Here is a 111,482-nt window from a genome sequence, read left to right as displayed (position 1 = left end):
CGCGGACGGTGTGGATCAGCCGAGGCCGTCCGTCCGCCTCCAGCTTGCGGCGCAGATAGCTGATGAAGGTGTCCACGGCGTCGGTCCGGACCTCGAAGTCGTAGCCCCAGACCCGGTCGAGCAGCTGGTCCCTGGTGAGCACCAGCCCGGCGTTCCGCACCAGCTGTACCAGCAGCTCGAACTCCCGTCTGGTGAGCTGGAGTTCTACGCCATCGCGGAAGACTTGGCGGGTGGCGGGATCGACCGTCAGCGGTCCGGCGCGGAGCACCTCCGGTCGCGGCGGTTCGGCCGGCCCGGCCGTGGGCGCCGGTGTCCGGCGGCGGAGCAGCGCCCTGATCCGCAGGACCAGCTCCTCCAGCGCGAACGGCTTCACCAGGTAGTCGTCCGCCCCGGCCTGGAGCCCGGCGACCCGGTCCGTCACCTCGTCCAGCGCCGAGAGCATCAGCACGGGCGTGTCGTCGCCCCCGGCCCGCAGCGCCCGGCACACCTCGATCCCGCTGAGGCCCGGCATCGAGACGTCCAGCACCACGACGTCCGGTGGGGACCCCGCCCCCGCCCCGGCCAGCAAGCGCATCGCACCGGGTCCGTCCTCGGCGACCAGCACCGTGAAGCCGCTCAGTCGCAGTCCGCGCTCCAGCGAGCGGCGGATGGCGGCGTCGTCGTCCGCGATCAGTACCCGTCCGGTGGTCATGGCCTCGCCGCCCTCCTCCTCGCCTGCCCGCCCGCGGCGGATCACCCGTGGCTGCCGGGTCGCGGCTGCTCGCGCGCGGCCGCTCCGGGCGCCCGACCCTCTCATGCTTCCCCCGGGCGATCGGGCCCGGGGTGGGGTTCGGGTCCGGGTTCGGGGCCGGGCTCGTTCCCGGGATGGGGCGCGGGGGCCGGGTCGGGCTCCGGGAGCGGCGAGTGCGGTGGTCCGGTACGGCTCGGCGGGAACCGGGGCGGGAACCGACCGGCGGTCGGACGCGTCCTCGCTGGCAGTAAGGCTGCGCCTGAGCGGCGTGGTGAAGGGTTGGAGAGACGTATGGGATTCATCAGCTGGATCATCCTCGGCCTGCTGGCCGGGGCTATCGCGAAAATCCTGCTTCCCGGACGTGACCCGGGCGGCCTCATCGGCACCACCCTGATCGGTATCGCCGGTTCCTTCGTGGGTGGCTGGCTCTCGGCGACCTTCCTGCACCGGTCGGTGGCCAAGCACTTCTACGACCCCGCCACCTGGGGCGCGGCGATCGCGGGCTCGCTGGTGCTGCTGATCGCCTACCGGCTGCTCTTCGGCAATTCCCGCGACTGACGGAGGTGGTGGGTCCGCGCTGACGCGGACCCACCACCCTGTCGGCCGATCACCGGATCACGCGACCGGGACCCAGTCGGGCAGTTCCTGCTGCGCCGCGGTCCAGCTCGGCGGTACCTCGGCCAGCCCGGTGCGGGCGGCGACCACGCCGGCCGCGATGGCGCAGGTGGTGTCCATGTCGCCCCAGCCGCCGAGGGTGTCCCAGATCGCCTCCGGCAGCGAGTCCAACTGCCCTGCCGCGCACCAGAGTGCGAACGGCACGGTGTCCTGCGCGGAGATCTGCAGCCCGGAGCCGAGCACACTCGCCGCATGCCGGATGGAGGTGCCCGCCGGGAACCGGGCCGCGATCCGCAGGCCCGAGCGCACGTCGGAATCCGGCAGCAACTCGGCGACCCGGCCCAGCAGTTCGACCCGGTCGGGTGCCACCTCGCCCCGGCTGCGGGCCGCGAAGGCCGCCGCGAGCGCGACCGCCACCGCCCCCGAGACCGCCTCCGGGTTGAAGTGCGTGGTGAGCGCGGAGAGTTCGGCCTGCTCGGCGACCCGGTCCAGGTCGTCGGCGAACCAGGCGCCCAGCGGCGCGACCCGCATCGCAGCGCCGTTGCCGTGCGAGCCCTGGCCGCCGAACATCGACGAGGTGATGGCCTGCCAGTCACCGCCCTCGTGGATCTGCCGCAGCACCTGGTGCATCGACGGCCCGTACTTGCGTGCAGGGTCGGCGGTGTAGGCCTCGGCGAACGCCCGCGCCAGCTCCGACTGCCTGACCTCGCCGTACTGGAGCAGGTGCTGGAAGAGGACCAGCGCCATCGCGGTGTCGTCCGTCCAGTGCCACGGCGCCTCGCGGACCGTCCGGGCGGCGAGGCGGGCGTCGGCCTCGCTGTTGTCCACGCTGAACCAGCGGTCGCCGAAGGCGTCGCCGAGGGCCAGGCCCCGCAGACTGTCGAGGGCCGACCAGGGAGCAAGCACGTCATCCTCCATGTGAGATCAACTCGGTGGGGGACATCGTGCCCGCTCGCCCCGGCCGCGCGCGACTGGATTCCGGGAGGGCGGTGGGCCACGCCAGGCGCGAGGCCGTGTTGGGCGGAGCCGTGTCGGGCGCAGGCCGTGTCGGGCCCGGGTGCAGGCGCGGGCCTGCCGAGCGGTGGCTCCCGGCTGCCCGGGGCCGGTGCGAGCTTGCGGGTGCCGGCGCCGACGCGGGGTGTCAGCGCGAGCGCAGGCCGGTGAGGAGCAGGTTCCAGAGGGCCTCGAAGTCGGTCTCGCACTTCGGGTCGGCCCACTCGGCAGCGTGTACCGGGTCGTGGAAGTGGGCGGTGGCCTGGAAGACGGCGCGCGCGGCCGTGGCCACGTGGGTCGGACGGAACTCGCCCTGGTGGATGCCGTCCTGGATGATCGTGGCGATCTGGGTGGTGAGCGTCTCGATGTGCGCCTCGACGGTGGCCGAGAGCTCGTTGACCAGCGTCATGTAGGTCGCGAACAGCTCGGGATCGTCCAGTGCCTTCTTGCGCTTGGCGGCGAACAGCGTCGCCAGCCAGCGGTGCAGGCGCTCCACGGCCGGGCCGCGCTCCGCGGTGATCGCCGCCAGGGTGTGGTGCGCCTGGTCCAGCCAGCGCTGGGTGACCGCCTCGCGGAGCGCGGCCTTGCTGGGGAAGTGCCGGTAGACACTGCCGTGGCTGACACCGAGCGTGCGGGCGATGTCCACCACGGTGGCCTTGGCCGGACCGAACCGCCGCAGGACGTCCTCCGCCGCGCTCAGGATTTGCTCGGGAGTGAGTGCGCTGTCCGTGGTCACGGCGGGGTACGTCCTTCAGTGCGGTTGCGGGCCGGCGGTGGCTCGCCGCGGTACGGGCCTGACCGGTGTCAGTGCTCGCTGTCGAGGTGGGCCATCTGTGCGGCAGCGTACCTGTCGCCGGCGGCCGCACCGGCCGGGACCGCTGCCTCGATGGCGGCGAGGTCGGCCGTGGTCAGCGTGACGTCCAGCGCACCGAGGGCCTCGGCCAGGCGGTCCCGGCGGCGGGCGCCGACCAGCGGCACGATGTCCGAACCGCGCGAGGCGACCCAGGCGATGGCGACCTGGGCTACGGTGGCGCCCTTGGCCTCGGCGATCACCCGCAGCGCCTCCACCAGGCGGAGGTTGTGGTTGAGGTTCTCCCCCTGGAAGCGCGGGCTGTGGCCGCGGAAGTCGGCCGGACTCACCTCACGGTCGCTGGTCCAGTGGCCGCTGAGCAGGCCGCGGGAGAGCACGCCGTACGCGGTGACGCCGATGTTCAGAGAGCGCGCGGCTGGCAGCACCTCGGCCTCCAGGGTGCGGGAGAGCAGCGAGTACTCGATCTGCAGGTCGCTGATCGGGTGGACCGCGGCGGCCCGGCGCAGGGTCTCGGCGCCGACCTCGGACAGGCCGATGTGGCGGACGTAGCCGGCCTTGACCAGCTCCGCGATGGCGCCGACCGTCTCCTCGATCGGCACGTTCGGGTCCAGTCGAGCCGGGCGGTAGACGTCGATGTGGTCGGTGCCCAGGCGGCGCAGCGTGTACGCCAGGGCCGTCTTGGTGGCTGCGGGGCTGGTGTCGATGCCGAGCCAGCTGCCGTCCGGGCCGCGCTGGGCGCCGAACTTGACGCTGATCTCGACGTCCTCGCGGTTGTGGCCGCGAAGCGCCTCGCGGATCAGCAGCTCGTTGTGGCCCATGCCGTAGAAGTCGCCGGTGTCCAGCAGGGTGATCCCGGCATCCATGGCGGCGTGGATGGTGGCGATGCTCTCGGCCTCGTCGGCGGCGCCGTAGAGGTCTGACATGCCCATGAGGCCAAGGCCCAGGGCGGAGGCGGTGAAGGAACTCGCGCCGAGGGTGGCGCGGGTGGGGGCGGTGCTCACGGAGTCTGCTCCTGGAAGTGCGGAGGGGGCGCGGGCGCGATGTGCGGGTGCGGATCGGATGCGGGCGGGAGTCCGCCTGCGGTATCGACTATGGCATGTCGAATGACAGATTTCAATATCTGTCATTCGACATCTGGCGATCGTCATCAGTCATCAGTCATCAGTCATCGGCCATGGGGCATCGGTCGACCGTTGCCTGCCGCCTGCCGCCTGCCGCCTGCCGCCTGCCGCCTGCCGCCGGTTGCCAGGCGTCCGTTGCCGGACAGGTTCTCCGCTGCCGGACCCACCGACCGCCCGTCACTCGACCCCGGGCATCCGTCGACCGCGGGGCGACTGCCGGGCGCGGTCCGTCGTAAGGTGGCGGCCGTCGGCAGCCGCGATCGCCGTCGATGAGTCATCGGTTCGTTGCCGACCGTGACACCGCGCGCCGGAATCCGGGCCTGCCGCCTGCCGCCTGCCGGTTGCGCCCGGCTCGAAGTCCTGGAACGGCGTGAAGCGGTACGCGCCGGTCGTTCCTCCCCTGGTCGCCGATCTGGTACCAAACGCTGAGTGCTCATCACTCATCGGACGTGGATCGGCCGGGCGTTGCGGCTTCGCTGTGCAGTGATGCCGACGGAGGTCCATGGTGGAAGTGGGCGCGATCCCGCGACCGCGCTCGTGCGTTGGCCCAGGCCCGGGCTCCGTGCCCGACCGGGAACCGCCCCGGCGGGCCGCCGTCCTCGCCCGGTGGCCGATGCGACGCAGTACTCGGGGCACCTCGCAAGGGGACGAACCAATCTTCTAGGCTCACTTCTCGGCTTCCCCTGCACCGGCGCCCCGAGTGCACCGATGGGTCAGGGGGCTGCCGTCCACGGCCCCCGGGTCCACCCGGGGCTGCCGGACCGAGCGAGGAGGACGCAGTGTTGCCCAGCCCGAGGTCGCACCAACCGGCGTTGCCCGACCGAGCCTGCGGCTGCCGGTGCCGCTATACCGGCGGCGATCGGGGAGGCGTCCGATGAGTCCGAGTAGCGGCCCCAGTCCGAGTTCCAGCTCCAGTGCCGGGTCTGCTCCCGGTCCGGCTCACGGGCCCGCGCCCGGCTCCGTGCACGGCTCGGGTCAAGGGGCCGGTGCCGGTGGGAGCTTCGGTTCCGGTGCGAAGTCCGGACCCGGGGCCGGTTCGGGTGTCCGGCCCGGGAGTTCCCGTCCGGCCGGGCCGCAGACCGTGAGCGCGTACGCGGCAGCACACCCGCGTCCGGTCGGTGCCCGAGGCGTTCGGGTCGGCGGGGCCGACAGTGGCGGTGCGCGCGCGGCCGCCCCGAAGTCCGCGAGTTCGAGCCCGATAGCGCCCCGTGCCGCCGTGGTCACCGCCGCCACGGCAGCGGTCTCGGCATCGTCCGCTCGTACGGCAGTCCTACGGCCTTCGGTGCCCGGAGCGGCAGTTGGGGCTACCGCCGGGGCGGCGACTGGCACGACGACTGGCTCGACGACTGGCACGACGGCCGGGACGACGGCCGGGATGACGGCCGGTGTCGCGGCCGGGACCGAGGGCACCGCAGCGGCCGGCGAGTGCATCGGCACGGCCGCGCTGCCCGGACTTCCGCAGGCGTTGAGCGCCCGTGCCCGTACGCTGGCCGGTGCGGTCCGCCGCCGCTGCGTCGATCTGGCCGGGATGGAGTCGCCGTCCGGAGACGCACCCCGGCTGGACGTCCTGGCCGAGGAGTTGGCCGCCGGCTTCCGCGCCACCGGGGCCGAGGTCCGTCGCGAGCCTGGGCCGGCCGGTGACCATCTGCTGCTCACCTGGGCCGGCCGGGACGAGACCCTGCCGCACCTCCTGTTGGTGGGCCACCACGACACGGTCTGGCCGGTCGGGACGCTCCAGGACTGGCCGGTCCAGGAGGAGGACGGACTGCTCAGTGGTCCCGGTGTACTGGACATGAAGGCCGGTCTGGCACTGCTCGAAGGCGCGTTCGCGCTGCTGGCCGATCTCGGCGAGCGGCCGCACCGGCCGGTCCGGCTGGTGGTGGTCGCTGACGAGGAGGTCGGCAGCCCGGACGGACGAAAGCTCGTGGAGCGCCAACTGCCGGGGGCCGCAGCCGTCCTGGGGTTGGAGCCGCCGCACCCGGACGGCCGGCTCAAGACCGCGCGGCGCGGCAGCACCAGAGTGCGGCTGACCGTGACCGGCCGTGAGGCGCATGCGGGCAACCACGCCTCCGAGGGCGTTTCGGCCGTAGACGAACTGGTCGATCAGCTGGTCGCGGTGCGCAGTCTCGCCAGGCTTCCGGGTACCGAACTCAACGCCGGCCGGATCACCGGCGGCACCAGGGCCAATGTGGTGGCCGGCCGGGCCGAGGCCGAACTCGGTCTGCGCTTCGCCACCGCGGAGGCCCAGCGCAACACCCTCGACACCCTCGCCCACCTCACCGCCCTGCGTCCGGGCGCCCGGGTCCGGACCGAGGTGCTCTCCAGCCGCCCCGCCTGGCCGGAGCGTTCGGGCAACCCCCTGCTGCGGCACGTGCGGTCGCTGGCCGCGGCTCTCGGCCAGAAGCTGGACGGTGCTCCGGCGGGTGGCGCGGGTGACACCAACCTGGCGGGTGCGCGCGGTCTGCCGACCCTGGACGGCCTCGGCGCGGTCGGGGCCGGTCCGCACGCCCGCGACGAGCACATCCGGGTGGACCAACTCGCCCCGCGCATCGCCCTCCTGGCAGGGCTGCTCGCAGTCCCGCTGCCCCGGCTGCGCGAGCGGCCGTAGCCGTCGCCGCTGCCCGGAGGCGGCCGTGCGGTGAGGCGGCGGCCTGCGGAAGTCGGCGGCAGTCGTTCGGCCGCGGAGACGGCCGGACATTGCTCCGAGGGTGAGGCTCCGCTTGACCAACTGCGTGAGTGAGTGGCGTTGCACCACCGTGGCGGCGGGCCGTCGCGGTCGTCGCGCACGCAGCTGATCAAGCAGAGCCGCACCCCGGGGTACTCGGCCCGCCATTCGAAGTGGTCGGGCGACCGATTCCCTGCTCCAATACCGCAGGCCATCACCAAGCCGTCGTTGCCAAACGACCGCTTGCCAAACGCGGCAGACCATGGCAAATCGCAGCAGAACGCCGTAGATCACGCCAGGGCAGACCACCGGTGATCGCCATCTCTTGTCATTCCTCGGCTCGACGCACAGAATGGTGCCGACCGAACGGTCAGTCGGGAGGTGGGTGCAGTGTCGGCACCGCAGATGGTCGATCAGCCCCTGGAGGGGCACTTCGAGACGGTGGTGGCCGCCGAGCAGCGGATCGAGCCACGGGACTGGATGCCGGACGCCTACCGGGCGACGCTCGTCCGGCAGATCGCGCAGCACGCGCACTCCGAGATCATCGGGATGCAGCCGGAGGGCAACTGGCTGACCCGGGCCCCCTCGCTGCGCCGCAAGGCGATCCTGCTGGCCAAGGCGCAGGACGAGGCGGGCCACGGCCTCTACCTCTACGCCGCGGCCGAGACCCTCGGGGTGGACCGGGCGGAGCTCACCGACAAGCTGATCTCGGGCCGGCAGAAGTACTCGTCCATCTTCAACTACCCGACCCTCACCTTCGCCGACGTCGGGGTGATCGGCTGGCTGGTGGACGGCGCGGCGATCTGCAACCAGGTGCCGCTCTGCCGCTGCAGTTACGGCCCGTACGCCCGGGCGATGGTGCGGATCTGCAAGGAGGAGTCCTTCCACCAGCGGCAGGGCTACGAGCTGCTGATGACGCTGATGCGCGGCACCGACGCCCAGCGCCGGATGGTGCAGGACGCGGTGGACCGGTGGTGGTGGCCGTCGCTGATGATGTTCGGCCCACCGGACGACGACTCACCGAACACCGCCCAGTCGATGGCCTGGCGGATCAAGCGCCACACCAACGACGAGCTGCGGCAGCGATTCGTCGACATGACCGTGCCGCAGGCCCAGCACCTGGGCGTCACCCTGCCCGACCCGGCCCTGAGCTGGAACGAGGAGCGCGGTAGCTGGGACTTCGGCGAGCCCGACTGGTCCGAGCTGAAGCAGGTGATCAAGGGCCAGGGTCCGTGCAACACCCAGCGAGTCGAGCGTCGCCGCGCCGCTCACGAGGACGGCGCCTGGGTGCGCGAGGCGGCCGTCGCGTACGCGGCAAAGCGCAGAGCGGAAGCCGGGGCCGGCGGGGCCGGCGACCACCGGGACGAGGACGAAGGGGCAGGACGATGAGCGGGACCAAGGCCGACTGGCCGCTGTACGAGGTGTTCGTGCGCCCCAGGCGCGGCCTCAATCATGTGCACGTCGGCTCGCTGCACGCCCCCGACGACCGGATGGCACTGCTCGCCGCCCGCGACCTCTACACCCGCCGCAACGAGGGCGTCAGCCTCTGGGTGGTCCGCTCGGACGCCATCACCGCCTCCGCCCCCGACGAGCAGGACCCGTTCTTCGCCCCCAGTGGTGACAAGGTCTACCGCCACCCGACCTTCTACGACATCCCCGAGGATGTCCCGCACATCTGACGGGGAGCACACGCCATGACCGATGGAACCAGCACGTCAGCCACCGACGACCACGTCTACCTGACCCTCTCCGAGGCGTCCCCGGAGCCCGAGGGCGAGGCCCGCTGGGCGTACGGGACGGGCTTCGCGGACCCGCTGCTCGGTGTGGACACCGCGCTGCCGCCGGGGATCGACGGTAGCGACCTCGGCACCTACTGTCTGATGCTCGGCGACGACGCCCTGATCCTGGCCCAGCGGCTGACCGAGTGGTGCACCCGGGCCCCCGAGCTGGAGGAGGAGGTCGCACTCGCCAACCTCGGTCTCGACCTGCTCGGCCAGGCCCGCCTGCTGCTCACCCGGGCCGGCCAGGTGGACGGCACCGGCCGCACCGAGGACGACTACGCGTACTGGCGTGCGGAGCACGAGTTCCGCAACGTCCGCCTGGTCGAGACGCCGAACGGCGACTTCGCGCACTGCGTCGCCCGGCTGCTGCTCTTCGCCACCGCCCGCCACGCGCTCTACCAGCGGCTCAGCGGCCACGCCGACCCGGTGCTGGCGGCCGTCGCGGCGCGCGGCGTCAAGGAACTGGCCTACCACCGCGAGTACGCCACCGCCTGGACGCTGCGGCTCGGCGACGGCACCGAGTACTCGGCCCGGCGGATGCAGACGGCGCTGGACGCCCTCTGGCCGCTGCTCGAGGAACTGTTCACCCCGCACCCGGTGGAGCTGCGGCTCGGCGTGGATCCGGCGGAGCTGCGCGAAGGCGTGCTGAGGGAGCTCGGCGAGGTGATCGCCGAGGCCCGGCTGACCGTGCCGCAGGCCCCGCAGCTGGCATACGTCGGCGGACGGGCCGGCCGCGACGGCGTCCACACCGAGGCGCTCGGCCCGCTGCTCGCCGAACTGCAGGTGGTGGCCCGCGCACACCCGGGGGCGACCTGGTGATGACCGCGACCTCGCGCCACGACCCGGCGCAGCGCACCGCGTCCGCGACCACCGTGCCTGCGACCGCAACGTCCACGCACACCGCGCCCGCCGGTACCGCGGGTCCGGGAACCGCCTGGGAGATCGCGGCGGCCGTGCCCGACCCGGAGCTGCCGATGCTCACCCTGGCCGACCTCGGCGTGCTGAGCGGTGTCGAGGAGGCGGGCGGCACCGTCACGGCCTGGCTCACACCGACCTACTCGGGCTGCCCGGCGGTCGCCGAGATGGCCGCCGACGTGGACGCCCGGCTGCGCGCCGCCGGTTACCCGGAGGTCCGGGTCCGGCTGCGCCTCGACCCGCCGTGGTCCTCCGACCTGATCACCGAGGCCGGCCGCCGCAAGCTGGCCGAGGCGGGGATCGCCCCACCGCAGCCCGGGCCCGCCCGCCCGGGTGTGCTGCGGCTCGGGCCGACCCGGCGGTCGGTGCACTGTCCGCAGTGCGGCTCCGCCGACACCGAGGAGTTGTCCCGCTTCGGCTCCACCGCCTGCAAGGCGCTCTGGCGCTGCCGCAGTTGCCGTGAGCCCTTCGACCGGATCAAGGAGATCTGAATGTCCGTCCGCCGACCGGCTTTTCACGAGCTGTCCATCGGGGCGGTGGAGCCGCTCTGCGAGGACGCGGTCGCGGTCACCTTCGAGGTGCCGCCGGAGCTGGCCCCCGAGTTCGCGTTCCGCCCGGGCCAGACGCTGACGCTCCGCCGGATCGTGGACGGCGCGGACGAGCGCCGCTCGTACTCGATCTGCTCGCCGGTCGGCGGACCGCTGCGGATCGCCGTCCGGGAGGTGCCCGGTGGGCTGTTCTCGCGCTGGCTGGTGCGCGAGGCGGCGGTCGGTGACCGGGTCGAGGTACTGCCGCCGTCCGGCCTGTTCAGCCCCGAACTGGGCGTTCCCGCACGGCATGTGCTGCTCGCGGCCGGTTCGGGGATCACGCCGATGCTGTCCATCGCGGGCTCGGTGCTCGCCGCGCACGAGGGCTCGGAGGTCACCCTGCTCTACGGGAACCGGCGCAGCGACACGGTGATGTTCGCCGACGAGCTGGCCGATCTGAAGGACCGCCACCTCGGCCGCTTCCAGCTACTCCACGTGCTCTCCCGGGAGACCCGTGACGCCGAGCTGCTCAGCGGGCGGCTCGATCCGGAGCGGGTCAGGGCCCTGGTGGAGGCCCTGGTGGACGTCGAGCACACCGATCACTGGTGGCTCTGCGGCCCCTACGGCATGGTGGCCGGCGCCAAGGAACTGCTCGCCGAACTGGGCGTGCCCGCCGAGCGGGTGCACCAGGAGCTGTTCCACGCCGAGGACGAGCCGGTCGCCGAGCGTGTGGACGAGGACGGTGCGGTGGACGGCGCGTCGAGCGAGGTCACCGTGGTTCTGGACGGCCGTTCGGGCACCTTGGCCCTCCCGCGCGACCGCTCGATCCTGGACGGGGCCCAGCGGGCCAGGCCCGACCTGCCGTTCGCCTGCAAGGGCGGCGTCTGCGGCACCTGCCGGGCGCTGGTCACCGAGGGCGAGGTCACCATGCGCCGCAACTTCGCCCTGGAGGACAAGGAGGTGGCCGCCGGCTACGTCCTGACCTGCCAGGCCCGCCCGGTCTCCGACCGCGTCACCGTCGACTTCGACCGCTGACCGGCCGCGTCGACGAGCCCCGGTCCGCCCCCGCCGGGCCCGGTTTTCCAACCGGCCTGACGATCACTAGGGTTCCGCCGTGACCGAACGTGAGACCGGGGACGAGCTGTGGGACGAGTTCGTCAGGGAATTCGAGAAGAACAACGCGATACGGGAGCCCAGCGCGGCTGAACGCACGGACGCCGGGCAGACCGCGGCCGCACAGGCGCCGCAGCACCGGCGGCGTTGGCTGAAGCCGGTGGCGGTTCTGGGCGGCCTGGCGGTCGCGGTCGGCCTGGTGGCGTACCTGGCCTGGTCGGCCCACCCGGTGGGGCAGACGGCGGCGCCCGCGCCGACGGCCACAGCCCACGCCCCGGCGGCCCGCTCCGGGGCGCCGTCCACGATGGCCCTGGCAACCGCGACGGTGCCGCTCTCCGTCTTTCCGGACCAGGTCCAGGGCTTCACGCGGGTGGCCGAGACCACCAACCCGAAGTGCACCGGAGCGGACACCGTCGGGCCCACCCTGGCAGGGTTGATCACGCAGAGCCACGGCTGCCTCGGCGTCGACCTGGCGTACTACAAGGACGCCGACAACAACGAGTACAACCTGGCGCTGTTCACCATGAAGGACCCGGTGGACGCGGTGCACGTGACGATGGCGCTCAGTGCCGACCCCACCGACTTCCAGGTGGCGGTCCAGCTTCCCCCGGATGGTTCGGGACTGCGGGCGCTGCCGGCCGACAGCGGCTTGGTCCAGCAGTTCGCGGGCATGGGGAACGCGATGCTCGTCGGGATGGCCCAGTGGTCCGACGGCCACAGCGGCGACTTCCAGCATCTGGAGGACCGGCTCACGCCGCTGGTCAACGCCGTGATCGGCCGGGTGCACAACTGACGCCGCTGCCGAGACGCCCGGTCAGGACGGCCGCACCGCTATGAGGGCTGCACCTCGACCCTGGCACCGGACGGTTCGCCGAGCGGTTTCACGATGGCGTTGACGGCGGCCCGTCCGGCCCGGTTCGCGCCCACGGTGCTGGTCGAGGGGCCGTAGCCGTCCAGGTGGACGCGGGGGTCGGCGGTGGCCCGGATCACGCCAATGAAACATCGGCTGCGGCGGATTCCTTCCCACATCGCGCCTGGCCGGGGAGGTTCCTGGCGAGCTCGCCAGGTCCCGGGACGGGCCGGGACGAGCGGAGAGGGTGCTGCCGCGCGGGAAGCACCCTCTCCGGACGAGTCAGGGTCAGGACGCCGGGGAGATCACCACGGCCGTGCCGTAGGCGCAGATCTCCGTTCCGAGGTCGGCCGCCTCCGTGACGTCGAACCGCATGCCCAGCACCGCGTTGCCGCCGCGCGCCTTGGTCTGCTCGATCAGCCGCTCCATCGCCTGGTTGCGGCTGTCCACCAGAGTCTTCGTCAGACCCTTCAGCTCACCGCCCATCAGGGACTTCAGCGAGGCGCCGATCTGGGTGCCGATGTGGCGGCTGCGCACGGTCAGGCCGAAGACCTCGCCGATCACCCGGTCCACCCGGTACCCGGGGACGTCGTTGGTGGTGACCACCAGGACCGCCGAGCCCTGCTCCTGCCCGCCGCCGTACTCTGCAATGTTGCTCATACCGCCATCCTGTCCTACCGGGTGGAACGCCACGCCGAGGACACGGCCGAACGGGCGGACAATCTTTCGGAACAGGCAGAAGATCCTCTCACTGCACCGGTGAACCGCCACCCGAAAAAGCCGTACGGTAGCCCCATGGGCGAGCGAAACGATCATCCACAGGGGCCGGGCGCGGCGGAGGACTCCGGAGTGCCGGAGGTGGAGGCCACCGTGGTTCTCGGTATCCGCATCACCGACTGGCCCGCGCTGCGCGCCGCCGCGCGGGCGGTCGTCGAGGACCTGGACTTCGACGGCGTGGACCCGGAGGGCCAGCGCGCGGCGCTGCTGCGCGAGGTCTCCGAGGACGCCAACGCGGCGCTCGGGGCGCTGCTCCATCCGGACCGGCTGGTCTCCACCATCCCCGGCGTAGAGGCGCTCGGCGGCACCCTGGAGATCAGCGTCACCGAGGACTTCGCCCCCGACTTCGCGGAGCTCTTCCCGCTGGAGGCGGAGGAGAGCGGCGGAGCCGTCGGCGACTGGACCCTCACCCCGCGCACCGCGTGCCTGCTGCACACGCAGCTGATCACCCTGGCCGACGCCGCCTACGACGACCTGGACGAGCACGAGGACGAGCCGGTCATCGAGGAGGAGGAGCACGACTGGGCCGTCCTCGCCCGCCTCCCGCGCCGGACCTGGGGCATGCACCGCAGCTGGCGCCGCGCGCTGGCGAGGACCTTCGACGACCTGGCCGAGGACCTGGCGCTCGGCGAGTGGCCGCTGCCGCGCTGCCTCGCCGAGGAACTGGCCCTGCGGCTGGCCCTGGTGGACGCCCGTGAACTGCTCGGTGCCCAGCCGCAGGCGGTCGCCGACATGATGGGCGACCTGCCGGTGGACCTGTACGACTACGACTGGGACGGTTGCGTGGACGAGCTGTTCGGCGTCTACGGCCCGGACGACGGCGACCCGGACCTGGACACCACCGACCGCACCGATCAACTCCTCGCCGCCACCCACCCGGAAGGCTGGTTCCTGCCGTACGAGGACGCGGAGGAGCGCGACCCCGCGCGCGGCTACCGGCGCTGAACGGCGTCGCCGCTGAACGGCGTCGGCACTGATCCGGCGGACTCGCGCCGGCCCTCCCGGGGCGGCCCGGGGGCCCGGCGGGAGAGCGGAGGCGGCCTGGCATCCTGGTGAGGTGACCTCAGCCAACGAAGCCGACAACCTGGCGGCCGACACCCCGGCCGCCGTCGAACCGAACGACGGCGGCCGTAGCGCGCTCGCCGAGCCGGAGCGGGCCGCGGCCGATCCCCGCGACGACCGCCCGCAGTACGTGCTGCCACTGCTGGTCCGGCTGGAGCGGGCCACCCCGCCGGGGCGTACCGACGCGCTGGAGACCTCGGCGCGCGCGGTGCTGGCGCTGCTCGCCGACGAGCGGGTCACCGCCGCCGAAGGGGAGTGGGCCGAGCGGGTCGCGGCCTGGGAGGACGCCCGGATCCGCAAGGTGGTCCGGCGGGCCAGGGGCGGCGAGTGGCGCAAGGCGAGCGAACTGCCGGGCATCACGGTGGCGGGGGAGAGCGCCGAGGTGCGGGTCTTCCCGCCGATCCCGCTGGACGGCTGGCCGAAGGAGCTGGCCAAGCTCCAGGTCTCCGGTACCGATCTCGACGACGTCGAGCCTCCGGCCGAACCCGCGCCCGGGGTCCCGGTGCTGTGGCTCAACCCCGAGCTGGAGATGAGCGCGGGCAAGACCATGGCGCAGACCGGGCACGCCGCCCAGCTGGCCTGGTGGCGGCTGGACGACACCCAGCGCAAGGAGTGGGCCGAGGCCGGGTTCCCGCTCGCCGTCCGTACTGCGAGCCCCGCCGACTGGGGTCGGCTGGCCGGCGGCGGCCTGCCGGTGGTGCGTGACGCGGGCTTCACGGAGATCGCCCCCGGGAGCTGTACCGTGGTCGCCGAACATCCGGCGCTGCGGGAGAGCTGACGAAGAGTCAACTGATCAGCCGATCCGTGCAACCCGCGACCGTCCGTGCGCGTATTTCCGGAAAAGGGATATCCACCTCTATCCAGGAGACGGAACATGCGACGTTGGACCACGGTGCCCGTGGCACTCGCCCTCGCGGTGGCGGGGGCGGCGGCGGTACCGGCCGTGGCCTCGGCGGCCACCCGGCCCGCGGCGGCCCAGTGCGCGGCTGGCTGGGGCAGTCTGCCGAAGAACGACTCCTCATTCACCTCGAACCAGTTGGTGAACATCCGTACCGGGCAGAACCCCTGCTACGACCGGCTGGTGTTCGATGTGCCCGGCGCCTCCGACAGCCGCCGGGTCGGTTACCACGTCCAGTACGTGGACCAGTTGCTCCAGCAGGGCTCCGGTACGCCGATACAGGTCAAGGGCGGGGCCGTCCTCGAGGTCGTGCTCAACGCGTCCGCCATGGACTTCGGCGCCGGCAAGCCGAGTTACCCGGGCCGGGTCGGGCAGCCGCTGCCCGGGGTGGACCTCACGGGCTACCGCGCCTTCACCGACGCCCAGTTCGCGGGCAGCTTCGAGGGCTACACGCAGCTGGGCGTCGGTGTGCGGGCCCGGCTCCCGTTCCGGGTCTTCCAGCTCGACGACCGGTTGGTCGTGGACGTGGCCCACGACTGGGGTGCCACCGGCTGACCGTGAACCGCCCCCGGCGGTTCACGGTCAGCCGGACGCCTTGGGGGCTGCCACGGGGCAGCCGCCGGGAGGCGCGTCTGTCGGTGCACGCACCTCCCGCCCGTGTCGACAACTACCAAGCGCGCATGAAATGTGACGTTCGGTGCCGGAAGTTGACCGGTTGGTCGGGCGACCGGGGCCCGACCTCAGGCCGGGTAGGCGTGGGTCTGGGCGGCCTTGACGGTGGCCCAGACCGTGGCACCCGGGGCCAGGTCGAGTTCGGCGGCGGCGGCCGGGGTGAGGTCGGCGGCGAGCGGGAGTGCGCCGGTGAGGTCGACGCGCACCTGGTCGCCGTGCAGGTCGAGACCGGCCACCTCCAGTTGCCAGACGTTGCGGGCGCTGGAGCTGGGGCGGGTGCGGTGCAGTGTGACGGCCGCGGGCGGGAAGGCGACGAAGGCGGGCCCGGCCAGCTCCTCGGCGGTGGCCAGCTTCTCGCCGTCCGGCAGGGTGACGGTGTGCCCGTCGGCCCTGCCCTGGTAGAGGTTGAGGCCGACCAGTCGGGCGATGTAGTCGGTGCGCGGGTGGCGGGCGATCTCGGATGGTGTCCCGGTCTGCACCACCCGGCCGCCCTCGATCACCACCAGGCGGTCGGCCAGCACCATCGCGTCCAGCGGATCGTGGGTGACCAGCACCGCCACCGCCTCGAACTCGGCGAGCCGGCGGCGCAGTTCTGCCCGTACCTCCAGCCGGGTGCGGGCGTCCAGCGCGGCCAGCGGCTCGTCCAGCAGCAGCAGACGCGGCCGCACGGCCAGGGCGCGGGCGAGCGCGACCCGCTGCGCCTGGCCGCCGGAGAGCGCCCGGGGCTTGCTCTCGGTGTGCTCCGCCAGGCCCAGGCGCTCCAGCCAGGGCCTGGCCTGGACGCGGGAGGTCTTCTTGTCCACGCCCCGGCAGCGCAGGCCGAAGGCGACGTTGTCGAGGGCGCTCAGATGCGGGAAGAGCAGGTAGTCCTGGAAGACCACGCCGACCGGGCGGGACTCGGCCGGGGTGTGCAGCCCGGTGGCCGGGTCCTCCAGGGCGGTGCCGTCGAGGCGCAGGTGCCCCTCGGTGAGGGGGAGCAGGCCGGCCAGCGCGCGCAGGGCGGTGGACTTGCCGGCGCCGTTGGGCCCGAGCAGTGCCAGGACCTCGCCGGCGGCCGCGGTCAGCGGGAGGTCGAGGCGGAAGGTGCCGCGGTCGATCCGCAGCTGGGCGTCGAGGGCGGGAGGCGGGGTCATCGGCTGTTCTCCGTCAGGTGGAGCTCTCGGTGGGGCGGGTGGACGATCGGCGGCACGGGGGCCGGGCGGCTCCAGGAGTGCAGCGAGGGGCGGTGCGGGGCCCGGCCGTGCAGGAGGGGCGATCGGGCGGCGCCCCGGGCTTTGGCCGTACCGCCTTCAGGGCGTTGCCATCCAGCGGTCGCGGAGACCGGCGAGGACGGTGATCGAGACGGCGAGCAGGACCAGGCTGAGCGCGATGGCTGCCTCCGGGTCGGACTCCATGGCCAGGTAGACCGCGAGGGGCATGGTCTGGGTCTGGCCGGGGAAGTTGCCGGCGAAGGTGATGGTGGCGCCGAACTCGCCCAGCGCCCGGGCCCAGGCGAGCACCGCACCGGCCCCGATGCCGGGCGCGATCAGCGGCAGGGTGACCCGGCGGAACGCGGTCAGCCGGGAGGCGCCCAGGGTGGCGGCGGCCTCCTCGTAGCGGGGGTCGGCGGCGCGCAGTGCGCCCTCGACGCTGATCACCAGGAACGGCATCGCGACGAAGGCCTCGGCCAGCACCACGCCCGAGGTGTGGAACGGCAGGGTGATCCCGAAGGCCGAGTCCAGCCAGCGGCCGACGATGCCGTTGCGCCCGAGGACCAGCAGCAGGGCCACCCCGCCGACCACCGGCGGCAGCACGAGCGGCAGGGTGACCAGCGCCCGGATCAGCCGGCGGCCCGGGACGTCGGTACGGGCCAGCAGCCAGGCCAGCGGCACGCCGACCAGCAGCGAGAGGGCGGTTGCCGCGGTGGCGGAGATCAGCGACAAGCGCAGTGCGTCCCACACCTCGGTGCTGGAGAGCCGTGTGGGCAGCGAGCTCCACGGCGTCCGGACGAGCAGCCCGACCAGCGGCAGGACCAGGAAGGCCAGCCCGAGCAGGGCGGGCAGCAGCAGGGCGTACGGGATGCGCGCGGAGCGCCGCCGCGCCCGCGGCCGTGGAGAGACGGCCGGGTCGGGCGCGACGGCAGCGGGCGGGGTGGGGCTCACGGTGCCTGGAAGCCCGCCGCGGTGAGCATCTGCCCGGCCTCGGCGGACTGGACGTAGGCGACGAAGGCCGCCGCGCCGCCCGCGTTGGGCGCCTTGGTGAGGGCGGCGATCGGGTAGTCGTTCACGGCCTTGGCGGCCTCGGGGAAGTCCACACCGTCGATCTTGCCGGCGTCGGCCCGGACGTCCGTCCGGTACACCAGCGAGGCGTCCACCTCGCCGAGCTCGACCTTGGTGAGCGCGGCCTTGACGTCCTGTTCCTGGGTGACCGGGGTGAGGCTGACGCCGGCCGCGTTGAGCGCGGTCAGGGCCGCCGAGCCGCACGGCACCTGCTTCGCGCACAGGGCGACCTTCAGGCCGGAGCCGGCCAGGTCCTTGAGCGAGGCGATGTGCTTCGGGTTGCCCTTGGGGACCGCGATCTCCACGGTGTTGCGGACGAAGACCTTCGGCTCGCCCGCGGCGTCCTTGGCGTCGGTGACGGTCTTCATGGTGGCCGGGCTGGCGGCGGCGAAGACGTCGGCGGGGGCGCCGGAGACGATCGACTGGGCGAGGGCCGAGCTGCCGCCGAAGTTGAACTTGACCGTGGTGCCCGGGTGCGCGGCCTCGAACTTCTTGCCGAGGTCGGTGAAGGTCCCCTGCAGTGAGGCGGCGGCGAAGACCGTGATCGTGCCCGACACCTTGGACGGCGAGGCAGACGAGGCGGACGAGGAGTCGCCCCCGCCGGACGCGTTGCTGGAACCGCCGCTGCCGCAGGCGCTGAGCCCGGTGACGAGGGCGAGGGCGGCGACGGCGGCGATCGCGGTGCGGCGCAGGATGGTGGTCATTCGGCGGTCCCCTCTGCCGCGCCGCGGCGGACGCGGGAGTTCGTACGGTGAGGCGATCATAGTGCCGCAGTTGCGGCTCCAGTAACCGATGTCTCATTGCACAGGCCAGGCTCGACCGCTGGTCATGCCCGCATGTGCGAAGAGTCAAACCGGCTGGTCGGAAAACCCCTGGCGCCGGGTCCGGGGCGCCCGCCAGAGTGGTTCTCGCTCGACTTCCGAGCATTCCGACGACTTCGTTCCGAAACGGGGAGGACGAAACCGCCATGTCCACACTGCGGGTCACCGCCGAGCGCCTGACCATCCTGGAGCACCCGAACGCGGACGCCCTGGAGCTGGCGCAGATCGGCCTCTACCGGGCGGTCGTGCCCAAGGGGGCCTACCTGACCGGGGACTTCGCGTGCTACATCCCCGAGCAGTCGGTGCTGCCGCCGGAGCTGATCGAGGAGTTGGGGCTGACCGGCCGGCTCGCCGGCAGCAAGGCCGACCGGGTCAAGGCGGTACGGCTGCGCGGCGAGCTGTCGCAGGGCATCGTCTGCCGCCCCCGGGCCCTGGCCGGGGTCGATCTGGCGCAGGCGGCCGAGCAGGGCACGGACTTCGCGGAACTGCTCGGCATCACCAAGTGGGCGCCGCCGGTGCCGACCATGATGAGCGGCGAGGTCGAGTCGGCGCCGGACCTGCTGCCCTGGGTGGACATCGAGAACCTCAAGCGCTTCCCCGAGGTCTTCGAGCCGGGCGAGCCGGTGGTGGTCACCGAGAAGCTGCACGGCAGCTGCTGCCTGCTCACCTTCCACGCCGACACCGGCACCGTCCAGGTCTCCTCGAAGGGGATCGGCGCACAGGGACTCGCGCTGAAGGAGGACGAGCGCAACCTGTACTGGCGCGCCGTCCGGGCTTACGGCATACCGGAGTTGGCCGCCCGGCTGGCCGAGCGGCTGGGGGCGAGCCGGGTCGGGATCTTCGGTGAGGTCTTCGGCGAGGGCGTGCAGGACCTCGGCTACGGGGCGTCCAGCCGTACCGAACAGCCGCCCGGGTACGCGGCCTTCGACGTCTCGGTGGTGATCGACGGCCAGCTGCGTTGGCTGGACGCGCCCCGACTGCTCGCGGGTGAGCTGCCGTTGGCCCCCGAGTTGTGGCGCGGCCCGTTCGACGCGGCTCGGGTGCTGGAGCTGGCCGAAGGCAAGGAGACGGTCTCCGGCCGCCGACTGCACACCAGGGAGGGCGTGGTGGTCCGGCCGGTGGCCGAGCGGTACAGCCCGGTCCTGGGCGGCCGGGCGATCGTCAAGGCGGTCGGCGGCGGCTACCTGACCCGCAAGGGCGGCACCGAGTACGAGTGAGTACGGCCGGGCGCGGCCGTGATCGCGGCCGCGCCCCCGTGAGCCCCTTATGTACTGACGGATGCTCGGATAGCTTGAGCGGGCGCGAACAGTCGTCCCAATCGGAGCATCCATGCCTGCTACTCGAATACCCGGACCGGCCGGACTTCCGCTGATCGGTTCCATGCTCGACCTCCGCCGCGACCCGCTCGGGGTGTACCTGGACGCCCGCCGGAACCACGGCGGCGTGGCCCGGATCAGCGCCGGACCGCCCGGGGTGCGCGCGGAGTTCTACCTGGTCTCATCACCGGAGGGCGCCCAGCAGGTACTGGCCACCCAGGCGGCGAACTTCCGCAAGGAGAACGCCATCTACCAGGAGATCAGGGAGAGCTTCGGCAACGGTCTGCTCACCGCGCAGGACGACGACTACCGGCGCCAGCGCCGCCTGGTGCAGCCGCTGTTCACCCAGCGCCGGGTGAACGGCTACGCGGACGCGATCGGTGTGGAGGCCGAGGCCTTGGCCGAGCGCTGGACGGCGGTGGCGGGCGGAGCAGCCGACGGTGTGGTGGACGCGGTGGAGGAGATGTCGCGGTTCGCACTGCGCACCGTGGCCCGGATCCTGTTCGGCGCCGACGTGGAGGACGCGATCAGGGCGGTGCGCAGCAGCTTCCCCCTGCTGGGTCACTACACGGTCTCGCGCGGCTTCTCGCCGGTCCGCATCCCGCGCGACTGGCCGACCCCCGGTAACCGGCAGGCGATGGCGGCCAAGCGGGAGCTCTACCGGGTCTGTGACGAGATCATCGCCCGGCGGCGGACACGGGACGGCGAGCGGGAGACGGACGACCTGCTCGGGCTGCTCGCGGCCGCGCGCGGTGAGGACGGTGAGCAACTCGACCCCGCCGAACTGCGCGACCAGGTTCTCGTCTTCCTGCTGGCCGGGCACGAGACCACCTCCACCTCGCTCACCTTCGCGCTGCAACTGCTCGGACTGCACCCCGAGGAGCAGGCCCGGGCCCGGGCCGAGGCGGACGAGCTGCTGGGCGACGGTCGCCGTCCACGGGCGAGTGATCTCGCCGAACTGCCGTATCTGACCCAGGTGTTGAAGGAGGCGATGCGGCTCTACCCGGCGGCTCCTGCGATCGGACGCCGCTCGGTGGCCGAGTCCGTGGTGGACGGGGTGGTGATCCCGGCCGGTGCGGACGTGCTGGTCGTGCCGTACTCGGTGCACCGCCACCCGCTGCACTGGGCGGAGCCGGAGCGCTTCGACCCGGAGCGGTTCACCCCCGAGCGCGAGGCCGCCCGGCACCGGTACGCCTGGTTCCCGTTCGGCGGTGGGCCGCGGGCCTGTATCGGGCAGCACTTCTCGATGCTGGAGTCGGTGCTCGGACTCGCGGTCCTCCTGCGGGCGTTCGAGGTGGAGACGGTGGACGCCGCGGTCCAGCTCGGCCAGGGCGTCACCCTGGAGGTGCGGGGGCCGGTCAGGATCCGGCTGACGCCGCGGCAGCGCGTCGGCGGGGCGCGTGAAGCGGTACCGGCGACCGAGTAGTGCGCCGGTACGGGCTCCGCGCGCCCCGAGGGTTCACGGCGCCACGGCCAGGACGATCTTGCCGCCGGCCCGGTTGGTCTCGCCGCGATCGTGGGCCCTGGCGGCCTCGGCCAGCGGTACGGCGGTGTCGATCTGGACACCGGCACCTCGCTGCGTCAGCACCTGCACAGTGCCATCGGGTTCTCCCCGCTCGCCGACCGCAGGACCTTCGGCGCCCGGACGGGCCCGGCCTGAGCGCACTCGCCGGCCTGGCCGCGTCCGGGGCCGGGATCAGCGCGGGAGGTGGTTGCCCGGGGTGTCCAGCGGGTAGCGGTCGGCGAGCCGGGAGCGGTCGTTGTAGACGAAGTGGGCCACCAGGTCGTCGGCGACCTGGACGATGGTGTCCCGGCCCTCCACCGTGCCGGTCCACTCCGGCGGGAGGCCGGCCAGTCCGTGGACGGCACCGAGCAGGTTGCCGCAGACGGAGCCGGTGGAGTCGGAGTCGCCGGAGTGGTTGACCGACAGCAGCAGCGCCTGGCGCACGTCGCCGGTCCGGGCGGCGTGCAGTGCGCAGTGGACCGCGACGGCCAGGCACTCCTCGGCGATCCAGCCGAGGCCGACCTGCTCGACCCCCTCGGCGGAGGGCGGAGCGGTGTCGGCCACCGTGACCGCGCGGCGCAGCGCTTCGACGGTCTCGGTGCCGTGGGGCTTGGCGGCGACCTGGGCGATGGTCTCGTTCACGGCCTGCCGTAGCTCGGTGCCGTTCGCCACCCGGTCGACCAGGGCCGCGAAGGCGCCGGCGGCGAGGTAGCCGGTGGGGTGGCCGTGCGTCAACTGGGCGCAGGTGGCGGCCAGTTCGAAGGAGAGCTCGGGGCCGAGCCGGGCCAGGCCGAACGGGGCCGAGCGCATCACGGTGCCGCAGCCCTTGGAGTTGGCGTTGACCGGGCCGAACTTGCCGAACGGCGCCGGGGTCTTGAAGCTGTTGCGCTGGTCCATCAGGCCGCTGGTGCAGGCGTTGCCGGGAGCCCGGCTGGCGTACAGGAAGGGCTGGGCCAACAGCCACCCGTCCGGCGCGGCCTCCGGCCGTGGCAGCCGCTGGGTCAACATCCAGCGCTGGTAGGCGGCGCACATCGTCGGCGCGAGATGGGCGCCGGGCGGGCAGCGCAGCAGGCCCTCGGCGGTGAACAGGGTCATCTGGGTGTCGTCGGTGACCTCGATCGGCCGGTCGGCGGGGAAGGAGGTCACGCCCCGCGGGCCGTGGCGGTCGCGGATCTGGTCCAGCTTGAGGAACTCGACGGGCCAGCCAAGGGCGTCGCCCACCGCGCCGCCGAGCAGCGAACCGCGTACCCGGTCGGCGAACTGTGCGAGGTCGGTCATGTCAAGATCATCGCAGAGTCCGGCGGCGGACCGGTCGTCCGGGGCGTGCGCCGGCGCGCGAGCGGTGGTGCGCCGGGCCGTGGGTAGGGGTGGCGCACCATTCGAGCACACCCCCGGGCCTTTGTGGGCAGCTTTTCACATCTTCTGGTGACCAATTGCGGACGCTGGGTAGCGTCCAGCGCATCCGAGATCGAAAGCGCTTATGCGAAAGGCATATGACTGTGCGTCGGAAACGCGCGACGGTCCTGTGCTCCGGAGGCCCCGATGGGAACCCTGCACCACTTCAGCTTCGGCTGGCTCACACCGATCCTCGCGTACCTGATGGCGTGTGTGGGCGCCGCACTCGGCCTGCGCTGCACGCTGCGCGCGCTGTCCGCCACCGGCACCGCCCGGCGCAACTGGCTGCTCACGGCGGCCGCCGCGCTCGGCTCGGGCATCTGGACCATGCACTTCGTCGCGATGTTCGGGTTCAGCGTGAGCGGTACCGAACTGCGCTACGACGTCCCGATCACCGTCCTCAGCCTGCTGGTCGCCGTCCTGGTGACCGGTGCCGGGGTGTTCGTGGTCGCCCACGGCCGGCACCGGAACCGGGCGCTGGCACTCGGCGGACTCACCACCGGCCTCGGCGTCGCGGCCATGCACTACCTGGGCATGAGCGCCGTCCGGATCCACGGCGCCATCGGCTACGACCCGGCCACGGTGAGCCTGTCGGTGCTCATCGGCGTCGGTGCCGCCACCGCCGCGCTCTGGGCCGCCGTCACCATCCGCAACGTGTACGCGGCCGCGGCGGCCTCGCTGGTCATGGGCATCGCGGTGACCTGCATGCACTACACCGGCATGGCCGCCGTCCACGTCCACATGCACCCCGTCCGCACCGAGCTCGGCGGCGCCACCCCGATGGAGTTCGTCTTCCCGCTCGCGGTCGGACTCGGCTCCTTCCTCTTCCTCACCTCGGCCTTCGTCGCGCTCTCCCCGACCGCCCAGGAGCGCGCCGCCTACCGCGAGGCCGGCGAACTCACCGTGGAGGACCTGCGCCCAGCCGACCTCGACCACGCGGCTTGAACCCGCGAGGCGGCGGCCCGTGGCGTAAGGCCCCGCGCCACCGGTGGCGCAACCCGTCCACCAAACGCGGGAACCGGTACCCCCACCACCCCGGGAGCGCGGGGGCCGTACGAGACCTCCCACGCCTTCGTCATCCGCCGGTCGCGCGCTCCCCCGTGCCCCGGGCGCCCCTTGGCTGACCACAACCCCACCACCCCACCGGACAGCACCGAGTACCGCACCGAAAGGCCCTCACCCATGCGAGTACGCCGCGGCACCGCCCGCAGCGCACCGGCGGCCACCACCCCGGGCACCGTGCGCGGCCCCGTCCGCCCCGGCGGCACCGGTCAGCGCCGCGGCGCCCACGCGGGCCCGCCCGCCCGCGAGACCGTAGCCGTCCCGCTGGCCACCCAGGACCCGCCGCACCGTCCGCCGGGCCCCGGCGCCGCCCGCGCGGCGGCCGGACCGCTCGGGTCGCGGCTGCGCCCCCGCACCGTGCGTGCCAGGATCGTCGCCCTGCTGATGGTCCCGGTGGTCTCGGTGATGGCGCTCTGGTCGTTCGCCACCGTCACCACCGCGCGGAACGTCTGGGACCAACTCAGCCTGCAGCGGGTGCACCACAGCCTGCTCGACCCCGTCGACGCCACCGTCACCGCGCTGCAGGCCGAACGCTCCGCCGCCGGACAGCTGTTGGCCGCCCCCGGAGGCACCGTCAGGGAGAGCGCGCTGCGGGACGCCGCCGAGGCCACCGACCGGGCCGTCGCCCCGCTGGAGCTGGGCGACCACTACAACCCGGCCGACGCCCTGGGCCTGGGCGCCGCGACGGCCACCCGGGTGGACGCGTTCACCGCCGCCGTCGCCTCACTCGGCCTGCTCCGCGGCCGGGTGCTGTCCCGCTCGGCCGGCTGGGACGAGACCTACGCCGACTACACCGCCGCCATCGACCGGGCCTTGGACGTCACCGGTGCCACCACCGGACTCCCGGACAACCGGGTCGCCTCGGACGCCCGGGTCCTGCTGGAGTTCGCCCGCTCCCGGGAACTGCTCGCCCGCGAGGACGCCCTGCTGCGCAACGGCCAGATCACCGGCAGGCTGACGGACGGGCAGCTGCACGAGTTCGACGGCGCCGGCTACGCCCGCCGGCTGCTCCTCCAGACCGCCGGAGCCGACCTGCGGCCCGCCGACCGCGCCGCGCTGAGCGCCGTCACCGCCGGTACCGCCACCTCCTCCGGCACCGACTACCGCGACCTCACCCGCTACGAGGACGCGGTCCGTACCGCCGCCGACGGCAGGGCCGCCGTGGCCGCGGTGAGCCCCGACCAGTGGGCGGTGGCCGCCGACAACGTCAGCCGCGCACTGCTCGCCGTCGACGCCGCAGCCGGCAGCGCGGCCGAGCGCGCCGACCCGTACGCGCCGGGCCTGTTCACCCCCTCCGGCGCCGCCGTGCTGCTGGGACTTGCCGCAGTCATCGCCTCGCTGCTGATCTCGGTACAGATCGGCAGCGGCCTGGTCGCCGAGCTGGTCGGCCTGCGCAACTCCGCCCTCGAACTCGCCGGTCGCAAACTCCCCGCCACCATGCGGCGGTTGCGCGCCGGCGAGGAGATCGACATCGAGACCGAGGCGCCGCTGCGCCCGCACGGCGCGGACGAGATCGGCCAGGTGCACGGGGCGCTGGGCACCGTGCAGCGGGCGGCGGTGACCGCCGCGGTGGAACGGGCGGAGGTGCTCAGCGGGGTCTCCGGGGTCTTCGTCAACCTGGCCCGGCGCAGCCAGGTGCTGGTGCACCGCCAGCTCACCCTGCTGGACGCGATGGAGCGGCGCACCGAGGATCCGGCCGAACTGGAGGACCTGTTCCGGCTCGACCATCTGACCACCCGGATGCGGCGGCACGCGGAGGGCCTGATCATCCTCTCCGGCGCCGCCCCCGGCCGCGCCTGGCGCAAACCCGTACCGCTGATGGACGTGGTCCGCGCGGCCGTCGCCGAGGTCGAGGAGTACGCCAGGGTCGAGGTGCACCGCCTCCCGCAGGCGGCGCTCACCGGATCAGCCGTCGCCGACCTCACCCACCTGGTCGCCGAACTGGTCGAGAACGCCACCGGGTTCTCGCCCCCGCACACCAAGGTGCACATCCGGGGCGAACAGGTCGGCAACGGGTACGCGCTGGAGATCGAGGACCGGGGTCTGGGCATGGGCCCGGAGGCGCTCGCCGACGCCAACCGCCGGATCGAGGCCTCCGAACAGGTGGACCTCTTCGACAGCGACCGTCTCGGGCTCTTCGTGGTCAGCCGGCTGGCGAAGCGGCACGGGGTGAGGGTGGCGCTGCGGCCCTCGGCGTACGGCGGGACCACGGCGGTGGTGCTGCTGCCGACCGTGCTGCTGAGCTTTCCGGCCCAGAGCGCCCCGAGTGGGCCGTCGGCCGGGTCGGAGGTGGAGGAACTCGCCTCTGGCGACGTGGAGGTGCCGCCGCACCCGGCTGCGGTCGCGGCCCCGGCGCAGGTCCCGGTGCTGCCTCCGGTGCCGCCGGCCGAGTCGCTGTCCGAGTCGTCGGCCGGTGGGGCGGGAACGGTGCAGCCGTTCGGTGCGAACGGGAACCATCCCGGGGTGCTGCGGCTGACCCCGTTCGGCGCCGACGGCAGCCGTCCGTCCCGGTTCCCGGCGCCCGTTGGACTGAACTCGCCGGCCGGACCGAATCCGCCGGCCGGACCGAACCCGACCGTCGGAGAGAATCCGCCGACCCGTGCGGCCGTCGTCCGCCCGCTCTCCGCCCGTCAGGACCCGGCTGCCGGACTGGCCTCCGCCGTACGTCCGGCGGCTGCCGATCCTCCGCAGTCGGCCGGGCAGGCCCAGCGGGCGCCCGGCCGGCCCGAGACGGCGGACGACGAACTCCCACGCCGGGTCCGCCAGGCCAGCCTGGCCCCGCAGTTGCGCGAGGCCCCGCCGCGGCCGCGGCCCGGTGCCCGCCCTGGCGGGGGAACCGGCGTCCTTGGCCGCGCCCCGGAGGAGGCGCGGGCCGCGATGTCCGCCTTCCAGCAGGGCTGGGCGCGCGGCCGGAACCCGATTCGGCCCAGCACCCCCACAGCCCCCACAGGTCCCGGCCCCACAGCCCCCACAGGTCCCGGCCCCACAGCCCCCACAGGTCCCGGCCCCACGGAAGGACGGCCTCGATGATCGGCACCACGCATCACGCCGGAGAGCTCAACTGGTTGCTCGACGAACTGGTCTCCCGGGTCGCCCAGGTCAGATTCGCCGTGATCCTCTCCGCCGACGGTCTGGCGATGGGCACCTCGGCCGGCCTCGGCCGCGAGGACGGTGAGCACCTGGCCGCCGTGGCCTCGGGCTTCCACAGTCTGGCCAAGGGGGCGGGACGGCACTTCGAGGCGGGTGAAGTGCGCCAGACCATGGTCGAGTTGGAGCACGGCTTCCTGTTCGTCGCGGCCGCGGGTGAGGGCACCTGCCTGGCGGTCTTCTCGACCGCCGAGGCCGACCTCGGTCTGATCGCCTACGAGATGGCCCGTCTGGTCCGCCGGGTCGGCGAGCACCTGTACGCCGCGCCCCGCGGCGCGGTCGGCGGGTGAGCGTGATGTCCCACCCGTGGCCCGGTCGTCCGGCGCCGGACTACCCGTCGATCCCCCGCCTGCCGGTGCCGGACCATCCGCCGGTCCCGGGTCTGCCGGTGCCGCCGTCCGGCCGTCCGGCACCGCCGCCGCGGCCCACCCGGCCCCCACGGCCCCACCACTGGTACGACGACGCGGCCGGTCCGATGGTCCGCCCGTACGCGATGACCAGGGGTCGGACCCGCCCGGCCGGGTTGGAGTTCGACCTGATCGCCCTGGTGGTCAGTGACGTGCCGGACGCCAAGGATCTGCCGATCGGCCCCGAGGCGGGCCTGATCCTGGCGCTCTGCCGGAACAACGCCCTGTCGGTCGCCGAGATCGCGGCCGAGACCGACCTGCCGCTCGGTGTGGTGCGGGTGCTGCTGGGCGACCTGCTGGCCGCCGAGCTCATCCGGGTCAGCCGTCCGGTACCGCCCGCCCTGCTCCCCGACGAGCACATCCTCCAGGAGGTCATCCATGGACTCCGCGCTCTCTGACACCCGCGTGCGGGACACCCCGGTGCTCGCGCTCAAGATCCTGGTGGCCGGCGGTTTCGGTGTCGGCAAGACCACGCTGGTCGGATCTGTGAGCGAGATCCGGCCGCTGCGCACCGAGGAGCAGCTGACCGCTGCGGGCAGGGGAGTCGACGACCTCGGCGGGGTGGAGCAGAAGAACACCACCACGGTGGCGATGGACTTCGGCCGGATCACCATCAGGGACGGGCTGTCGGTCTACCTCTTCGGCACCCCGGGGCAGGACCGGTTCTGGTTCCTCTGGGACGAGCTGGCCCAGGGGGCGCTCGGTGCCGTGGTGCTGGCCGACACCCGCCGGCTGACCGACTGCTTCCCGGCGGTGGACTTCTTCGAGCACCGGGGCATCCCGTTCGTGGTGGCGGTCAACCGCTTCGCGGGAACCCGGGACTTCCGGCCCGAGGAGGTGGCCCGCGCACTCGACCTGGAAGCGGGCACGCCGGTGCTCGTCTGCGATGCCAGGCAGCGCAGTTCGGGTAAGGGCGTACTGATCGACCTGGTCGAGCACGCCGGCCGGGTGCACGCCGCCCGTCTGATCGCGGAGGTGGGTTAGCGGCCTGCCACCGGGCCGCAGATGAAAAGTTGGCCATACAACAGGGTGTTCCACTCACGTCTTCCTGCTGTTCGCGTGGAGTCCGCCGGGCCGTGCCCGGTCCGGGCTTGGGTGATCACTTGGCCGCGGGCTCCAACCCGGCCGAAACGGCAGGAGGAACGACAGCATGACGAGGCGCTCCGGATCGGCGGCCGGACAACTCCCGGACCACAGACGGCCGTTCGACCGCGATCGGCCGGGCGGTCGGCTCCGCCGCCGGGCCGGGGCGATGGCCGCCGCGCTGGCGGTGTTCCCCGGGCTGTTGGCCACCTCGGCCTGCGGCGGTTCGGCGCCGGCCGGAGCCGACGGCGGCGACGACTACACGGTGATGACCTGGGCCCCGTCCGGCAGCGGTACGGCCGACCGGCACGGGGTGACCGACGTCGCCGTCGCGATCGGGAAGACCGTCTTCAAGGACGGTCTGAACGGCCGGAAGCTGAAGGTGCTCACCTGCGACGAGCAGAACACCGCGGACGGTGCCACCGCCTGCGCCCGGAAGGCGGTGGACGCCCACGCGCTGGCCGTGATCGGCTCCTACAGCCAGTACGCCGACGCCTTCATGCCCGCCCTGGAGAACGCCCGGATCCCCTACCTGGGCGGATTCGGTCTCTCCAGCGCCGACTTCAGCAGCCCGGACTCGTACCCGGTGGCCGGCGGCACGCCCACCCTGGTGGCCGGGAGCGGACGCCAGCTGGCTGCCGCGGGCTGTCGCAGCGTCACACTGATCCGCCCCGACACCAGGGCCGGTGACACCCTGACCCGCTATCTGAGCGGGGCGCTGCAGCCTTCGGGGGTCAAGCTCACCGACATCAAGGTCGCGGAGAAGGTCCTCGACCTGCAGGAGCCCGCGAGCCGGGCGATCGGGGACGACAAGACGGGTTCCTGCGTGACCAACGCGCTCGGCCCGGACCAGACGCTCACCCTGATCGACACCTACCGCCGGCTCGCTCCCAAGCACACCGTGCTGGCCTCGCTGCTGGGCAGCGTCCAGCAGTCCGTGATCGACGCCACGGGCGGGACCAGCAGCCCGCTCAACGAGAGCCTCGCGGTCGGCTGGTACCCGCCGGCGGGGGCCAGGGTCTGGGACGACCTGCGGGCCGCCGTCCAGTCGGCGGGCGACCTGCGCATCGACACCTCCGACCTCGGTGTGCAGAACACCTGGGTCGCCTACCAGGTCTTCCTGCAGGCCTGCCAGCGGGTCAGCGCGGCCGGCCAGCCGCTCACCGCCAAGACCCTGCGGTCCGAGCTGGACAGCGGCGACTCCTTCGACACCGGTGGCACCACCCCCAGGCTCAACTGGGGCATGACCGACATGCTCCCCAGCGCCGAGTCGCCCCGCCTGGTGAACACCTGGGTCACCTTCCAGCAGGTGAAGAACGGCCGGCTGACGGAGCAGCAGCGCGGCTTCTCCGACGTCCGCTGGGTCCTGACCGGCGGCAAGCCCCCCGCCAACCAGTAGCAGCCGTCCGGCCGGTCCGGCGCGGACCGCGCCGCCCGCCCGGGCCTCGGCCGGACCCCGCCCGTCGGGCGTCAGGTGGGGGTCGGGCGTCAGGTGGGAAAGGCCGCGACCGCCCCGGTGAACGCCGCGGGATCGTCCAGCCGCGGGTAGTGCCCGCCGCCGGGCTGGACCACCACCTCGGCCCTGGCGGCCGGAAGGAGAGCGGCGAACGCGTGCAGGTGCTCCGGCAGCGGGCTCCAGTCGAGTCCGCCGCCGAGCCGCGCCGGCCGCGACGCACCGGACTGACGATGTGTCAGCTCATGCCGGGCCGCCGGACGTACGCTGAAAAACGTGATCACGTTCGAGGAGCGCAGACTGCGCAGCCTGGCGGTCCAGGGCCGCTGGCCGGAGCTGCTCGGCCTGTACCGGTACACCCGGGCGGCGGCGGTGGCCCGGGGCGGTGAACCGGCGGCGGCCGAGGTGGCGCCGCTGGGGCACCTGGTCGCGTACGGGGCGCCGCCCGAGCTCGCGGCGCGGCTCTTCGACCGGGACGGCGGCCCGGGTACCGCCGCCGGGGCGAGTGACCACGACGCCGGTCCGCTGTGGGAGGTGCTGGCCACCAGGCACACCTGGCGCCGGCTGGCTCCGCTGCTCGGACCGCCCGCCGTGCGGCGGCTGGTCGCGCACACCCGGGTGCTGCTGGGCGAGGACCTCTCCTGCGGGGCGGAGCCCGACCCGGAGGGCGTACCGCTGGCCCTGGAGTCATGGGAGGTGCCCGGCTGGGAGGAGCGCGGCCGGATCCGCGAGTACCTGCCGGAGGGCGGTGCGCGGCGGGCGCTGGTGGCACTGCCCGCGACCCTGGAGGGGCTCGGGCCGGTGGAACTGCCTCCGCCGGGCCGCCGGGCCGCCGGGCTGACCGCCACCCGGCTGCTGGGAGGGCTCGCGCCGTGGCTGGAGGTGGCGTGCGTGCGCGGCTCCGTGCTGGACGCGGTGGCGCAGCTGGTGCCGGGCTCCTGGTCGCCGGAGAGCAACGGGCGGCCGGTCCGTCCGGTGGATCCGCCCGGATGGGAGCGGCTGGCCCCCGGCGTGTGGGACACCGGCCGCCGGGGTGTCGGCTTCTCGGCCGCGGAGCGCCTGCCGGCCGGGTGGCCGGCGCGCGAGGGCGGTACCGGCGGCAGGCGGGTGGCCCGGAGCCGGGTGACCGGCGGTCACATCCCGTTCTGCGCCGCGTATCCGGCGCTGGTGCAGGCCGCGAGCGGCAGTCCGGCCCTCGGTTCGGCGGACGGGCGGCTGGCGCTGTGGCGGGTGCTCTCCGCGATGACCGGCGAGACCCGGCTCCCGCTGCCCGGGGGCGCCGTGGCCGGGGTCGACGTACCCGAGGTCAACGCGCTGATCGCGCGCCTGCGTTGCTTCACCTGGTGCGAGCCCGCCGACGAGGTCTGGTACGTCCACCTGGCCGTCGAGGACCCCGCGACCGGCCTCGCCTGGGCGGTCAGCGGGGCCGAAGTCGACCTCCCCGGACCGGACTTCCTCGTACCGGACTTCCCCGGGCAGGGCTGACGGCCCGGGGAAGTCCGGCGGTACCGGCCCGGGGTGCCGTGCGGTCGGTGCCGGGTGCCGGTCGCTTCGCGCGCGACGGGAACGCCCCGGTCCGGGGCCGCGCCCGAGGTGGCGGCCCCGGACCGGGGTGCGGGTGGCGGCGGGTCAGGCCGCGGCGGGTTCCGGCTCGGGCTGGGGCGGGAGAGCCGGGGCGTGGTGGTCGGAGTCGGCCAGGGCGCTCTCGTCGAAGGGCAGTTCGCCGGAGAGGACCCGGCCCAGCCGGTCGCGGTCGAGCTCCTTGGTCCAGTGCCCGATCAGGACGGTGGCCACGGCGTTGCCCGCGAAGTTGGTCAGGGCACGCGCCTCGGACATGAAGCGGTCGATGCCGACGATCAGGCCGACGCCGTCGACCAGTTCCGGCCGGTGGGACTGCAGCCCGCCCGCCAGGGTGGCCAGGCCCGCACCGGTGACGCCGGCGGCGCCCTTGCTGGCGATCACCATGAAGACGAGCAGCGAGAGCTGCTGGGCGATCGACATCGGCTTGTCCATCGCCTCGGAGATGAAGATCGAGGCCATGGTCAGGTAGATCGCGGTGCCGTCCAGGTTGAAGGAGTAGCCGGTGGGCACGGTGATGCCGACCACGGGGCGGCTGACGCCCAGGTGCTCCATCTTGGCGATCAGCCGGGGCAGCGCGCTCTCCGAGGAGGAGGTGGAGAGGATGAGCAGGAACTCCCTGCCGAGGTAGCGCAGCAGGGCGAAGACGTTCACCCCGGCGAGCAGGCGCAGCATCAGGCCGAGCACCACGACCACGAACAGCACACAGGTCAGATAGAACCCGATCATGATGACCGCGAGGCTCTTGAGCGCGGCCGTCCCGGTCGCCCCGACCACTGCCGCCATCGCGCCGAAGGCGCCGATCGGTGCCACCCACATGATCATCGACATGATCCGGAACACCAGCTTCTGCAGGTGCTCGATGCCGCGCAGCACCGGCGCGCCGGCCGGGCCCATCGCCTGCAGTGCGAAGCCGGCCAGCAGTGCGACCAGCAGGGTCTGCAGCACCTGCCCCTGGGTGAGGGCGGAGAAGGCGGTGGTGGGGATGATGCCGAGCAGGAAGTCGGCGGTGCCCTGCGAGCCGCCGGCCACCTGGGCGTGGCCGGCCTTGGCGAGGGCCTTGGTGAGGTGCAGACCGGAGCCGGGGTCGAGCAGGTTGCCGACCACCAGGCCGATCGCCAGGGCGACGGTCGACATCAGCAGGAAGTAGCCGAGGGCCAGTCCGCCGACCCGGCCGACCTTGGCCGCCTTGGAGACCGAACCGATGCCCAGCACGATGGTGCAGAAGATCACCGGGCTGATCATCATCTTGATCAGGTTGACGAAGCCGGTGCCGATCGGCTTCAGCTCCACCGCCGTGCCGGGCGCGGTCAGGCCGACCACGATGCCGGCGAGCACCGCGACGATCACGGCGAGATAGAGCCGGTGGGTACGGTCGGCGGGTCTCTTCGCTCCGATTTCTGCGGTCGTCATGCTGCGGCTCCTTTGCCCTGTCGTCGCTGGCGGCCCCGGGGGGTGGACCGCCGTGCCGGCCCGGGTGGTGGGCCGTACCGAACTATGGGCGCCGGGAGTGACGGCCGTCACGCTTAAGTTCATAGAGTTCACGCATATCCGCCGCGCCGTGTGGGCAAGGCACACTGTCTGGCATGCACCGGCTGTCTGGCACGCACTCGCCCCCGAACCCCTCGCCGCGCCGCCGCCGGCGCAGCCTGGCGGCGCGGCTGTTCGCGGTGCAGATCGTGATCGTGGCGGGCGTGGTCGCGGGCGGCGCGGTCCTCGCCTACCTGTCCACCGCCGGGCGTGCCGAGGACTCCGCCCGCCGCCAGGTCACCGCCACCGCGTGGGCGGTCGCCGACTCGCCGACGGTCCGCGAGGCCACCGCCGGGCCGGACCCGTCGCGGCTGCTCCAGCCGTATGCCGAGCAGGTCCGCCGCGACACCGGTGTCGACTTCGTGACCGTCATGGACACCCACGGCATCCGCTGGACCCACCGTGATCCCGCCCAGATCGGCAAACCCTTCCTCGGCCACATCGACCGGGCACTGGCCGGCGGCACCGTCACCGAGACCTACACCGGCACCCTCGGCCCCTCCGTCCGGGTCGTGGTCCCCGTGCTGGACGGGCAGCACCAGGTGATCGCCCTGGTCAGCTCGGGCATCACGGTCGAGTCCATCAGCGAACGGCTGCGCGGGCCGCTGACCGCCCTGGTCGGCGTCGCCCTCGCCGCCCTCGCCCTCGGCGGACTCGGCACCTACCTGGTCGGCGCCCGGCTGCGCCGCCACACCCACGGCATGGGCGCCGCCGAACTCAGCCACCTCTACGAGTACCACCAGGCGACCCTGCACTCGGTGCGCGAGGGCCTGGTGCTGCTGGACGGAGCCCGGCGGGTGGTGCTCTGCAACGACGCCGCCCGCGAACTGCTCGGCCTGTCCGGTGACTTGGAGGGCCTGCCGGTGTCCGGCCTCGGCCTGCCCGAGTCGCTCATGCGGGCCCTGCTCGGCCCGGCGCCGGTCCGCGACGAGGTCCACCTCGCGCACGAGCGGGTGGTGGTCCTCAACACCTCCACCGTCGGCCCCGGCCTCGGCACCGTGATCACCCTCCGCGACCACACCGAACTCCAGGCGCTGAGCGGTGAGTTGGATTCGGTACGGGGCTTCGCCGACGCGCTCAGCGCACAGGCGCACGAGGCGTCCAACCGGCTGCACGCGGTCGTCTCACTGATCGAACTCGGTCGCCACCGCGAGGCGGTGGAGTTCGCCACCGCCGAACTCGCCCTGGCCCAGCAGCTCACCGACAAGGTGGTGGCGGCGGTCGGCGAACCGGTGCTCGCCGCGCTGCTGCTGGGCAAGGCCGCGCAGGCCGCCGAACGCGGGGTCGAGCTCACCCTCACCGAGGACAGTCGGATCGACGACGGCGTCCTGCCCGCCACGCTCAGCCCGCGCGACCTGGTCACCGTCCTCGGCAACCTGATCGACAACGCGGTGGACGCCGCGATAGAGGGCGCCGCGACGGCCGCCGGCCCGCCCGAGGTCACCGTCACCGCCCGGATCGACGGCGGCGAACTGCTGCTGCGCGTCGCCGACACCGGAGCCGGCATCGACCCGCAGGCCGCCACCGAGGTCTTCCGCCGCGGCTGGACCACCAAGAGCGGCGGCCGGGGCCTCGGACTCGCGCTCGTCGCCCAGACCGCCCGGCGCAACGGCGGCACCGTCGAGGTCGGACGCGAGCGCGGCGCGGTGCTCACCGTCCGGCTACCGCTCCGGCGCGAGGCGGCGGACCACGGGGCGGGCGGCGCGGTGGAGCGGGCGGCGGTGCGGAACGGCAGCGAGCGGGAGGCGGTCAGATGATCGACGTACTCGTGGTGGAGGACGACCCGGTGGCCGCCGCCGCCCACACCCTGTACGTGCAGCGCACGCCGGGCTTCCGGGTGGCCGCCACCGTGCACACCTGCACCGACGCGCTCCGTCAGCTGGACCGGGCCAGAGCCGCCGGCACCCCGGTCGACCTGGTGCTGCTGGACCTCTACCTCCCGGACGGGCACGGCCTGCAGCTCTGCCGCACCCTGCGTGCCGCCGGGCACTCCAGCGACATCATCGCCGTCACCTCGGCCCGTGACCTGGCGATGGTCCGGCAGGCGGTCTCGGCCGGAGTCGTCCAGTACCTGCTGAAGCCGTTCAGCAGCGCCGCCCTGCACGACCGCCTGGAGCGGTACGCGCGCTACCGCGACACCCTCGCCCGCACCGGCGAGGCCACCGGACAGGACGAGGTGGACCAGGCCTTCGCCGCGCTCCGCGCCGCCCCCGAGCGCAGCACCCTGCCCAAGGGCCTGAGCGCGCCGACCCTGGAGACGGTCGCGGCGGTGCTCCGCAACGCCGAGGCGGGCCTGTCCGCCGCGGCGGCGGGCGCCGCCGCCGGAGTCTCCCGGATCACCGCCCGCCGCTACCTGGAACACCTGGTCGACATCGGCCTCGCGGTCCGCGAGCCCCAGTACGGCCAGGTGGGCCGCCCGGAACTCTGTTACCGGATCGCTCCGCAGCGCTCCGGCCCGTAGCGCGTAGCGCCGGGCGGGCCGAGGTGGTGGCCCGCCCGGCGGCGGTCACGGGGTCGGTGGCGGGATCACGGGTGCTGGAAGGCGACTTCGGGGTTGGCGGGGGACGGGCCGTCGAGCAGCGGTTGCGGTATGCCCTTGAGCTGGAGGTCGAAGAAGGCGCCGACGTAGCTGCGGGTGATCTCCTCCGAGCGGGGCGCGGGGAGCCCGTTGGGGGTGGGGATGCCCATGGCGGCGCCCAGCACGTCCGCGTCGGTGAAGCTGGTGTGGTCGGCGCCGGTGACGGTGAGCCAGCGTTTCCAGCCGTCCAGGTTGGCCCAGGCCTTGTCCCAACTGGTGTCCCCGCCACCGGCGGGGTGGTCCGCCAGCTTGTCGATCAGCAGGAAGGGGCGGCCGTGCATGCCCGTGGCCGGCTCCGTCGCATTGAAGTGGCCGTCCATGTTCACTCCGGCCCGGATCCGGTCGTCGGCGGCCATGGCCACGGAGGTGGCGTCGCCGCCGATGGAGTGGCCGGCCATGCCGATCCGGTTCGGGTCGATCATGCGGGCGTACCGCCAGGCCGGGTGACGCCCGGTCAACTCGTCGAGCACGAAGGAGATGTCCTTCGCTCGGCTCGCGGACACCGTCCCGGGCCAGCCGGCGGGAGGCGTGTCGCAGATGGCGCAGGCCAGGGTCCGCCCGTCGGGGAAGGTGATGCCGGCCGCCTCGTAGGTGTGGTCGACCAGTGCGACCACGTAGCCCCGGCTGGCCAGGTCCTCGGCGAGGCCGGTGAGGGTGGAGCGTGACATGGCGAATCCGGGGGAGAGCACCACCAGCGGGAACCTGCCGTGTTCCGGGCGGGCGCCGGCGTGTGCCCGGGTGCGGGTGTTGGCGAGCAGCTGGGGCGGGTAGTCGGAGTTCGGGAGCATCAGCTTCAGCTGGAGCCGGGCTTCTTCGGCGGTCATGTAGGGGGCCGGTCCGCCGGTGCCGGGGTGGGCGGGGTAGTACATCGAGACCATGAGCTGGCGGGGGCCGGCGGAGGGCACCCAGGGGTCCGGGCGGTCCTGATCGACGAGGTGCAGGATGTCGCGGCCGGCCGCGTGCGGGCCCGTCGGGCGGGGCAGTTCGGGCGTGGTGAACGCCTTCGGGGCGGTGTGCGCGGCCGCTATGGGAGCGGTGGCGGAGGGTGCGGCGGAGGCCATCCCGGCGATCGGGAGCGGCAGGAGGAGCGCGAGCGCGACGGCTGCGGCGGTGCGACGAATTCTGGTCATGGCAAGGACGGTAGATGACCAGGCCGCGGTCTGACGTCCACTCAGTGGCGGACATCGCTGTCACGTCTGCGGTCGGGCCTGCGTCCGCTGTTCGGGCCGCCGGGCGGGCCGAGGTGGTGGCCCGCCCGGCGGCGGTCACGGGGGCGGTGGCAGGATCACGGGTGCTGGAAGGTGACTTCGGGGTTGGCGGGGGACGGGCCGTCGAGCAGCGGTTGCGGTATGCCCTTGAGCTGGAGGTCGAAGAAGGCCGCGACGTAGCTGCGGGTGATCTCCTCCGAGCGGTGCGGGGGGATCCCGTTGGGGGTCGGCTTTCCAGCAGCCGCGGCGAGGACGTCCATGTCGGTGAAGCTGCCGTGGTCGGCACCGGTGACGGCCAGCCAGCGCTTCCAGCCGTCCAGGTTGGCCCAGGCCTTGTCCCAACTGGTGTCCCCGCCACCGGCGGGGTGGTCCTCCTGCTCGCCGAGCAGCAGGAAGGGGCGGCCGTGCAGACCGGTGGCCGGGTCGGGTGCCCAGAAGCTGCCGTCCATGTTCACCCCGGCCCGGATCCGGTCGTCGTCGGCCATGGCCACGGAGGCGGCGTCGCCGCCGATGGAGTGGCCGGCCATGCCGATCCGGTTCGGGTCGATCATGCGGGCGTACCGCCAGGCCGGGTGGCGCCCGGTCAACTCGTCGAGCACGAAGGAGACGTCCTTGGCCCGGCTCTGGGACACCTCCCCCGGCCCGCCCGCTGGGGGAGTGTCGCAGACCTGGCCGCAGGGGATCGTCTGCCCGTCGGGGAAGGTGATGCCGGCCGCCTCGTAGGTGTGGTCGACCAGCGCGACCACGTAGCCCCGGCTGGCCAGGTCCTCGGCGAGGCCGGTGAGAGTGGCGCGCGGCAGCGTCATTCCGGGGGAGAGCACCACCAGCGGGAACCTGCCGTGCTCGGGACGGGCGTCGGTGTGTGCCCAGGTGCGGGTGCCGGTGAGCAGCTCGGGCGGGAAGGACTCGGCGTTCTTGGCCTTCAGGAACAGCCGGGCCTCCTCCGTGGTCATGTAGGGGGCCGGTCCGCCGGTGCCGGGGTGGGCGGGGTAGTACATCGAGACCATGAGCTGGCGGGGGCCGGCGGAGGGCACCCAGGGGTCCGGGCGGTCCTGGTCGACGAGGTGCAGGATGTCGCGGCCGACGGCGTGCGGGCCGGTCGGGCGGGGCAGTTCGGGCGAGGCGAAGACGTTCGGGGCCGTGTGCGCGGCCGCCACGGAAGCGGTGGCGGAGGGTGTGGCGGAGGCCATCCCGGCGATCGGGAGCGGCAGGAGGAGCGCGAGCGCGGCGGCAGCGGCGGTGCGACGAATTCTGGTCATGGCAAGGACGGTAGATCGCGAGGGCATCGCCTGACGTCCCCTCACAGGCGGACCGAGACGTCCGCTTCGGGGTGGACCCGGCCTACGCCCGGAGGGGGACGGGGCCGCGCGAGAACATTGGGATCGCCTGTCGAGTGTCGTTGGACCCTGAACCGTTTCCGCAGTTCAGCGGCCCCTGTCCCGTCCCATGACGCACCACAGCCCCAGCCGGGTGGTCCCTGCCGGGGCGGTGAGTGGCGCGGCCGGTCGGTCAGACGACAGGGAAGTCCCCTGCCCTGACCCCGGCGACGAACGCCGACCACGCCTCGGACGGGAAGACCAGCGCCGGGCCGTTGGGGTCCTTGGAGTCACGGACAGGAACAATGCCGGAGAAGCCATCAGCCACCTCGATGCACTGTCCCCCGTCGCCATTGCTGTAAGTGCTCTTGCGCCATGTGGCGGCGCTCAGGTCGGGGATGCGCATCTTGCGTAGTCCTCCATCGCGGTCTTGATCACCGCCGTTGACTCGTCCGGCGGCAAGGCCGAAGCCTTGATCAGATCGTAGGACAGCCGGAACCCCCTGACAGCTTCCGCGTCTTCCTCAAGGTGTCCCGTGTGGCTGCCCTCCATGTATGCCGCCTCTGTGCCGTTCGCGAGCGTGAGTATGGTCAGCGAGCCGCCCATCGCAGGATGCGCGCCGCTCGCGAAGGGGAGTACCTGGACCACGACGTCCGGACGTTGAGCCACCGAGAGCACGTGATCAAGTTGTGCCTTCATAACCTCTGGACCATCCACCGGACGACGCAGAACGGCTTCATCGAGGATCAACCAGAGGTGCGGCGGGACGGGTCGTTTCAAGATGTCCTGACGCTCAATCCGCGCCGCCAGCTTCTCGTCGATCTTCTCTACCGCGTCCCGAGGGCTGCCAGAGCGCAGCACCGCGTACGCGTAATCCGCAGTCTGAACAAGGCCGAGGACGAGTTGCGAGCAGTAGACCTGAATGAGGCTGGCCTGCGCTTCGAGCTCCATGTAGCGGCGGTACCGGTCCGGGAATTGCTCTCTCCGGATGATCTCCCATAGGCCCTCGAAGAGACCTCCAGTGCCGAACGCAGCGTCGATCTTGCTGGACAGCGGAGGCAAGGGCAAGCGTTCTGCCGTCTCGACTCCGTGCAGGTGTGTCGTGCTGTAGTTGACCACCTCGGACAGCCGGTCGAGAGACATTCCGGCGTTCTCCCGGTGCCGCCGCAGCTCCTTTCCGTACAGGTCGCGAGCTGACCCGAAGGGATTGAGTTCGCGTGTTCGAGCTACCATGCGGTCTTCCTTGTTCCCTGTCTGCTTCTGGAACATGACGCAGGGTCAAGCGTAGTGCCCGAGGCGTAACCATGGAGAGACGCCGGATTGCTTCAAGGGTGCCGGTTGAGAGCAGACCCCGGCGACCGTGCGACCGGCCCCGGGGCGTGGCCAACCTGACGGGAGCAGGCTGACATGCACGACCTTAGCGACCTTCCGCGCGCGGAAGGGCTCGCGGTGCCGGAACGGCTTGATCGGGCGCCCGCTGTGACGGGTGAGTACTCGGCGTGGTTGCCACGCCATAGTTGGCGGTCTTGGACGTACTCGGCGAAGCAGACCGGTACGGCCGCCGGTACAGCTCGGGTGCTCAGGTCGTGTGGGCCGAAGTCCATTGCGGGAGAGGCAGAGCGGACGTGGAGAGGGCCGGTGCCGGTCCGAAGCGGGTGACAGTCGAAATCGAGGACATCACCGAACCCGCAACGTTCGGCCGGTTGTCGGACGCGCTCGCGGCGGCGTGGGAGTCCATGCGCGTGTTGCCGCTGGGGGTGGTGCAGGCGGACGCCTTCCGGTACTTCCTCACTCGGCCGGATGCCGCCGAGCACGCCGCCGAGTTCATCCGGCGCAATGGGCGGCTGGAACTGACGTTCGCCATGTCGGGTCGGTCGCACGCGGTGCGGATCCGTTGGGCGGATCCGACCGACCAGGCGCCGTCCGTCGGATCCGACCGCCACCGTCGTCGCGGCGTTCGCGGCGTGTGCGGCCCCGGTGTGAACGGCCTCGCGGCGCCTGGTGGTTGATGCGGAGGCACGGGCGGGCGCCAAGGGCGCGGCCGGGCGACCGAGCGGGTCCGCCCGCCCGGCGGCGGTCACGGGGGCGGCGGCGGGGACACGGGTGGTGGAAGGTGACCTCGGACCACCGGGATTCCCGCACTTGAAGCTGCCGCAGCGTCAACGCATAACGTCTGGGACGTGGCCGGGAGAACCCGGCCGCGAGACACACGGTGAAAGGGGCGGGTGATGGCCTGGCCGATTGCTGAGGTCGCCCGGATGTCGGGGGTGACGGCTCGGGCGCTGCGGCACTACGACCAGATCGGACTGCTGCGGCCCGCGTTCGTGGGCGGCAACGGCCACCGCTACTACGAGGATGGCCAGTTGCTGCGGCTGCAGCAGATCCTGCTGCTGAGGGAGTTGGGCCTCGGTCTGACCGAGATCGGGGGGATCCTCAGCGCGCAGGTGGACGAACTGGAGCTGCTGCGCAGCCACCACCAGCGGCTGGTCGAGGAGCGCAAGCGCCTCGACACCCTCGCCCGGACCGTCGCCCGCACCATCGTCGAACTGCAGAGGACCAGGAAGGAAGGCACCATGCCTGAGATCAACCGCCCGGAGAACCTGTTCGAGGGTTTCGACACCGCACGGATCGACGCCGACCTGCGCACCGACTTCCCGGAGTGGGCCGAGCAGGCCGAACGGCTGGCGGCCTCGACCACCCTGGCCGAGGCCGAGCGGGGCCAGCGCGAGCGGACGGCCGTGATGGTCCGGATGGCGGAGTTCATGGTCGCCGGGACGCCGGTCACCGACCCGGAGGTCCAGGCCGAGATCGACGGCCAGTACCGGGCGTTCACCGAGGTCCGCCCGGTGAGCGCGGAGGAGTTCCGGGCGATCGGCCGCAGCGTCGTGGACAACGACCACTGGCGGGCCGCCTACGAGACCATCGCCACCGGCCTGGCCGAGTACCAGCGCGAGGCGATCCTCACCTACGCGGACACCCGCCTTGTGTGATCGATGAGCTGGACCTGATGGGTTCGACCCGGGTCCGGCCCGATGACCGGATCCGACGGAACAGGCGCCGTCCGTCGGGTCCGGCTGCCGGCGGAGTTGACTTCAAGCGCGGTTGAACTGCGAACCTGCGCCCATGTTCCTCCGACGGCCGGACCGGCTGATACCCAGGCAGTACCGCGACCTTCTGATGCTGCGCCGGTTCAGGCGTCTGTTACCGGCGTTGCTGGCATCCGACCTGGGCGACGGCATGAGCGTGGTGGCCGTGGCGTGGCTCGCCGTCCGGATCGCGCCGCCCGGCGGGTCGGGTCCGGTGCTCGGTATCGCGCTCGCCGCCTACTCCCTGCCCGGCGCCGTGGGTGCGCTGCTGTTCGGACGCTGGGTCCGCCGCCTGCCCGCGCGTCGGCTGCTGTGTGCCAACAGCACGCTGCGGGCGGTGTTCCTGGGCTGTGTGCCGCTGGCGTCGGCCGGCGGGCTGCTGGACCCGGTGTGCTACACCGTCCTGCTCGCCGCCTCGTCGCTGCTGCACGCCTGGGGCGGTGCCGCCAAGTACGCGCTGGTCGCCGAACTGGTGCCGGAGGAGGAGCGGCTGGCCGCCAACGCGCTGCTCAGCACCAGCGGCTGGGCGTCCACCATCGCCGGTCCGGCGCTCGCCGGTCTGCTCGCCGCCGCCGTCGGCCCCGCCTGGATCATCGGCCTGGACGCCCTGAGCTTCGCCGTCCTGGCGCTTGGGACCGGCCTGCTGGGCGGTCCGCCAGCCGCCCCCTCGGCCGGGCGAGCGCCCGGTCAGCCCGTCGGCCGGGCCTGGCAACTGCTGCGCCGGAGGCCGGAGTTGCTCGGCCTGCTGGCCGTCACCTGGTTCCTGAACGTGTGCTGGGGGCCGGTGGAGGTGGCGCTGCCGCTGTTCGTGAAGGGCGACCTCGGGGCCGGCGCCGGGATGCTCGGCCTGTACTGGGCGGTGTTCGGGGCCGGCGCGATCGCCGGTGCGCTGGCGGTCGGCGCCCTGCGCAGGCTGCCGCTGTGGCCGGTGGTCCTCGGGATCGTCGCCGGGCACGGGGTCATCCTGCTGCCGTTCGCACTCGACGCGCCGGCGGTCGTCTCGCTCGGGGCGTTCACCCTCGGCGGGGTGATCTACGGCCCGTACAGCGCGCTCTGTCTCAGTCTGTTCCAGAACCGTACGCCGGAGGGCTGGTTGACCACGATACTCGCGTTCCGGAGCGCGGTGCTGCTGACCGCCGCCCCGCTGGGTGCCGCCCTCGGCGGTCCGCTCAGCGCGGCGATCGGCGCCCGGAACACCCTGGCGGTGGCCGGCCTCGGGATGGTGCTCGTCGCGGCGATCGCGGGCTGGGTGCTGGTGGTCGGGCGGCGGCGGCCGGCCGCCGGTGTGCCGGAGCGGCACACCGAGCCGTCCCCACTCCGGGGTCAGGCCGAGCGGGAGGCGAGTGCGAGGTAGCGCTCGTCGGTGTCGGTGTAGGAGGTGAGGTGCCAGCCCGAACCGGCGAGCAGGGGGCGGAGGTTGGGCTCGGCCCGGAGGTCGTCGGGGGTGATCCGGCGGCCCTGGCGGGCGGCGAGCGCGGCGCGGCCGATCGGGTGGTAGAGGGCGAGGGTGCCGCCGGGGCGGGTGGCCCGGGCGAGTTCGCGCAGGTTGGCGGCCGGGTCGGGCAGGTGGGAGATCAGGCCGGCGCCGAAGACGGCGTCCAACGTGCCGTCGCGAAGCGGCAGTCGGCAGACGTCGCCGTTGACGAGTCCGGCCACGGCGTGGTGGGTGCGGGCCTGTTCGAGCATCTCGGGGGTGAGGTCCAGGCCGAGGACGGTGCCGTGCGGACCGACGGCGGCCCGCAGGTGGGGGAGCGCCCGGCCGGTGCCGCAGCCCGCGTCGAGCACGAAGTAGCCCGGGGCGAGGCCGAGTGCGGCGATGGCGGCGGCGTAGCGCGGGCCGTCGTCGCGGAACCGCTGGTCCCAGTCGGCGGCGCGGACGGCGAAGAACTCCCGGGCGTGCTCGCGTGCGGCCCGTCCGGCCTCGGCTCGGTTCGGCGGTTCGGCTGGGCCGGTCATCTGCGGCTCCTCGCGCTCGGGGCTCGGGGGTCTACGGCGGGAGCGTACGTGACCTCGGTGACGGCCCGGTCGTTGGGGGAGTGAGAGCGCACCACCCGACCGGGTGAAGTTCGGGGCGGCGGGCGGACCGGACTCCCCAGGCGAGTAAAGTTAGGCTTACCTAACCTCACTTGGGGAGTCCTTCGTGACCCTGACCGCCCACACCGCCGGGCCGACCGCGCGCACCACCGGGCCCGTGGCCGGTGACGGGATCCTCCGCCGCCAGCGCCTTCGCGAGTCGGCCGCCCGTACGTACGCGCGCTCGTTCCCGATCGTTCCGGTGCGCGCCAACGGGATGACCGTCGAGGGGGCGGACGGGCGGCGCTACCTCGACTGCCTCTCCGGCGCGGGCACGCTGGCGCTCGGCCACAACCACCCGGTGGTGCTGGAGGCGATCAGGCGCACCCTGGACAGCGGTGCCCCGCTGCACCTGCTCGACCTCGCCACCGCCGAGAAGGACGACTTCACCACCGCCCTGCTCGAGAGCCTGCCGCGGGAGTTCGCCGACCAGGCGCGGGTGCACTTCTGCGGCCCCGCCGGGACGGACGCGGTCGAGGCCGCGCTCAAGCTGATGCAGACCGCCACCGGGCGGCGCGGGGCGCTCGCCTTCACCGGGGCGTACCACGGCATGACGGCGGGCGCGCTGGCGGTCACCGGCAACGTCGGCATCAAGTCACCGCTGCCCGGCGGGGGAGAGGTCACCAGACTGCCGTACCCGTATGCCTATCGCTGTCCGTTCGGGTCCGGTGAGCGCGGCGCGCGGCTGGGGGTGGCGTACGCCGAGCGGCTGCTGGACGACCCGCTGGGCGGGGTGCTGCCGCCCGCGGCGATGATCCTGGAGGTGGTACAGGGCGAGGGCGGGGTGGTGCCCGCGCCGGACGACTGGCTGCGCGAAATGCGGCGGATCACGGCGGAACGTGGCATCCCGCTGATCGTGGACGAGGTGCAGACCGGGGTCGGCCGGACCGGCGCGATGTGGGCGGTCGAGCACAGCGGTATCGTGCCGGACGCCATGGTGCTCTCCAAGGCGATCGGCGGCAGCCTGCCGCTCGCCGTGGTGGTCTACCGCGCGCAGTACGACAGTTGGCGCCCCGGCGCGCACACCGGCACCTTCCGGGGCAACACGCTCGCGATGGCCGCCGGGGCCGCGACCCTGCGCTTCGTGGCCGCCAGCGGGCTGGCCGAACGGGCGGCGCTGCTGGGGGCCCGGATCTCGGAGCGGCTGCGCCGACTCCAGGGCCGGCTGCCGGTGATCGGGGACGTCCGGGGGCGAGGGCTGATGCTCGGCCTGGAACTCGTCGACCCGAGCCGGGCGGTGGACTCCTGCGGCGCCCACCCGGCCGACCCGCGGCTGGCCGTCCGGGTCCGGGCGGCCTGCCTGCGGCGGGGCCTGATCGTCGAACTCGGCGGACGCCACGGCGCGGTGCTGCGCCTGCTGCCGCCGCTGACCATCACCGACGAACAGGTCGAGGCGGTACTCGACCGGCTCGCCGACGCGATCGAGGCCGCCGCGAGCGCCGACGACGACGCCGACGGGGAGTCGGCATGAAGCTCACCGACTACCGGGTGCCGCTCTCCGGCGGGACGCGCGGACCAGCGGCCCTGCGCGAACTGGTCGAACTGGCCCTGTCCGCCCTGGAGGTGGGCGCCGCACGCCGTGGCGGGCCGATCCCGGCCGGTGGGCCGAGGGCACTGGCCCGGCAGTTCGAGGGCGTCTTCCGGTACGTCCAGGACGGCGCGGAGATCGACGAGGGCGCCCTGCCGCGGCTGGCCGAACTGCTCGCGTACGGCAGCGCCGACCCCGCCGACCCGTCCTGCGCGGCGCATCTGCACGGACCGCCGCTGGCCGTCGCGGTCGCCGCCGACCTCGCGGTCAGCGCCCTCAACCCCTCGCTGGACTCCTGGGACCAGGCGCCCGCCGCCACCGCCCTGGAGACCGCGCTGCTCGCCGAACTCGCCGAACTGGTCGGCTACCGGCCCGAGGAGGCCGCCGGGGTGCTCACCTCGGGAGGCACCGAGTCCAACCTGATGGGCCTGATGCTGGCGCGCGACCAGGCGCTCGCCGGTGCCTGCAGCGTGGAGCTGGACGGCTTGCCCGCCGGCGTACGCCCCCGGATCTTCGCCTCCGAGGCGGCGCACTTCTCCATCCAGCGCGCCGCCGCCCTGCTCGGCCTCGGCGAGCGGGCGGTGACGGCCGTCCCCGTCGACCGCGAGCTGCGGATGGACGTCGGCCGCCTCGCCGCCGCCCTGGCCGATGCGGTGGCGGACGGGGCGCGGCCGATCGCCGTCGTCGCCACCGCCGGGACGACGGACACCGGCGCGGTGGACCCACTGCACCCGATCGCCGACCTGGCTGCCCGGTACGGCAGCTGGCTGCACGTGGACGCGGCGTACGGCGGCGGCGCACTGCTCTCCGACCGCCTCGCCCCGCTGCTGGACGGCATCGCCCGCGCCGACTCCGTCGCGCTGGACTGGCACAAGCTGGGCTGGCAGCCCACCGCCGCCGGGATCTTCCTGGTCCGCCGGGCCGAGACGTACGCCTCGCTCGCCCGCCGCGCCGTCTACCTAAACCCCTCCGACGACGAGGAGGCCGGCTATCCGAGTCTGCTCGGCCGCTCGCTGCGCACCACCCGGCGGGCCGACGCCTTCAAGATCGCCGTCACCCTGCGGACCTTCGGCCGGACAGGCCTCGGCCGACTCGTCGACCGCTGCCATGAACTGGCCCACTCCGCCGCCGCGTCGGTCCGTGCCGAACCGGCCCTCGAGCTGCACTGCGAACCGATCCTCAGCACCGTGGTCTTCCGCTACCGTCCCGCCACCGCCGATCCGCGGGTGGCGGACCGCGTCAACGCCGAGCTGCGCCGGCTGCTGCTCCGCGAGGGCCGGGCCGTGGTGGGCCGCACCGAACTGCCGGGTACGGGCCCGGGCCGGGTGCGGCTGAAGCTCACCCTGCTCAATCCGAACACCACGGAGGCCGACCTCGCGGCGCTGCTCAAGGCGGTGGTCCGAGCCGGCCGGGAGACGGATGACTGGCCGATGGTCAGATCCATTGGCCGAGACGGGAGTTAGACGGCTGGACAGCGGTCGAGGAGTACTCGCCGGGTGTGCTCCCACACCGCCGGGTCGGAGGCGACCAGCAGGCCGTCCTCGCCGCCGGGCGGGTCGGGGTGGTACGGGGAGCCGCTCAGCCGGGCGGAGACGCCGCCGGACTCGGTGATCAGCAGCGAGCCGGGGGCGTGGTCCCAGGGCAGCGTGCGCCAGTACAGGATGAACTCCTGCTCGCCCTCGGCGATCAGCGGGTACTCCATTCCGGCCGAGCGCAGGCCCTCGGAGGTCCGGCCGAAGGCCCGGGCGTTGGTCTGCAACCGGTGGTGCTCGAGCGGGTCGAGACAGCGGCTCTTGATGGTGCCGCGCCACTTCTCGGGCGCGTCGTCGGCGGGGCGGCGGACCAGTCGGGAGCCGTTCCGCCAGGCGCCCGAGCCGAGTTCGGCGCTGTAGGCGGCCTTGGTGATCGGCTGCCAGATCCAGGCGGCGACGGTCTGCCCGGAGCGGACCAGCGAGGCCATCACGGCGAAGTCCGGGCGGCCCGCGACGAAGTTGGAGGTCCCGTCCACCGGGTCGACCAGCCAGGCCGCCGGCTCCTCGACCAGAGCCCGGGCCAGCGACGGGTCGGCGGCCACCGCCTCCTCGCCGACCACGGGGACGGGGAGCAGCTCGCGCAGCCGGCGGGAGATGATCACCTCGGCCTCGCGGTCGGCGACGGTCACCAGGTCCCCGGGGCCCTTCTCCATGACCTCGCCGTCGGTCAGTGCCCGGAAGCGTGGCTCGACCGCTTCGGCCGACGCCTCGGCGAGTATCTCCGCCACCTTCTCCATAAGCACCCGCGTGCTCCCTTCCACTGCTACCACTCTCGCACGTTCGTGCGATCATGGTTCGCGCCGGTCCCGGGGTGGCGGCCCGGGCGGCCGTCGGGGAGCCGTGGCGTGTGACGGCCAAAGAGGTGCGGAGCCGGGCGCGGGCGCCCGCTCAGCTCTCCCGGGGCTGCTCCCTGTGCCGGCTCAGCAGCGCGTCGTACTCGGTGTGCACCCGCCGGTCCATGGCCAGGGCGAACTGGGCGTCCGCGACGGTGCGGGCGAGCGGGCGGATCCGGCGGATCTGCTCGGTCAGCCGGGCGGCTTCGCCGGGCGGCAGGTCCGCCGCGCAGCTGAGCGCGCCGAGCAGTTCGTCCTTGATCAGGGCCGTGAAGACCTCGGCGACGGCATCCGCGTACTCCTGCGCCCGGCGGCTGGCGGCCAGCACGGCTGCCAGCGGGACGCCCTCGGCGACCAAGGAGACGGTGGCGTCCATCAGGCGGCGGCTGATGTGGGTGATGCCGTCCTCCTGGACGGTGATGTAGCCCTGGGCGATGGACTCGGCGGTGTTGGCGTCGCTCAGCTGGTCCCCGAAGGCCCTGGCGAGGTCCGCCCAGCTGAGGTGGACCGGGGTCTCGTCCGACCACGGCTCGGTGATGGCGGCCTGCAGCCCGATCAGCTCGGCGACGTCCCGGCCGCTCTCGCCCGCGCCGATCAGCTCGCTGATGCCGCCGAGGGTGTGCCCGCGCTCCAGCAGTTCGGCGATCATGCGCAGTCGGGCCAGGTGCTCCTCGCCGTACCAGGCGATCCGGCCCTGCTTGCGCGGCGGTGGCAGCAGCTTGCGCTCGCGGTAGAAGCGCAGGGTGCGCGTGGTGATACCGGCGGCCTCGGCGAGTTCCTCGACCCGGTACTCGCGCGGGGCGCTGCTGCCTGTGCTCTCGATCTCCGCCACGCGGCTCAGCATAGGGCGGAGGTGCGGCAATCGATGCGGTCCGTCGTCTTCCGAGAAGCGCCGGTACGGGCTACCCTGCCAATCGTGCCAGTGATTGCTGGCGTGATTGACTCCGGGCCGGGGACTCCTCGGCCGAGCACAACGGCAGCCCGGTCGAACGGCCCGATTCGACGCCCCCGCCCCATGGTTCCGCACTCCCGTCGCCCCACAGCACCAGGAGGCCGCCGCATGGCATCCAGCCCGAAGCGCAGCACGCAGCCGTCCACGCCCGACGACCCGCTCGCCACCCCGCACGTCCGGGTCGCCGTGATCGGCTCCGGCTTCGGCGGCCTCGGTGCCGGGGTGCGCCTGCGCCGGGCCGGGATAACCGACTTCGTCATCCTGGAACGGGCCGGGTCGGTCGGCGGCACCTGGCGCGACAACAGCTACCCGGGCTGCGCCTGCGACGTGCCCTCCCACCTGTACTCCTTCTCCTTCGCGCCCAACCCCGAGTGGCCGCGCAGCTTCTCGCGGCAGCCGGACATCCGCGCCTACCTGGAGAAGGTCGCCGACGTCTTCGGGCTCCGCCCGCACCTGCGGTTCCACACCGAGGTCACCGAACTGCGCTGGGAGCGGGAGCACACCCGCTGGCGGGTCACCACCCGCGCCGGAAGCTGGACCGCCGACGCCGTCGTCTCCGCCTCCGGACCGCTGGCCGACCCCAAGCTGCCCCAGGTGCCGGGACTCGCCGAGTTCCCCGGCCGGGTCTTCCACTCCTCGCGCTGGGACCACGACTACGACCTGACGGGCAAGCGCGTCGCGGTGATCGGCACCGGCGCCTCGGCCGCCCAGATCATCCCCGAGATCCAGCCCGCGGTAGGGGAGCTGACGGTCTTCCAGCGCACGCCCGCCTGGGTGCTGCCGCGTGCCGACCGGGAGATCACGGCCCTGGAGAAGTGGCTGCACGGCAGGATCCCCGCCACCGGCCTGCTGCGCCGGGCCTCGGTCTTCGCGATGCGCGAACTCCAGGTCGGCGCCTTCGTCCGCCAACCGGAAATGCTCCGCCTGGTCCAGCGGATGGCCGTGCGCAACCTCGAACGGGGCATCGCCGACCCCGAGTTGCGGGCCAGGCTGACCCCCGACTACCGGATCGGCTGCAAGCGGATCCTGCTCAGCAACACCTACTACCCGGCGCTCGCCGCCCCCAACGCCCGGCTGGTCACCTCCGGCCTGGCCGAGGTGCGCGGCTCCACCCTGGTCGCCGCGGACGGCACCGAGGCCGAGGCGGACGCGATCGTCTTCGGCACCGGCTTCCACGTCACCGATCTCCCCATCGCGGAGCGGGTGTTCGGAACCGAGGGGCACAGCCTCGCCGAGGAGTGGAAGGGCGGCATGGAGGCGCTGCGCGGGTCCACCGTGCACGGCTTCCCCAACCTCTTCTTCGTGATAGGGCCCAACACGGGCCTCGGCAACAGCTCGATGATCCTGATGATCGAGTCCCAGCTCAACTACGTCATCGACGCGTTGCGGACCCTGGACGCGGTCGGCGCCACTGCGATGCAGCCCACCGCCCGGGCCCAGCGGCACTGGAACCTCGAGGTGCAGCACCGGATGCGGCGCACCGTCTGGAACACCGGCGGCTGCCGCAGCTGGTACCTCGACTCCCAGGGCCGCAACACCATCACCTGGCCGGGCAGCACCAGCGCCTTCCGCCGCGCCACCCGCCGGGTCGACCTGGCCGAGTACGAACTCCTCAAGCGCACCGCCCCCGTGGCCCGGGAGGTCGCCGCATGAGGACCGACCGGCGGATGACGGCCGCCGACTGCGCACTCCCGGCAGCCACCGAGGAGTACCGGATCCGCTCCGCCGACGGCCACTGGATCCACGCCGAGGCGTACGGCCACGAGGGGGCGCCGACGGTGGTCCTCTCCCACGGCTGGACCTGCTCGACCGCCTTCTGGGCCCCGGTGATCCACCAACTCGCCGGTGAGTTCCGGGTGGTGGCTTACGACCAGCGCGGCCACGGCCGCAGCGACATCCCGCCGACGGCCGCCGGCTACTCCACCGCCAAGCTCGCCGACGACCTGGAGGCGGTCCTCGTCGAGCTGGTGCCGGCTGGGGAGCAGGCGGTGCTGGCCGGGCACAGCATGGGCGGGATGACCGTCATGGCCGCCGCCGACCGCGGCGAAGTGGCCGCCAGGACCGCCGCCGCCGTCCTGGTCAGCACCGGTCCGAGCGATCTGCTGGCCGAGGTGAACGTGGTCCCGGCCGGGGTGCGGCCGCCCGCGCTGCGGCGCCTCCTGCACCACCAGATCCTGCGGTCCAGGCTGCCGCTCGGGCCGGTGACCCCGGTCAGCAGGGCACTGCTCAAGTACGGCGTCATGGGCCCGGCCACCCCGCCGGGCCGGGTCGAGGCGACCGCCCGGGTGGTGCACGCCTGCCCGACCGGCGTCCGCCGCCGATGGGGTCGGGTACTGGGCGAGTTGGACGTCCGTCCGCAGCTCGCCAAGCTGGCCGCGCCCACCGTGGTGATCGTCGGCACCCGCGACCGATTGACCCCGCCGGTGCACGCGCGCCGGATCGTGGCCGCGCTGCCCGACCCGCGCGGGCTGCTGGAACTCCCGGGCGTCGGCCACATGGCGCCCGTGGAACGCCCGGCCGAGGTCGCCGCGGAGATCCGCCGGGCCTTCGACTTCACCACCGCAGACGTCAGGAGTGTGAACGCATGAGTACCACCGTGCCGCTCGCCGTCCAGGTCGTGGTCGTCACCGGAGCCGCCCGCGGGGTCGGTGCGCAGCTGGCGCGCAAGCTGGCCCAGCGCGGCGCCAGGGTGGCCCTGGTCGGCCTGGAGCCCGAGGAGCTGAAGGCGGTCGCCGCCCAGTGCGGTCCCGATGCCCGGTACTGGGAGGCCGACGTCACCGACCTGGACGCGCTGAGCGCCGTCGCCCGGCAGATCCAGGACCACTACGGGCGGATCGACACCGTGGTCGCCAACGCCGGCATCGCCCTCGGCGGCCCGCTCCAGGACAGCGACCCGCGCGCCTTCGAGCGGGTCATCGAGGTCAACCTGCTCGGCAGTGTGGCCACCGCCCGCGCCTTCCTGCCCGCGCTGGTCTTCAGCCGCGGCTACCTGCTGCAGATCGCCTCGCTGGCCGCGCTCACCCCGGCGCCGCTGATGGCCGCGTACTGCGCCAGCAAGGCCGGGGTGGAGGCCTTCGCCCACTCGCTGCGCGCCGAGGTGGCCTACCAGGGCGTCAAGGTCGGCGTCGGCTACCTGAGCTGGACCGACACCGACATGGTGCGCGGCGCCGACCAGGACACGGTGCTGGCCCAGATGCGCTCCCGCCTGCCCTGGCCGGCCAACAAGACCTACCCGCTGGCCCCGGCGGTGGACCGGCTGGTCGCCGGGATCGCCCGCCGCTCCCCGCACGTCTACGCCCAGGCCTGGCTCCGCGGCATGCAGTCGGTCCGAGGGGTGCTGCCCGGCCTGATCGCCACCGTCGGCGCCCGCGACGTCGCCCGGCTGGCCCCGCGGTTGAAGGCCACCGCCGCCACCCGGCTGCGCCCGGTCGGCGCGGGCGGCGCCGCCGACACGGCCGCCCGCCGCGCCGCCGTCGAGTAGGCGCGCACCCACCGGGGCGCGGGGGCCAGCTTCATGACGGAGCGGAACCCCCGCGCCCCGATGTGTCGCCGGGCGCTCGGCACCGAGTACGGTCGGCGCATGACGACTGCCCTCATCACCGGCGCCACCGCCGGCATCGGCGCGGCCTTCGCCCGCCGCCTCGCCAAGGACGGCCGCGACCTGGTCCTGGTCGCCCGCGACGCCGAACGGCTGCGGGCCGCGGCCGCCGACCTCGGCAAGCGCTACGGCGTCCAGGTGGAGACCCTGACCGCGGACCTGGCCGCCGAGGCGGGGATCGCCGCCGTCGAGGAGCGGCTGCGCGACGCCGAGCGGCCGGTCGGCATCCTGGTCAACAACGCCGGGTTCGGCAACAAGGGCACCTTCCTCGAAGTGCCGGTGCAGGCCGAGCTGGACATGGTCAAGGTGCACATCGAGGCCGTGCTGCGGCTGACCATGGCCGCCCTCCCGGGCATGAAGGAGCGCGGCTTCGGCGGGATCGTCAACGTCGCCTCGGTCGCGGCCTTCGTGCCGCGCGGCACCTACGGGGCGAGCAAGGCCTGGATGGTCAGCTTCACCCAGGGCATCGCCCGCGAGCTCGGCGGCACCGGGGTCCGCCTGCTGGCCCTCTGCCCGGGCTTCACCCGGACCGAGTTCCACGAGCGCGCCGGGATGGGCACCTCCAACATCCCCTCCTGGGCCTGGCTCTCCGCCGATCGCGTGGTGGACGAGGCGCTGCGCGACCTGGCGCGCGGGCGGAGCCTCTCCGTCCCGAGCCGGCGCTACAAGGCGGCCGTGGCGCTCAGCCGGGTGCTGCCCGCGGGCAGGCTCGGGGGCGTCTCCTCCAAGGCGGCCAGGACGTACGCGCCGCGGTAGGCCACCTGCTGTCTCAGCCGCGGGACTGCGCGTCGCAGAGCGTACGTGCGTGGCTTCCCGGGATCTCGCGGCGTGTCACGGCGCACGGGAATAGGACAAGCCTCATTATTAGCTTTGCTAACTATGAGTCCGTCTCTATACCCTGGGGAACATGTCCGTTCCCGTGCCCCGCGGAGGCCGCCCTTGAAGCCCGACCGCCTCGACTGGACCCCGCCGCCACGCGCCCAGGGCGAGCCCGGGCCCCCGGCCCAGGTGCGCCGGATCCTCGCCCTGTTCCGCCCGTACGTGGGCCGCCTGGCCCTGGTCGGGCTGCTGGTCGCGGCCTCCGCCGTGGTCTCGGTGGCGACCCCGTTCCTGCTCCGCGCGGTGCTCGACACCGCCATCCCGCAGGGCCGTACCGGCCTGCTCAGCCTGCTGGTGCTCGGCATGATCACGGCCGCCGTGGTCAACAGCATCTTCAACGTGCTGCAGACGCTGATCTCCACCACCGTGGGCCAGCACGTGATGCACGACCTCCGCACCGCGGTCTACAGCCACCTGCAGCGGATGTCGCTGGCGTTCTTCACCCGCACCCGGACCGGCGAGGTGCAGTCCCGGATCGCCAACGACATCGGCGGCATGCAGTCCACCGTCACCTCCACCGCTACCTCGCTGGTCTCCAACCTCACCAGCGTGGTCGCCACCGTGGTCGCGATGGTCGCGCTGGACTGGCGGCTGACGGTGGTCTCGTTGCTGCTGCTCCCGGTGTTCGTCTGGATCAGCCGCCGGGTCGGCAACGAGCGCAAGCGGATCACCGGTGAACGGCAGAAGCAGCTCGCCGTGATGAGTTCGGCCGTCCAGGAGTCCCTCTCGGTGAGCGGCGTGCTGCTCGGCCGCACCATGGGCCGATCCGACTCGCTCTCCCTGGAGTTCACCGGGCAGTCCGCCGAACTGGCCAAGCTGGAGGTCCGCTCCAGCATGGCCGGGCGCTGGCGGATGTCCACCATCGGGATCGTGATGGCCGCGATGCCGGCCGTCATCTACTGGGCCGCCGGCCTCGCCAGTGCCGAAGGTGCGCCGATCGTCTCGATCGGCACCCTGGTCGCCTTCGTCTCGCTGCAGCAGGGCCTGCTCCGGCCGGCCGTGAGCCTGCTCTCCACCGGCGTGGACGTCCAGACCTCGCTCGCCCTGTTCCAGCGGATCTTCGAGTACCTGGACCTGCCGGTGGAGATCCAGGAGCCCGGACACCCCGTCCGGCTCGACCGGGTACGCGGCGACGTCGTCCTCGAGGACGTCGAGTTCCGCTACCACCCCGACCAGCCGCAGCCCACCCTGGCCGGGATCGACCTCAAGGTGCCCGCGGGCAGCTCACTGGCGGTGGTCGGTGAGACCGGATCCGGCAAGACCTCGCTCAGCTACCTGGTGCCCAGGCTCTACGACGTCACCGGCGGCCGGGTCGCCATCGACGGCACCGACGTCCGCGAACTCTCCTTCGCGACCCTGGCCGAGACCGTCGGCGTGGTCTCCCAGGAGACGTACCTCTTCCACGCCTCGGTCGCCGACAACCTGCGCTTCGCCAAGCCGGACGCCACCGACGCCGAACTGGTCGCCGCCGCCGAGGCGGCCCAGATCCACCACATGATCGCCGCCCTTCCCGAGGGCTACGACACCGTGGTCGGCGAGCGGGGCTACCGGTTCTCCGGCGGTGAGAAGCAGCGCCTGGCCATCGCCCGCACCATCCTGCGCAACCCGCCCGTGCTGATCCTGGACGAGGCCACCAGTGCGCTGGACAACCAGACCGAACGCGCCGTCCAGCAGGCCATCGACGCCCTCGCCGTCGGCCGGACGACCATCACCATCGCGCACCGGCTCTCCACCGTCCGCCACGCCGACCAGATCGCCGTCCTCGACGGCGGCCGGATCGCCGAACTGGGCACCCACGAGCAACTGCTCGCCCTGGACGGTCGTTACGCGGCACTGCTGCGCCGGGAGCACCCGGTGCCGGCCCGGCGCCCGGACGGTACGCCGACGAACGGCCCTTCGGGGAAAGGCGCTTCGGTGGGCGTGCCGACGGTGAACGGGCAGGCAGTGGGCGGAAGGGCGTTGGACGGCGAGACGTTGAACGGCGAGGCGTTGCCGGGTCAGGCGCCGAACGGTCAGGCCGCGGCCGGGCGCTCGTTGTAGGTGTCGGCCAGCTCCTGCCCGGAGAGCGCGTGGATCGCCGCCATCACCTCGTCGGTGACCTGGCGGCGGGCCTTGGCGTTGCGGGCCTGGCCGTGCAGCGCGGAGAAGTCCAGCGGCTCGCCGAAACGGACCGTCACCTTCCGCAGCCGGGGGATCCGCTTGCCGACCGGCAGGATGTCGGCCGGGCCCTCCAGTGCCACCGGCACCACCGGCACGCCGGCGGTCAGCGCCAGCCAGGCCACACCGGTCTTGCCCTTGTACAGCCGGCCGTCCAGCGAGCGGGTGCCCTCGGGGTAGATGCCGAACGCCTTGCCCTGCTGCAGGATGCCCAGCGCCTGCTCCAGCGAGGCCGCCGCCGAGCGGTAGGTGCCGCGCTCGACCGGGACGGCGTTGATGACGCTGGTGAAGAAGCCCCGGGAGAGCGCGCCCTTGAGGCCGGTGCCGGTGAAGTACTCGGCCTTGGCCAGGAAGTAGACCTGACGCGGAGCGGTCAGCGGGATGACCACGCTGTCGATGAAGGACAGGTGGTTGCTGGCCAGGATCACCCCACCCTTGCGCGGCACGTGCTCCAGCCCCTCGATGACGGGGCGGTAGATCGCCTTCGCCACGGGCTTGAGCACGAGCTTGGTGATGAGGTTGAGCATGGGCCCTCCCTGGCCGACCGACATCCCCGGACTCGTGACTGGGCCGAGGTCAGACGGCAGATTACGTCATGAACCCCGTCGGCCGTCCACTGCACAGGTCGTTCGACCACTGCGATCCTCGTCACGCGCTGCGTATGGTCGTGCGCGAAACCGATGATCAGGGGGGTGACGCCGCGTCGGCGTCGGCCCTCCGGACCCGGGGCCCGCTCAGGTGTGTCAGCGAGTCGTCAGTACCGCGTCGGGATCCGTTTACCGAAAGGGCGTCCGATGAGCGGGGTCACCGCCGTCCTGCTGTCGTGCTTGCCGCAGCGGTCGCCACCGGGGCCCGGCGGTGGAGGATCCCCGCGCCGTCCTGCTGGTCGTGGTCTGAGTGCTGGTCGGGATACTGCCGTTCGTCCCGAGCGTCCGGGTGCCGCCCGAGGTGATCAGCGTCGCGGGGCTCCCGCCGCTGCTGTACGCGTCGGCGGAGGAGATGATCAGTTCACCCGCCGGCCAGTGCGGCCCTCCGCCTTCCGTCCCGCGCGGCTTCCCGGGATTCAGCCGGCTCGCCCTGCTCCGCGGCGGGTGCCACCGTGACCGGGAAGATCCGGCGGACCACGCGCTCGGAGGCCCGCCCGTCGTCCCAGGGGCAGAACCGCTCGCGGAACGCCGCCCGCGCACCCGGCGCCGGATCACCGCTCCGCAGGGCCTGAGCGACCTCGGCCGTCTCGGTGGCGACCACCCCCGGCGGCTCGGCGAGCAGGTCGAAGTACACCCCCCGCACCCGGCGGTACTCGGCCCAGTCCGGCGCGAAGACCACCATCGGGCGGTCCAGCACGGCATAGTCGAACATCAGCGAGGAGTAGTCGGTGACCAGCGCGTCGGCGGCCAGGCAGAGGTCCTCCACCGCCGGGTACGCCGAGACGTCGACGACCCGCGCCGCCGCCCCGCCGAGCTCGGGCTCACCGACGCTGCCCCGGTGGAAGTAGTGGGCACGGACCAGCAGCGTGCACCCGGGGCCGAGCCGGGACGCCAACTCGCCGACGTCCAGCAGCGGTACGTACCCGCCCTGTGCCTCCCGGTGCGTCGGTGCGTACAGCACCACCCGCTGCCCCTCGGCCAGCCCGAGCTTCCGGCGGACCGCCGCCACGTCGGCGGCCGTCGCGCCGGCGAGCCGGTCGTTGCGCGGGTACCCGGTCTCCAGCAGCTCGTACCGGCCGGGGAAGGCGCGGCTGAAGTGCTCGCTGGTGTGCGGGTTGGGCGAGACCAGGAAGTCCCAGCGGTCCACGGCCTCCTGCAGCCGGTCGAAGTCCATCCCGTCGGCCGCGAGCGGGTACTCGCGCAGGTCCATGCCCATGCTCTTGAGCGGGGTGCCGTGCTGGGTCTGCACATGCACCGTGCCGGGCCGCTTGGCCATGGTGTGCGGGAAGTTGACGTTGTTGACGAAGTACTTGGCGGTCGCCATCACCCGCAGGTACGCGGGGGTGTTCACCACGACGTACGGCACCCCGGCGGGCAGGGTGGCCGCCTGCGCCCTGGTCTCCACCACCCAGACCCCCCGCACCTGCGGGGCCAGCTCCCGCGCCTTCTCGTAGATCGCGGCCGGGTTGCAGGCGTAACCCCGGTGCCAGTACGCGGCGTAGACGGCCAGGTTCTCGTCCAGCGGCAGCCGCCGGAAGGTGTTGTACGCCGCGTACCTGGCCCCGCTGCGCACGCCCTTGCGGACGGTCGGCGCCATCGCCCTGGCCCGGCGGCGCAGCGAGCGCGGGATCCGCTTGGTGCGCCGCAGTTCGCTGTACGTGAGCCGGGAGCCGGTGGCCACCAGGCGGTACTGGATGCCGCGCACGCCGGCGGGGTAGCGGTAGCCGGGCGGGCGGTGGCGGTCGAAGTGCCGGCCGATCCGGTCGAAGAAGTCGCCGCGCAGTGCGGCCGGGACCAGCCCGGGGGTGTCGTAGATGGTCAGGGCCTGCTTCACGGTGCGGTCGAAGACCAGGTTGCGCAGCGCGTCCTGGCCGGTGGCGCCGATACCCCGGCGGTCGAGGAAGGCGAAGATCGCATCGTACTGGGCGAAGGCGTCCGAGTGCTTGGGAGAAGCGGTGTTGGTGATCGCGCCGGGGCGGCCGCGCCGGTAGGTGTAGCAGGGGCGGTCGAGGTAGCGCAGTCGGTGGGCGGCGACCAGGGCCGGGTAGGTGACGGAGATGTCCTCGTAGTAGCCACGGCCGAAGGAGACGTCCAAGTCCTGAAGGAACGCGCGCCGGAAGATCTTGTTCCACACCGCCATCACCGTCTGCATCAGGCCGGGGTGCTCGCGGGCGGTGCAGCCCTCGGCGAGCGGGGAACCGGTCAGTACGTGGCGCCACGGGTTGGGCTCGGTGGAGCCGTCCGGGTAGACGTGGGTGAAGTCGGTGAGCAGGACGTCCACCGGCTGATCGGTGTCCTGCTCGCGGCGCAGCTCGGCGAGGACGGCGGACAGCGCGCCGTCGGGCAGCCAGTCGTCGCTGTCCACGAACCAGACGTACCGGCCGCGCGCCTCGGCCAGACCGGCGGTGCGAGCGCCGCCCAGGCCCTGGTTCTCGGCCAGGTGCAGCACCCGCAGGCGCGGGTCACGGGCCGCGTGGTCGTCCAGGATCGCGCCGCAGCCGTCGGGGGAGCGGTCGTCCACCGCGATCACCTCGACCTCGGTGTCCGCGCCCGCCGCGTCGGCTCTGGCGTCACCCACTCCGAGCGAGTCGAGGCAGCGGGGGAGGAAGGGCTCCACCCCGTGGACTGGCAGCACGATGCTCAGGAGGGGACTCACGCTGGATTCACTCCGGTATGGGTGCTGGGCGCTGGGAAGTCGGCAGACCGATCGGTACCGTTCACTTCACTGTAGTGAGCTTCGATGCACGGACAGTGGGTCTTCGGTGACGCTCAGGCAACGGAGAGGTGGCGCCCCGGCGTGGATCCGGCTCGTGGATCGGGCGCTCGGCCCGGTGGGAAGGCGTCGTGCGGCGCTCATCGCCGGAGCGGCTGGAAAGGCGACCGCCGGTGCCGCGCTGTTCGAGCGGCGGCACCGGCAGCCCGGTGGCGGCCCGACCGACCCTCAACGGTCGGCCGCCGGTCCGTACACCATCCGTAGCCAGACCACCGCAGCGTCGAGGTGGTCGGACAGTGACTCACGGCTGATGCCGGAAGCTCTTCAGCTGTCGAACTCGTATGAGCCGGAATGAATTCATCCGACCGGAGGACGCCGGGAGTGTGATCCGGTCGCCCGCATTGCTAGAGATACTGCTTGTAGGAAGCAGGGGCGTCAATCCCCCGGATGTGTTCATTTCCTGAAGTATTGCCCGGTCCATTGCCGGGCCAGGCATCGACTCCTATATTGACGGGACGTCTCACGGGGATGCCCATCGATCCCGCGCTCCCGTCGCCCCGACTGCCGACCGTCCACCGCTGTCTCCAGGAGCCGCCGTGCGCTCGCAGCCGACCGCAGGTCCGGCAGTCAGTCCAGTGCTGCAGGGGCTGGTGCTGGCCCCGCTGTTGCTGGTCGCCGGGTACGGCGCCGCCGACCTCACCCTGCTCAGCGGCCACACCGTGGACCTCTTCCCCTGGCGGATGTCGCCCGTCACCGCGACCCTGCTGGGTGCGGGATACGGCGGCAGCTGCCTGATGCTCGCCATGGCCCTGTGCGCCGAGCAGTGGGTGCGGGTCCGGGTGGCGGTGGCGGCCAGCTCGCTGCTGGTGCTGCTGACGCTCGGCGCTTGCCTGCTCGGACACGGCACGCTCCACCTGGCGCAGGGTGGGGCCGTCGCGGTCCTCTCCGCCTGGGTCTGGCTCGGGGGCCATGCCGCCGCACCGCTCCTCGGGCTGATCGCCTTCGGCGCGCAGTGGCGCCGCAACACGCGCTGGCGGGCGCGGAACGGGCAGCCCGCGCCCCGGCCGCCCCGGCTGCCCTGGTGGGTCGCCGCGCCGATCATCGGCAACGGACTGGTCTTCGCCGCCTGCGGACTGCTGCTCTATCTTGTGCCGGACGTCCTCGCCCGGGACTGGCCCTGGCAGGTGCGCGCCCTGGACGTGCGGGTGCTCGGCGCCTGGTGCCTCACCTTCGGGGTGGCCCTGCTGCTCGGCTGGCAGGAGGCCGAGCTGCGCCGGGTGCGCAGCGGGATGGCGGCCCTGGTCGGCACCGGGCTCCTCGGACTGGCCGGCCTGCTCCGCTACGCCGGCCTGGTGCGCTGGGCCTCGCCCGGGTCCTGGCTGATCGTGCTCGCCCTGGTCTCCTTCACCGGGCTGGGCCTCTCCGGTGTCGGGGCGTCCTTCCTGTTCGCCCCGCCGACCGGGCTGTCGGGCCGAGGGCCCGTCGTGCGCCCGGCGCGGCCCGTCCGGCCCGCGCGCCGTGAGTAGCCGGATTCGCCTCAGATGACAAGGAAGGCGGGTCCGGCCGGCCGTCGGCGGGCTGACCCGGGATTTTCCCACCCGTCGATGCGTCAGGTCGATGCGTACTCGTGACCGAGGCCACGGCATCCTGGTGAAGCGTCAGTTAGTCGCGCACGGTACGGTGGCAGAACACCAGGACGGTTGCGCGAAGGCCGTCCCTCACGGATAGTCTTCGCCACGGCCCTGGCGCCTCGTAGGGGTGGGAAACAGATGGAACAGATGCAAGTACGGAGTCGGCCCCGGGTGCCGGCGATCCAGTGCGGCGTCGGCGCGACCGGCCGCCGGATCGACCGCCACCTGTCGGTGCTGGGCGCTCCGGCGCTCTCCACGGTGGACACGGCGGAGGCGCTGGGCCTGATAAGAGAGCTGACGCCGCGTGGCGTGGCCGGCCAGGCTTCCCGCCGCCGCACCACCCGGGTGCTGCTGCTGGCGCCGCTGCGCAGGCTGAAGCGGAGCCTGTTCGGCAGCCGGGGCTGAGTGCCAGGCCCGCCCGGCGCGGGCCCGGTCGACCCGACCCGATGGACCTGAGGTCTGTCGGGTCGTCGTGCTGCCCGGACACTGACCAGGTCTGCACGGCCGCCGTCCCGGCCAGGTGTAGCCGGCCCGGCGTGCCCGGCCGGCGGCGCTTCGGAAGGTGTGCGCGGCCCCGGCCGCCCGGTGGCCCCGGCCCGGCGGACGGCGAGCCCTGTTGCCCGCGACGGCGCGGAGTGGGCAAGGATGGGCACCATGGCGGACACCTTCCACACCATCACCTTCGAGATCACCACCGGCACCGCTGAGGTCGCCCTCGACATCACCGACCGCTGTGCGGCCTTCCTGGACACGGCCGCCCCCGGACGGGACGGTCTGCTGAACGTCTTCGTCCCGCACGCCACCGCCGGGGTCGCGGTGATCGAGACCGGTGCCGGGAGCGACGGCGACCTGCTCGCGGCCCTGCGTGACCTGCTCCCCGCCGACAGCCGCTGGCGCCACCGCCACGGCAGTCCCGGACACGGGCGCGACCACGTGCTTCCCGGGCTGGTCGCCCCGCACGCCACCCTGCCGGTCATCGGCGGCCAACTCGCGCTCGGGGTCTGGCAGTCGGTGGTCCTGGTCGACACCAACGGGGACAACCCGCGCCGCACGGTCCGACTTTCCTTCCTCGGCTGACAGGAGGGCCCTCGGCTGCGGGGAACCGCGCGGCCTCGTGACGGGCCGGCCGGGCGGTTCCCCACGCCCTCGGCGGGGGAGCCGCAACCGGCCCCGGGCCCGGGGGTGGTCTGCGGGCCGGGCTTCGACGCGTCACGGATGCCTCCCGCTCCGCGCGGGCGGAGGACCGGGAGGGCCCCGCGTCTTCGGGCGCTCGCCCGGCTGCTCCCGCTGTCCGGTCCGTGTTTGCCCGGGGACGGGCGCGCGGGGTAGGAAGACGGCATGGCGGACGAAACCCAGCAGTGCGCACTCGCCCCGGACGGCGACGCCGTCCGGGCACTCACCCACGACCCGGCGCTCACCGGGCCGCGCGCCGACTGCGTCCGGTGCGGCGACCCCACCGAGCTGCCCGCCGACCACCCCGGGATCACCTTCTGCCCCGTCTGCACCTGGCAGGAGGCCCAGCGCATCGCCTGCTCCGGCTGAACGGCCGGGCCGGCACCGGCCGACGGGCGCCGGCCCGGGCCGACTTCGTGTCCCCACCGTCCCAATCGGGCCGGCCCACGTCCAGAGCGGGCCGGCCTAGCCGTCCGTACGGGTGGCCAGGTGCAAGGTCGAGCCGTGCCGGCCCTTGCGGACCAGGAGCTGACCGGGGATCCGGGAACGCAGATCGGCGACATGGCTCACGATGCCGACCGCCCGGTTCCGCTCGCGCAGCCCGTCCAGCACGTCCATCACCTCCTCCAGCGTCTGCTCGTCGAGGCTGCCGAAGCCCTCGTCGATGAAGAGGGTGTCCAGCGGCATCCCGCCCGCCTCGTCCGTGACCACGTCGGCCAGTCCGAGCGCCAGGGCGAGCGAGGCGAAGAAGCTCTCCCCGCCGGAGAGCGTGGCGGTGTCCCTGGCGACGCCCGTCCAGGCATCCACCACCCGGAGGGCCAGGCCGGAGCGCCGGTTGCCCGCGACCCGGTCGTCGCTGTGGACGAGGGTGTACCGGCCGCCGGACATCCGTACCAGCCGCTCGCTCGCCCGCCGCGCCACCTGCTCCAGCCGGGCCGCCAGGACGTACGACTCCAGCCGCATCCGCAGGGTGTTCTCCGGCGAGGTGCCGGCGGCGAGAGCGGCCAGCCGGCTGACCCTCCCGTACAGCTCCAACGCCGGGGCGAGTTCGGCGGCGAGCGCCGCCAGCTCACCGCCGAGCCGGGCCAGCGCCGCACAGCGCTCGACGGCCGCGCTCTCGGCCGCCGAAGCCGCCCTCAGCCGGGCCGTTGCCGCCTGGAGGCGGGCCCTCGCGGCCTCCTGATCGACCGCGGGCTGCGCCGCCGCCGCGACCAACTCGGGGTCGGCCAGCTGCCGTTCGACCGCGTCCAGGGCCGCGCGATGCTGCTCCAGCCGGGACTTGAGGGCCGTCCGCTCGGCGGCGGGCAGCAGCGCAGCGCGGGCCGCCCCGGGTGCGGCGAAGCCCGCCGCCAGGCTGGTCCGGGCCAGTTCCTGTTCGGCCTCCGCCAACCGGGACTCGGCCGCGGCCGAATCCCGGACGGCGGCCAGTGCGGCGACCACGGCCTCCGCGAGCGCGGCCAGCCCGGTGGCCCGGGCGTCGACCGACGCGGCGCCGGCCCGGGCCGCGTGCACCCGCTGCCCCAACTCCTGCTGCTCCTCGGCCAGTTTCTTCAGCTGCCCGGCGAGTGCCGCGCTGTCCTCGCCGGCCTGCCGCAGCTGAGCCTGCCGCCGGGACTGCTCGCCCGCCAGCCGGTCGATCCGCTGCTCCACCGCGCTGAGGCGCTCGGCCGCCCGGACGGCCGAGCGTCGCTCCCGCTCGGCCTCCGCCAGTGCTGCCCGCACCTCGGCGACCTGCTGCGCACCGGCGGCGCCGGACGCCTCCGCCTCCTCGACCCGCAGCGCCGTCAGGGCCGTCTCGGCCGCCGACAGTGCCCGCTCGGCCCGGCTCTGCACAGCCCTGGCGGCCTCCTCGTCCGCAGCGCTCACCTGAGCTGCGGACGGCTTCGCGGGGGCGGGATGCACCTCGGAGCCGCAGACCCAGCAGGCCGCACCCGCGGACAACTGGCCCGCCAACTCGGCCGCCATGCCGATGAGTCGGCGCTCCCGCAGCTCCAGGCTGTGCTCGCGGGCGTCCTGCGTCCGGTCGCGCAGCACCGACACCTCGCCCTCCGCCTCGGCCATTCTGGTGCGCAGTTCGTCCCGCCGGCCGGCGGCTGCCAGGCGGTGGCCCAAGTCGGCGCAGTGGGCGTCCAGTTGCTCGACCCTGGCGCCGGCGACCCGGGCCGCCTCACGCTCTTCCTGGAGGGCTGTGAGTCGCTCCTCGAAGTCCCGCAGCCAGTCCTGGGCCTCCTCCGCGAGCTCGTCGGCGCGCTCCCGGTCGGCGGCGAGCTTGTGCTGCTCCCGGCGCAGCTCGGCCTGCCGTCGCTCATCGGCTCGCGCCGCCTCCAGCAGTCCGAGCTGCGCCTGCAACCTCCGCTCAGCCTCGGCCAGTTCGGCCTCCCCGAGAGCCTCTCCGAAGGCCTCGCGGCGGTCGGCGGAGCTGCTGGCGGCAGGGCGGGCGAAGAAGGACACGTCGACCGGCGGCCGGGCGTCGGAGTGGTCGCCGCCCGACTCGGGCGAGGGGGCGATGAGGCGGGACAGGGTGGCGCGGCGCTCGTGTTCGGTCCGGCGAGCGGCGTGCAGGGCGGCGGACGCGCTGTCGCCCAGCCGCAGCACCGACTCCACGCCCAGGGCGGCCTGGGCGGCGGCCAACCGCCGCTCGTCGTCGGCGAGCAGATCGGCCAAGTCGCGCAGTCGGTGCGCCTCCAACGCTGCGGCTCGGTGTCGACGTTGACGGTCGGCCAGCTCGTCCGTCCACTGCCGGTGCTGCTGGGCCGCCGCATGGGATCCCTCGGCCAGTGCCACGGCCGAGCGAGCCACCGCCAACTGCTCCGCCGCACCACCGCGCACGATCGCCGCCCAGCCGAGCGCCCCGGCCGCCAGCCCTGCCGACCCGGCGGCCGAGGCCGGGGCCCCGGTGTCCTCGTCGGGCACCCAGCCGTCCGGCGGCTCGGCGCCGGGGCCGGCCGCCTCCTGTGCGCGGCCCACGAGGTCGCGCAGCCGCTGCCGCCCGCCCTGCACGGCGGCCTCGTGGGCGCGCCGCTGCTCGCCGAGCCAGCGCTCCACCTGGTCGAACCGGCCGGTGTCGAACAGTTGCCGCAGCAGCGCCGCCCGGTCCGCGGCGTCGGCACGCAGGAAGCGGGCGAAGTCTCCCTGCGGGAGCAGGACGACCTGGCAGAACTGGTCGCGGCTCATGCCGATCAGCCGGCGGATCTCCTCTCCGGCCTCCTGGTGCGACCTGCTGACGGCCCGCCAGCCCGGCGAACCGTCACCGGGGTCGGCGGACCACTCGCGCAGCAAGGTCCGCGGCTTCTCGGTCGTGGTGCCGGTGCCGCGGCGCTTGGGACGCTTCTGCTCGGGGCTGCGGGTGATCTCCAGTCGGCGCCCGCCCAGGGTCAGCTCCAGACGGACCTCGGTGGGCAGCAGCGGCTCGGCGTGGTCGCTGCGCAGCGGATTGCCCCGCCGGGCGCCGGGGACCTCGCCGTAGAGCGCGAAGCAGACCGCGTCCAGCACGCTGCTCTTGCCGGCGCCCGTGGCGCCGCGCAGCAGGAAGAGCCCGCCGGAGGTGAGATGGTCGAAGTCCACCTGCTCCGTCCCGGCGAACGGGCCGAAGGCGGTGAGCGTCAGCTGGTGAAGTCTCATCGGGGCAGCTCCCGCGCGCGCTCGTCGGCCAGCCTCACGGCCTCGAAGGCCTCCCGCAGCCAGCCCTGCTCCAGCTCGTCCGGCCCGCCGCCGCGGACGTGCCGGACGAAGCCCTCGGCGATCTCCGAGTCCGCCCGGCCGCTGACCCGGTCCGCGTACGAGACGCGCTCCTCGCCCGGAGTGGGCTCGGGTTCGAACAGCAGCTGGAGGGTGTGCGGGAAGCGGCGCCGCAGCTCCTCCATCGGGTTGGCCGGACGGACCGGGTCGGTGAGGGTGGCCTGGACCCAGGCCTGCTCGTGCACGGCGAGCCGCTCGTCGGCCAGCAGTTCGGCCAGCCGCCCTCTGATCCGGGCCAGCGGACGCGGCTGCGGGCAGTCGATCCGCTCGGCCTCGACCGAGCCGTCGGCCGCGAGGTCGACCAGCCACATGGTCTTGCGGTGGTCCGTCTCGGAGAAGGAGTAGGCCAGCGGGGAACCGCTGTAGCGCAGATGAGGGGCGAGGGTCTGGCAGCCGTGCAGATGGCCCAGCGCCGCGTAGTGCACCCCGTCGAACACCGAGGCCGGGACGCTCGCCACGCCGCCGACGGTGATGTCCCGCTCGCTGTCGCTCGGCTCGCCGCCCGTGACGAAGGCGTGTGCGAGCACCACCGCCCTGGTGCCGGCGGGGCGCTCCGCCAGGTCCGCCGTGACCCGCGCCATCGCCGCGCGCAGCACCTCGGTGTGCCCGCCGGCCTCCAGCCCGAACCGCTCCCGGGTGAGCGCCGGCTCCAGGTACGGCAGCCCGTAGACCGCCACCGGACCGTGCTCGTCGGCCAGCAGCACCGGGGCGGCGCAGCCGTCCGGATCGGTACGCAGATGGATGCCGGCCCGCTCGATCAGACCGGCGCCCACCCCGAGCCTGCGTGCCGAGTCGTGGTTGCCGCTGATGAAGACCGTCGGTACCCCGAGGTCGGCCAGCCGGTGCAGCACGTCGTCGAAGAGCGCCACCGCCTCGAGCCCCGGCAGCGCCCGGTCGTAGACATCGCCCGCGACCAGCACCGCCTCGACCCGGCGCGCTTCGACCACTGCCACCAGGTGGTCCAGGAAGGCGCGCTGGGCCTGGTGCAGGTTCTCCCGGTGGAACGAGCGGCCCAGGTGCCAGTCGGAGGTGTGCAGCAGTCTCACGGCAGGGCCCTCACCCGCATGATCGCCACTTCTGCTCCCTCCGAGTCGGCGCGAGGCCGGCCCGGGGTGCGGCCGACCAGCTCCGAGTATCACAGGAGCCGCTGACAATGCCCGGCCCGTCGTGGTCATCGGGCTCCCACCCGCACCGGGGACGGGGCCGCAGACGTTCGCGGGGATCTCGAAGGGGTGCGCCGGGGGCGGCCCCGCGCGCATGCCCGGTCCGGCGGTCACCGAGTAGCGGCCGCGGCCTGGTGGTGGGGGTTTGAGAACGGGGGCGGGGCAGGGGTGGGGGCCGGTTGGCTGGGGGCGGGACTTCCCCGAACGTCCGACCGGCTTTCACCCGCGGGTCGGGATCCGCACGCGTTTTGGAGATGGGCCGCAGGTCAGCTAATCTCTCTGTGCGGCAAGGGCCTATAGCTCAGACGGTTAGAGCGCTTCCCTGATAAGGAAGAGGCCACAGGTTCAAGTCCTGTTAGGCCCACGGCACAGAAGGCCCGGAGTGGATGTCCACTCCGGGCCTTCTGGCGTTTCGGCGCTCGTGTCGGCCGGCGAAGAGCGGCGGATCGCTGCGGGGTGCCCGGCCGGGATGGCTGCGGAGAGTGGATTGTCAGTGACGCTCTGTATGGTCGCGAGTGTCGGTGGCCCGCCGTCGGTGGGCGCTCCGGCAGTCGTTCCGAGGGAGGGTCCGATGTCGTCCATGTCGAGTCGGTCGAAGTACAGGCGGTCGAAGCGCAGCCGCTCGGAGTCCAGCCCGTCGGGGCCGGGCGGGTCGAGGGTGGCGATGCCGAGCGGGCCCGAGGCGCGGAGGCGGGGAACGGGGCGGCCGGGGCCGGGGAGGGCGGAGACGAACAGCCCCGGGCGGCGGAGGCAGGGTGCCGGGAGCGGCGCCACCGGGCCGGCCGACGGATCCCGGGGCACCGGGGGCGGCGGGCGCCCGCGGCAGGGTGCGGGCGGGGCGCTGCGGCAACCGGTGGCGCTCGCGGTCGCCGTCGACCCGGCCGACTTCGCGCGGCTGCGCGAGCACGGCCTGTTCGGTGGCGTCGACTACGGGTACTACCTGCGCCGGACGGAGAACCAGCTGCGCGCCCTGCGCGGTGAGGGGCTGGAGGTGCACCTCCGGGTCCTGGAGCCGCTCGACTTCGCCGACTTCTGCGAGCAGCACCTGCTGGCCCAGGACGACCCGGTGGCCAGGGTCGCCTACGCCGCCGATCCGGAGTTGGCGGGCGAGCCGTTCGTCTACCGGGGCGAGCCGCTGGCCGAGCTGCTCCCGGTGCTGCTGGCGGACCACCTCGCCAGGGTGCGGATCTCCGTCGGTACTTCGGTGCTGCTGATGTCCGTCGGCTTGGAGGAGCAGCCGGAGGAGCGCTTGTCCGCCGTGCTGCAGTACGTGTCCGAGGTCTACCTGGCGCTCGGGGCCGGGGCGGGCGAGGGGCGGCAGCTGCTGGTGCTGCGGTCGGTCGGCCTGCTGGACGGGGAGCAGCTGTCGGCGCGGGCCGAACCGGTGGTGGAGTCCGGGGCGTTCACCACCTCCGGCCGGGAGGTGGAGGCGTTCTGCATCACGCTCGCGGCGGCGGTTGCCGGACACGGCGCCGGGGAGTTGCTGCTGTACCGCCCGGCGAGGGCGGACGGTGGGCGCGAGGCGCTCGGCTGGGTGCTGGTGGACGGGTGGCTGCGGCCGATGTCGGTGGTGGAGACCGCGGCCGCGCTGGTCGCAGTGGGGGCGGAGGGTCCGCCGGGGCGGCTGGCGGCCCGGGCGGGGTTCCCCTTGCCGTCCCAGTGGGGCCGGTGGGCGGGCGGTCCGCCGCAGCGGCCGGCCGATGACGGTGATGCGATCGGCGAACGCGGGGTGCTCGGCGAGGCCGGTGTGCCCGACGCGGCCGGGCCGGGTGGCGGAGCGGGGGAGTCGGGCTGGGCGACCCGGGAACAGGGTGGCGACGCGGCCGGCGGCGGGGGTGAGGCCGGGCGCTGAGCCGTCAGAATGACCCAGGAGAGCGTCGGCTGATCTGCCGTTCAGCCTCCGTCGGTCTCCGGTTCGCCCCCTGTTGTTCCATGCCGCAGGGTTCTGCGGCATGCCCCGCGCGGCGGCCAGGACTGTTCATCGACCGCGTGTTCGGGGAAGATCAACAGGTCGGAGCGCACCGGGCGGCCTCCTGCCCGGTCGTCCCCGACCCGAACCGACCGCGCGCCGTACGAGGCGCGGGCACGACCGCTGGAGGGGGGACGAGTGAGCAGTATCGAGTACAGCGCGGAGATCTCCGAGCTGCTCGGCCGGGTGCGGCGCCGTCCCAACGCGGGCTGGCCGTGGCGGCCGGGGGAGGCGGTGCCCGCCGGGCTGCCGGTGAAGCAGTCCTGGGGCTGGCTCTTCGTGCCGGACGGGCGGGTGCTGACGCTGGTGAATCCGAGGGACGGCGTGGTCAGCCTGCCGGGCGGTTCGCTGGAGCCCGAGGACGACGGCGATCCCGCGGCTGCGCTGGCCCGTGAGGCGGGCGAGGAGGCGCAGGCGGTGATCGGCCCGGCGCACTACCTCGGCTACCTCTACGACCGGGTCGGGTCGGCGAACGGCGGCCACGAGTGCGCGCGGGTGCGGATGGCCGCGGCTCTTCGCGCCGTCGGGCCGACCGCGCCCGACCCGGCGTCCGGCCGGCACTACCGGCGGCTGCTGGTCGCCCCGGGGCTGGCGGTCGAGCTGCTCGGCTGGGGCGAGACGGGGCTGCGCCAGGCGCACGCGGCGGTGGCGACCGCGGTGGCCGAGCTGGGTGTGCCGGCCGCCGCCAACGAGGCGATCGAGGAGCTCCCGCCGTCCGGTTCGTTCTTCGTTCGCTGACCAGGCGGGGGTGGCGAACGGTGCGGGTATCGAAGGGGTGGGGCGTGGGCCTGATTCATCACGTGGAGCTGTGGGTCGACGACCTCGAACAGGCCGAACGGCAGTGGGGGCCGGTGCTGGTGGCGCTCGGCTGCGAGCCGTTCCAGCACTGGGTGAACGGGCGTAGCTGGCGGCTCGGTGACAGCTATGTGGTGCTGGAACAGTCGCCGGCGCTGCTGCCGGGCGGGCATCAGCGGCTGCGTGCCGGGCTCAACCACCTTGCGGTGCACGGTTCGCGGGACGCCGTGGCGGTGGCGCTCGAAGCCGGCTGGCGGCTGCGGGTGGACACCGGGTCGGCCGTGCACCTGGTCGACGCCCAGGGATTCGAACTCGAAGTCGTCCGCTGAAAGTCCCTGAGGTCGACGAGAGTTGACGCCTAGTTCATCTGTCGACGTCACAAGCACATTGTTCATCAACAATCTTGGCATGAGCACTGTTCGAATTGCCTACCGGCTGGTATCACAAATGTGACCCCCGTCACCTTTGTGGAGGTGCTCCATGCGCCCTGCTCGTGCCGTGTCCGCAGCCGCTCTGGCCGGTCTCCTCGCGCTCACCACCCTGGTCGGCGCGACCGCCGCCAGCGCAGCAACCGTCAACTACGTCGCACTGGGGGACTCCTACTCCTCCGGCGTCGGCGCAGGCAGTTACACCAGTGAGAGTGGCAGCTGCGAGCGCAGCACCAACGCGTACCCCTACCTCTGGCAGAACGCCCACGGGGCGTCCTCGTTCACCTTCGCGGCCTGTTCGGGCGCGCGGACCGGTGACGTGCTGAACAGTCAGCTCTCCGGGCTCGACTCGGCCACCACGCTGGTGAGCATCACCATCGGCGGCAACGACGCGGGCTTCGCCAGCACCATGGAGACCTGCGTGCTGAACACCGAGAGCGCCTGCCTGAGCGCCGTCTCGACGGCGGAGGCCTACGCGGAGAACACCCTGCCCGCCCAGCTCGACCAGGTCTACTCGGCGATCCACGGAAAGGCGCCCAACGCCCATGTGGTGGTGCTGGGTTACCCGCACCTCTACCAGATCAACGGCACCTGCATCTTCGGCATCGGTGACACCAAGCGCGCGGCCATCAACGGCGCGGCCGACACCCTCGACGGCGTCATCGCGAAGAGAGCCGCCAACGCGGGCTTCACCTTCGAGGACGTCCGCGGCCTGTTCAGCGGTCACGAGATCTGCGGCAACGGCACGCAGTGGCTGCACAGCACCACGCTCCCGATCGACGAGAGCTACCACCCGAACGCGGGCGGCCAGGCCGGCGGCTACCTGCCCGCCCTCTCCGCTGGTGTCTGACCGGCAGCCGGTGCGGCAGGCCTGACCGCAACCTCGGGCAGCCGGCCTGAGGGGCGGTCCGAGCATCTGGTGGCCCGAACAGCCCGTAGCCCGAGCGGCCGGTCCGCGTCGGCCTCGGCCGTGCCCCACCCCCGGACGAGGGGCGGGGCGCGGCCGGGCGTCTCGTTGGGAAGGGCGCGGACATCCGGTCGGACCGTCCGGCCCGGAGGGCGGCTCAGGGTGCGTACAGCTCGTCGATGTCGTCCGCGTGCAGTTGGAGGATGGCCTGGCGGCGGAGTTTGAGGGAGGGCGTCAGCAGGCCCTGTTCGACGGTGAACTGGTGCGGGAGCAGGCGGAAGGCGCGGATGGACTCGGCGCGGGAGACGGCGGTGTTGGCCGTGGCGATGACGCGCTGGATCTCGCCGTGCAGCTCCTGGTCGGTCAACGCGTCCCGGATGTCGAGCTGTTCACGGCCGTGGATCGTCAGCCAGTGGGCGAGGGCGGGCGGGTCGAGGGTGATCAGGGCGGTGAGGTAGGGGCGGTTGTCGCCGACCACGAGGCAGTGCGAGACGAGCGGGTGGGACCGGACGCGTTCCTCCAGGGTGGCGGGGGCGACGTTCTTGCCGTTGCTGGTGACGATCAGGTCCTTCTTGCGGCCGGTGATGCTGAGGTAGCCGTCCTCGTCCAGGGTGCCGAGGTCGCCGGTGGCCAACCAGCCGTTCCGGAGGACCTGCTGGGTGCAGCGCGGGTGGTTGAGGTAGCCGGCGAAGACCGTGTCGCCGCGTACCCAGACCTCGCCGTCGTCGGCGATCGCCACCGAGGCGCCGGGCATCGGTGGGCCGACGGTGCCCGCCTTGGCCCGGTGCGGAGGGTTGGCGGTGATCGCGGCGCTGGTCTCGGTCAGTCCGTACCCCTCGTGCACCGTCAGTCCGGCACCCGCGAAGAAGAGCCCCAACTCCCGGCCCAGGGTGGAGCCTCCGCTGATCACGTTGCGGACCCGGCCGCCCAGTACGGCGCGCAGCCGCTGGTACACCAGCCGGTCGTAGGCGCTGTGGCGCAGGCGCAGCGCGGCACTGGGGCCGGGCCCGCGTCCGAAGGCGCGCCGCTCGCGGGCGGCGGCCCACTGGACGGCGACCTCGGCGGCCTGGGCGAAGAGTTCGCCGCGGCCGGCCTGCTCGGCGGACTCCCTGGCCCGCTGGTGGATCCGCTCGAAGACGTACGGCACGGCATGTAGGTAGGTCGGCCGGAAGGAGGTGAGCGCGGGCAGCAGCGAGTCGGGGGAGAGGGAGCCGTGGTGGCCGATCCGCACGCCACCGCGCACTGCCGTGATCTGCACCATCCGGCCGTAGATATGAGCCAGCGGCAGGAACATCAGTGTTGCGGGCGCCAGGCCGCCGGTGTCCTGGAACAGCTCGTGCCAGCCGGCCAGTGCGGCGTCCGCCTCGGCGGCGAGGTTGCCGTGGGTGAGCAGGCAGCCCTTGGGGCGACCGGTGGTGCCCGAGGTGTAGACGACGGTGGCGACCGAGTCGGGGGTGACCCCCAGTCGACCGCGGTGCACCAGGCCCTCGGGTACGTCGTGGCCGTCCTCGACCAGCTCGGCCACGCAGCCGCGGTCCAGCTGCCAGATGCCGGTGAGGTCGGGGAGCGCGTCGCAGACCGCGCCGATGGTCATGGCGTGGTCCTCGTTCTCCACCACGCAGGCGACGGCGCGGGTCTCCGCCAGGATCCAGCGCACCTGTTCGGCGGCCGAGCTCGGGTACACCGGCACGGGGATGGCGCCGATCGACCACAGCGCGTAGTCGAACAACGTCCACTCGTACCGGGTGGAGGACATCAGCGCGACCCGGTCGCCGAACCGGACGCCCCTGGCCAGCAGGCCCTTGGCCAGTGCGAGGATCTCCTGGCGAAACTGAAGGTTCGTCACATCGCACCATTCGGGCGGCGATTGACGGTCGCTGGAGGGTTTCCGCCGGGAGAGCTGGACCAGGCCGGGGGTGCGCTCGGCCGTCTCGTACACCGAGTCGGCCAGCCCGCCGGTGGCCGGGGCGGCGAGCGGGGGGCTGCTGAACTCGCGCACGGTGCCCCCGATCCCGTCGTCCATCGCCCTGATCCTGGTGTGCCGGCCCGGCCGTGCACCGGGTCCGTGGCCCGGTCCGGCGGGTCCGGCGTGCGGTGGGTCTGCGAAGCTACCCGATCGTCGCTGCGCTGCCCAGGGGTGCGACGGCGCCGAATCGGATCCGGCACATGCCAAGGTGTGCGGTGCTGCCTTCGCCACCCGGACAGAATGCATGCAACCAGGCAAAACGGGCGGATTGCGGTGACCGGCTCCGGACAATGGATTCGAGCCTTCGAACGGACGCTCAGTGAGTAGTAAGCTCGCGCAGATCGCACATGGCCCGGCGTGCGGCCCGTACGTGGTCCGGCGTGTGCCTTGACGTCCGGAATGGTGCGGTGCCATGACCGGCGCCCCGACCGACCCCGACCGCCGCCGAAGTACCGTCATCACCGTCCAGGCCCGAGAGCCATCCCGACCGAGGACTCCATGCGTCTGCGCCGCAGCTCGATCCGCGCGAAGATCATCGCGCTGCTCATGGTGCCCATCGTCGCCCTCACCGGTCTCTGGGTCTACGCGACCCTGGTGACCACCGGCGACGTCTGGCGGCAGCTGGGCGTGGCCGCCGCCTACCGCTCCTTCGGCGGGTCCGTGGACCAGTACGCCCGGGACGTCCAGGAGGAGCGCCGGGCGGCCGTGCTCTCGCTCGCGGCCGGCGACTCCGCCGCCCTCACCGAGGCGTACCGCCGGGCACAGGACGTCACCGACCGGGACCTCGAGGCGCTGCGCACCAAAGCGAACGGTCCGGAGGGGGAGAAGCTCGACGCCGTCCAGAACAAGCGGCTCCAGGACATCCTCGGCGGTGCCGACCAGCTCGCCCCGATCCGAGGCCAGGTGGCCCGCGCGGCGAACTTCTGGTCGTACGTGATCGACCAGTACAGCGCGCTGATCGATCCGGTGTTCAGCTTCCGGTCCGCCTTCGTGAGCCGGCAGAGCGGCCAACTGCCCAGGCAGGGAACGCTCCTGACCGAGCTGGTCCGGGCGCGGGAGTACCTGTCCCGCGAGGACGCGGCGATGGAGGGCCTGCGGCTCACCGACCACCCCGACTCGCTGATGGTCCAGGAGGCGCTGGACGGCCTGCACAACCAGCGGGCACTGTTCGACGTCTACATCGACGAGCTGGACCCGCAGGACCAGAGCGGCTACCGCAACCTGCGCGCCGGCAACAACTGGCTGGCGCTGCTCAGCGCGGAGGCCTTCTTCGAGGACTCGCCCGACCACGTCCAGGCGGTGAAGCGGCTCTCCGAGAACTCCTGGCGCGACGCCGCCGACGGCGCCCTGACCTCGCTGGCGGGTCTCAACACCCGGCTGGACGCCACCCTGGGCGACCGCGCCCGCTCCGCCGCGATCCACCAGCTGGTGCGCGGCGGCATCGCCGGTCTGATCGGTCTGGTCGCGGTGGTGCTCTCGATCGCGATCTCCTTCCGGATCGGTCGCGGCCTGGTGCGCGAGCTGATCACCCTGCGCAACGCCGCCCAGGAGCTGGCCGGTGCCCGGCTGCCCTCGGTGATGCTCCGGCTGCGCAAGGGCGAGGCGGTGGACGTGGCCGCGGAGGCCCCCGCGCTGGACCTGGGACCGGCGGAGATCGGGCAGGTCGGACAGGCCCTCAACGCGGTGCAGCGGGCCGCCGTCGAGGCCGCGGTGGAGCAGGCCGAACTGCGCAAGGGCGTGTCGGCGGTCTTCGTCAACCTGGCCCGCCGCAGCCAGGTGCTGCTGCACCGTCAGCTGACCCTGCTGGACGCCATGGAACGCCGGGCGGCGGACCCGGCCGAGTTGGAGGACCTGTTCCGCCTCGACCACATGACCACCAGGATGCGGCGGCACGCCGAGGGCCTGATCATCCTGGCCGGCGGTTCGCCGGGCCGGGCCTGGCGCAAGCCGGTCCGGATGGTGGACGTGGTCCGGGCGGCGGTCAGCGAGGTGGAGGACTACGCGCGGGTGGTCGTCCGGCCGTTCCCCGGCACCGGCCTGCTCGGCAGCACGGTCGCGGACGTCATCCACCTGATCGCCGAACTGGTCGAGAACGCCACGGTCTACTCCCCGCCGAACACCCAGGTCACCGTCCAGGGTGAGGTGGTGGCCCACGGCTTCTGCCTGGAGATCGACGACCGGGGCCTCGGGCTCGGGGAGCAGGCCCTGGAGGAGATCAACCAACGGCTCTCGGAGGAGCAGGAGTTCGACCTCACCGACACCGACCGGCTGGGCCTGTTCGTGGTCAGCCGGCTCGCCCTGCGGCACGGCATCCGGGTCCACCTGCGGCCCTCGCCCTACGGGGGGACCTCGGCGGTGGTGCTGATCCCGCGTGAGCTCCTGGCGGAGGTCCCGGCCCCGGCCGGCCCGGGAGCCGGCACGGCGGGCGGGGCCGGGAGCACCCCGGACGGGACCGCTCAGCGGTCCGCCGGCGTACGGCGCGGCCAGCGCGAGCTGGTTGTCGTACCGACGCTGCCCGAGGACGAAACGCACCGGCGCAGCGCCGAGGCGCGCGCCGAGAGCGACGAGCTGGTACAGCCGGCGCGCGCTGTCGAGCGGCTGTCCGGTGGCCCGCGTCCCTCGATGCCCGAGCCGGCCCGCACGCCCGGCGGTCTGCCGCGCCGCCGCGCCAGCGCGCACCCGGGCGCGCCGCGCCTGGTGCCGGTGGACACGTCGAGCGCGGTCGCTGCGAACGCTGTGGGCACGACCGGAACGGATGAGCCGGTCGGGTCTGACATGGCAGCGAATGCCGCCCCGGGCGCGCTCGCGGACACCGGTACCGATACGGACGCCGGCACCGACGCGGGCGCGGACCCGAGCTCCGGGACCGGACGGCACCGCCGACCGGGCAGCCCCGTCGCGGGGGAGTCCGCCGATGAGGCGCACGTCCGTCGTGCCGCGCTCCCAGCGCATGCCGCGCCGCTCCGGACGGGCGCCGCTCCGTCCGCCGGATTCGCCTCCGCGCCCTCGGCTCGCCCTGCCGTCGAGGCGGCCACCCCGGAGGCCGAGGTCTCGGCGTCGGACGACGCTCAGCCGTCCGCGCAGCGCACTCCGCTTCTGGCGGCCGGTGGCCGGCTGCCGCGACGCGTACGGCAGGCCAGCCTCGCACCCCAGCTGAAGGCCGCGGCTGCGGCTGCCGCGGCGGGTAGGCCGACGCCGGGGACGGGTGAGCGCGAGTCCGTCCGGGAGCGTTCGCCGGAGGAGGCCAGGTCGGCCTTCGCCTCGTTCCAGCGCGGCTACCAGCGCGGCCGGGGCGACCGGAGCCAGCCCGCCTCGCTGACCGTCGTGCCGAACCCGCCCGTGTCCGGCGCGTCCACCGTGGCCTCCGGGGCCGACCGTCCGGGCGGGCCCGCCGAGTCCCCGTCCGGGCGCACCGAGTCCTCGAGGAGGCCCGCCGACCCGACTGCCGCCCGGACCGCCGGTCCTACCGCCGGGCAGCCCGTCGACCCGTCCGCCGGCACCAGCCCCTCGGCCGCCGCAGGGCCGGACGGGCGATCCGGCGGCCTGTCGGGACGCGGCAGCCGGCGCGCGGCGCTTCCGTCAGCGCCCCGCCCGGCAGAGCTGCCCGCACCTCGTGCCCGGCCCGCACTGTCCGCCCAGCCCGGCGGGCCCGCCGCGCAGACCTCGCAGCAGCCCGCCGGACCGCAGCGCCCAGCCGGACGGGTGCAACCGAATCCCGGGAGTCCCGCGTCATCGCTGCCGCCGCAGTCCGCACCTCCCGCACGACAAGCACAGCCTGCACCAACGGAAGGAACCGAATCATGACCGCTACGACACAGCCGTCCGGAGAACTCAACTGGCTTCTGGACGATCTGGTGGGACGGGTCGCGGCCCTGCGGCACGCGGTCATCCTGTCCAGCGACGGGTTGGCCACCGGCACGTCCAGCGGGATCCAGCGGGAGGACGCCGAGCACCTGGCGGCCGTCGCGGCCGGCTTCCACAGCCTGGCCAGGGGGGCCGGGCGGCACTTCCAGGTGGGCGGGGTCCGCCAGACGATGGTGGAGCTGGACGAGGCGTTCCTGTTCATCACGGCCGCCGGCGACGGCAGCTGCCTCGCCGTGCTGAGCGACGCCGAGTCCGACGTGGGCCAGATCGCCTACGAGATGGCCCTGCTGGTGAAGCGGGTCGGCGGTCACCTGTCGGCCGAGCCGCGTACCGAGGCCACTGTGCCCGGGAGATGAGCGAGCCGATGAGCATCGAGGACGCCGCACCCGAACCGCCCGCCGCGCTGAGCGCGGTGGATCCCTCCGTGCTGCGCCCGCCCGAGGAGGACCGCTGGTTCGACGACGAAGCAGGGCCGGTGGTGCGGCTGTTCTCGATGACTCGCGGCCGCGCCCGTCCCGCCGACGACGGGCTGTTCGACCTGATCTCGCTGATCAAGGCCGTCGACCAGGCCGAGCTGCTCGGCCTGGAGCACGCGTTGGGGCCCGAGCACCATGCCCTGCTGAAACTCTGCCGCGATGAACCGCTGAGCGTCGCGGAGTTGGGCTCGTACACCGATCTGCCGGTCAGCGTGGTGCGGGTACTGCTCGGTGACCTGCACGAGGCCGGGCTGATCAGCGTCATCCGACCCGTTCCGCTCGCCCAGCTGCCGGACGAGCGCCTGCTGCGAGACGTGATCGATGGCCTCCGCGCACTCTGACGCACCATCGGGGGACGAATCCCCCTGGGGTGCGGTCGCGTTGAAGATCCTGGTGGCCGGCGGCTTCGGTGTCGGCAAGACCACGCTGGTCGGCGCGGTCAGCGAGATCCGGCCGCTGCGCACCGAGGAACAGCTCAGCGAGCTGGGGCGCCCGGTGGACGACACGGCCGGCGTCGAGGCCAAGCGGACCACCACGGTGGCGATGGACTTCGGCCGGATCGACCTGCGACCCGGGCTCGCCCTCTACCTGTTCGGCGCACCGGGGCAGGACCGCTTCTGGTTCCTCTGGGACGAACTGGCGCGGGGTGCGCTCGGCGCGCTGGTGCTGGCCGACACCCGACGGCTGGCCGACTGCTTCCCCTCGGTGGACTTCTTCGAGCAGCGCGGCATCCCGTTCCTGGTCGCGGTGAACTGCTTCGAGGGCACCGAGGCGTATGCTCCCGATGACGTCCGGGACGCGCTCGACCTGGACCCCGGGGTGCCGGTGCTGCTCTGCGACGCCCGTCGCCGCGAGGACGGCAGGGAACTGCTGATCCGCCTGGTCGAGCACGCGGCGACCCGCCGCTGACGGCGCGCTGACGTTCCTTGAGCGGCCCGATGCCCCGATCCCTGACGGTGCGTCGGTGGCCGCAGCGGCCGCCAAGGTGGCGCGCCGGCGGCGGGATCCGGCCCCGCCGGAGGGCTCGAAACCGGTGCTCGCGGCACTGTCGTCCCGAATGGTGGGATCACAGTCCGTATACCGGAAGATTCGTCAGGTCTGGGTTGCCTCGGGCGGCCTGGCCGTGGAACGCTCTTCACCGACAGACCGCCGGGCGCGGCGCCCGCAACACGTCGGGCACGGTGCCCGCACCATCCGGGGGGAGGGCAGTGCAGTGACCGCGGTACGCAGGTTCCGCACCGCTTCCGCCCCCGCCTCGGACGTCCCGGACGGACCGGCGCTGACGGTGCGCCGGTACATCGACCTGGCGCTCGGCTGCGGCTCCCGCTGTCGCGGCGCCTGTGGTCCCGGCGCCGCCCGTCGCCTCGGTGCGTGCTGTCGCGGCTCCGGCTGTCGCTGACGTCCGGCCCGCCCGCCTCGCACCTGCTCTCCGCACCAGCACCTCGCACTCCGCTTCCCGCCGCACCGGACGGCCCGCCCGCGCACCCACCCGGACCGCGCGGGGCCCGGCCTCCGGTGGTACTCGGCCACCCGCACCGCACATCGACACTCTCCCGGATCGGGCGACATGAGCCGTACTCGAACACCCCACCCGACGCTGCGCCAAGGGACCGGACGCAGCGGCCAGTTGAGCAGGTCCGACGCCGGCACGGACCGTGCCGCGGACCACGGCGCCGAAGGCAGCCGGGACCTGGAACCGTTCTGGCCGTCCCGGCAGCCGCACCTCTTCGACCAGACGTGTCCGGGCTCACCCCGCGTGTCCCGGCCCTCCGCCCGCTGAGTCGACTCAGCCGCGGCAGTACGGCCCGGTGGACGCGCAGACGAACCCCCATCATCCGTCACGCGCGAAAGAGCGGCACCATGTCCTCCTCCTCCACTGCCACCCTGTCCATCCCGACGTCCATCCCGACGTCCACCCCGACCGCGATCCCGCACCTACGGGCGGTCCGCCCGGTTTCCCCGGCCACCGAGCGCCGACACCCCACCGCACCGCAGCACCCGCTCGCCCCCACTCGGCGCCCCGGCACCTCCCAGCGCCCCGCCCCGGCGCAGTACCCCGGCGCCGTACAGCAGCCGCCCGCCGCCGCGCCCGTGCCACAGTCGCTGCTGAAGGCGCTCCCCGCGGGTGCGGCCGTCGTCGCGGCGCTGCCGCAGTCGGCGCTCCCGGCGGGCCTGCTCGCCCAGTACGGAGCGCAGTTCGGCACGGCGGCCGCCGCCGGGCAGCCGTTGGTCGGGTACCTGGTGCTCGTCCCGCTGGAGCCGGCCGCCCCGGTCCCGGGTCGGCCGATCGCCGACGCGCAGCCCGCCGGGCAGCCGGCCCCCGGCCCGGCCCGTGCTGCGGAGCCGGCGGTGGGCACCGCCCCCGCGGCCCGGCCCGTCGCACACGGCATCAATGTGGACATCGAGCGCCGCAGTGCGTACGTGGACGGCAGGCAACTCGACCTCACCTACCTGGAGTTCGAGCTGCTGGCCCACCTCACCGAGCACCCGCAGCGGGTGCACACCAGGGACCACCTGGTCTCCGCCGTCTGGGGCTACGGCCACGTCGGCGACGGTCGGACGGTCGACGTGCACGTGGCCAGGCTGCGCCGCAAGCTCGGTGCGCCGTACCGGGACAGCATCGTGACGGTCCGTCGGGTCGGCTACAAGTACACACCGGTCGCCTGACACACCCGAGCCGCCTCCAGCGGCAGCGCTCGAACCCGCGCACCGGGCGTCCCGCCTGTGCGGCAGCACGCCCGGAGCCGGGGACCGGTCGGTCCCCGGCTCCGGGGGTTCAGCGGCTCAGCCGGTCGATCTCCGCCAGCTCTCCGTCCGACAGCGGTGCACCGCTCAACGCGTCCAGATTCTGGTCGAGTTGGGCGACACTGCTGGCGCCGACGATCACCGAGACCACCCGGGGGTCCCGCAGTACCCAGTTGAGAGCGAGCTGCGCCAGGGTCTGCCCGCGCTGCTCGGCGACCTCGGCGAGCGCGCGCAACTGCTCCAGCTTCGCGCCGGTCAGCGCCTCCTCGCGGAGGAAGTGGCCCACCGACATCCGCGACCCGGGCGGCACCGAACCGCTCAGGTAGCGATCCGTCAGCAGGCCCTGGGCGAGCGGGGAGTAGGCGATCAGTGCGGTCCGGGTGTCGCCGACCGCGTCCAGCAGGCCGCCGGCCTCCGGCTCCCGGTTGAGGATCGAGTACGAGGCCTGGTTCATCAGCACCGGCGTCCCCAGCTCCCGCAGGATCGCCACCGCCTCACGGTGCTGCTCGGCGGGGTAGTTGGAGATGCCCGCGTACAGCGCCCTGCCGGAGCGGACCGCCGCGTCCAGCGCCCCCATGGTCTCCTCCAGCGGGGTGTCCGGGTCGTGGCGGTGCGAGTAGAACACGTCCACGTAGTCCAGGCCCATCCGCGCCAGCGACTGGTCCAGGCTCGCCAGCAGGTACTTGCGCGAGCCGCCGTCCCCGTACGGGCCAGGCCACATGTCGAACCCGGCCTTGGAGGCGATGAACATCTCGTCCCGGTACGGGCGGAAGTCCTGGGCGAAGAGCGTGCCGAAGTTGCGCTCCGCACTGCCGTACGGCGGGCCGTAGTTGTTGGCCAGGTCGAAGTGGGTGACGCCGCGGTCGAAGGCGCGGCGCAGCACCGCGCGCTGGACCTCCAGCGGCTGGGTGTCACCGAAGTTGTGCCACAGGCCGAGCGAGACAGCCGGCAGCTGCACGCCGCTGCGCCCGGCGCGGCGGTAGGTCATCGAGGAGTAGCGGTCATCGGCGGCGAGGTACGTCATGGCAGCATCCTGCCAGCTCACCGGTGTCGCCGAGCCCGTCAGCGCGAGCGGCTCGAGCTGTCAGCCGCCGAGGTCGCCCCGGTCATCCGCCGTGAGCTGCCCTGTCCCCGGGAGGGCCGCCCGAACCGGATGCCCACTTTCCCGCTGGCGTTCTGTACCTACTGGTATGTACAGTAGGGCCATGGGTACCAGCGAACGACTGATCGAGACCACCCAGGAGCTCCTCTGGGAGCGCGGGTACGCCGGCACCAGCCCCAAGGCGATCCAGCAGCGCTCCGGCGTCGGGCAGGGCAGCATGTACCACCACTTCAGCGGTAAGAGCGACCTCGCCGCCGCCGCCCTGAGCCGGAGCGCGGAGGACCTCAAGGCCCTCGTCGAGCAGCAGCTCTCCGGCCCCGGAACGGCGTACCAGCGCATCGAGGCCTACCTGCTGCGCGACCGCGACGTGCTGCGCGGCTGCCGGATCGGCCGGATGGCCCAGGATTCGGAGGTGATCGCCGAACCGCAGCTGCGCAGGCCGGTCGAGGAGACCTTCGACTGGCTGCGCGGACGGCTGGCCGAACTCGTCGCCGAGGGCCAGGCCGCCGGCGAGTTCGCCACCGGTCCCGACCCGGCCGAGGTCGCCACCGCCATCGCCGCCGTGGTCCAGGGCGGCTACGTGCTCGCCCGCGCGGCGGACTCGCCCGAGCCCTTCCGGCAGGCGGTCCGCGGCGCCCTGGCACTGCTCCGGGCCCACTGACCATCGGCCTGCCGCGCGCCGACCCGCCCGCGACCACCGATGCACGACCATCCGGGGGACATGACCGTGTACGCGATGCAGTACGAGATCACCCTGCCCGCCGACTACGACATGCGGATCATCCGCAGGCGCGTCGCCACAAAGGGGCCGCTGCTGGACCGGCTGCCCGGCCTCGGCCTCAAGGCGTACCTGGTCCGGGAGCGCGGCTCGGGGGCCTCACCCGTCAACCAGTACGCGCCGTTCTACCTCTGGCGCTCCGCCGAGGCCATGGCCGGCTTCCTGCGCGGCCCCGGCTTCGCCGGCCTCAGCGCGGACTTCGGCCGCCCGCCCGTCCGCCACTGGCTCGGCACCGGCCTGGGGTTCGGCCGCGCCCGCGACCTGACGCCCCGTACGGCCACCCGCCGCACCACCCGGCTCGCCGAGGGGGTGGACCCGGAGGAAGCCCTCGCCGGTGAGCTCGCCGCCCTCCTCGACCAGCCCGGCCTGCACTCCGTGGCCGTCGCCCTCGACCCGTACCGCTGGGAGCTGGTGCGCTTCGCCCTGTGGGAGCAGGACACGGCCCCGGCCGACCAGGACGGCACCAGCTACCGGGTGCTGCACCTGTCCCGCCCCGAACTCGAGCACCTCCCCACCGACCGGAAGGACTGATCCCGTGCACGCCTTCACCCCCGCCGACCTCGACCGTGAGCGCGGCTACCGGACGCTCGACGAGCTGGTGGACGGGCCGACCCAGTCGGCCACCCTGCCCGGTCTTGAGGAGCTCGCTCCCGGCTTCCCCGACTGGATCGTCACCAGCCTCTTCGGCGGCACCTACCAGCGCGAGGGCCTCACCCTGCGTGACCGCCAGCTGCTCAACCTCGCCTCCCTGGCCGCCCTCGGCGGCGTCGAGCCCCAGCTGCACGGCCACGTCCGCAGCAGTCTGCGGGTCGGGCTGACCGCCGAGCAGATCGTCGAGGTCTTCGTCCACCTCGCACCGTACATCGGTGTTCCGAAGGCACTGGCCGGGCTCCGGGTCGCCGCCGCCGCGCTGGCGGAGACCAAGGCCGAGGCGGGGACGGGGGACCAGACCGAGGCCCGGGCCGATGAGCTGGCCGGAGCGGCCCGGTGAGCGGCAAGCCGGCGGTCCGTACCGTCCTCGGCGACCTGGACCCCGCCGAACTCGGCGTCTGCGACGCACACGACCACCTCTTCATGCGCAGCCGGCTGCTCCCCGGCCAGGAGCTGGACGACCCGGCGGCCGCCGAGGCCGAGCTGCGCGCCTTCGCAGCCGCCGGCGGGCAGGCGGTCGTCCAGTGGACCCCGCACGGCATGGGCCGGCGGCTGCGAGACCTGGTCGTGCTCTCCCGCACCACCGGGATCCACCTGGTCGCCGCCACCGGTCTGCACCAGACCGCCCACTACGCGCCGGAGCGATTGCGCGACCTGGACCTTGCCCGGCTCTTCGTCGCCGAGCTCACCGAGCCCATCGCACCCATCGAGCCCGCCGAGCCCGCGGATCCCGCCGACCGGGCCGAAGCCGCCGGCCCCCTCGGCCGGGCCGGTCTGATCAAGGTGGCCGGCGGCTACCACGGCCTGGACCGGCACGCCCGCTGGACCATGACGGCGGCAGCCGAGGCGCACCACGCCACCGGTGCCCCGATCGCCGTCCACCACGAACTGGGCACCAGCGCCCTCGACGTCCTCGACCTGCTGTGCGGCCGCCTCGGCGTCCCGCCGCACCGGGTGATCCTCGGCCACCTGAACCGCTTCCCCGACCTGCGCCTCCAGCGCCAGGCCGCGGAGTCCGGCGCGTACGTCGCCCTCGACGGGCCGTCGCGCATCAACCACGCCACCGACCACCACCTCTTCGACACCCTGGCCGCACTCACCGAGGCGGGTCACGCCGAACGCCTGCTGCTCGGCGGCGACACCACCACCTCGGCGGCCCGTGGCAACCCCGGCATGCCGTACCTGCTGACCGCGCTCCGTCCGCGCCTGGTACGGGAGTTCGGGCCCGAGCTGCCCGAACTGGTCTTCCGCGCCAACCCGGCCCGCGTCCTGGCCTTCGCCTGAACCAGGGCATCGCGCACCGCGCACCGGCCGCGGCCGGACAGGTCGCGGAGCGGCAGGAGGGCGAGTGCGGAGGGTCACCGCCGCCGGTGCCGCAGGCTCTGGGCCGGGGCTCCGGTGGATGAGGTCTCCCCGACGGGCGCAGCGGTGCATCCTGGTACCAGGGCCCTGCGGGACGGCCCGGAACCGACGGACGCGGCACGGGCCGACGCAGGGCATGGAGCGGTTCCGGGAGCCGAGAATGAACAGCAGATCCCCTGCGGGCATCGTCGCCGGGGTGGACGGTTCGCCGCAGGCGGCCGCCGCCGCCGAGTGGGCCGCTCAAGAGGCCGAACGGCGGGGCTGCTCCCTGCACCTGGTGCACGCGGTCAACACCGGCACCGTCACGCTCTCCCCGAGGACGAGCGAGGCCGTCACCGACCTCATCCTCCAGAACGCCCAGGACGTCCTGGACGAGGCGCTCGGCAAGCTCGCCGCCGCGCACTCCGGTCTGCACCTGACCGGTGACGTCGTCCCCAGGGAGGCGGCCATGGCCATCCTCACCGCCGCCGAGCACGGCGAACTCGCCGTCGTCGGCACCCGGGGCCACGGGGGCTTCGCCTCGCTACTGCTCGGATCGGTGAGCCTGCGGGTCTGTGCCCACTCCAGCTGCCCGACCGTCGTGGTGCGGCACGGATCCGCCACGGGCGAGTACATCCTGGTGGCGATCCGGGACGAACGGGATGGCGAGGCACTGCGGTTCGGGCTCCGTGAGGCCGCCGGCTCCGGCCTGCCGGTTCGGGCCGTGCACGTCTGGTCACCGGTGGTCGCTGACGTCACGCACGCGGCGCCGATGATCGACGAACTGGGCGAGGAGTCCAGACTGCACGAGCAGTTGCTGCACCGCACCTGCGACCCGGTGTGCGAGGACTTCCCCGACATCCCCGTCCGGCTCGAGCACCTCGCCGGTGCCACCGCCGCCACCCTGGTGGACACCTCGCACCAGGCCGCGCTCCTGGTCATCGCCCGCCATCCGCCGGCCCCCCACTTCGGCCTCCGCCTCGGCACGGCCGTCCACGCGGTCCTCCACCACGCCCACTGCCCGGTGGCCGTCGTCCCGATCTGACCCCGGCCGGGGCCCAGCTCACGCCGGCGCGGCCGAGCGGCTGGTCACCAAGGTGCTGGCCGTCTCGGAGAAGGACTCTCACCGGTACCTCCGTGGGTGACCCGTGAGGCGCTGCCCGCGCTGCTGGCCACCGGCCGGGGCGGCCCGCAGCAACCTCACCGCCACCCCGCCGCAACCGCGCGGCCCCCTCCGGGCGTAAGTTCGGGCATGGGCCCGTCGACGGGCCGTACATCACGCACGGGCCGTCCATCACACACGGACCGTCCATCACGCACGGGCCGTCGGGCCGTCCGGAGCACACGGGAGCAGCAGGGCGATGGGGCTGACGAGCCACGAGGTGCTGGCGCTGGCGATACTGGCCGCGGTACTGGCGATGACCGCGACGGTGTGGCTGTGGCCGAGGCTGGCCAGGACGAGCTGGCGGTCGGTGCTGGGCCGGATCGGGGCGCTGCTGGTGAGCCAGTTCACGGTGCTCTGCGCGCTGGCCCTGGCGGCCAACAACTACTTCGCCTTCTACAGCAGTTGGGACGATCTGCTGGGCACCGGGAACCAGGGCCCGGTGACGGTGAGCAGCGGCTCGGGTACGAGCCGCGAGAGCGGTGCGGCGAAGACTGCCACGGTGCAGCTGCTCGGCAAGGAGACCGTCGAGGGCGACGAGGTGACCGGCCACGACCCCGGGCAGGTCGGCCGGATCGACGCGGTGCGCATCCCCGGACCGGCCACCGGGCTGGCCACGGACGCCTATGTCTACCTGCCGCCGCAGTACTTCCAGCCCGACCACGCGAACGCCAGGTTCCCGGCCGCGATCGTGATGACCGGCTACCCCGGGGACGCCAAGAACCTGATCACCAGGCTCAACTATCCGGGCGCCACGCTCGACCTGATGCGGTCCGGCAAGATGCAGCCGACCGTCCTGGTCCTGATGCGGCCCTCCCCGGCGATGCCCACCGACACCGAGTGCGAGGACGTCCCGGGCGGGCCGCAGGCCGAGACGTACTTCGCCAAGGACGTGCCCAAGGTGATGGAGGCCAGCTACCGGGTGGCCGCGGACCCGCACGCCTGGGGCGTGATGGGCGACTCGACCGGCGGCTACTGCGCGCTCAAGCTGACGATGCGCAATCCCGGTTCGTTCCTGACCGGGGTCTCGCTCTCCGGCTACTACAAGGCCGCCGAGGACGCCACCACCGGTGACCTGTTCAAGGGCAGCGAGCAGCGCCGCAGCGAGGCGGACCTGGTCTGGCGGCTGAACAACCTGCCCAAGCCCGCGGTCTCCGTGATGGTGGCCGGGACCGACGAGGGCGACGGCGACTACAAGCAGCGGACGGACGCCTTCGTCGCCGCCGTCCAGCAGCCGATGACCGTCGCGACCGCCGACCTGCCGAGCGGCGGCCACAACTTCAGTACTTGGGGCCGGCTGCTGCCCCCGGCGCTGGAGTTCCTCTCCCAGCACCTCAGGGTCCAGGCCTAGTAACGGTCAGGCGATCCGCTCCAGCGTGCCGGTGTGCAGCTCGCCGACCCGGCCGCCCTCGCCCTCGTAGGTCCAGAAGGCGCGGACCGTCAGCTTGGCGAGGTCCATCACATGGCTGACGGTGAGGCCGCTCGCCTCGGTCCAGCTGACGAAGTAGATCTGCGGGCCGACCTCGGCGACGTGCAGTTCGACGTCCTCCCACTGGCCGGCGGACTCGCCGAGGCCCTCCCAGCGCAGACGCGTCCCGTCGGCCGAGTAGGCATTGCGGAAGGCGGCACCGTTGTCGACCTGGAACAGGTAGGTGTGTCCGGCGAAGCCTGGCAGGGGCGCGGTCATCGTCTGGGTGATCCTCTGGAGAGTGTCGGTTGGTGGGTGCGACCGGGCCGGTCGCACCCACCAACCTATCCGACGCGCCGCCGGAATCCGCCGTCGAATTTCCGAACGGCCTCGTCGAGGCCGTGCCGTGGCGCCTGGTCAGCGCCGAGCCGGTGCCGGCGGATCACCGCCGACGAGCCGGCCGGGTCAGCAGCTGAAGTCGATCAGGCGGAACGTCGAGTAGTGGTCGGAGGTGTAGTAGTCCTCCTGGTTCCCCTCACCGGTGATGATCCGCCGGGTGCCTCTGGTGCGGGAGCCGGGGGTGACCACGGTGTACTCGTGGTAGTAGCCGTAGGACTCGGAGGGCAGCACGCCCTCGCGGTTCCCGAAGACGACGCCGTCCTGCGAGTACGGGAACGGGCCGCCCTGGTCGATCAGGGCGAGGGTGTCGTCCGCCTGGCTCGGCAGCTCGCTCTGGCAGATGGTGCCGCTGACGTCGGCGTGCGCCGCGGTGGCGGAGAAGGCGGTGGGCGCCAGGGTGAGCAGGGCGATGGTGGCAACAGAGGCGGCGCGGGTCTTCCACGCGCGTAGAGTGATGGTCATACCTGAAGTGTGATGGGCAGTCAGGGCGTCATGGAAGTGTCAAGAAAAGGACTTTGCCGGATGATCACCAGTCCAAAACCTTCTTGACGCGCGCCGTACCACCGTGCTTTGCCCCTGGTTGGTGATGGGGCGTCATCTGCGGTTTCGGCTCGCGCCGCGCCGCCCGCGCCCGTCCGATCGCCGCGCGGACGGCGTCCGCACCCGCCGGCCCGCAGTCGCCCGCTCGGGGCCGGCGGAGGGCTGGGCGGCGGCGGCATCGTCTTGACCGCCGGCGCGCTGGAGGCCGCCGCCGTCGCCACGGCCGGTAGTGCCGGGCTGCCGGCCGGACCGGAGCATCCCGTACCGGCCGGCTCCCCGGACATCCGTGCGAGGACCGGCGGCCGGCGCCCGGCTCGGCTCCGGCCCGCCGGGCTCCGCCGGCCGGCCCCACCGGGTCCGTGGTGGCCAGTACCGCCGCGGCGATCATCGATCGGGCTGTCCTGGCCTGGACCATCACCACCCACCTCCGCAGAGTGCCGAGCCGGTCGCCCGATGTAGCGGCGTAGCCTGGATCTGCGGAGGTGATAGCGATGTCCGGACAGGTGTTGAGCGAGGTCAGCGCGGTGGTGGCGGTCGAACGGGAGGCCGAGTTGGTGGACTCCTACCGGGAGTTGGTGGCCGGTCCACTGCCGGACGGACTGATCAGAACCGAGCTGCTGAGGGGGCCCGGCGGACGGTGGCGGGTGCAGTCGCTCTGGCGGGACCTGGAGTCGCTGCACGCGGTCCGTGCAAACCCGAGGCTGGCCGCGGCGCCCCGTCTCTTCGTCCAGGTCGGCTCCGAGCCGGAACTGACGGTCTTCCAGGTCTCCGTCGCCCAGCTCGGCACCCCGGTCCTGGACTGAGCGGGTACGGGTGCGGCGGCGCCGGGGGTGATGCCGCCGGCGCTCGGTGCGGCCCGGCCGGGAGTCGGTTGCATGTTCCACAACCGGCAAGCTCCAACGGGAAGTTGGCGGGGGTGGGGGTTATCGTGTAGCCGAGATCGGTCTGCGGCGGGCCGGGGCAGCCGACCGCGGAGTGCTGCGGCGGGCCGTTGGCCCGGGGTCGCCGCCCGTGCGGGCCCGAGAAGGACGGCCGGGCCCGCGCCCGCTCTGCTCCCGCGGCCGGAAGCGGAGCCGTCTCCCGATCGCGGCTGGGCCGCAATCGCCTTGTCCGGTGGGCCTGTTCGCCCTGTACCGGTCGCGGTGCCGTCGGCCGGGGCCCGGCCGCCCTGCCGATCGCACTGACGCAGGACGGAGAACGATCATGGCACGTCAGGACGGCCTGAACTTCCCCAGCTTCGCCAGGTTCATCGGCGCCACCAAGTCGGTCCGGTCCGTACATCTTCTTCGGCGGTCCGGGTGGCAGCGGCTGTACCTGAGTCGGGTGGGTGCCGGCTCCGGGCCGGTGCGGCGGGACCTCGGCCGGGTGTGCGGAGGCCCCGTCGCGGGCCGGTGTCCGGCGACTGCTCAGGGGGCGAGGACCCGGCCGAGCCTGGCGGCGATCTGGAGCATCACCGGCACCAGCGCGGTGTCCCCCTCCTGCGCCTCCAGGGCTCGGATCCGCGCCTCGGGTCCGGAGACCGAGAGTGCGGTGGGTGTCGGGGCGCCCGGCACCGCCACCGCGATGCAGCGGACCCCGATCTCCTGTTCCTGGTCGTCCACCACGTAGCCGCGCTCCCGGGAGAGCGTCAACTGCTCGAAGAGCAGCGCCGGGTCGGTCACGGTGAAGGGGGTGTGCGACTGCAGCGGCTGGGTGCCGAGGACGGCCCGGGCCTCCTCCTCCGGGAGCTGGGCGAGCAGCGCCTTGCCGACACCGGTGCAGTGCGGCTGGACCCTCCGCCCGACCTCGGTGAACATCCGCATCGAGCGTCGCGACTGCACCTGGCCGACGTAGACCACCTCGCCACCCTCCAGGACGGCCAGGTTGGCGGTCTCGCCGGTGGCCTCCATCAGCTCGGCCAGGTAGGGGCGGGCCCAGCTGCCCAGCAGGCGCCCGGCGGTCTCGCCGAGCCGGATCAGCCGCGGGCCCAGGGTGTAGCGGCGGGCGGTGTCCTGCCGGACATACCCCTGCTGGACGAGGGTGCGGATCAATCGGTGGATGGTCGGCATCGGCAGGCCGGAGGTGGCGGAGAGCTCGCTCAGGGTGGCGATGCCGCCGGCGTCGGCGAGTGCCTCCAGCAGTTGGAAGGCGCGTTCGACGGACTGGACGCCGCCGGTCGCACGGTCGGGCCCTGTGGGTGCTGTGGCGGGGGTGCTGGCCACCGGCGTTCCCTTCGCTGTCGGAGGAGGCGTAGAGTCCCCGCAAGCTCTCAACAAAACGTTGAAATTCTGTATTGCGGAAACTAGTCTCCACTTTACAGAACAGAACCCGCCGGTAGGCGTGTTCAGTGGATCGAGGAAGCTCCCACCGGAGCTCCCTTCGCCGGCTCAACCGTCCAAGGAGTTGTTCTGCCCATGGCCGCAGATCAAGGGTCCTCCGGCGCATCCGCCGCCGCACCGGTCGTCACCGTCGTCGGTCCGCGCGTCCCCCGCGCGGAGGAGGTGCTCACCGCAGAGGCGGTCGCTTTCGTGGCCGGGCTCCACCGGGCCTTCGAAGGTCGCCGCCAGGAGCTCCTGGCCCGACGGAAGACCCGGCGCTCCGAGATCGCCCGGTCGGGCACCCTCGACTTCCTGCCCGAGACCGCGGAGATCCGCGCGGGTGAGTGGAAGGTCGCACCGGCACCGCGCGCGCTGCAGGACCGCCGGGTGGAGATCACCGGACCGACCGACCGCAAGATGGCCGTCAATGCGCTCAACTCGGGCGCGAAGGTCTGGCTCGCGGACTTCGAGGACGCCACCGCGCCCACCTGGGAGAACGTGGTCACCGGCCAGCTCAACCTGATCGACGCCTTCGAGGGCCGGATCGACTTCACCTCATCGCAGGGCAAGACCTACGCTCTTCGGCCCGCCGCCGAACTCGCCACCGTCGTGGTCCGCCCCCGCGGCTGGCACCTCGACGAGAACCACCTGCTGGTCGACGGCGTCCCGGTGGCCGGCGCCCTCTTCGACTTCGGCCTCTACTTCTTCCACAACGCGAGGCGGCTGCTGGCCAGGGGCGCGGACGATCCCAACCCGGGCCCCTACTTCTACCTCCCCAAGACCGAGAGCCACCTCGAGGCCCGGCTCTGGAACGACGTCTTCACCCGTGCGCAGGCCGAGCTCGGCATCCCGTACGGCACCGTCCGGGCCACCGTCCTGATCGAGACCATCACGGCCGCCTTCGAGATGGAGGAGATCCTCTACGAGCTGCGCGACCACGCCGCGGGGCTCAACGCGGGCCGCTGGGACTACCTGTTCTCGATCGTCAAGAACTTCCGCGACGCCGGCGAGCACTACATCCTGCCGGACCGCAACAGCGTCACCATGACCTCGCCGTTCATGGCCGCCTACACCCGGCTGCTGGTGCGGACCTGCCACCGGCGCGGTGCCCACGCCATCGGTGGGATGGCCGCCTTCATCCCGTCCCGCAAGGACCCCGAGGTCAACGCCGCCGCGCTGGAGAAGGTCAGGGCCGACAAGGACCGCGAGGCAGCGGGCGGCTTCGACGGCTCCTGGGTGGCCCACCCCGACCTGGTCCCGGTCGCCCTGGCCTCCTTCGACGCCGTGCTGGGCGAACGGCCGGACCAGAAGGACAACCCCGGCTCCGAGGAGCCCGTCACGGCCGCCCAACTGCTCGACATCGCGGGCGCCAGCGGCTCCTGCACCCGGGCCGGGCTGCACAACGCCGTCCAGGTCGGCATCCGCTACATCGAGGCCTGGCTGCGCGGCCTCGGCGCCGTCGGCATCTTCAACATGATGGAGGACGCCGCCACCGCGGAGATCTCCCGCTCCCAGATCTGGCAGTGGATCCACAACGGCGTCGTCCTGTCCGACACCGGCGAGAAGGCCACCGCGGAGCTGGTCCGCCGCCTCGTGGTCGAGGAACTCACCGCCCTGCGCGCCGAGTCGGGTGATGCCGCCTACGCGTCCGGGCGCTGGGCCGAGGCCGCCGGGCTCTTCGAAAAGCTCGCGCTGGCCGAGGAGTTCGTCGACTTCCTCACCCTGCCGGCATACCGGCTGCTCGACTGAGTCGGAGTCCATCTGCCCGCCGCCCCCGCTCCAGCCGTCTGGCGTACCCTGGCACCGGGGCGGCGCGGTGCGGCCCCACTGACGCAGCGACGGGGAGGCGGTATGGAAGAGGTCCTCGGTTACACACTGACGGGCATCGCCAGGATCGGCGGTGTCGTGATCGAGTGCCTCGGCACGGCGGCCGAGGTCTGGGTCGCCGTGCGGGCGGGGCGCACCTGCGATCAGGAGAAGCAGGGGTCCTGACGACCCGTCCGCAGAAAGTCTGCGGCGCAGGGCGGCGATGTGGACCCCGACGATGTCGAGATCCCCGCGGAAGGCGCTGTCCCAGGCCGCGTCCAGGATTCGACGCAATGGCTGACGGCGTGTCACGAACCCGGATCCTCGCCGTGGGCCCGGGGCCGTGCCCCGCCCGACGGCGTGGCCGGGTGGGGTCCGGGTGGCGCGCCGTCCCTGGCGCGCCCCGGAGTCCGGTGGGATCAGCCGCGGGAGGCGAGCTCCCTGGCGGCGCGGGCGCAGGCCAGCGCGATCCGGTCCTCGTTCACCGTGGTCAGGTTGCCCCGCTCGACCACGGCGTTGCCGTTGACGAAGAGGGCGGTCAGCGGTGGCAGCGCGCCCAGTACCAGAGCGGCGACCGGGTCGGCGATCGAGGAGTGCATGATGCCGTCGATCTTCCACAGCGCCAGGTCGGCGAGCTTGCCGGCCTCGATGGAACCGATCTCGGCCTGGCGGCCGAGCACCCGGGCGCCGCCCATGGTGCCCAGGCGCAGCGCCTGACGGGCGGTCAGCGCGTCCGGGCACCCGTGCAGCCTGTTGATCAGCAGCGCGTTGCGCAGCTCGGTGCCGAGCTCACCTGACTCGTTGGAGGCGCTGCCGTCCACGCCGAGGCCCACCGGGACGCCGGCGCTGAGCATGTCCGGGACCCGGGCGATGCCGGCGGCGAGGCGGGCGTTGGAGGAGGGGCAGTGCGCGACCCCGGTGCCGGTCTCGGCGAACTTGGCGATGTCGGAGTCGTTCATGTGGACGCAGTGCGCCATCCAGACGTCCTCGCCCAGCCAGCCGGTGGACTCGAAGTAGTCGGTCGGGCCCATGCCGAACAGCTGCTTGCAGAACTCCTCCTCCTCGGCCGTCTCGGAGCCGTGGGTGTGCAGGCGCACCCCCTTGCGGCGGGCCAGTTCGGCGCTCTGTCGCAGCAGTTCGGTGGAGACCGAGAACGGTGAGCAGGGGGCGATGGCGATGTGCAGCATCGAGCCGAAGGAGGCGTCGTGCCACTTGTCGACGGCCGCCTCGGAGGCGACCAGGATGTCCTCGGTCCGCTCGACCGCGCGGTCCGGCGGCAGACCGCCGTCCTTCCGGCTGCGGTCCATCGAGCCGCGCAGCGCGGTGAAGCGCAGACCGAGCTCCTGGACGGCCTCGATGGAGGCGCCGAGGATGTCGCCACCGCCCCGCGGGAAGACGTAGTGGTGGTCGCCGGCGGTCGTGCAGCCCGACTTGAGCAGCGCGGCCGCGGAGCCCTGGGCGGCGGCGTGGACGAGCCGGTCGTCGATCCGGGCCCAGGTCGGGTAGAGCGCGACCAGCCAGTCGAAGAGGATGTGGTCCTGGGCGAGCCCCCGGGTGATCCACTGGTAGAAGTGGTGGTGGGTGTTGACCAGGCCCGGGGTGAGCAGGTGGCCCTCGCCGTTGATCCGGCGCACCACGTTCTCCAGCCACTTCGGGGCGGGTCCGCCGCCGATGGACTCGATCCGGTTGCCGAGGAGGACCACGTGGCCGCGCGCGTACTCGGTGTCGTCGGCGTCGACCGTGGCGATCGCGGCGTTCTCGATGACGACCCGCTGGTCTGCGGGAGGCGGCTGGACTGCCATGGTGTGACTCCTATGGGGAGGGATCGGGGGCGTACGGGTGAGGGGTGCCCGCCCCCGGCCAGTCAGGACGGTGTCGCCGTCGGCACCGTCGCGTCGGGCGGATCGCCGGGCCGGCCCCGGCGGTCCGTGCCGACGTGGTGGAAGAGCAGGTTGAGCAGGACGGCCGTGGCGTCCACGGTGGTGGGGTGGGTCAGACGGCCGGGATGACCGGGACGACGCCCTCGCGGTGCACGGTGCCCTCGATGAGGCCGTACATCCGGTCGGCGGCGTAGTAGACCTCGTTCTCGTTCTTGAGGCCGAACGGCGACAGGTCGACGAGGAAGTGGTGCTTGTTGGGGAGCTCCAGCCGGACCTCGTCCACCTCGGCGCGGTTGTCGAGCACCCGGGTCCCCATCGCGTGCAGGGTCTGCTGCAGCGAGTAGGAGTAGGTCTCGGCGAAGGCCTCCAGCAGGTGGCGCTTGACCTGGGTGTAGCAGCGGTTCCAGTCGGGCTGGGACTCGCCCTCCGCGCCACGGTAGGAGTACGTCCAGCGGGCCGTCACCTGGGTGGCCAGGATGCGGTCGTAGGCCTCCTGCAGGGTGGTGTACCCGTCCTTGATGTAGCCCCAGAACTCCGAGTCGGTGGAGTTCATCACCACCAGGTCCTTGAGGCCGGAGATCACCTGGACGTACTCGCCGTCGTAGCGGACCTCGGTGGTGCGGACCTCCTGGCCGTTGCGGACGAAGGAGTGGCCGGCCTCCTCCGAGCCGGTGGGGCGCGAGGTGCTGTCCGGGGTCCTGATCCGGTCCCAGGCGTACTCCTCGATCCGGATCCGGGCGCGGCGGACCGGCTCGGTGCTGTCGACGAAGTGGCGGGCCAGGGTGATCCCGAAGTCCTCCGCCGAGTCGATGCCGTACTTCTTGGCGAAGGCGTAGACGGTGTTCTTGGTGGTGTCGGTGGGCAGGCAGTTGGCGTTCGAGCCGGTGAGGTGGACGTCGTCGAAGTCGCCGGAGAGGGTGACCGAGACGTTCAGGTCCTTGATCTCGTGGCGGGTGGAGTCGCGGTAGACCCGGACGATGCGGTTCTCCGCCTTGCCGTACTGGTTCTGGCCGAGCACATGGGCCATGGCGGGCTCCTAAGCGGGTTGCGGTCTAGCTTCCGCGGTAGACCGAGTAGCCGAACGGACTGAGCAGCAGCGGCACGTGGTAGTGGTGTTGCGCGGGCGCGACCGCGAAGACGATCGAGACCTCGGGGAAGAACGGTGCCTGGTCCGACCGCCCGGCGTAGTAGGCCGTGGTGTCGAACCGGAGCCGGACGACCGGGCCCGCCTCCACGGCCGGCAGGTCCCTGGCCCGGCCGTCGGAGTCCGTGGCGGAGGTGCCGAGCACCTTCCAGCCGCCCTCGGTGCGAATTGCCAGTTCGATGGGGACGCCCTCGGCCGGGCGGCCGAGGCTGGTGTCGAGCACATGCGTGGAGATGCCAGTCATGGGTGGAATGACCTCGAATGTGGCTGAGTTGACGAGCTGTCAGATGAATGGCGACGGCTCGTCGAGCAGTCGGTTGATGCGAATGTCGTTGATCTTCCGCAGCTCGCCCCGGATGGTCTCCGCCTCGGTGGCGGCGTCATGGGGGAAGCGTTCGCGCAGCGACGCGAGCATGGTGGTGGCGGTGCGGCCGGTGGCGCAGATCAAGAACACATGGCCGAACTTCGCCTCGTAGGCGGCGTTGGCCCGGTGCAGTTCGTCGAGGAGCGCCGAGTCCGCGTCCCGGATGCCGGCCTGCTCGCGCTCGGAGGCGGTGTCGCCCGCCTTGGGCTCGCCGATCCGGGCGTGGCCGGCCATCGCGTCGTGCAGGTCGTGGACGGTGAGCGCCGCCACGGCGGCCGCGTTGGCGGCCAGCAGCGCCTCCCGGTCGGCCCAGGGTCGGGCGGCCGCGACGGCCTCGGCCCAGCCGGGACTGGAGCAGATCTCCAGCAGGGTCTTCGTCACTTCGGCGGCGGGAGCCTCGGCCAGTGTCCGCAAGGCACCGGCCGGATCAGGAGCCGCTCGGGGGTGGTTGGTCACGGGTGGACCTCCTGGAGAGTGGTGCCACTCGCACAAGCTAGATCCACCATCCCCGAGCGTCAACACTTTGTTGAACGGTTGGTGGTTACGTTTCGCGGGGATTCCGCGGGCCGGCACTTCTGGTGTGCGATTCGCCGAATGCGCCTGTTGCCAAGGACGGGAGGGGTCGGGCAACCGGCGGCGACAGTTCCGGTCCCTCAGCCGGCCTTGCCGCCGTCCTGCTGCCGGTTCAGATAGTTGTACACCGTGAACCGACTGACGCCGAGGGCCGAGGCCACCGTCTCCACTCCGTGGCGGACGGTGAAGGCGCCGCGCTCCTCCAGCAGGGCGACCACCCGCTGCTTCTCCCCGCGGTCAAGCTCGGTCAGCGGGCGGCCGTCGAACTGGCGGGTCATGTCGGCCAGCAGGCGGTCCAGGGCGCTGCTCAGGTGGGGGAGGCGGACGGCCACTGCCGGGACGCCCTCCCACTCCAGGACGACGTCGTCGGGTCGGGCCTCGGTGAGCTCGACGCGGCTCGCGCCGACGGCTTCCAGCAGCGGCTCTATCGCCGCGGCGAGCGGGTGCTCGAGGGCGTTGCTCACTGCGTACCCACTCCTTCCGGCCCCTGCTCCGCGTCCTCGTCGAGGACGCTGACCTGGATCGAGATCCGGGTGGCTCCGGCCTCCAGGGTCTTGCGCAGCAGCTCGGAGACGGCGGACAGCACCTGCTCCGCCTCGCCCTCCGCGCCGGTGCCGAACGGGCCGACGGACACGGCCAGGCCGGCCTCGTCCGCCGCCTGCCGGGCGGCCGCCGCGTGCTCCGGGAACGCGTCCAGCTCGAAGGGTTCCGTCGTGAACTCCACCATCAATCGCACCCGCTCACTCTATCGAGCGGTGCGGCGGCCTGGATCGGCCGGCGAAGAGCCGGACGGTCGGACGGTCGGGGTCCGCGGCGGCCGGAACGCCCCGGTCGCTTCCGCGAACGGTCGCTTCAACAAACTGTTGTGGCGGTCTTGACAGCCCGAAGCGACCCTGGAGATGCTTCCATTGAGCAGAATCTATGTTTCGCATCGTGGAAATTTGGGAGGGAGTGAGAAGTGAGGGACGTGACTGCCGCTTCCAGGCACAGCTACACGGTCAACCTGTCGATCCTGTTCGGCGAGCTTCCTCTCCCGGAGCGTCCGGCCGCCGCGGCCGCCGCGGGTTTCACCGCCGCCGAGCTGTGGTGGCCCTTCGGCGAGAACCACATCCCTTCGAAGGCCGAACTGGACGTGGTCCGTGGGGCGTTCACCGACGCGGGGGTGCGGCTGACCGGCCTCAACCTCCTCGACGACCTCGCGCTCGGCAAGCGCGGCACCGTCTCCGTGCCGTCCGAGCGGGAGCGTTTTCGCGAGAGCCTCCCGGTGGCCGTCGCGCTCGCCGAGTCGCTCGGCGCCGGGGCGCTCAACGCCCTCTACGGCAACCGGGTCGAGGGCGTGGCCGCGGCCGAGCAGGACGAACTCGCGCTGGAGAACCTCGCCCTCGCCGCCCGGGCCGCGCACTCCATCGGCGCGGTCCTGCTGATCGAGGCCCTCAACCGGGCCGAGTCGCCGCACTATCCGCTGGTCTCCGCGGCCGCCGCGATCGAGGTGGTGGACCGGGTCAATGCCGCCACGGGCCTGGGCAACGCCCGGTTCCTGTGCGACGTCTACCACCTGGCGATGAACGGCGAGGACCCGGCCACCGTCATCGACGTCCACGCCGACCGGTTCGGCCATGTGCAGATCGCCGACAACCCGGGCCGCAACGAGCCCGGCACCGGCGGGCTGGACTTCGAGGACCTCTTCACCCGGCTGACCGCCGCCGGCTACGGGTCGGGCGGCACCGGCGCGGCAGGCGGGCGGATCGGGCTGGAGTACCGCCCGTCCACCGGAGTCAGCGCCGACGGCTTCGAGTGGCTGCCCCGCGAGTACCGGGCCGGCTGAGCACCCGCCCCCGCCGCCGGCCCACCCTCCACGTGCACTCAAGGAACGGAACGCGATGAGCCGCAAGATCGCCTTCATCGGCCTCGGCATCATGGGCGGCCCGATGGCTGCCAACCTGGTCAAGGCCGGTCACCACGTGACCGGTTTCAACCTCACCCAGCCACCGATCGACGCCCTGGTGGCGGCCGGCGGCCACGGCGCGACGGGCGTCGCCGACGCGGTGCGGGACGCCGAGGTCGTCATCACCATGGTCCCGGCCGACCCACAGGTCGAGGAGGTCATCCTCGGCGAGGACGGTGTGCTGGAGAACGCCCGGCCCGGCACCCTCGTGATCGACATGTCCTCGATCACCCCGCAGACCTCCGTCCGGGTCGAGGCCGCCGCCGGGCAGAAGGGGATCCGCACGCTGGACGCCCCGGTCTCCGGAGGTGAGGCCGGTGCCGTCGAGGCCGTGCTGTCCATCATGGTCGGCGGCGCCGCCGAGGACTTCGCCGAGGCCAAGCCGCTCTTCGACGTACTCGGCAGTACGGTCGTCCACGTCGGCCCGGCCGGCGCCGGCCAGACCGTCAAGGCCGCCAACCAACTGATCGTCGCCACCAACATCCAGGTGCTGGCCGAGGCCGTGGTCTTCCTGGAGAACGCGGGCGTCGACCTGCGGGCCGCGCTGGACGTCCTGGCCGGCGGCCTGGCCGGCTCGACCGTGCTGGGCCGCAAGAAGGCCAACATGCTGGAGCGCGAGTTCGCCCCGGGCTTCCGGATCGACCTGCACCACAAGGACATGGGCATCGTGACGGACGCCGCCCGTGCCGTCGGTGCCGCCCTGCCGGTCGGCGCGGTGGTCGCCCAGTTGGTCGCCTCGGCCCGGGCGAACGGCGACGGCTCGCTGGACCACTCCGCCCTGCTGCGGGGCGTCGAGCGCCTGTCGGGCCGCGAGGTCCGGTGACACCGCACGTCGCGGCCGGGAAGTGCGCTGACCGAGCGCACCCGGTGCCAGCTGGGTGTCCGGAAGCCGGTGCGGATTCCCCGAGCACCGGGTAGTGCTGGTTCCCCGGGCCAGCCCGGGCAGCCGCAAGCCAGGTGATGAGAAGAGAGGCCACCCGCTATGCCCGCCACCCCCGCCCAGGGCCATGTGGTCGTTGCTCCCGACAAGTTCAAGGGCACCCTGGAGGGTGCCGAGGCGGCCGCCAGGATCGCGGCCGGTATCCGCCGTGCCGCCCCGGCCCTGGAGGTCCGCGAACTGCCGGTCGCCGACGGCGGCGAGGGCACCCTGGCCGCTGCGCTGGCGGCCGGGTTCACCGGGGTGCCGGTCAAGGTCGCCGGTCCGACCGGACTGCCGGTGGACGCGGCGATCGCGGTGCGGGACGACACCGCAGTGATCGAACTGGCCCAGGCCGCCGGGCTGGCCCGGCTCCCCGGCGGCCGCACCGCGCCGCTCACGGCGAGCTCCTACGGCGTCGGTCAGCTGATCGGCCGGGCGGTGGCGCTGGGTGTCGGGCGGATCGTGATCGGCCTGGGCGGCAGCGCCTGCACCGACGGCGGCGCCGGTATGGTCCAGGCGCTCGGTGCGAGCCTGCGCGACGCCGACGGCGCCGAGCTCGCTCCCGGCGGCGCGGCCCTGCGTCGACTGGCCGCCGTCGACCTCGGCCCGCTCGTCGGCTCGCTGACCGACGTCGAGGTCACCGTCGCCTGCGACGTGGACAACCCGCTGCTCGGCCCGCGCGGCGCGACCGCCGTCTACGGCCCGCAGAAGGGCGCGGAGGGCGAGGACCTGGTGGTCCTGGAGGAGGGCCTGACCCGCTGGGCCGAGCTGGTCGGTGCGGCCACCGGGCGGGATCTTCGCGACGCCCCGGGCGCCGGGGCCGCGGGCGGGGTCGGCTTCGCCGCCCTCGCGCTGCTCGGCGCCACCATGCGACCCGGCATCGAGCTCCTCCTCGAACTGCTGGGTTTCGACGGGGCAGTGCGTGGGGCGCGCCTCGTCGTGACCGGCGAGGGCTGCCTGGACGCGCAGACGCTCCACGGCAAGGCCCCTGCAGGCGTCGCCGCGGCGGCCGCCCGGGCGGGGGTTCGGGTGGCCGCCGTGGCCGGGCGGCTGGAACTGTCGAAGGACGAGTGGCGCCGGGCCGGCTTCGTCTCCGTGATCGCCCTCACCGATCTGGCCCAGCGGCCCGGCGACAGCATCACCAGGGCCGCCGAGCTGGCGGAGCTGGCCGGAGAGCGGCTGGCGGCCGAACTGCTGGCCCGCTGAACCCGCCCGCGACTCGCGGTTTCCCGCATTGACGTTTTGTTGAAGGCGGGCCTAGGGTTCGAGCCACCGCAGCATCCGGTCCGACAGCAGGGCCGTCAACTGCCGTGTCGGCACTGCCCACCCGCTTTCGGCGACCCGCACTCGTACGCGACAGCACGGAGGTCCGGATGCCCCTCAGCGAGCCGTCCCCCGCGGCGGTGATCCGCTCCCGCCGTGCGGTCCTGCCGGACGGCGAGCGTCCCGCTGACGTGCTGATCCGGGACGGCCGGATCGCCCGGATCGCCCACCACGGCGTGCTCACCGAAGGGGCGGTGACCGACCTGGGTGAAACGGTTCTGCTACCCGGTCTGGTCGACACCCACGTCCATGTGAACGAGCCCGGCCGCACCGAGTGGGAGGGCTTCGCCACCGCCACCAGGGCCGCCGCGGCGGGCGGGGTCACCACCATCATCGACATGCCGCTGAACTCCATACCGCCCACCACCACGGTGGCCGGTCTGGCGGCCAAGCGGAAGGCGGCCGACGGGCAGGCCTGGATCGACCTGGGCTTCTGGGGCGGGGCGATCCCCGGCAACACGGCCGAGCTCGAACCGCTGTACCGGGCCGGGGTGTTCGGCTTCAAGAGCTTCCTCGCGCCCTCCGGCGTGGACGAGTTCCCGCACCTCGGACCGGCCGACCTGGAGCGGGCGCTGGCCGAACAGGCCAGGATCGGCGCGCTGGCCATCGTCCACGCCGAGGACCCCGCGGTCCTCGCCGCCGCCCCGCAGCGGCCGGGCGTCCACTACCGGGACTTCCTCGCCTCCCGGCCCGCCGATGCCGAAACCGCCGCCGTGGAAAGGCTGTTGGAGGCGGCGGGGCGCACCGGCGCCCGGGTGCACATCCTGCACGTCTCCTCCGCGGCCGTACTGCCGCTGCTGCGCCGGGCCCGGGAGACGGGCGTCCAGGTGACCGCCGAGACCTGCCCGCACTACCTCACCCTCGCGGCCGAGGAGGTCCCGGACGGCGACACCGCCTTCAAGTGCTGCCCGCCGATCCGCGACGAGTCCAACCGCGACCTGCTCTGGGAAGCCCTGGGAGACGGCGAGTTCATCGCGGTCGTCTCCGACCACTCGCCGTCCACTCCGGATCTGAAGGAGCTCAGGCGCTACGGCGGCAGCGGTGACTTCGCCACCGCCTGGGGCGGCATCGCCTCCCTGCAACTCGGCCTGCCGGCCGTCTGGACAGAGGCCCGCAGGCGCGGCCACGGCCTGGTGGACGTGGTGCGCTGGATGGCCGGCGGCCCGGCCTCGCTGGTCGGCCTGACCGGCACCAAGGGCGCCATCGCGGTCGGGAACGACGCCGACCTGGTCGCCTTCGACCCGGACGCCGAGTTCGCCGTGCAGCCCGACCGGCTGCACCACCGCAACCCCGTCACTCCGTACGCCGGCCGGAGGCTCACCGGCGTGGTCCGCACCACCTGGCTGCGCGGCCGGGTCGTGGACGTGACCGCCGAGCCGTTCGGCCGCCAGATCACTCGCAGCTAGGAGTCCCAGTTGAGCAATGAGAAGCCCTCGAGCGCTCCGTTCACCGAACTGGTCGACCTGGCCTCGCGCCGACTGGGCGCGGGCGTCGTCGCCACCAACGAGGACACCTTCGCGGACGCGGAGAACCTGCTGGTCGCGGGGCCCGCCGAGTTCCGTCCGCACACCTTCGGCCACAAGGGCCAGATCATGGACGGCTGGGAGAGCCGCCGCCGTCGCGGCGTCTCGGCCCAGCAGCCGCACCCGACCGACGAGGACCACGACTGGGTGATCGTCCGCCTGGGTGCGGCAGGAGTGATCCGCGGCGTGATCATGGACACCGCGCACTTCACCGGCAACCACCCCGAGTCCGGCTCGGTCCAGGGCGCCTCCGTCCCCGGCCACCCCTCACCCGAGGAGGTCGAGGCCGCCGAATGGGTGGACCTGGTCCCCCGTACGCCTCTCCAGGGCGACACCGCCCACGAGTTCGAGGTCGGCAACGAACAGCGCTTCACCCACGTCCGGCTGAACATCTGGCCGGACGGCGGGGTGGCCCGGCTGCGGGTGTACGGCGAGGTCCGCCCCGACCCGCGGGACCTGGACGGGCTCACCTTCGACCTCGCGGCGCAGGAGTACGGCGGTGTCGCCGAGGCCGCCTCGGACCGCTACTTCTCCTCCCCGCACAACCTGAACGCTCCCGGTCGTGCCACCGTCATGGGCGAGGGCTGGGAGACCCGGCGGCGGCGCGACAAGGCCAACGACTGGGTGCAGATCGCCCTGGCCGGGGGCGGCGAGGCGCTGGCCGCCGAGGTGGACACCACCCACTTCGTCGCCAACGCCCCCGGCTGGGCCGACCTGGTCGGGTACGACGCCTCCCGGGGCGGCGACCCGCACACCGACCCGGACGGCTGGTTCGAGATCCTGCCCCGCACGCGCCTGCAGCCCGACACCAGGCACCGCTTCCGGCTCGTCCCGGGCCGCACCCCCACCCACGTCCGGCTCAACGTCTACCCCGACGGCGGCGTGGCCCGGCTGCGCCTGACCGGCAGGCTCACCGAGGCCGGCCGCGCCGCCCTCGCGCTGCGCTGGTTCGACTCGCTGCCCGCCGCCGAGGCCGAGGCCGCGCTCACCGGGGCCGGACTGACCGCGGCCGAGGCCACCGCGCTGACCGCCGCCCGCCCGCTCGCGGACGCCGCCGGGGCCACCGCCGCCGTCGCCGCCCTGCGGCCGGCCGACGGCCCCGACGGCGAACAGTCCTCCCGCCGCCGCTCGGCCAGCTGGCGCCTGCTCGGCGTCTGACCGTCGGGGGAGGGGCCGCCCGACGGGCGGGGGAGCCCTCCGGGGCGGGGAGCGCGGCAAAACCCGTACCGCGGTGCGTGGTTGACCGCACGGGTCCCCGCACCCCGGAGAGTGGCGCACGGCTGCGGAGTGCGGCATATGCCAGTCAAGGGGCACCCGTGTTGTACAGGCGAAATTCGCCTCGGTACGGGCTGTGTCACCCCGGGCGTGGATAGGCTGGGGGGATCGCGGCAGGTCCGCGCGGATGGGTGGGATTGCACAGAGGGGGCCCTCATGTCGGCACGGAGTCGGGGCGACCGGACCACACTCGATCAGGGCGGCCCGAGCCCATTCGGCTCGATCCAACGGGCCCTGAGGCTGTTGGAGGCGGTGGACCGCCACGGTGGCGGGGTCACCGCGGCCGTCCTCGCCCGGGAGCTGTCGCTGCCCTTCGGCACCGTCCAGGAACTGGCCGAAGTCCTGGAGTTGGAGGGCTATCTGACCAACCAGGAGGGCGCCTGGGTGCTCGGCGGCGCCTTCGCCCTACTCGGCCAGTCCAACCGCAGGCAGCTGCTGCGCAGCAGGCTCGACCGCACCCTGGCCGAGCTGTGCGACGAGTTGGGCGCCGCCGTCTACTTCAGCCGGTACCTCGACGGCGAGTTGACGGTGGACGCGGTGGCCTGCGCCGACTACGCCCCGCCGGTCGAGGAGTGGGTGGACTTCCGGGCCTCGGCGCACGCCAGCGCGCTCGGCAAGTGCCTGCTCAGCCAACTCGACCACGACGCCCGCCGCGACCATCTCTCCCGGTACCCGGTCGCCCGGCTGACCTCGCGGACCATCACCGACGCCGAGCAGCTGATGCACCGACTGGAGCGCCAGCCGGCCACCGTCCCGGTGCTGGACATCCAGGAGTACTCCATGGACACGGTCTGCGCGGCCGTCCCGGTCACCGCGGGCAGCACCGTCGGCTGTCTGGCCACCTCGCTGCCGGTCTCCGACATCCACCGCCTGCGTGCCGCCGCCGAACTCCTCGCCGAGCGTGCCGCCCCGCTGATGATCGCGATGGCGGTCTGACCCCGGCGGGCGTCACCAGCGCCCGAGGAAGACGACGCCCTGGAAGACGGTGTTGAGTACGGCGGCGACCACCCCGGCGTAGCACAACTGCGGGGTCGTCCTGGGCACCGCCGCCACCACGCTGGCCGTGGCGGGTACCACCGTCAGCCTCTGGGGCGGCGGTCTGGTCTCGGTACGGCAGTGGCTGTACGGGCCGGTCCACCGCCGCGACGGAGACGGACTGGCTGATCCGGGTCGCCCATGCCTACCGGACCGCCCCGGTGGTGGCCGCGGTCCGCGACCGGGTCCGTGCGGAGCTCGGACTCGGGGAGCACCGGTACAGCGGCTGTCGGTGAGATCGGTCTTCCTGGGGCCCGACGTACGGTGTGGACGCTCCGAGTGCGGCACCGGACCGCGCTGAATCCGGGCGGAGACAGGTCAGGCCGTTTTGAACCGCAACTGCACGCTCAACTGGCGGCAGCGCCGAACCACTCGGGCAGATGGCCGAGCAGGTCCTGCTGATCGTCACCGACCCACGCAACATGGCCGTCCGGCCGCAGCAGCACCGCGGGTGCGTCCAGTTCCTCGCTGACGTCGACGACGTGGTCGACCCGATCGGCCCAACCCGCCACCGTGAGCCGGCCGGTCTGGTCGAGCAGCAGTCCGCGGCCGCCGTGCATCAGCTCGTAGAGGCGACCCTGCTTCAGCTCCACGTCCCGCAGCCGCCGGCCGAGCAGCTCATGGCCCTCGCCGAAGTCGTAGCGGACCCCGACCGCGGTGGCCGTCTCGGTCATGTACCGGTTCACCTCCTCGAAGTCCATCAGCTTCGAGAGCAGTTCCCGCAGCGCGGTCGCACCCGGATCGGTCCCCAGCAGCGTCATCTGCGCGCGGGTGTTGGCCAGCACGCCGGCGCCCACCGGGTGCCGCTCGGCGTGGTAGCTGTCCAGCAGCCCCTCCGGCGCCCAGCCGCTGACCGCGGCGGCCAGCTTCCAGCCCAGGTTGAACGCGTCCTGCACACCGAGGTTGAGCCCCTGCCCGCCGGTGGGCGGGTGGATGTGCGCCGCGTCGCCGGCCAGCAGCACCCGGCCGACCCGGTAGCGCTCGGCCTGCCGGGTGGCATCGCCGAACCGGGACAGCCAGCGCGGCGAGTGCGCCCCGAAGTCGGTGCCGGCGGTGGCCCGCAGCTGCTCCTTGAACTCCTCGAGGGTCGGTTCGGTCGCACCGTCCCCGGCCACGCCGTCGGCGGGCACGACGATTCGGTAGGATCCGTCCCCGTTGGGGATGGCGCCGAACCGCAGTTGGGTCTTGCGGACCTCCTCGACGACGGCGGCAAGTGTCGCCGGGTCCTCGGTGACCTCCATGTCACCCAGCAGCGTCTCGACCTTGGCGGGTTCGCCGGGGAAGGCGACACCGAGCCGCTTGCGCACCGTGCTGCGGCCGCCGTCGCAGCCGACGAGGTAGCGCGAGCGCAGGTGCGAGCCGTCCGTCAGCTCGACGGTCACTCCGTCCTCGTCCTGGCTCAGCCCGGCCACTTCGCAGCCGCGCCGAATCTCGGCACCGAGTTCGAGGGCACGCTCGCCCAGCAGCCGCTCGGTGACGGGCTGCAGGGTGGTGAGGCCGTACGGATGCGCCGTGTCCATCCGGTCCGGCCACGGCTTGTGGATGCCGCCGAAGAAACCGCCGACCTGGAACTTCTCACTGACCGCGAGGAACCGGTCCAGCAGGCCGCGCTGGTCCATCATCTCGACACTGCGCGCGTGCAGACCGCGCCCGCGGGTCTGCCCGGTCGGCTCGGTCAGCTTCTCCAGCACGACCACGTGCACGCCGTGCAGCCGCAACTCGCCGGCCAGCATCAAGCCGGTCGGTCCGCTGCCGACCACGATCACGTCAATCATCAAAACCCCCCGTTCAACGAGATTGGATTCCGGCCAGCCACTCCGTGCGGTCCGACGGCACGCACACCCGTACTTCCGCGCCAAGTCCCCGCAGTCGCAGCGCGAGTTCCACCGGCGGTCCGACGTCTCGCATCCCGTGCGCCGGCGAAAGCGGGTGCGCGTCGAGAATCCGTCGTTTCCGCAGGTTCTGGCCTTGGCCGGTCATTCTGCGCTACGACCCGGGTCTTGCCGCAAGGCCCCCGGGGCGCTATATGTTGAGAGTGGCAAGGAGTAAGTGGCTCCTTGCCTTTGTCTTTTGTCCTCCGCTGTGGACGGACCGGCCCATCCCGCCCGGCCGGCGGCCGGGCATCACGGATCCGGGACGGTGTCGGTGCCGAGGGCCGCGGCCCGAAGAGCGGCCGTGAGGCGGACGACGGGTTCGGTCGGCGGGTGGGGAAGCCGGGCCAGGAGCAGGCGTCGCAGTTCCTGCGGCCTACAGGTAGGCCATGCACGCGGTGCACTTCGCGGTCGTGTCCGCCAGGTCTGCTGGGTACCAGGCCTTCCGGGTGGCGGTGGCGTGCAGCCCGACGATCGTCATGCCTCGGGTGGGTCGGCCGCAGAACGTGAACTCTGCTGGCTCCGGGGAGCCGAGGCGGGCGGGGCGGGCCGCGTGGAGTGTCCCGAGGCTGCCGGGGTCCGGGCTGTTGAGCACGATGATGTCCACGCTCACCACCCTCGCCCGGGCCCGGTAGCAGCGCGAGTCGGGCCTGGCCGAGCAGGCCGTCTTGGCCGCGGACACTTTCGGGTTGAACCCTGTGCCGGCCGGGTTGGTCGGTCCGGCCTCCAGGTCCACCGCATGTCCGGCCCGAGGCTCTGGGGGCCCGAAGCGCGAATGGCAAATGGTGTGCTCGAAAACCGTTCGGTCGGACACTGGGGTGGAGGCGATCTCATGGACGTGATTACCCACGTCGGCTTCCGAACGAGTCCTTCGTCGAGGGCACCGTGACGCGTAGCCCATCGGCCTCGAGGACCAGGTCCTCGGCGTTGAGCGCGCTCACCTCGCTCGCGCGACCGGCGATGCCGATCGGGAGCGTCACCACGGCGCGATCGCGCAGCCGGGTGAGTTCCGGCAGCTGGTACTCGCGGCGGCGGCGCCGGGAGCCGGCCAGCCGGGGCGCGGTCGGCTCGGCGGTGTTCATCGCGCGCAGGTGTGCCGGGGTCGAGGCCACCCGAGGTCGGCGACGCCGTCCGCAACCTGATCGCCCCCTGATCCAGGGCCGTGCCCTCCCCGGCGGCTCTGCGGCACGGCCCCAGTCCTGGCAGAGGCAGCGAAGCGGGCGCGGCACCGGGTGGATCAGAGCCAGCCCTTGTGGGCGGCTTTGATGCCCGCTTCGAAGCGGCTGCTGGCGTCCAGACGTTCCATGATCGATGACATTTGGCGGCCGACGGTGCGTGAGGAGATGCCGAGCCGCTGGCGCCAGGCTTATTAGACTCGATGTCGATAAGAGTGCCCGAAACCCTTGTAGGGCGCTCTACTCGCAGGTAGGTTGCCGGTAACCACCGCGCCACCCGCAGGTCAGGAGGCTCCCATGCCCCACCCCACCGCGCCCTCCGCCGCCCCGCCCGCCGTCCACGACGGCCTGGTGCTCGAACCCAGGGACGTCCGCTTCGACTGGGCGCAGCTGCCGCTGCACTGGATACCGGACGAGCCGATGGCCACCCACACCATCAACGTGCTGCACCTGCTGCTCCCCGAGGGGGAGCGCTGGTTCGTCCGGGTCTTCAAGGACGCGCTTCCGATGATCAGGGACGAGCAGCTGCGCGAGGAGGTGCTCGGTTTCATCGGGCAGGAGTCGATCCACGCCGAGGCCCACCAGGAGGTCCTCGACCACCTGCTCGCCCAGGGGCTCGACCCGCGGCCGTACCTGCGCCAGATCAGCTGGCTGTTCCAGCGCATCCTGGGGGACAAGCCGCATCTGACCGAGCATCAACGGCGTGAGAACATCATCGAACGGGTCGCCTTCGTCGCCGCGATCGAGCACTTCACCGCCTTCCTCGGCGACTGGGTGCTCAACTCCCCCGGACTGGACCAGGCCAAGGCCGACCCCACCATGCTCGACCTGCTGCGCTGGCACGGCGCCGAGGAGGTCGAACACCGCAGCGTCGCCTTCGACCTGATGGTCCACCTCGACCCGGGCTACCCGCGGCGGATCCGGGGCATGGCGGTGTCCGGGCCGCTGCTGGTCCATCTCTGGGTGCGCGGAGTCCGCTTCCTGCTCGCCGCCGATCCCACCCTCCAGGGGCGGATCAGGCCGACCTGGCGCGAGGCCCGGCGGCACTCCAGGCGCGGGCTGCTGCCCGACCCGATGAGGTCCATCCGCTCCGGCCTGCGCTACCTGCGTCCCGGCTACCACCCCACCCAGGAGGGCTCCTCCAGCCAGGCCCTGGCCTACCTCGCCACCTCCCCGGCCGCCCGCGCCGCCGCCGTGCGGTGACGCCGCCCGGCCGGGCGGGCCCCGGGGAGCGGCGAACCACGCGGTCGGACGGCCCCGCAGCTGCCGAGCGGCTCACAAAATCCCCGGCGACCGCGGCTTCCACGTGAAGGCGCACGGCCGGCCGCGGCACCTCGCGCCTCCGGGCCGAGGCGCACCCCCGAAGAGCCCCCGCCCCGCCCCGCCCCGCCCCCGCCCCTCGACGACCTCGACCCGGAGCCGCCCGGATGGACCTCAGCACACCGCCCCCCGACCTCTACGGCCGCCCGCGGCCGGACCGCTTCATCCGGCGGATCACCGCCTTCGGCGACCGCTACAGCCCCGCAATGGGCTCTCCGCTGCTCCGCCGCAACCCCCGCCGGCCCCGGCCCCGCCCCACCCCGTCACTCCAACTGGTGGTCACCCGCCACGAGTTGATTGCCGCAGACGTGGTGGAGCTGCACCTCGCCGACCCCTCCGGCACGCCCCTGTCCCGATGGCAGCCCGGCGCCCGCCTGCTGCTCACCCTTCCCTCCGGTCGCGAACGCCACTACTCCCTCTGCTCGGACCCCGCCGACACCGGCCACTACCGCATCGCGGTCCGCCGGATCGCCGACGGAGGCGGCGGCTCGATCGAGATCCACGACGAGCTGCACGCCGGCGCCCGCCTGACGGCCCGGCGGCCGCGCAACGGCTTCGCCTTCTGTGCCGAGCCGAGCGTGCTCCTGCTGGCCGGTGGCATCGGCATCACCCCGCTGCTCCCGATGGCCCGCGAGGCCGCCCGCCTGGGCCTGGACTGGCGGCTGGTCCACACCGGGCGCAGCGCCGACGCCATGCCCTTCGCCGACGAGCTGCGGGCCCTCGGCGAGCACCGGGTCACCCTGCTCGCCGACGACCGCGACGGCGTCCCCACCGCCGAGGCCCTGCTCGCCCGAGCCCCGGCCCGCGCCGCCGTCTACTGCTGCGGCCCCGCCCCGATGCTCACCGCCGTCCAGCGGGCACTCGACGCCTCGCCCGCGCGCTCCCTGCACTTCGAACGCTTCGGCGCCGCACCGCTCACCGACGGCCGGCCCTTCACCCTCCGGCTCGGCCCGAACGGACCCGAACTGCCCGTCCCCGCCGACCGGTCCGCGCTCGACGTGCTCCGTGAGACCCGCCCCGACCTGCCGTACTCCTGCCACCAGGGCTTCTGCGGCACCTGCAAGCTGCAGCTGCTCTCCGGTGCGCCCGACCACCGCGACCGCCGCCTCACCGAGGAGGAGCGCGCCGCCGGTGCCCTGCTGCCCTGCGTCTCCCGAGCCGCCGAGGGCGAGACACTCGTCCTCGACCTGTAAGGAGTCCGACCGATGCCGCGCTTCCCCTTCGACGACCATGACCTGGCACGTTTCCGGGAGACCCAGCAACTCGCCTACCACTGCGCCGAGCAGGTGGCCGCCTGGATCGAACCCGGGGTGACGGAACGCCAAGCCGCCGCCAAACTGCGCCGCTGCCTGGTCGCCGAGGGCGTCCAGGACTTCTTCCACATCCCGTTCGCCTGGTTCGGCGACCGTACCGCCTTCCGGCACTTCCGCACCCCGCTGCAGTTCTTCGCCGGCAGCCGCCGCCTGGCCGAGGGCATGCCGTACGTCCTGGACTGCGCCCCGGTCGTGGACGGCTACACCGCCGACATCGGCTACGGCGGAAAGGTCGGCGAGAACCGGATCTGGGACCGGCTCGCCGCCGACCTGCAGGTCTACCGGGAGCTGATCCTGCGCGAGGTGCGGGCCCGCAGACCGCTCGACGAGGTGTACGCCGCCGTCGACGCGCAGATCGCCGCGCACGGCTACGACAACCGCCACCGGGTCTACCCGGGCCGGGTGATCGGCCACCAGGTGACCCGGACGACCGCGCGCGGCCCGGCCGGGGTGAACGTCCTCGGCTTCGGCGTACGCACCCTGCAGACCCTCGGCCGGGAGCTGATCAGCGAGCGCCTGCACGGCCGTTCGCCGCTCTGGGCGGACGGCCGCGCCTCCCGTCATGCCCCGACGCCCGGGCTGTGGGCGGTGGAGCCGCACATCGGCTTCCGCGAGGTGGGCATCAAGTTCGAGGAACTGCTGGTGGTCACCGAGGACGATGCCTACTGGCTCGACGACGACCTCCCGCACGTGCGCCGGTGGACCCTGAAGGAGAGTGCGAAATGACCACCCGCCGTACCGTCCGCTCCGGCGGCCTCCCCCTCGCCGTCTTCGAGGAGGGCGACCCCGCCGGCCCCACCGTGATCCTGGTGCACGGCTACCCGGACACCCATGTGGTGTGGGACGACGTCGCCGCCGACCTCGGGAAAGACCACCACGTCGTGCGCTACGACGTCCGCGGCGCGGGGGAGTCCGGGGCGCCCGGCTCCCGTGCGGGGTACCGGCTGGAACTGCTGGCCGCGGACCTCTTCGCGGTCGCCGACGCCGTCAGCCCCGACCGGGCGGTGCACGTGGTGGCGCACGACTGGGGCTCGGTGCAGTCCTGGGAGGCCGTCACCTCGCCCGGTGCCGAGCAGCGGATCGCCTCCTACACCACCATGTCGGGGCCCTCGCTGGACCACACCGGCCACTGGATCCGCCACCGGTTGCGGAGGCCCACCCCGCGCCATCTGCGACAACTGCTCCGCCAGGGCGCCCACTCCTGGTACATCACCGCCTTCCACCTGCCCTTCCTCGCCCCGGCGGCCTGGCGGCTGTGGCTGTCCCGCGCCTGGCCCAGGGTGCTGCGCGATCTCGAGGGGGTCACCCCGCGCCCAGGCCACCCGCAGCCGACGCTCAAGCGGGACGCGGTCCGCGGCATCGAGCTGTACCGGGCCAACATGCGGCCGACCCTGCGCGAGCCGCGCGAGCGGCCCACCGAGGTGCCCGTCCAACTGGTCACCCTGGCCCGGGACCACTACGTCGGCGAGTTCCTCTCCGAAGGGCTGGAGCGCTGGGCACCCAGGCTCACCCGCCGTACCGTCGACGCCACCCACTGGTCCGCACTGCTGGAACAGGGCCCGGTGGTGGCCGGGATGGTCCGCGACTTCGTCGCCCGTGCCGACGCGGGCGAGACCCAAGGTCCTTCGGACAGCGAGCAGTTGGTGGTGATCACCGGCGCGGGCAGCGGCATCGGCCGGGCCACCGCGCTCGCCTTCGCCGAACAGGGCGCCACCCTGGCGCTGGCCGACCTGGACCTGCCGTCCGCCGAACGCACCGCAGAACTATGCGAGTTGGTCGGCGGCCGGGCCCGCGCGTACCGGCTGGACGTCGGCGACGGCGCCGCCGTCGACGCCTTCGCCCAACAGGTCGCGGCCCAGCACGGGGTGCCGGACGTGGTGGTCAACAACGCCGGCATCGGCCACTCGGGAACCTTCCTGCAGACCACCGAGAAGGAGTGGCAGCGCGTCCTGGACGTCAACCTCTGGGGCGTCATCCACGGCTGCCGGGCGTTCGGCACCCTGATGACCGAACGCGGCCGGGGTGGCCACATCGTCAACCTGGCGTCGGCCGCTGCCTATCTGCCCGCCAAGGCGCTCGCCGCGTACGCCACCAGCAAGGCCGCCGTCCTGATGCTCTCCGAGTGCCTCGGCGCCGAACTGGCCCCGCACCGCATCCGGGTCTCCGCCATCTGCCCCGGCATCGTCAGCACGAACATCACCCGCACCTCCACCTTCTCCGGTACCACCTCGGCCGAGCAGGCCGCGAAGCGGGAACGCGCCACCAGGATGTACGCCCGCAGGGGATTCCCGCCCGAGAAGGTCGCCGCCGAGATCCTGCGCGCCGTGCGCACCGGCAAGCCGGTCGTCCCGGTCACCTTCGAGGCCAAGGCGGCCCGCCTGCTCGGCCGCCTCTCCCCGGGCCTGCTCCGCCGGGCCGCCCGGCTGGACATCGGCTGAAACGCGACCCGCAGCCCCACGGCCGTAGGTATCGAGGCCCATGGAGACAACGACGGCTCTCCGGTCCTTCGCCCTCGTCGTGGGGCTGCTCACCCTCACCCCGGGCTGGACACCGCACTTTTAATCCGTAGGTTCAGGGTTCGAGCCCCTGGCGGCCCACGTGGAATGAAGGATTGCACCCCTTCTGACCCGCAGTGCAGCACCTCGGCTACTTCGATTAGCCGGGGTGCTGCTGCGTTCTCAGGCCGTCTGCGTGAGCGGACGGCAAATCAGTGCCGGGTGTGGTGGTGGACTGGGCGTCCTTCGGTGACCGTGCCCGGGGCACGAGGGCGGCGGCGGCCTCTTGTGAGCGACGAAGCGCCCCGCCCACCGCGATGGTGGACGGGGCGCGTTCATGGGTGAAGACGCCGGGTGTCTCAGCGTGCTTGCGCGAGAACCAGGTCCGCGAGTGCCTGTGCCGCGTCCGGGTGCCCCAATGCGCGTGACTTCGCGGCCATCTCGGTGCGCAGCGCGTGGTCCTCGATCAGCCGCCGCACGCCTTGCTCCAGGCGATCCGCGGTGACGTTCGGGCGCGTGATGGCGACCGCTGCGCCGTGCTCCGCCAGGTACTCCGCGTTGCGGCGTTGTTCGTCGGCAGCGGTGGGCTCCAGGGGGATGAGGACGGCGGGCTTGCCGATCGCGGTCAGCTCTGCGAGCGTCCCGGCCCCGGCCCGGGAGATCACCACGTCGGCGGCGGCGAACACATCAGCAAGCCGACCGCCTCGGTGATCGACACCCAGAGCGTGAAGACCTCCACCAATGTGGCCGTGACCAGCCAGGGAACCGACGCCGCGAAGAAGATCGTCGGTCGGAAGCGAGGGA

At 73.0% G+C, this 111,482-nt stretch carries 104 protein-coding genes, 1 tRNA gene and 2 pseudogenes (1 of these 107 running past the window's edge); 66 read left to right on the top strand and 41 right to left on the bottom strand.

All coding sequences use genetic code 11. The annotated features are described in order from the left end of the window. Window positions 1-691: the 5' portion of a response regulator transcription factor gene (locus ACWDAK_RS07810; protein WP_344637037.1), read on the bottom strand. Its footprint begins 116 nt before the window's first position; only the first 691 of its 807 coding nucleotides appear in the window; it begins with the start codon at window positions 689-691; its stop codon lies off the left edge, out of view. A gap of 330 nt (window positions 692-1,021) precedes the next feature. On the opposite strand from ACWDAK_RS07810, the gene ACWDAK_RS07805 reads away from it, so the two are divergent. Then, entirely contained in the window at window positions 1,022-1,288 is a 267-nt protein-coding gene (locus tag ACWDAK_RS07805; protein ID WP_344637036.1) for a GlsB/YeaQ/YmgE family stress response membrane protein, read from the top strand. 57 nt (window positions 1,289-1,345) lie between these two features. Here the strand turns inward: ACWDAK_RS07805 and ACWDAK_RS07800 are convergent, their stop codons facing one another. The 3 genes from ACWDAK_RS07800 to ACWDAK_RS07790 form a co-directional block, all read right to left on the bottom strand. Next, a complete protein-coding gene (locus ACWDAK_RS07800; protein WP_425557628.1) occupies window positions 1,346-2,251 on the bottom strand; it encodes an ADP-ribosylglycohydrolase family protein in 906 nt (301 codons plus the stop codon). Between the two features lie 235 nt (window positions 2,252-2,486). Then, window positions 2,487-3,074 carry a TetR family transcriptional regulator gene (locus ACWDAK_RS07795; RefSeq protein ID WP_344637034.1) on the bottom strand — a complete coding sequence of 196 codons (588 nt, stop codon included), beginning with the start codon at window positions 3,072-3,074 and terminating at the stop codon, window positions 2,487-2,489. Window positions 3,075-3,142: 68 nt separating this feature from the next. Further along, on the bottom strand, window positions 3,143-4,150 hold the full coding sequence (locus ACWDAK_RS07790; RefSeq protein WP_427393236.1) for an aldo/keto reductase: 1,008 nt from the start codon (window positions 4,148-4,150) through the stop codon (window positions 3,143-3,145). Between the two features lie 1,495 nt (window positions 4,151-5,645). On the opposite strand from ACWDAK_RS07790, the gene ACWDAK_RS07785 reads away from it, so the two are divergent. The 7 genes from ACWDAK_RS07785 to ACWDAK_RS07755 all read left to right on the top strand — a co-directional run bounded on the left by ACWDAK_RS07785 (window position 5,646) and on the right by ACWDAK_RS07755 (window position 12,064). Beyond that, window positions 5,646-6,878 carry a M20 family metallopeptidase gene (locus ACWDAK_RS07785; RefSeq protein ID WP_427393237.1) on the top strand — a complete coding sequence of 411 codons (1,233 nt, stop codon included), beginning with the start codon at window positions 5,646-5,648 and terminating at the stop codon, window positions 6,876-6,878. Between the two features lie 462 nt (window positions 6,879-7,340). Continuing rightward, window positions 7,341-8,324, top strand: a complete 984-nt coding sequence (gene paaA, locus ACWDAK_RS07780; RefSeq protein WP_427393238.1) for a 1,2-phenylacetyl-CoA epoxidase subunit PaaA — start codon at window positions 7,341-7,343, stop codon at window positions 8,322-8,324. Then, window positions 8,321-8,614, top strand: a complete 294-nt coding sequence (paaB, locus tag ACWDAK_RS07775; RefSeq protein ID WP_344637031.1) for a 1,2-phenylacetyl-CoA epoxidase subunit PaaB — start codon at window positions 8,321-8,323, stop codon at window positions 8,612-8,614. The genes paaA and paaB overlap by 4 nt, the downstream gene beginning before the upstream one ends. Before the next feature lie 15 nt (window positions 8,615-8,629). Further along, a complete protein-coding gene (gene paaC / locus ACWDAK_RS07770) occupies window positions 8,630-9,535 on the top strand; it encodes a 1,2-phenylacetyl-CoA epoxidase subunit PaaC (protein WP_427393239.1) in 906 nt (301 codons plus the stop codon). Continuing rightward, the gene (paaD, locus tag ACWDAK_RS07765) at window positions 9,535-10,122 is read left to right on the top strand and encodes a 1,2-phenylacetyl-CoA epoxidase subunit PaaD (protein ID WP_427393240.1); all 588 of its coding nucleotides are present in this window, start codon (window positions 9,535-9,537) and stop codon (window positions 10,120-10,122) included. Before paaC ends, paaD begins: the two co-directional genes overlap by 1 nt. Further along, a complete protein-coding gene (paaE, locus tag ACWDAK_RS07760) occupies window positions 10,123-11,193 on the top strand; it encodes a 1,2-phenylacetyl-CoA epoxidase subunit PaaE (protein WP_344637028.1) in 1,071 nt (356 codons plus the stop codon). Window positions 11,194-11,272: 79 nt separating this feature from the next. Beyond that, window positions 11,273-12,064, top strand: coding sequence for a hypothetical protein (locus tag ACWDAK_RS07755; protein ID WP_427393241.1), 792 nt, complete (start codon window positions 11,273-11,275; stop codon window positions 12,062-12,064). Between the two features lie 38 nt (window positions 12,065-12,102). On the opposite strand, the gene ACWDAK_RS07750 is transcribed toward ACWDAK_RS07755, so the two are convergent. Next, entirely contained in the window at window positions 12,103-12,261 is a 159-nt protein-coding gene (locus ACWDAK_RS07750) for a hypothetical protein (RefSeq protein ID WP_427393273.1), read from the bottom strand. A 148-nt stretch (window positions 12,262-12,409) separates the two neighbouring features. Beyond that, window positions 12,410-12,781 (bottom strand): YbjQ family protein, encoded by a 372-nt coding sequence (locus ACWDAK_RS07745; RefSeq protein ID WP_344637026.1) that lies wholly within the window; start codon window positions 12,779-12,781, stop codon window positions 12,410-12,412. Between the two features lie 135 nt (window positions 12,782-12,916). On the opposite strand from ACWDAK_RS07745, the gene ACWDAK_RS07740 reads away from it, so the two are divergent. The 3 genes from ACWDAK_RS07740 to ACWDAK_RS07730 all read left to right on the top strand — a co-directional run bounded on the left by ACWDAK_RS07740 (window position 12,917) and on the right by ACWDAK_RS07730 (window position 15,413). Then, on the top strand, window positions 12,917-13,843 hold the full coding sequence (locus ACWDAK_RS07740; RefSeq protein WP_344637025.1) for a hypothetical protein: 927 nt from the start codon (window positions 12,917-12,919) through the stop codon (window positions 13,841-13,843). A gap of 112 nt (window positions 13,844-13,955) precedes the next feature. After that, entirely contained in the window at window positions 13,956-14,738 is a 783-nt protein-coding gene (locus tag ACWDAK_RS07735; protein WP_344637024.1) for an aminoacyl-tRNA hydrolase, read from the top strand. A gap of 96 nt (window positions 14,739-14,834) precedes the next feature. Continuing rightward, complete coding sequence (locus tag ACWDAK_RS07730) at window positions 14,835-15,413, top strand: AMIN-like domain-containing (lipo)protein (RefSeq protein ID WP_427393242.1); 579 nt, start codon at window positions 14,835-14,837, stop codon at window positions 15,411-15,413. A gap of 185 nt (window positions 15,414-15,598) precedes the next feature. Here the strand turns inward: ACWDAK_RS07730 and ACWDAK_RS07725 are convergent, their stop codons facing one another. From ACWDAK_RS07725 to modA, 3 genes are all read right to left on the bottom strand, one after another. Continuing rightward, a complete protein-coding gene (locus ACWDAK_RS07725) occupies window positions 15,599-16,663 on the bottom strand; it encodes an ABC transporter ATP-binding protein (protein WP_427393243.1) in 1,065 nt (354 codons plus the stop codon). 156 nt (window positions 16,664-16,819) lie between these two features. After that, window positions 16,820-17,671 carry an ABC transporter permease gene (locus ACWDAK_RS07720; RefSeq protein ID WP_344637021.1) on the bottom strand — a complete coding sequence of 284 codons (852 nt, stop codon included), beginning with the start codon at window positions 17,669-17,671 and terminating at the stop codon, window positions 16,820-16,822. Then, complete coding sequence (gene modA / locus ACWDAK_RS07715) at window positions 17,668-18,492, bottom strand: molybdate ABC transporter substrate-binding protein (protein ID WP_427393244.1); 825 nt, start codon at window positions 18,490-18,492, stop codon at window positions 17,668-17,670. The genes ACWDAK_RS07720 and modA overlap by 4 nt, the downstream gene beginning before the upstream one ends. A gap of 263 nt (window positions 18,493-18,755) precedes the next feature. Here modA and ACWDAK_RS07710 point away from each other — a divergent pair, with 263 nt between their 5' ends. Together ACWDAK_RS07710 and ACWDAK_RS07705 are read left to right on the top strand one after the other, a co-directional pair. Then, window positions 18,756-19,826: an RNA ligase (ATP) gene (locus ACWDAK_RS07710; RefSeq protein ID WP_344637019.1), complete on the top strand. Its 1,071-nt coding sequence runs from the start codon at window positions 18,756-18,758 to the stop codon at window positions 19,824-19,826. 112 nt (window positions 19,827-19,938) lie between these two features. Next, window positions 19,939-21,351: a cytochrome P450 gene (locus ACWDAK_RS07705; protein WP_344637018.1), complete on the top strand. Its 1,413-nt coding sequence runs from the start codon at window positions 19,939-19,941 to the stop codon at window positions 21,349-21,351. A gap of 33 nt (window positions 21,352-21,384) precedes the next feature. On the opposite strand, the gene ACWDAK_RS07700 is transcribed toward ACWDAK_RS07705, so the two are convergent. Beyond that, on the bottom strand, window positions 21,385-21,513 hold the full coding sequence (locus ACWDAK_RS07700; protein WP_344637126.1) for a zinc-binding dehydrogenase: 129 nt from the start codon (window positions 21,511-21,513) through the stop codon (window positions 21,385-21,387). Window positions 21,514-21,621: 108 nt separating this feature from the next. Beyond that, window positions 21,622-22,707: an ADP-ribosylglycohydrolase family protein gene (locus ACWDAK_RS07695; protein ID WP_344637017.1), complete on the bottom strand. Its 1,086-nt coding sequence runs from the start codon at window positions 22,705-22,707 to the stop codon at window positions 21,622-21,624. Window positions 22,708-22,971: 264 nt separating this feature from the next. On the opposite strand from ACWDAK_RS07695, the gene ACWDAK_RS07690 reads away from it, so the two are divergent. The 6 genes from ACWDAK_RS07690 (at window position 22,972) to ACWDAK_RS07665 (ending at window position 29,922) form a co-directional block, all read left to right on the top strand. After that, a complete protein-coding gene (locus tag ACWDAK_RS07690; protein ID WP_344637016.1) occupies window positions 22,972-23,769 on the top strand; it encodes an MHYT domain-containing protein in 798 nt (265 codons plus the stop codon). Window positions 23,770-24,006: 237 nt separating this feature from the next. Further along, on the top strand, window positions 24,007-26,916 hold the full coding sequence (locus ACWDAK_RS07685; protein WP_427393245.1) for a sensor histidine kinase: 2,910 nt from the start codon (window positions 24,007-24,009) through the stop codon (window positions 26,914-26,916). After that, a complete protein-coding gene (locus tag ACWDAK_RS07680; RefSeq protein ID WP_344637014.1) occupies window positions 26,913-27,323 on the top strand; it encodes a roadblock/LC7 domain-containing protein in 411 nt (136 codons plus the stop codon). The genes ACWDAK_RS07685 and ACWDAK_RS07680 overlap by 4 nt, the downstream gene beginning before the upstream one ends. Window positions 27,324-27,508: 185 nt before the next feature. After that, window positions 27,509-27,838 (top strand): DUF742 domain-containing protein, encoded by a 330-nt coding sequence (locus ACWDAK_RS07675; RefSeq protein WP_344637119.1) that lies wholly within the window; start codon window positions 27,509-27,511, stop codon window positions 27,836-27,838. Beyond that, on the top strand, window positions 27,819-28,424 hold the full coding sequence (locus ACWDAK_RS07670) for a GTP-binding protein (protein WP_427393246.1): 606 nt from the start codon (window positions 27,819-27,821) through the stop codon (window positions 28,422-28,424). Before ACWDAK_RS07675 ends, ACWDAK_RS07670 begins: the two co-directional genes overlap by 20 nt. Before the next feature lie 166 nt (window positions 28,425-28,590). Next, window positions 28,591-29,922 (top strand): ABC transporter substrate-binding protein, encoded by a 1,332-nt coding sequence (locus ACWDAK_RS07665; protein WP_344637012.1) that lies wholly within the window; start codon window positions 28,591-28,593, stop codon window positions 29,920-29,922. A gap of 89 nt (window positions 29,923-30,011) precedes the next feature. On the opposite strand, the gene ACWDAK_RS07660 is transcribed toward ACWDAK_RS07665, so the two are convergent. Further along, entirely contained in the window at window positions 30,012-30,260 is a 249-nt protein-coding gene (locus ACWDAK_RS07660; protein ID WP_344637011.1) for an alpha/beta fold hydrolase, read from the bottom strand. Here ACWDAK_RS07660 and ACWDAK_RS07655 point away from each other — a divergent pair. Continuing rightward, on the top strand, window positions 30,253-31,461 hold the full coding sequence (locus ACWDAK_RS07655) for a hypothetical protein (protein WP_344637010.1): 1,209 nt from the start codon (window positions 30,253-30,255) through the stop codon (window positions 31,459-31,461). The two genes, ACWDAK_RS07660 and ACWDAK_RS07655, sit on opposite strands and share 8 nt — an antisense overlap. A gap of 144 nt (window positions 31,462-31,605) precedes the next feature. Here the strand turns inward: ACWDAK_RS07655 and ACWDAK_RS07650 are convergent, their stop codons facing one another. Then, a complete protein-coding gene (locus ACWDAK_RS07650) occupies window positions 31,606-32,967 on the bottom strand; it encodes a cation:dicarboxylate symporter family transporter (protein ID WP_427393247.1) in 1,362 nt (453 codons plus the stop codon). Window positions 32,968-33,140: 173 nt separating this feature from the next. On the opposite strand from ACWDAK_RS07650, the gene ACWDAK_RS07645 reads away from it, so the two are divergent. Together ACWDAK_RS07645 and ACWDAK_RS07640 are read left to right on the top strand one after the other, a co-directional pair. Beyond that, window positions 33,141-34,841: a sensor histidine kinase gene (locus tag ACWDAK_RS07645; RefSeq protein WP_344637008.1), complete on the top strand. Its 1,701-nt coding sequence runs from the start codon at window positions 33,141-33,143 to the stop codon at window positions 34,839-34,841. Further along, window positions 34,838-35,545, top strand: coding sequence for a response regulator (locus ACWDAK_RS07640; RefSeq protein ID WP_344637007.1), 708 nt, complete (start codon window positions 34,838-34,840; stop codon window positions 35,543-35,545). The genes ACWDAK_RS07645 and ACWDAK_RS07640 overlap by 4 nt, the downstream gene beginning before the upstream one ends. Window positions 35,546-35,610: 65 nt before the next feature. Here ACWDAK_RS07640 and ACWDAK_RS07635 read toward each other — a convergent pair whose 3' ends face one another. The 4 genes from ACWDAK_RS07635 to ACWDAK_RS07620 form a co-directional block, all read right to left on the bottom strand. Further along, window positions 35,611-36,792: an alpha/beta hydrolase family protein gene (locus ACWDAK_RS07635; protein ID WP_427393248.1), complete on the bottom strand. Its 1,182-nt coding sequence runs from the start codon at window positions 36,790-36,792 to the stop codon at window positions 35,611-35,613. 155 nt (window positions 36,793-36,947) lie between these two features. Then, on the bottom strand, window positions 36,948-38,129 hold the full coding sequence (locus tag ACWDAK_RS07630) for an alpha/beta hydrolase family protein (protein ID WP_344637005.1): 1,182 nt from the start codon (window positions 38,127-38,129) through the stop codon (window positions 36,948-36,950). A gap of 250 nt (window positions 38,130-38,379) precedes the next feature. Continuing rightward, window positions 38,380-38,592: a DUF397 domain-containing protein gene (locus ACWDAK_RS07625; RefSeq protein ID WP_344637004.1), complete on the bottom strand. Its 213-nt coding sequence runs from the start codon at window positions 38,590-38,592 to the stop codon at window positions 38,380-38,382. Then, window positions 38,574-39,455: a helix-turn-helix domain-containing protein gene (locus ACWDAK_RS07620; protein ID WP_427393249.1), complete on the bottom strand. Its 882-nt coding sequence runs from the start codon at window positions 39,453-39,455 to the stop codon at window positions 38,574-38,576. The genes ACWDAK_RS07625 and ACWDAK_RS07620 overlap by 19 nt, the downstream gene beginning before the upstream one ends. Window positions 39,456-39,712: 257 nt before the next feature. On the opposite strand from ACWDAK_RS07620, the gene ACWDAK_RS07615 reads away from it, so the two are divergent. The 3 genes from ACWDAK_RS07615 (at window position 39,713) to ACWDAK_RS07605 (ending at window position 42,626) form a co-directional block, all read left to right on the top strand. Beyond that, on the top strand, window positions 39,713-40,195 hold the full coding sequence (locus tag ACWDAK_RS07615) for a hypothetical protein (protein WP_427393250.1): 483 nt from the start codon (window positions 39,713-39,715) through the stop codon (window positions 40,193-40,195). A 219-nt stretch (window positions 40,196-40,414) separates the two neighbouring features. Beyond that, entirely contained in the window at window positions 40,415-41,176 is a 762-nt protein-coding gene (locus tag ACWDAK_RS07610; RefSeq protein ID WP_344637002.1) for a MerR family transcriptional regulator, read from the top strand. 133 nt (window positions 41,177-41,309) lie between these two features. Beyond that, window positions 41,310-42,626 (top strand): MFS transporter, encoded by a 1,317-nt coding sequence (locus tag ACWDAK_RS07605; protein WP_344637001.1) that lies wholly within the window; start codon window positions 41,310-41,312, stop codon window positions 42,624-42,626. On the opposite strand, the gene ACWDAK_RS07600 is transcribed toward ACWDAK_RS07605, so the two are convergent. Further along, complete coding sequence (locus ACWDAK_RS07600; RefSeq protein WP_344637000.1) at window positions 42,596-43,228, bottom strand: class I SAM-dependent methyltransferase; 633 nt, start codon at window positions 43,226-43,228, stop codon at window positions 42,596-42,598. The genes ACWDAK_RS07605 and ACWDAK_RS07600 overlap by 31 nt on opposite strands. 190 nt (window positions 43,229-43,418) lie before the next feature. Between ACWDAK_RS07600 and ACWDAK_RS07595 the strand changes: the two genes are divergently transcribed. Beyond that, window positions 43,419-44,816 (top strand): diaminobutyrate--2-oxoglutarate transaminase family protein, encoded by a 1,398-nt coding sequence (locus ACWDAK_RS07595; RefSeq protein WP_344637118.1) that lies wholly within the window; start codon window positions 43,419-43,421, stop codon window positions 44,814-44,816. After that, complete coding sequence (locus tag ACWDAK_RS07590) at window positions 44,813-46,336, top strand: pyridoxal phosphate-dependent decarboxylase family protein (RefSeq protein WP_427393251.1); 1,524 nt, start codon at window positions 44,813-44,815, stop codon at window positions 46,334-46,336. Before ACWDAK_RS07595 ends, ACWDAK_RS07590 begins: the two co-directional genes overlap by 4 nt. Here ACWDAK_RS07590 and ACWDAK_RS07585 read toward each other — a convergent pair. Further along, complete coding sequence (locus ACWDAK_RS07585; protein WP_427393272.1) at window positions 46,333-47,142, bottom strand: inositol monophosphatase family protein; 810 nt, start codon at window positions 47,140-47,142, stop codon at window positions 46,333-46,335. The genes ACWDAK_RS07590 and ACWDAK_RS07585 overlap by 4 nt on opposite strands. Window positions 47,143-47,293: 151 nt before the next feature. Then, window positions 47,294-48,070, bottom strand: a complete 777-nt coding sequence (locus ACWDAK_RS07580; protein WP_344636997.1) for a MerR family transcriptional regulator — start codon at window positions 48,068-48,070, stop codon at window positions 47,294-47,296. A 228-nt stretch (window positions 48,071-48,298) separates the two neighbouring features. On the opposite strand from ACWDAK_RS07580, the gene ACWDAK_RS07575 reads away from it, so the two are divergent. The 5 genes from ACWDAK_RS07575 to ACWDAK_RS07555 all read left to right on the top strand — a co-directional run bounded on the left by ACWDAK_RS07575 (window position 48,299) and on the right by ACWDAK_RS07555 (window position 54,707). After that, a complete protein-coding gene (locus ACWDAK_RS07575) occupies window positions 48,299-49,843 on the top strand; it encodes a flavin-containing monooxygenase (protein WP_427393252.1) in 1,545 nt (514 codons plus the stop codon). Next, the gene (locus ACWDAK_RS07570; RefSeq protein WP_344636995.1) at window positions 49,840-50,778 is read left to right on the top strand and encodes an alpha/beta fold hydrolase; all 939 of its coding nucleotides are present in this window, start codon (window positions 49,840-49,842) and stop codon (window positions 50,776-50,778) included. Before ACWDAK_RS07575 ends, ACWDAK_RS07570 begins: the two co-directional genes overlap by 4 nt. Beyond that, window positions 50,775-51,671, top strand: a complete 897-nt coding sequence (locus tag ACWDAK_RS07565; RefSeq protein ID WP_344636994.1) for an SDR family oxidoreductase — start codon at window positions 50,775-50,777, stop codon at window positions 51,669-51,671. Before ACWDAK_RS07570 ends, ACWDAK_RS07565 begins: the two co-directional genes overlap by 4 nt. A 99-nt stretch (window positions 51,672-51,770) precedes the next feature. Further along, the gene (locus ACWDAK_RS07560) at window positions 51,771-52,544 is read left to right on the top strand and encodes an SDR family NAD(P)-dependent oxidoreductase (RefSeq protein ID WP_344636993.1); all 774 of its coding nucleotides are present in this window, start codon (window positions 51,771-51,773) and stop codon (window positions 52,542-52,544) included. Between the two features lie 183 nt (window positions 52,545-52,727). Further along, entirely contained in the window at window positions 52,728-54,707 is a 1,980-nt protein-coding gene (locus ACWDAK_RS07555) for an ABC transporter ATP-binding protein (RefSeq protein WP_344636992.1), read from the top strand. Here the strand turns inward: ACWDAK_RS07555 and ACWDAK_RS07550 are convergent. Both ACWDAK_RS07550 and ACWDAK_RS07545 read right to left on the bottom strand, forming a co-directional pair. Beyond that, entirely contained in the window at window positions 54,680-55,351 is a 672-nt protein-coding gene (locus ACWDAK_RS07550; RefSeq protein WP_344636991.1) for a lysophospholipid acyltransferase family protein, read from the bottom strand. The two genes, ACWDAK_RS07555 and ACWDAK_RS07550, sit on opposite strands and share 28 nt — an antisense overlap. 481 nt (window positions 55,352-55,832) lie before the next feature. Further along, entirely contained in the window at window positions 55,833-58,127 is a 2,295-nt protein-coding gene (locus tag ACWDAK_RS07545) for a bifunctional glycosyltransferase/CDP-glycerol:glycerophosphate glycerophosphotransferase (protein WP_344636990.1), read from the bottom strand. A 653-nt stretch (window positions 58,128-58,780) separates the two neighbouring features. Between ACWDAK_RS07545 and ACWDAK_RS07540 the strand changes: the two genes are divergently transcribed. The 4 genes from ACWDAK_RS07540 to ACWDAK_RS07525 all read left to right on the top strand — a co-directional run bounded on the left by ACWDAK_RS07540 (window position 58,781) and on the right by ACWDAK_RS07525 (window position 61,357). Beyond that, window positions 58,781-59,710, top strand: coding sequence for a hypothetical protein (locus tag ACWDAK_RS07540; RefSeq protein WP_344636989.1), 930 nt, complete (start codon window positions 58,781-58,783; stop codon window positions 59,708-59,710). A 243-nt stretch (window positions 59,711-59,953) separates the two neighbouring features. Beyond that, a complete protein-coding gene (locus ACWDAK_RS07535) occupies window positions 59,954-60,220 on the top strand; it encodes a hypothetical protein (protein WP_344636988.1) in 267 nt (88 codons plus the stop codon). 249 nt (window positions 60,221-60,469) lie between these two features. Continuing rightward, complete coding sequence (locus ACWDAK_RS07530; protein WP_344636987.1) at window positions 60,470-60,892, top strand: YjbQ family protein; 423 nt, start codon at window positions 60,470-60,472, stop codon at window positions 60,890-60,892. A gap of 261 nt (window positions 60,893-61,153) precedes the next feature. Next, window positions 61,154-61,357 carry a hypothetical protein gene (locus ACWDAK_RS07525; protein WP_344636986.1) on the top strand — a complete coding sequence of 68 codons (204 nt, stop codon included), beginning with the start codon at window positions 61,154-61,156 and terminating at the stop codon, window positions 61,355-61,357. 96 nt (window positions 61,358-61,453) lie between these two features. Here the strand turns inward: ACWDAK_RS07525 and ACWDAK_RS07520 are convergent, their stop codons facing one another. Then, window positions 61,454-64,609, bottom strand: coding sequence for an AAA family ATPase (locus tag ACWDAK_RS07520; RefSeq protein ID WP_427393253.1), 3,156 nt, complete (start codon window positions 64,607-64,609; stop codon window positions 61,454-61,456). Then, window positions 64,606-65,772: an exonuclease SbcCD subunit D gene (locus tag ACWDAK_RS07515; RefSeq protein ID WP_344636984.1), complete on the bottom strand. Its 1,167-nt coding sequence runs from the start codon at window positions 65,770-65,772 to the stop codon at window positions 64,606-64,608. Before ACWDAK_RS07515 ends, ACWDAK_RS07520 begins: the two co-directional genes overlap by 4 nt. Before the next feature lie 407 nt (window positions 65,773-66,179). Here ACWDAK_RS07515 and ACWDAK_RS07510 point away from each other — a divergent pair. From ACWDAK_RS07510 to ACWDAK_RS07490, 5 genes are all read left to right on the top strand, one after another. Then, window positions 66,180-66,253, top strand: a tRNA-Ile gene (locus ACWDAK_RS07510). 489 nt (window positions 66,254-66,742) lie between these two features. Beyond that, on the top strand, window positions 66,743-67,741 hold the full coding sequence (locus ACWDAK_RS07505; RefSeq protein WP_427393254.1) for a hypothetical protein: 999 nt from the start codon (window positions 66,743-66,745) through the stop codon (window positions 67,739-67,741). A 255-nt stretch (window positions 67,742-67,996) separates the two neighbouring features. Then, window positions 67,997-68,596 (top strand): NUDIX domain-containing protein, encoded by a 600-nt coding sequence (locus ACWDAK_RS07500; RefSeq protein ID WP_344636982.1) that lies wholly within the window; start codon window positions 67,997-67,999, stop codon window positions 68,594-68,596. Window positions 68,597-68,640: 44 nt separating this feature from the next. Further along, complete coding sequence (locus ACWDAK_RS07495; RefSeq protein ID WP_344636981.1) at window positions 68,641-68,982, top strand: VOC family protein; 342 nt, start codon at window positions 68,641-68,643, stop codon at window positions 68,980-68,982. 151 nt (window positions 68,983-69,133) lie between these two features. Continuing rightward, window positions 69,134-69,931, top strand: a complete 798-nt coding sequence (locus ACWDAK_RS07490; protein ID WP_344636980.1) for an SGNH/GDSL hydrolase family protein — start codon at window positions 69,134-69,136, stop codon at window positions 69,929-69,931. Between the two features lie 214 nt (window positions 69,932-70,145). Here the strand turns inward: ACWDAK_RS07490 and ACWDAK_RS07485 are convergent, their stop codons facing one another. After that, the gene (locus ACWDAK_RS07485; protein ID WP_427393255.1) at window positions 70,146-72,011 is read right to left on the bottom strand and encodes an AMP-dependent synthetase/ligase; all 1,866 of its coding nucleotides are present in this window, start codon (window positions 72,009-72,011) and stop codon (window positions 70,146-70,148) included. Between the two features lie 441 nt (window positions 72,012-72,452). On the opposite strand from ACWDAK_RS07485, the gene ACWDAK_RS07480 reads away from it, so the two are divergent. The 5 genes from ACWDAK_RS07480 (at window position 72,453) to ACWDAK_RS07460 (ending at window position 78,961) form a co-directional block, all read left to right on the top strand. After that, window positions 72,453-75,758, top strand: a complete 3,306-nt coding sequence (locus tag ACWDAK_RS07480; protein ID WP_344636978.1) for a sensor histidine kinase — start codon at window positions 72,453-72,455, stop codon at window positions 75,756-75,758. Continuing rightward, window positions 75,755-76,174, top strand: a complete 420-nt coding sequence (locus ACWDAK_RS07475; RefSeq protein WP_344636977.1) for a roadblock/LC7 domain-containing protein — start codon at window positions 75,755-75,757, stop codon at window positions 76,172-76,174. Before ACWDAK_RS07480 ends, ACWDAK_RS07475 begins: the two co-directional genes overlap by 4 nt. A gap of 8 nt (window positions 76,175-76,182) precedes the next feature. Then, the gene (locus ACWDAK_RS07470) at window positions 76,183-76,635 is read left to right on the top strand and encodes a DUF742 domain-containing protein (RefSeq protein ID WP_427393256.1); all 453 of its coding nucleotides are present in this window, start codon (window positions 76,183-76,185) and stop codon (window positions 76,633-76,635) included. Beyond that, on the top strand, window positions 76,616-77,203 hold the full coding sequence (locus ACWDAK_RS07465; protein WP_344636975.1) for a GTP-binding protein: 588 nt from the start codon (window positions 76,616-76,618) through the stop codon (window positions 77,201-77,203). The genes ACWDAK_RS07470 and ACWDAK_RS07465 overlap by 20 nt, the downstream gene beginning before the upstream one ends. A 951-nt stretch (window positions 77,204-78,154) precedes the next feature. Further along, entirely contained in the window at window positions 78,155-78,961 is an 807-nt protein-coding gene (locus ACWDAK_RS07460; RefSeq protein WP_427393257.1) for a winged helix-turn-helix domain-containing protein, read from the top strand. Between the two features lie 109 nt (window positions 78,962-79,070). Here the strand turns inward: ACWDAK_RS07460 and ACWDAK_RS07455 are convergent, their stop codons facing one another. Beyond that, entirely contained in the window at window positions 79,071-80,063 is a 993-nt protein-coding gene (locus tag ACWDAK_RS07455; RefSeq protein WP_427393258.1) for an aldo/keto reductase, read from the bottom strand. Between the two features lie 181 nt (window positions 80,064-80,244). On the opposite strand from ACWDAK_RS07455, the gene ACWDAK_RS07450 reads away from it, so the two are divergent. The 6 genes from ACWDAK_RS07450 (at window position 80,245) to ACWDAK_RS07425 (ending at window position 85,424) form a co-directional block, all read left to right on the top strand. Continuing rightward, window positions 80,245-80,802, top strand: a complete 558-nt coding sequence (locus ACWDAK_RS07450; protein WP_344636973.1) for a TetR/AcrR family transcriptional regulator — start codon at window positions 80,245-80,247, stop codon at window positions 80,800-80,802. Window positions 80,803-80,868: 66 nt separating this feature from the next. Beyond that, the gene (locus tag ACWDAK_RS07445) at window positions 80,869-81,450 is read left to right on the top strand and encodes a DUF4865 family protein (protein ID WP_344637116.1); all 582 of its coding nucleotides are present in this window, start codon (window positions 80,869-80,871) and stop codon (window positions 81,448-81,450) included. A 4-nt stretch (window positions 81,451-81,454) separates the two neighbouring features. Next, window positions 81,455-81,910, top strand: a complete 456-nt coding sequence (locus ACWDAK_RS07440) for a carboxymuconolactone decarboxylase family protein (RefSeq protein ID WP_344636972.1) — start codon at window positions 81,455-81,457, stop codon at window positions 81,908-81,910. Further along, a complete protein-coding gene (locus ACWDAK_RS07435) occupies window positions 81,907-82,854 on the top strand; it encodes a phosphotriesterase family protein (RefSeq protein ID WP_427393259.1) in 948 nt (315 codons plus the stop codon). The genes ACWDAK_RS07440 and ACWDAK_RS07435 overlap by 4 nt, the downstream gene beginning before the upstream one ends. 238 nt (window positions 82,855-83,092) lie before the next feature. Then, window positions 83,093-83,956: a universal stress protein gene (locus ACWDAK_RS07430; protein WP_344636970.1), complete on the top strand. Its 864-nt coding sequence runs from the start codon at window positions 83,093-83,095 to the stop codon at window positions 83,954-83,956. A gap of 316 nt (window positions 83,957-84,272) precedes the next feature. Then, complete coding sequence (locus ACWDAK_RS07425; RefSeq protein ID WP_344636969.1) at window positions 84,273-85,424, top strand: alpha/beta hydrolase; 1,152 nt, start codon at window positions 84,273-84,275, stop codon at window positions 85,422-85,424. A 6-nt stretch (window positions 85,425-85,430) separates the two neighbouring features. Here the strand turns inward: ACWDAK_RS07425 and ACWDAK_RS07420 are convergent, their stop codons facing one another. Further along, on the bottom strand, window positions 85,431-85,760 hold the full coding sequence (locus tag ACWDAK_RS07420) for a MoaF-related domain-containing protein (protein WP_344636968.1): 330 nt from the start codon (window positions 85,758-85,760) through the stop codon (window positions 85,431-85,433). 186 nt (window positions 85,761-85,946) lie between these two features. After that, window positions 85,947-86,342 carry a ribonuclease gene (locus ACWDAK_RS07415; RefSeq protein ID WP_344636967.1) on the bottom strand — a complete coding sequence of 132 codons (396 nt, stop codon included), beginning with the start codon at window positions 86,340-86,342 and terminating at the stop codon, window positions 85,947-85,949. 569 nt (window positions 86,343-86,911) lie between these two features. On the opposite strand from ACWDAK_RS07415, the gene ACWDAK_RS07410 reads away from it, so the two are divergent. Next, complete coding sequence (locus ACWDAK_RS07410; RefSeq protein WP_344636966.1) at window positions 86,912-87,223, top strand: hypothetical protein; 312 nt, start codon at window positions 86,912-86,914, stop codon at window positions 87,221-87,223. 603 nt (window positions 87,224-87,826) lie between these two features. Here ACWDAK_RS07410 and ACWDAK_RS07405 read toward each other — a convergent pair. After that, a complete protein-coding gene (locus tag ACWDAK_RS07405; protein ID WP_344636965.1) occupies window positions 87,827-88,621 on the bottom strand; it encodes an IclR family transcriptional regulator in 795 nt (264 codons plus the stop codon). Between the two features lie 192 nt (window positions 88,622-88,813). Between ACWDAK_RS07405 and aceB the strand changes: the two genes are divergently transcribed. Together aceB and ACWDAK_RS07395 are read left to right on the top strand one after the other, a co-directional pair. Further along, a complete protein-coding gene (aceB, locus tag ACWDAK_RS07400) occupies window positions 88,814-90,466 on the top strand; it encodes a malate synthase A (protein ID WP_344636964.1) in 1,653 nt (550 codons plus the stop codon). 102 nt (window positions 90,467-90,568) lie between these two features. Continuing rightward, entirely contained in the window at window positions 90,569-90,709 is a 141-nt protein-coding gene (locus ACWDAK_RS07395; RefSeq protein WP_427393260.1) for a hypothetical protein, read from the top strand. A 233-nt stretch (window positions 90,710-90,942) separates the two neighbouring features. Here the strand turns inward: ACWDAK_RS07395 and ACWDAK_RS07390 are convergent, their stop codons facing one another. From ACWDAK_RS07390 to ACWDAK_RS07365, 6 genes are all read right to left on the bottom strand, one after another. Continuing rightward, on the bottom strand, window positions 90,943-92,325 hold the full coding sequence (locus ACWDAK_RS07390; RefSeq protein ID WP_427393261.1) for an 8-oxoguanine deaminase: 1,383 nt from the start codon (window positions 92,323-92,325) through the stop codon (window positions 90,943-90,945). A gap of 190 nt (window positions 92,326-92,515) precedes the next feature. After that, entirely contained in the window at window positions 92,516-93,430 is a 915-nt protein-coding gene (pucL, locus tag ACWDAK_RS07385; RefSeq protein ID WP_427393262.1) for a factor-independent urate hydroxylase, read from the bottom strand. Between the two features lie 25 nt (window positions 93,431-93,455). Beyond that, window positions 93,456-93,791, bottom strand: a complete 336-nt coding sequence (gene uraH, locus ACWDAK_RS07380) for a hydroxyisourate hydrolase (RefSeq protein ID WP_344636960.1) — start codon at window positions 93,789-93,791, stop codon at window positions 93,456-93,458. 39 nt (window positions 93,792-93,830) lie between these two features. Continuing rightward, entirely contained in the window at window positions 93,831-94,367 is a 537-nt protein-coding gene (gene uraD / locus ACWDAK_RS07375) for a 2-oxo-4-hydroxy-4-carboxy-5-ureidoimidazoline decarboxylase (protein ID WP_344636959.1), read from the bottom strand. Window positions 94,368-94,564: 197 nt separating this feature from the next. Next, window positions 94,565-94,948, bottom strand: coding sequence for a helix-turn-helix domain-containing protein (locus ACWDAK_RS07370; RefSeq protein WP_344636958.1), 384 nt, complete (start codon window positions 94,946-94,948; stop codon window positions 94,565-94,567). Continuing rightward, window positions 94,945-95,220, bottom strand: a complete 276-nt coding sequence (locus ACWDAK_RS07365; protein WP_344636957.1) for a thiamine-binding protein — start codon at window positions 95,218-95,220, stop codon at window positions 94,945-94,947. Before ACWDAK_RS07365 ends, ACWDAK_RS07370 begins: the two co-directional genes overlap by 4 nt. Window positions 95,221-95,442: 222 nt before the next feature. On the opposite strand from ACWDAK_RS07365, the gene ACWDAK_RS07360 reads away from it, so the two are divergent. The 6 genes from ACWDAK_RS07360 (at window position 95,443) to ACWDAK_RS07335 (ending at window position 102,405) form a co-directional block, all read left to right on the top strand. Then, window positions 95,443-96,309: a TIM barrel protein gene (locus tag ACWDAK_RS07360; protein WP_344636956.1), complete on the top strand. Its 867-nt coding sequence runs from the start codon at window positions 95,443-95,445 to the stop codon at window positions 96,307-96,309. Window positions 96,310-96,364: 55 nt separating this feature from the next. Beyond that, entirely contained in the window at window positions 96,365-97,252 is an 888-nt protein-coding gene (locus ACWDAK_RS07355; protein ID WP_427393263.1) for a 2-hydroxy-3-oxopropionate reductase, read from the top strand. Between the two features lie 159 nt (window positions 97,253-97,411). Continuing rightward, on the top strand, window positions 97,412-98,554 hold the full coding sequence (locus ACWDAK_RS07350; RefSeq protein ID WP_427393264.1) for a glycerate kinase: 1,143 nt from the start codon (window positions 97,412-97,414) through the stop codon (window positions 98,552-98,554). Between the two features lie 167 nt (window positions 98,555-98,721). After that, window positions 98,722-100,077 carry an allantoinase AllB gene (allB, locus tag ACWDAK_RS07345; RefSeq protein ID WP_427393265.1) on the top strand — a complete coding sequence of 452 codons (1,356 nt, stop codon included), beginning with the start codon at window positions 98,722-98,724 and terminating at the stop codon, window positions 100,075-100,077. 9 nt (window positions 100,078-100,086) lie between these two features. Next, window positions 100,087-101,352: an allantoicase gene (gene alc, locus ACWDAK_RS07340; RefSeq protein ID WP_344636952.1), complete on the top strand. Its 1,266-nt coding sequence runs from the start codon at window positions 100,087-100,089 to the stop codon at window positions 101,350-101,352. Between the two features lie 273 nt (window positions 101,353-101,625). Further along, window positions 101,626-102,405: an IclR family transcriptional regulator gene (locus ACWDAK_RS07335; RefSeq protein ID WP_344636951.1), complete on the top strand. Its 780-nt coding sequence runs from the start codon at window positions 101,626-101,628 to the stop codon at window positions 102,403-102,405. Window positions 102,406-102,417: 12 nt separating this feature from the next. Here the strand turns inward: ACWDAK_RS07335 and ACWDAK_RS07330 are convergent, their stop codons facing one another. The 5 genes and pseudogenes from ACWDAK_RS07330 to ACWDAK_RS07310 form a co-directional block, all read right to left on the bottom strand. Beyond that, on the bottom strand, window positions 102,418-102,546 hold the full coding sequence (locus ACWDAK_RS07330; RefSeq protein WP_344636950.1) for a hypothetical protein: 129 nt from the start codon (window positions 102,544-102,546) through the stop codon (window positions 102,418-102,420). Between the two features lie 305 nt (window positions 102,547-102,851). Next, the gene (gene rox, locus ACWDAK_RS07325) at window positions 102,852-104,279 is read right to left on the bottom strand and encodes a rifampin monooxygenase (protein ID WP_344636949.1); all 1,428 of its coding nucleotides are present in this window, start codon (window positions 104,277-104,279) and stop codon (window positions 102,852-102,854) included. A gap of 472 nt (window positions 104,280-104,751) precedes the next feature. Continuing rightward, the gene (locus ACWDAK_RS07320; protein WP_344636948.1) at window positions 104,752-105,057 is read right to left on the bottom strand and encodes a hypothetical protein; all 306 of its coding nucleotides are present in this window, start codon (window positions 105,055-105,057) and stop codon (window positions 104,752-104,754) included. A gap of 160 nt (window positions 105,058-105,217) precedes the next feature. After that, window positions 105,218-105,457 carry a site-specific integrase gene (locus ACWDAK_RS07315; RefSeq protein WP_344636947.1) on the bottom strand — a complete coding sequence of 80 codons (240 nt, stop codon included), beginning with the start codon at window positions 105,455-105,457 and terminating at the stop codon, window positions 105,218-105,220. Window positions 105,458-105,612: 155 nt separating this feature from the next. Beyond that, window positions 105,613-105,732, bottom strand: a pseudogene (locus ACWDAK_RS07310) (helix-turn-helix transcriptional regulator); the annotation flags it as partial. Between the two features lie 115 nt (window positions 105,733-105,847). On the opposite strand from ACWDAK_RS07310, the gene ACWDAK_RS07305 reads away from it, so the two are divergent. From ACWDAK_RS07305 to ACWDAK_RS07290, 4 genes are all read left to right on the top strand, one after another. After that, entirely contained in the window at window positions 105,848-106,753 is a 906-nt protein-coding gene (locus ACWDAK_RS07305; RefSeq protein WP_427393266.1) for a metal-dependent hydrolase, read from the top strand. 224 nt (window positions 106,754-106,977) lie between these two features. Next, entirely contained in the window at window positions 106,978-108,063 is a 1,086-nt protein-coding gene (locus ACWDAK_RS07300) for a PDR/VanB family oxidoreductase (protein WP_427393267.1), read from the top strand. Between the two features lie 12 nt (window positions 108,064-108,075). Continuing rightward, the gene (locus tag ACWDAK_RS07295; protein ID WP_427393268.1) at window positions 108,076-108,909 is read left to right on the top strand and encodes a M24 family metallopeptidase; all 834 of its coding nucleotides are present in this window, start codon (window positions 108,076-108,078) and stop codon (window positions 108,907-108,909) included. Continuing rightward, on the top strand, window positions 108,906-110,621 hold the full coding sequence (locus ACWDAK_RS07290; RefSeq protein ID WP_344636943.1) for an SDR family oxidoreductase: 1,716 nt from the start codon (window positions 108,906-108,908) through the stop codon (window positions 110,619-110,621). The genes ACWDAK_RS07295 and ACWDAK_RS07290 overlap by 4 nt, the downstream gene beginning before the upstream one ends. Window positions 110,622-111,037: 416 nt before the next feature. Here the strand turns inward: ACWDAK_RS07290 and ACWDAK_RS07285 are convergent, their stop codons facing one another. After that, complete coding sequence (locus tag ACWDAK_RS07285) at window positions 111,038-111,364, bottom strand: UDP-N-acetylglucosamine--N-acetylmuramyl-(pentapeptide) pyrophosphoryl-undecaprenol N-acetylglucosamine transferase (RefSeq protein ID WP_344636942.1); 327 nt, start codon at window positions 111,362-111,364, stop codon at window positions 111,038-111,040. Between the two features lie 6 nt (window positions 111,365-111,370). Between ACWDAK_RS07285 and ACWDAK_RS07280 the strand changes: the two are divergent. Next, window positions 111,371-111,482, top strand: a pseudogene (locus ACWDAK_RS07280) (IS5/IS1182 family transposase); the annotation flags it as partial.

The sequence above is a fragment of the Kitasatospora sp. NPDC001175 genome, from assembly GCF_053598215.1.
This window is presented reverse-complemented; position numbering and strand designations above follow the sequence as displayed.

Coding starts and splice junctions, on each gene's coding strand:
- ACWDAK_RS07805 (WP_344637036.1), top strand. CDS start 1,022: ATGGGATTCATCAGCTGGATCATCCTCGGCCTGCTGGCCGGGGCTATC.
- ACWDAK_RS07785 (WP_427393237.1), top strand. CDS start 5,646: ATGACGGCCGGTGTCGCGGCCGGGACCGAGGGCACCGCAGCGGCCGGC.
- paaA (WP_427393238.1), top strand. CDS start 7,341: ATGGTCGATCAGCCCCTGGAGGGGCACTTCGAGACGGTGGTGGCCGCC.
- paaB (WP_344637031.1), top strand. CDS start 8,321: ATGAGCGGGACCAAGGCCGACTGGCCGCTGTACGAGGTGTTCGTGCGC.
- paaC (WP_427393239.1), top strand. CDS start 8,630: ATGACCGATGGAACCAGCACGTCAGCCACCGACGACCACGTCTACCTG.
- paaD (WP_427393240.1), top strand. CDS start 9,535: ATGACCGCGACCTCGCGCCACGACCCGGCGCAGCGCACCGCGTCCGCG.
- paaE (WP_344637028.1), top strand. CDS start 10,123: ATGTCCGTCCGCCGACCGGCTTTTCACGAGCTGTCCATCGGGGCGGTG.
- ACWDAK_RS07745 (WP_344637026.1), bottom strand. CDS start 12,781: ATGAGCAACATTGCAGAGTACGGCGGCGGGCAGGAGCAGGGCTCGGCG.
- ACWDAK_RS07740 (WP_344637025.1), top strand. CDS start 12,917: ATGGGCGAGCGAAACGATCATCCACAGGGGCCGGGCGCGGCGGAGGAC.
- ACWDAK_RS07730 (WP_427393242.1), top strand. CDS start 14,835: ATGCGACGTTGGACCACGGTGCCCGTGGCACTCGCCCTCGCGGTGGCG.
- ACWDAK_RS07725 (WP_427393243.1), bottom strand. CDS start 16,663: ATGACCCCGCCTCCCGCCCTCGACGCCCAGCTGCGGATCGACCGCGGC.
- modA (WP_427393244.1), bottom strand. CDS start 18,492: ATGACCACCATCCTGCGCCGCACCGCGATCGCCGCCGTCGCCGCCCTC.
- ACWDAK_RS07710 (WP_344637019.1), top strand. CDS start 18,756: ATGTCCACACTGCGGGTCACCGCCGAGCGCCTGACCATCCTGGAGCAC.
- ACWDAK_RS07705 (WP_344637018.1), top strand. CDS start 19,939: ATGCCTGCTACTCGAATACCCGGACCGGCCGGACTTCCGCTGATCGGT.
- ACWDAK_RS07695 (WP_344637017.1), bottom strand. CDS start 22,707: ATGACCGACCTCGCACAGTTCGCCGACCGGGTACGCGGTTCGCTGCTC.
- ACWDAK_RS07690 (WP_344637016.1), top strand. CDS start 22,972: ATGGGAACCCTGCACCACTTCAGCTTCGGCTGGCTCACACCGATCCTC.
- ACWDAK_RS07685 (WP_427393245.1), top strand. CDS start 24,007: ATGCGAGTACGCCGCGGCACCGCCCGCAGCGCACCGGCGGCCACCACC.
- ACWDAK_RS07680 (WP_344637014.1), top strand. CDS start 26,913: ATGATCGGCACCACGCATCACGCCGGAGAGCTCAACTGGTTGCTCGAC.
- ACWDAK_RS07675 (WP_344637119.1), top strand. CDS start 27,509: ATGGTCCGCCCGTACGCGATGACCAGGGGTCGGACCCGCCCGGCCGGG.
- ACWDAK_RS07670 (WP_427393246.1), top strand. CDS start 27,819: ATGGACTCCGCGCTCTCTGACACCCGCGTGCGGGACACCCCGGTGCTC.
- ACWDAK_RS07665 (WP_344637012.1), top strand. CDS start 28,591: ATGACGAGGCGCTCCGGATCGGCGGCCGGACAACTCCCGGACCACAGA.
- ACWDAK_RS07650 (WP_427393247.1), bottom strand. CDS start 32,967: ATGACGACCGCAGAAATCGGAGCGAAGAGACCCGCCGACCGTACCCAC.
- ACWDAK_RS07645 (WP_344637008.1), top strand. CDS start 33,141: ATGCACCGGCTGTCTGGCACGCACTCGCCCCCGAACCCCTCGCCGCGC.
- ACWDAK_RS07640 (WP_344637007.1), top strand. CDS start 34,838: ATGATCGACGTACTCGTGGTGGAGGACGACCCGGTGGCCGCCGCCGCC.
- ACWDAK_RS07635 (WP_427393248.1), bottom strand. CDS start 36,792: ATGACCAGAATTCGTCGCACCGCCGCAGCCGTCGCGCTCGCGCTCCTC.
- ACWDAK_RS07630 (WP_344637005.1), bottom strand. CDS start 38,129: ATGACCAGAATTCGTCGCACCGCCGCTGCCGCCGCGCTCGCGCTCCTC.
- ACWDAK_RS07625 (WP_344637004.1), bottom strand. CDS start 38,592: ATGCGCATCCCCGACCTGAGCGCCGCCACATGGCGCAAGAGCACTTAC.
- ACWDAK_RS07620 (WP_427393249.1), bottom strand. CDS start 39,455: ATGTTCCAGAAGCAGACAGGGAACAAGGAAGACCGCATGGTAGCTCGA.
- ACWDAK_RS07610 (WP_344637002.1), top strand. CDS start 40,415: ATGGCCTGGCCGATTGCTGAGGTCGCCCGGATGTCGGGGGTGACGGCT.
- ACWDAK_RS07605 (WP_344637001.1), top strand. CDS start 41,310: ATGTTCCTCCGACGGCCGGACCGGCTGATACCCAGGCAGTACCGCGAC.
- ACWDAK_RS07600 (WP_344637000.1), bottom strand. CDS start 43,228: ATGACCGGCCCAGCCGAACCGCCGAACCGAGCCGAGGCCGGACGGGCC.
- ACWDAK_RS07590 (WP_427393251.1), top strand. CDS start 44,813: ATGAAGCTCACCGACTACCGGGTGCCGCTCTCCGGCGGGACGCGCGGA.
- ACWDAK_RS07585 (WP_427393272.1), bottom strand. CDS start 47,142: ATGGAGAAGGTGGCGGAGATACTCGCCGAGGCGTCGGCCGAAGCGGTC.
- ACWDAK_RS07575 (WP_427393252.1), top strand. CDS start 48,299: ATGGCATCCAGCCCGAAGCGCAGCACGCAGCCGTCCACGCCCGACGAC.
- ACWDAK_RS07570 (WP_344636995.1), top strand. CDS start 49,840: ATGAGGACCGACCGGCGGATGACGGCCGCCGACTGCGCACTCCCGGCA.
- ACWDAK_RS07565 (WP_344636994.1), top strand. CDS start 50,775: ATGAGTACCACCGTGCCGCTCGCCGTCCAGGTCGTGGTCGTCACCGGA.
- ACWDAK_RS07560 (WP_344636993.1), top strand. CDS start 51,771: ATGACGACTGCCCTCATCACCGGCGCCACCGCCGGCATCGGCGCGGCC.
- ACWDAK_RS07550 (WP_344636991.1), bottom strand. CDS start 55,351: ATGCTCAACCTCATCACCAAGCTCGTGCTCAAGCCCGTGGCGAAGGCG.
- ACWDAK_RS07535 (WP_344636988.1), top strand. CDS start 59,954: ATGGAACAGATGCAAGTACGGAGTCGGCCCCGGGTGCCGGCGATCCAG.
- ACWDAK_RS07530 (WP_344636987.1), top strand. CDS start 60,470: ATGGCGGACACCTTCCACACCATCACCTTCGAGATCACCACCGGCACC.
- ACWDAK_RS07525 (WP_344636986.1), top strand. CDS start 61,154: ATGGCGGACGAAACCCAGCAGTGCGCACTCGCCCCGGACGGCGACGCC.
- ACWDAK_RS07520 (WP_427393253.1), bottom strand. CDS start 64,609: ATGAGACTTCACCAGCTGACGCTCACCGCCTTCGGCCCGTTCGCCGGG.
- ACWDAK_RS07490 (WP_344636980.1), top strand. CDS start 69,134: ATGCGCCCTGCTCGTGCCGTGTCCGCAGCCGCTCTGGCCGGTCTCCTC.
- ACWDAK_RS07485 (WP_427393255.1), bottom strand. CDS start 72,011: ATGGACGACGGGATCGGGGGCACCGTGCGCGAGTTCAGCAGCCCCCCG.
- ACWDAK_RS07480 (WP_344636978.1), top strand. CDS start 72,453: ATGCGTCTGCGCCGCAGCTCGATCCGCGCGAAGATCATCGCGCTGCTC.
- ACWDAK_RS07475 (WP_344636977.1), top strand. CDS start 75,755: ATGACCGCTACGACACAGCCGTCCGGAGAACTCAACTGGCTTCTGGAC.
- ACWDAK_RS07470 (WP_427393256.1), top strand. CDS start 76,183: ATGAGCATCGAGGACGCCGCACCCGAACCGCCCGCCGCGCTGAGCGCG.
- ACWDAK_RS07465 (WP_344636975.1), top strand. CDS start 76,616: ATGGCCTCCGCGCACTCTGACGCACCATCGGGGGACGAATCCCCCTGG.
- ACWDAK_RS07460 (WP_427393257.1), top strand. CDS start 78,155: ATGTCCTCCTCCTCCACTGCCACCCTGTCCATCCCGACGTCCATCCCG.
- ACWDAK_RS07455 (WP_427393258.1), bottom strand. CDS start 80,063: ATGACGTACCTCGCCGCCGATGACCGCTACTCCTCGATGACCTACCGC.
- ACWDAK_RS07450 (WP_344636973.1), top strand. CDS start 80,245: ATGGGTACCAGCGAACGACTGATCGAGACCACCCAGGAGCTCCTCTGG.
- ACWDAK_RS07430 (WP_344636970.1), top strand. CDS start 83,093: ATGAACAGCAGATCCCCTGCGGGCATCGTCGCCGGGGTGGACGGTTCG.
- ACWDAK_RS07425 (WP_344636969.1), top strand. CDS start 84,273: ATGGGGCTGACGAGCCACGAGGTGCTGGCGCTGGCGATACTGGCCGCG.
- ACWDAK_RS07420 (WP_344636968.1), bottom strand. CDS start 85,760: ATGACCGCGCCCCTGCCAGGCTTCGCCGGACACACCTACCTGTTCCAG.
- ACWDAK_RS07415 (WP_344636967.1), bottom strand. CDS start 86,342: ATGACCATCACTCTACGCGCGTGGAAGACCCGCGCCGCCTCTGTTGCC.
- ACWDAK_RS07410 (WP_344636966.1), top strand. CDS start 86,912: ATGTCCGGACAGGTGTTGAGCGAGGTCAGCGCGGTGGTGGCGGTCGAA.
- aceB (WP_344636964.1), top strand. CDS start 88,814: ATGGCCGCAGATCAAGGGTCCTCCGGCGCATCCGCCGCCGCACCGGTC.
- ACWDAK_RS07395 (WP_427393260.1), top strand. CDS start 90,569: ATGGAAGAGGTCCTCGGTTACACACTGACGGGCATCGCCAGGATCGGC.
- ACWDAK_RS07390 (WP_427393261.1), bottom strand. CDS start 92,325: ATGGCAGTCCAGCCGCCTCCCGCAGACCAGCGGGTCGTCATCGAGAAC.
- pucL (WP_427393262.1), bottom strand. CDS start 93,430: ATGGCCCATGTGCTCGGCCAGAACCAGTACGGCAAGGCGGAGAACCGC.
- uraH (WP_344636960.1), bottom strand. CDS start 93,791: ATGACTGGCATCTCCACGCATGTGCTCGACACCAGCCTCGGCCGCCCG.
- ACWDAK_RS07355 (WP_427393263.1), top strand. CDS start 96,365: ATGAGCCGCAAGATCGCCTTCATCGGCCTCGGCATCATGGGCGGCCCG.
- ACWDAK_RS07350 (WP_427393264.1), top strand. CDS start 97,412: ATGCCCGCCACCCCCGCCCAGGGCCATGTGGTCGTTGCTCCCGACAAG.
- allB (WP_427393265.1), top strand. CDS start 98,722: ATGCCCCTCAGCGAGCCGTCCCCCGCGGCGGTGATCCGCTCCCGCCGT.
- ACWDAK_RS07335 (WP_344636951.1), top strand. CDS start 101,626: ATGTCGGCACGGAGTCGGGGCGACCGGACCACACTCGATCAGGGCGGC.
- rox (WP_344636949.1), bottom strand. CDS start 104,279: ATGATTGACGTGATCGTGGTCGGCAGCGGACCGACCGGCTTGATGCTG.
- ACWDAK_RS07315 (WP_344636947.1), bottom strand. CDS start 105,457: ATGAACACCGCCGAGCCGACCGCGCCCCGGCTGGCCGGCTCCCGGCGC.
- ACWDAK_RS07305 (WP_427393266.1), top strand. CDS start 105,848: ATGCCCCACCCCACCGCGCCCTCCGCCGCCCCGCCCGCCGTCCACGAC.
- ACWDAK_RS07300 (WP_427393267.1), top strand. CDS start 106,978: ATGGACCTCAGCACACCGCCCCCCGACCTCTACGGCCGCCCGCGGCCG.
- ACWDAK_RS07295 (WP_427393268.1), top strand. CDS start 108,076: ATGCCGCGCTTCCCCTTCGACGACCATGACCTGGCACGTTTCCGGGAG.
- ACWDAK_RS07290 (WP_344636943.1), top strand. CDS start 108,906: ATGACCACCCGCCGTACCGTCCGCTCCGGCGGCCTCCCCCTCGCCGTC.